Origin of the sequence: Streptomyces sp. NBC_00989, assembly GCF_045162655.1 — a bacterium.
In the GTDB taxonomy this organism is placed as follows: Bacteria; Actinomycetota; Actinomycetes; order Streptomycetales; family Streptomycetaceae; genus Streptomyces.
The window spans coordinates 3,160,663-3,276,005 of record NZ_CP108728.1; the positions used below are offsets into that span (position 1 = coordinate 3,160,663).

The window sequence follows — 115,343 nt, forward strand, 5'->3', positions numbered from 1 at the left end:
CGGGAGTTTCTTCAACGGGGTCATCAAGTCCTTCGAGAAGGCGCACCCCGGTACGTCGGTCAAGTGGATCGACGATCCGGGCGACGCGACGTTCGGACAGCGCACCGTCGCCGACGCCCAGGCCTGCACCCTGCCGGACGTGCTCAACGTCGACTCCCCGACCGCGACCGCCCTCACGAAGGCCGGCTACCTGCTCAATCTGGGCGTCAAGGACCCTGACGCCGCCAAGCCGTTCGTCCCCGCGTTCTGGAAGTCCAGCACCATGAAGGACTCCTCGGGCACCTTGGTGCACAGCGTGCTGCCCTGGTACACCGGCGGCGTCCTCCTGACGTACAACACCGACCTGCTGAAGAAGGCGGGGATCGACCCGGCGAAGCCGCCGACAACGATGTTCGGGCTGTTCGCCGACTACGAGAAGATCGCCAAGAAGGCCGACGGCAAGTACTACGCGACCATGGCCAACCCGGTCTGGCGGATCCCGGCCGACTGGGACCAGATGAACATCAAGACGCTCTCGGCGGACGGCAAGTCGGCGGTCTTCGCCGACGATCCCAGGACCGCCCAGTGGGTCGCGTGGATGGCGAAGCTGTACAAGGAAGGCGCGATGCCGAAGGACTCGCTGTCGTCCAACAGCGACCCCTCCACGCTCTACAGCCAGGGCAAGGTCGCCTACGGCTCGACGAACCCGAGCTTCGTGCGCTTTGTGAAGCAGAACAGCCCGTCGATCTACACCAAGACCGCTGTCGGCCAGCAGCCCTTCGACGCGCTCGGCCACACCACGGCCGCCCCGCAGTACATAGCGACCGCCGCGACGAGCAAGAACGCCCCCACGGCACTGGCGTTCGCGGAGTTCCTCACCAACGCCGAGAACCAGACGGCCTGGTGCAAGGACCCGAACGTCGTGATCTTCCCGACGACCTCGTCCTCGCTGGACGACCCGTTCTTCCAGAAGACCACCGGTGACGATCCGTTCTCCCAGGCCCGCAAGCTCGTCGCCGAGCAGCTGAAGACGGCGACCGCCTATCAGACGAACATCTCCACGGCCGTACAGAACGCCATCGTTGGTCAGGTGCAGCTGGCCATGCAGGGCAAGAAGAGCGCGGCGCAGGCCGTGAAGGACGCCCAGGCGAAGGCCAACGAGCTGCTGAAGCAGGCTGGTTGATGGTGGCGACACAGACCGTGAAGCCGGTGTCCGTGCCCGGTGCGGAGGCCGTCGCCTCCGCACCGGGCACGACCCGCATACGCAGGATCGCCCGGGCCGTCCTCCCCGGCCCCGCGCCCGGCGCCAACGGGGCCGCGCTGTACCGCCGTTGGTGGCTGCCCTGGCTGTGGACCGCGCCCGCGATCGTCTGCGCGGCGGTGTTCGGGGTGTTCCCGTTCCTCAACACACTGCTGCTGTCGTTCACCGACGCCAAGCCGCTCGGCGGCGCCGCGGGCTTCGTCGGGTTCTCCAACTACACCCGCATGCTGGGTGATTCCGATTTCTGGCTGGCGACCCGCAACAGCGTCCTGTACGCCGTGATCGTCGTCCCCCTGATGGTGCTGCTGCCCCTCCTGCTGGCCGTCCTGGTGGAGAAGAACCTCCCGGGCATCGGCTTCTTCCGCTCCGCCTTCTACACGCCGGTGCTCGCCTCCAGCGTGGTCGTCGGCCTGAGCTGGCAGTGGCTGCTCGCGGACGACGGACTGGTCAACACCTGGCTGGAGAAAGCCCACTTGATCAGGTCGGCGATCCCCTTCCTCTCCGACTCGTGGCTGATCCTGCTCTCCGCGATGGGCCTCACCCTGTGGAAGGGCCTCGGCTGGTACATGGTCTTCTACCTCGCCGCCCTCGGGAACGTGCCCAAGGAACTGCACGAGGCCGCCTCCATGGACGGCGCCGGTGCCGCCCGCCGCTTCTGGCACATCACCGTGCCCGGCGTACGACAGGCGATGATGCTGGTCGGCACCCTCACCGGCATCGGTTCGCTGCGCGTGTTCACCGAGATCTACATGCTCGGCAGCTCCACCGGCGGCCCCGGCGGCGCCGACCGCACGCTGCCCTTCTACATCCGGGACGTCGGCCTGGACCCCATCACCGGAAACGCGGGCTACGGCTCGGCGGTGAGCGTGGCGCTGTTCGTTCTGACCCTGGGCCTGACCCTGCTGGCGCAGCGCCTCACGAAGGAGGACGAGTCATGACGACGACCGCAGTGCGGCCCAAGTCCCGCCGCCTGACGCCCCGTTGGCGTGACTACGGCCGCCCCCGTGAACTCCTCGTCCGCTACCTGCTGTTGCTCCTGGTCCTGGGCCTCACGGTCGGCCCGCTGATCTGGCAGTTCCTGGCCTCGCTCAAGGGCACCGGCGAGGACGTCTTCGGCGCGAACGCCTCCCTGCTGCCCCACCACCCGACCCTGCACGCCTACCGCGAGGTCTTCAGCCAGGTCCCGGTGGGGACGTACATCAAGAACAGCCTGATCGTGGTCGCTCTCTCGGTCGGCAGCCAGCTCCTGTTCTCCACCACGGCCGGCTACATGCTCTCCAAGCCCGCATGGAAGGGCCGCAGAGCGGTCTGGATCCTCCTGATCGCCTCCATGATGTTCCCCTTCGAGTCGATCATGGTGTCGCTGTTCCTGAGCATCCGCGACCTGGGCCTGGTCGACAGCGTGGTGGGTGTGTGGCTGCCCGGGTTCGTCGGCGCGATCAACGTCCTGCTGATGCGCGGCGCGTTCCTCGCGGTACCGCGCGAGATCGAGGACTCGGGGATGCTGGACGGCGCGAGCGAGTGGCAGCGGTTCCGCTACCTCTATCTCCCGTCCGCGTGGGGCGCGATCATGGTGGTCACCATCAACACCTTCATCAGCGCCTGGGACGACTTCCTCTGGCCCCTGATCGTGCTCCGCTCCGAGGACCACATGACCCTGACGCTGGGCCTGTCGCGGTTGCAGAGTTCGTCGTTCGGCTACGACCAGCGCGTGGTGATGGCCGGTTCGGTGATCTCCGTGATCCCGGTGCTGGTGCTGTTCGTCATCACCCAACGCTGGTTCTACAAGGGCGTGTCGGCGGGAGCCGTCAAACTCTGAGCGGTCAGGCTTTGAACGGTCGGTCTTTGAGCCGTACGACGACGGGTTCGACGCCGAGCGCGGCCCGAGCGGACTGGGCGACCCGCACCTCCACGGCACCGACCTGCTCCAACCGGTCGGTGCCGAAGGGGATCTCGACCCTACGGCTCTCTCCCGGGGCCAACTCGACGCCCTGGAAGGCGTGCAGTTCGAGCGTGCGCGGCCACACCGGGGTGATCAGCCGCCGGATGTACACCTGGACGACCGAACGCCCGTGCCGCTTCCCGGTGTTGGTGACGTCGACCTCGATCACGTCCCCCGCGAGGCGCGGCGGACCGTACGCGAAGTTGGTGTACGGCAGCCCGTGTCCGAAGGAGTAGCTCGGCTCGGCGTCACCGTCCACGTAACCGCCGTACTCGGTGTCCTTGTGGTTGTAGTAGACGGGGAGTTGGGCCACCGAGCGGGGGACGGACACGGGCAGGCGGCCGGTCGGTTCGGCCCGGCCGAGCAGTACCTCCGCGATGGCCTCGCCGCCCCATGGGCCGGGGTACCAGGCGGTGAGCAGGGCGCCGGCCCGTTCGGGGACGACGTGCGGGCGGCCCTGGACCAGGACGACCGCGGTGGGTGTGCCGGTGGCGGTGACCGCGTCCAGGAGGGCGAGTTGGGCCCGGCCCAGGCTCAGGCCCGCGAGGTCGACGCCCTCTCCGCACGTCATCTCCGAAACGGCGTTCCGCGCGGCCCCGTTGGCGTCGAAGTCCGTGTCGGGGGTACGGGCGCTGCTGCCGCCCAGCACCAGCACCGCCAGGTCGGACGCGGCGGCCGCGGCGACCGCCTCGGGGATGCCGGAGAGGTCGTCGCCGGTGAGGGCGCAGCCGGGGGCGTGGCGGATGCCGGTGCCGGGCGGGGCGAGGTGCCGTAGGCCGTCGAGGACGCTGACACCGGAACTCTGTGGTGCCGTGTAGTCGCCCGACTGGTGGGCCGCGGTGGCTGATTGGGGGCCGATGACCGCGATGCGGGAGACGGTCGCCGGGATGGGCAGGACGTCGCCGTCGTTGCGCAGGAGGGTGATCGCGGCCCGGGCGAGGGCCGTGCTCAGCTCTCTGCCCTGCCGCGGGGAAGGGAACTCGCCTGTGCTGTAGGGCCGTTCGAAGAGGCCCAGCCGGAACTTCAGGCTGAGGACACGCGCCACGGCGGTGTCGATCGTCTCCTCGGCCACCAGGCCCCGTTCGACCGCCTCCTCCAGGTGGGTGAAGCCCTCGTCCCAGAGGCTGAGGTCGACACCGGCGTCGAGGGCGAGGGCGCCCGCCGAGACCTTGTCGCCGGTGATGCGGGCCAGCCGGTCCACGGCGAGGCCGTCGGCCATGACGAGGCCCTCGAAACCCCAGTCCTCGCGCAGGAGTTGGGTCAGCAGGGCGCGGTTTCCGGAGCAGGGCAGGCCGTCGACCTCGGGGTACGCCGACATGAGGGCGGCGGCACCTGCGCGGACTCCGGCGCGGGCGGCGGGGAGGTGGATCTCGTGGAGTTCACGGAGGCCGAGTTCCGACTCGGCGGAGTTGCGGCCGCCGACCGTGGCGCCCTGTCCGGCGAAGTGCTTGAGGACGACGGGAGCCTTGTCGGGAGCGAAGCCGGCGCTCGTGTCGCCCTGCATGCCTCTGACAAGCGCCTCGGTGAGGCGGGCGGCGAGGTGCGGGTCCTCGCCGAAGCACTCCTCCGTGCGGCCCCAGCGCGGGTCGCGGGCGATGTCCAGGGCGGAGACGAGGGCGACATGGCCGCCACGGGCGCGGAGTTCGGCGGCGGCGTGGGCGGCGGCCCGCTCGTACAGGCCGGGGTCCCAGGTGGCGCCGACGGCCAGATTGACCGGGAGGACCGTGCCGTCCAGTGCCATGTGGCCGTGCGGCACCTCCTCCACGAACAGCGCCGGAATCCCGAGTCGGCTGCTCTCGATCACATGGCGTTGCACCAACTCGGCCAGGGCGGCGCTGTCCTGGGCGCCGGGGCCGTTGGTGTGGTCGACGCCGGACCAGGCGTCGGCGCGGAACAGGCCGTAGAGCGCGCCGAGTCCGGCGAAACGCTCGGTCTCGGCGCGCAGGGCGTCGGTGAGTTCGTAGCCCTCGGGGGTGCGGCGGTAGGCGTCCCAGCCGTACATCCGCTGGTTGAGCTGGCCGACCTTCTCGCGCAGGGTCATGCGGGCGAGGAGGTCGGAAACCCGGGCGCCTATGGGGGCGTTGGGGTCGCGGTGGGCGGGGGTGGTGGTGTCGGTCATCGGGAGTCACCGTCGTAGGCGAGTCGGGCGAGGGCGACCGCGCCGCGGCAGCCGTCCGGTACCCAGTCGAGGGTCAGGCCGAGGGCGTGGAGGCGGGCGGTGAGAGGGGCCGTCAGGGGGCCCTCGGGGCCGAGCAGGCCGCCGGTGGCGACGATCCGCTCGCCCGGGCCCGGCTCCAACGCCCGGACCGTGTCGGTCAGTTGGTCGGCCGCTTCATCGAGAAGCGCCTCCGCCACCGCGTCCTTCTCCCCCGCCGCCTCGACGACCAGGGGGGCGAACCGGGCGAGGCGGATGGGGAGTTCGGCCATCACGGCGGGGAGTACGTGCATGCGGTAGGCCTCGCGGTGGGCGTGGGACCAGTCGCCGCCGGTGGGCAGTTCCCCGTCCGGCACCCCGAGTGCCTGTCCGACGGACCCGGCCAGCACGGTCGTAGGGCCGCGCCCGTCCGCCATGCGCAGGGCCGCGCGTACCGCGCTGCGGCCGATCCAGAAGCCGCTGCCGTCGTCGCCGAGTAGCCAGCCGTCGCCGTCCACGGTGGCCGTGGAGCGGCGGTCGGTGATGCGCAGGGCGACCGCGCCGGTGCCGGCGACCAGGGCGAGGCCGTCGGCCGGGGTGCCGGGGGCGGAGGCGAAGGCCGCCTCGATGTCGCTGCACACGCGGAGCCGGGCGGCGGGGATGCCGAGGCGCTCCAGCGCCGCCGTGAGGGCGGCGCGGGCGTTGACGTGTCCCGGCTCCTCGGTGGAGGCCGCCGTGGCGCCCGCGAAACCGCCGGACACGGCGACCACCCGGGGGCGCGCCCGCTCCGGAACGGCCTGGCCGATCGCCTCGACCAGGTGGTCGGTGAGGCGGGGCACCGGGACGGTCAGGGCGTTGCCGGGACCGGCCGCGCCCTCGGCGAGGGAGCGGCCGTCATCGGCGGCGGCGAGGACGGCGCGGGTGCGGGTGCCGCCGGCGTCGAGGCCGACGACGAGGTCGCCGGAGAATTCTTGGTTCAAATCATTGCTCATCACTGACTATGGTGGTTGATACATTCGTGCAGAACAAGAGCCTTCGCGCAGAACACGAGCCAAAGACACAGACAGGGCAAGACCGGACCTGGGGAGGATCCCATTCCTACGCTCCGCTTCGGCGTCAACTACACGCCGCGCCGCGGCTGGTTCCACTCCTGGCACGACTTCGACCCGGCGCACGCCCGCGAGGATCTGGCCCAGATAGCCGGGCTCGGCCTGGACCACGTCCGGATCTTCCACCTCTGGCCGCTGCTCCAGCCGAACCGCACGCTGATCCGCAGGACGGCCGTGGACCAGCTGGTGCACCTGGTCGACCTGGCGGGCGAGGCGGGTCTCGACGTCCTCGTGGACGGCGTCCAGGGCCATCTGTCGAGCTTCGACTTCTACCCGGAGTGGACCCGCAGCTGGCACCACCGCAACGTCTTCACCGACCCGGAGACCATCACGGCCCAGGGCGAGCTGATGCGCACGCTGGGCCGCGCCCTCGCCGACCGCCCGAACCTGATCGGCCTCCAACTCGGCAACGAGCTCAACAACTTGGTGGAGCACAACCCGGTGACAGTGGCCGAGGTGGACCACTATCTCGACACCCTGCTGGCCGCCGCCCGCGAACACCTGCCGCCGGACCGCCTGGTCACGCACTCCGCGTACGACGCCGCCTGGTACGGCGACGACCACCCGTTCACCCCGGAGGCCTCGGCCCGCAAGGGCGATCTGACCACCGTCCATCCGTGGGTGTTCTCCGGCGACTGCGCCCGCCGCTACGGTCCGCGCTCCCCGCAGGTGCTCCATCTCGCCGAGTACGGAACGGAGTTGGCCAAGGCGTACGCCACCGACCCGGCCCGGCCCGTCTGGGTCCAGGAGACCGGCGCGCCCGAGCCGCACATCCCGGCGGCCGACGCCCCGGAGTTCGCGCGGGCGACCGTGCGCAACGCGGCCGAGTGCGCGGGGCTGTGGGGCGTGACGTGGTGGTGCTCGCACGACGTGGACCGCTCGCTCGCGGACTACCCCGAACTCGAGTACACGCTGGGCCTGTTCGACTCGGCGGGCCGCCCCAAGCCGATCGCCGAGGCCTTCGCCCAAGCGATCGCGGAGCCGCACACCGTCCGACTCCGTGACACGGCCCTGGTGTTGGACTGCACCCCGGCCACCCGCTCGGTGTCCGGACCGGGAGGCGCGTACTTCGAGGAGTGGATGCGGCTGCACACGGAGGGCGTCCGTCCGGCGGTGGTGCTGGCCGAACGGGCCGAGGACGAGGGGTACTTGGCGGCGCGGGGCATCAAGGAGGTCGTACACCCGCGGTGAAGGTCAACTGCCTGTCAGTACCTCCGCGACCGCCCGCAGGTTGACCCGCCCCCGCCCGTAGGAGCAGAGGGCGCCGCCCTCCGGCAGTCCGGTGTCGACCAGTACGGCGTCGGGCCGCCGGGCGGCGAGCGTGTCGCGCAGCCGGGCCTGCCAGGGGTGCAGGCCGGCGTCGGAGGTGACGACGACCAGCGGGGCGCCCTCGCGCAGGATTCCGTCGACGAGGGCTACAAGGTCCGCCGGTTCCGTGTTGAGCGCGGTGCCGGTGGCCGTGGGGTCGATCGCGCGGAGTTCGGTGAGGAGGTCCTCGCCGCCCCAGTTCAGGGCGGGGTGCGGGGCCGGGAACAGGTCGACGACGTGGGCACCGCGCAGCGGCGGCGGCAGGGTCCCGGTGCGCACCGCGCGGCGGGCCGCCTCCAGACCGGCGCCCGTGTCCCAGGCGGTGACCGTCCGGCGCGGGGTCGCGTACCGCTCGGCGAGCCGTCGCACCCGCCCGGCCGCCTCCCACACCCGCTCCTCGGGCAGCACACTGGAATGCAGCGCGTCGAGCACGGCGTCCCGGCAGGACAGGGTGACGTCCAAGTCCGGCACGGCGACGATGACTTGGTCCGCTCCGGCGGCGAGGGCGATCCGGGCCCCGGCCGCTTCGCCGTACGCGTCGGCGATCGCCTTCATCTCCAGCGCGTCGCTCACCAGGACGCCGTCGAAGCCGAGTTCGAGGCGGAGTAGGTCACCGAGTATGCGGCGGCTCAGCGTGGCGGGGCGGTTGGCGTCCAGCGCCGGGAAGACGACGTGCGCGCTCATCAGCATCGGCACACCGGCCGCGATGGACGCGCGGAACGGTTCGAGGTCGACGAGGAGTTCGTCGTAGGGGCGCGGGTCGATCGCGATGCCGTGGTGGCTGTCGGTGATCGTGCCGCCGTGGCCGGGGAAGTGCTTGGCGCAGGAGGCGATGCCGCGGACGTCGGTGGCGGTGATCCAGGCGCGCAGATGGCGGGCGGCGAGGTCGGGGTCGGCGCCGAAGGAGCGGGTGCGCACGATCGGGTTGCGCGGCTGATGCTGGAGGTCGGCGACGGGGGCGTACGAGGCGGTGATGCCGAGCGTGGCGAGGTGCCCGGCGAGCGCGTCGGCGCAACGGGCGGTCAGCGCCGGGTCGTCGACGACGCCGAGGGCGTAGGAGCCGGGGACGTCCGGGGCGCCGGCGCTCACCAGGTGGCCGATGCCGCCGCCCTCGTTGTCGATGGCGACGAGCAGGTCGGGCCGGATGGCGCGGAGTGCGTCGGTGAGCCAGCGCACCTGCTCGGCGTCCCGGATGTTGCGGGTGAACAGGATGACCCCGCCGAGGCCGCGGTCGATGAGCCGCTTGAGCGTGTCCGGCACGGTCGTCATGCCGTCGAACCCGGCGACCAGACAGCGGTGGGCCGCCTCGTCGAGGTCGACGGGCAGGGCGGTGACGGCGGCGGACGTACGCTCGGCGTGGGTCATAATGGAATTGAAATGGCTCGCTCAACCTAAAGTCAACAAACCGATGGATTGTTGATTCAGGCAATGATCTGGAGTGGCCCGGGGCCGGCGCGGGGATGACACAGGGGACTGGCCCAGTGCTGACACAGGTGATGCAGGTGTGCGTTCACTCGCGCCACACCCGTACCGCACCCCCGCGACAACCGTGCCATTCACGCCATGTATGCCGTCCGCGTCGCCCGACCGTCCGCGCGCCTTCCGCTTCCGGACACCGCGACGTCATACCGGAGGGGAACGTTTCGCCTCGTGTCCCTGCTTCCGCTCGAAGACATCCCCGGGCCGCTCCCCGCCTCCACCACCGGCCCCACTCCCGCCCCCGTCCCCTTCCGTCTCCCCTCCGCGGCACGCCTCGCCACCAAGGTGCTGACGCTGCTGCCCCTGCTGCTGATCGCGGTGTGGGCGGCGGTCGACTGGCATGCCATGTACGACGGCACGGCCCGGCTCGCCTCCGCCGACCCCTGGTGGCTGCTCGCCGCGTTCTTCTTCACCTGCCTCGGCTGGGGCACCGCCGCCCTCGTCCGCCAGGGTGCCGTGCCGGACCGGCTGCCGACCGGCCTGCTGATCGCCTCGCAGTTCGCCGCCGGCGCCGCCAACCACGCGCTGCCGGCCAGCATCGGCGCCCACGCCGTCACGCTGCGCTTCCTCCAGGGCCGCGGCATCCCCCTCGCCCGCGCCACCGCCTCGCTCGCCCTGTACTCGCTCGTCAGGCCGATCGCGAAGACGTTCGTCCTCCTCGGCTTCCTCATCGCCTTCCCCGAGATGCTGAGGTTCGGCCAACTCGTCCCGCGGGGCTGGTCGTTGGTCCTCGCCTTCGGCGGGCTGGGGGTCACGCTCGGCACGGCCGCCCTGCTCCTGGCCGTCGTACGTCCGCTGCGCCGCCCGGCGCTGCGCTGCGTCCGCACCGCCCTGACCGACGTACGGCAGCTGCACACCATGCCCAGCCGGATCCTCGCCCTGTGGGGCGGGGCGGCGGCCGCGCCGGTGCTACAGGCCACCGTGATCTTCTCGGTCGGGGCCTCGCTGGGTCTGTCGCTGTCCTGGGCGCAGGTGGTCATCGCGTTCCTCGCCGCCAGCACCGCGGTCGGCGCCGTTCCCGCACCCGGCGGGATCGGTCCCGTGGACGCGGCGACGGTGTTCACGATGGTCGCGTTCGGCGCCCCCATGGACCTGGCCACGGCGAGCGTCATCGGCTACCGCGTCCTGACGGTGTGGGTGCCGTTGCTGCCGGGGGCGTTGATGCTGTCGGCGCTGGTCCACCGGAAGGTGCTGTGACCGAACTCCCGTTGTCCGTCGAACTCCCCCTTGCCCGTCGAAATCCCCTTGTACGGCCGCCCGTCCCGCGTCTAACGTCGCTGCTCATCGGCGTGTAGCTCAGCAGCAGAGCACCGGGCTCTTACCCCGGAGGGCGCAGGGGCAGTACCTGCCACGCCGGCTTATGGACGACGACGCTGACCAGCAGCACCTCACCGCGAACCCCGGCTATGCCCGGGGTCAGTTGGCCAAGGCCTTCAGGACCGCGCTGACCCACGAGGACGCCGACACCCGCCGTCGCGCGGAGGGCCGCGTGACGCGCTGGCGTGCCGTGCTCGCGGGGATGTCCGGCGGTCTGCTGTCGATCGGTTCGCGCACCCCGGTGGCCGGGCTCCCGCCCTGGGTCACCCCCGAGGTGGTGCACGGCGGCTTCGCCACGGGCACTCCGAGCGCGGGCGGCCCGCTCCAGCCGTACGAGACGCGGCTCGCGGAGCAGTTCGGCGTGCCCGCGGACCGGCGGGCGCTGTTCGCCCACTGCCTCACCGACACCGGACTCACCTGGCTGTGGGGGCAGTTGAACAGCGGGCGGTACGAGGTGACCGTGCCCGAGGAGGGCGCGCTGCTCACCATGGCGTGGCTGGTGCGGCTCGGGGAGACGGCCGCCGCGCTGGACCTGGTCGCGGAGTTGGAGCCGTTCGCGGACCAACTCCGGTTCCTGCCGCGCCCGTCGACCGGCCGGACCGCGCCGGACGACACCGACGCGCTGTACCGCCGTACCGTCTCCGACACCGTGGACCGGCTGGTCAGGCGGCGCCCCAACGCGGCCGTGGAGGCACAGCGTGAGGCACTCGGCGTATGGCAGCCGTTCGGGGACGAGTTGCTCGCGCACTGGCTGGAGACGACGGACGGGGCGGACGGCCGGGTGCTCGAACTCGCCCCGGACGCGGACTGGTTGGCGCGCGGTGCCGAACTGCTGAGTCGTTACCGGTCGTTGGCCGAGGAGCACACCCGCTGCGGGAAGCACCGCAACCCCAAGGAGAACCTGGGCATTCTGCGCGGCGCACTGGAGGAGACCGTCGCCGGGCGGCAGTTGGACGCGCGGCGGCTCGGGCTGCTGCGGCACGCCGTCGCGTCCATGGTGCGGCGGCGCGGACTGCCGGGCTCGGCACCGCACTCAGAACTCCGCCGCGCGCAGCGGGCCCAGGCAGCCCTCCCCTCCCACCACGCCCTGGCGCAGGTGGTGGTGGGCCGCCTCGCCGGGCTGCCCCAGGAGTCGGGGATCACCGACCTCGCATCCGTACTCGCCCCGGTCTCCGAGCCGGAGCGGCGGGAGACCGGCCTGCCCGCCGGGGCCCAACTCCCGCCCGCGATCAGCCGGGTGGTCGAGGGCGCGCTCAGCGCACCGGTCGCCATCCTCGTGGAGCGGGGAGTCGTCCCCTCGGCCGAGGTGCTGGCCGAACTGGTACCGCGGCTGGTCGCCGGCACCACCGCGCGGACCTACGCCGACGAGGCGCTGCGGACGCTGATGGCCGCGAACTACCGCGCGTTCCGCAACCGCCGTTCGCTGCTCCTGCTCAACCTGGAGGGGCAGGTCCGGATCGAGGAACTGCCCTGGGTACGGGCGGTGTCCGCACAGCGCGGCGACGGCACGGCCGAAGCGGCCCTGCTGCTACGGAAGTTGGGCGAGCTGGCGGTGCGGGGGTTCCCGGGCACGATCCTCCCCAACCCGCTGGTGCGCGAACTCGGGGTGCTCGCCCGCCAGTCCGAGCTGGGCGCCCCGCTGGTGGAGGAGCTGGCCGCCGACATCTTCATGGACGCCTTCGGCCCCAAGTTCCTCGCAGCGGCCCGGATCGCGGGCGAACTGCTCGGCGGTTCGCTGTACGAGCGGTACTACGGCATCGACTACGCGGCGATCCGCGACCTGGCGAGCACGGAAGCGGGCGAGGCGGCGGGCCGGTCACACAAAGCCGGGGCCGGAGCCCGGACGTCCCCGGGGTTCGCGCGGCTGTGCGCGGAGCGGGCCGCGGCGGCGTCCTCGGCCCCGGCGGGGTCGAAGTCCCCTTCCTCGTCCGGGTCCTGGGTGGCGGCCAACGGCAAGGTGATCGAGCAGGCGCAGATCCTGACCACGCACAACCTGGCCACGCTGGTCCACCGGGTCGGCATCGCCCCCGAGCCGGGCTGGGCAGACCTGGCGCGCCGCTGCTTCGGCACCGTGTGCCGGCTGACGGCCCGGGTGCACCGCAACCCGTGGCCGTACTCCACGATCAAGGACGCGGCGTACGCCTGGCGGCAGTCGGTGTTCCACCTGTCCCTCTGCCCGCCCGCCGAACGGCGCCGCATACTCGACGACTTGGACGCGGAGGCGGCCCGCCACGCTCCCCATGTCACCGCCCGCCTCGCGCCCGCGTTGGCCGGGCTGCGCCTGGTCGCGGACGGCGGCGGCTTCGCCCCCGACGGCACGGCGGACGAGGGCCGGGCCCGCCGGCTCCTCGGCTGGACCACGGACGGCCACTGGCTGGCGGCGGACCCGACTGCCGTATCGGCGCGCGAGAGTTGAGAGCTACTGACCCTGCGTCGCCGTGCGCACCGCCGCCTCCGTCAGGGTCTTCGCGGTGTGTACGGCGCTGGTGATCGCCTCGTCGGGGGTGAGCCCGCACTGGTCGGTGAGGGTGAACAGGGCGTCCGAGGCCATGACGACCGCGAGGCCGCGCTTGAGCTGGGTGAAAGCGTCCGGGTCCGTCTCCCCGAGGGTGACGGCCAGAGGGGTGAGCGCGTGGTCGATGAGCCCGAAGCGGATGCCGGGGCGCATGTTCGCCGTGTCGGGGCGGACGATGGTCGCCGCCATCATCGCGCGCACCCCGCCCTGGCGGGCCAGGGTGCCACGGAGCAGGAACTCGCAGGCGAACGCGATCCGTTCGACCGGGTCGCGGGAGTCGGCGACCGGGCCGAGCGCGTCGACGGGGTCGGGCCAGACGCCGGCCAGCGCCTCGCCGATCAGCGAGGGCAGGTCGGGGAAGTAGCGGTAGGCGGTGGCCTCGGAGACCAGGGCGACGCGGGCGACCTCGGGCATCGTCACCTCGCTGCCCGTGCCGATCAGCCCGCGGGCCGCCTCGACGATCGCCGTACGGGTGCGCTTCTTCTGGTTGCTGCGGCCCGTGTCCGTCTGTGCTGTCGCCATCGGTGCGTCACTTCCCCGTATTCGCTCGTCGTCGCCCACCGTCTCCCGTACGTTATCACGACCAGCTCTCATCGTAAGAGTTCACTTGCATAACGAGAGCTGCCCGCTTACTGTTCTGGGGGCGCGCCACAGCGCGACGGGCGCACAACTGGCGCCACACACGAGGGAGTCGGCGATGAACGAGGTTTCCGTGGTCGGTCCGGACGACGGCGAGAGGATCCGCCTGGGCCCGGTCACGATGCGCATCCTGGAGGACGGCGGCACGACCGGCCACCGTCTCGGCATCGGCGAGATCACCCTCGCCCCGCACACCCAGGGCCCGCCGCAGCACCGCCACGCCCAGCACGACGAGGGCTTCTACGTCGTCTCCGGCACCGTGCACTTCACCATCGGCGAGACCGTCCACGTCGCCCCCGCGGGCACCCTCGCGATGATCCCGCCCGGTGCCCCGCACACCTTCGCCAACCCCGGCGACGAGCCCGCGGTGATGGTCAACACCTTCACGCCCGACCTGTTCGTGCAGTACTTCCGCGACCTGCGGGACATGATCGCCGGCGGCCGCGAGTTCAACACCGAGTCGACCGTCGAGATGATGAGCCGCTACGCCACGGTCCCCGCGACCGACTACGCCTGAGACACCGCACCCGCCGCCGCACGGACCGTCCGTCAGGAACCGCTCGCGCTCGACGGGCCGAAGAACTCGATCTCGGCGATGGCCACTTGCTTGCTCCCCGAGGTTCCGTAGGCGGACTCGATGGTGAAGCGGACCGCCGTGACCGTGCCGACCCGGAAGGACCGGCGCTGGGCGCCCGCCCCCTGGTCCAGGGTGAGTTGGCGGGTGATCGTCTTGCCGTCGGCCGTGGTGATCTCCGCCTCGATCCGGTGCGGGAGCGCCGACTGACTGAGCTGGTCGGGGCGGGTGGAGACACCCGGGGTGATCATCAGGTCCAGCAGCCGGGTCGGCTCGTCGAACCGCGCCTCCAGCCACTGGCCCTTGCCCGACTGGGTCACCCCCGGCCCCCACCAGGTGTTGTTCAGCCGGTCGAAGGCCAGGTCCGGCTTGTGGCCCGGATAGGAGCGCGAGGCGGTGACGCGGTCCGGGTAGACGGGGGCCCGCTTGGCGAAGTGGTCCTTGGTCGCGTCCACGGCGCGCGGGATGTTGACGGCCAGCACGATCAGCAGGGTCAGCACGATCGCCGCGCCCACCCAGGTCAGCACCCGGTCGAAGGTGCGGCGCAGCCGGGGCCGGTCGCCCGCCCACGGGATCTCACCGTTCCGGAACGCGAACAGCCGCCGCCACCAGGGCAGTTGGCCGGTGGCGTGCTCTTCGCCCGCCATGGGCATCGCGCACCGGGCGCAGTAGTGCCGGTCGGGCCGGTTGGCCGTCGCGCACCAGGGGCAGGGCACTCCGCCGACGGCGCCGGGTTCGACACCGGGTGCCCGTACGGACTGCGGGCGCGCGGCGACCGGGCGGCCGGGCAGCACCGGGGCCACGGTCGGGGCCTGGCGGGGCTCCGGGTCGGAGACCGGGACGAGGAGCCGCCGGGCGCGCTCGGCCTCGGACTCCGGTGCCGGTCCGGGTTCCGGGGAGGCGGCGGGGACCGGCTCGGTGGGGGCGGTGTCGGTCGTGTAGGGGGTGCGGGGGGTGGTGCCGTCGTGGTGACCGTACGGCGCGTCGGGCGCGGGCGCCGGGGCGGGTGCCGGGGCGCTGCTCGGGTGGGGCACGGGGTGGGTCGTGGCGGCGCCGGATGCGTGAGGAGTCGTGGAACCGCCGGACGCCTCACCGCTCGCCGGGTCCTGGCGGGCGCCCGCGCCGACCGGGTCGTACGAGCCGCCGGCGGCCAGGGCGTCGAGGCGCAGGGACAGGGCGTCGAGCCGTGCGGCGGGGTCGTCGCCGGAGGCCGAACTCCCTTGTGCGGGGCGCTGGTTGTCGCTCTGGACGTTCGTGTTCAGCGTGTCCCGGCCCGGGTCGCCGCCGGCACGCTCGCCGCGTTCGGCCGGGGCCCCGGTGCGGGCGCCCGCGCGGTCCGTCCAGCTCAGGACGGCGCCGCAGGCGTCGCAGAACGACTGGCCCGGTTCCGCGCGGGTTCCGCATTCGGCGCAGCTCTGGGTGGTCGTCATCTCTCGGGGTTCCTTTCGGGGAGCACGGTGGCGGTCACCTGGACCGTGTACGGCATGTGGGCGGGGCGGGCGGCCGCCACGAGGGCGTCGAGGCGGTGGGTGTCCAGGGTGGTCGGCGCGGGCAGCCGCAGGTGGACGTGGAGCCGGGGGCTGCGTTCGCCGGGTACCGGGCCGAGCGGGCGGGCGTTCCAGTCGGCGGCGCCGCTCTCGGTGATCTCCGGTTCGGCACCGAAGGCGAGCCGCACGGCCTCGGCCAGACCACGCCGGGTACCGCGGATGCGGTGCAGGTACGTGGCGGCGGCCACGGCGGCCCGCAGCCGCTCCTCCGGTTCGCTGCCGTCGGTCTCGGCACCGACCCAACTCCCCAGCCACTGAACGAAATCCAGCGGTGCCAGGGACGGCCTGAAGTACGTGTCGAGGCAGTCCAGCACGCTCAGGATCGGCGCTACGACCTCGTCGAGCCCGGCGACGAAACGCTGGGCGAGGTCGTCGTCGGCGAACACGGCGGGCAGCATCGCACCGATCGGCGCGGACGAGCCGAGACCGTCAACTGATCCCCTCAACGCACGCCTCCTTGCCAGGAGTTGGCGATGCTCACGCTGGTGATGTTCACGCGCCGTCTCCGATCACGCGGACGCGGTGGTCGAAGGAGAACACCAGCGACGGCCGCTCCAGGTCGATGCGGTCGGTCGGGTCGCCGCGCTTGCCGGTGAGCGGGTCGGCCGGGTGCAGGACGACCTCGTCGACCAACTCGACGCCGGGCACCCGCTGGAGCACCGCGAAGACCTCCCCGGACTGCACGGGACGCCCGAACGGCCAGCCCTTCCCGTCCGATCCGCCGGTGAGCGGGTCGAGGTGGCGGTAGAGGGCGTCGTGGGCCTGGCGGCGCACCCGGTCGGTGTCGACACCGCGGAAGGCGTGGACCGTGGCGACGACGGTGACGCCCTGGTAGAAGGGCGGGCCGACCGCCAACCGGGTCCCGATCAGCCGCCGTTCGTCGAGATGCCTAGTGATGCGGTCCAACAGGGCATCACCGGGGACCAGTTGCTCGAAGCGCAGCCGTCCGCCGGGGTCGGGTACGGCCTGCGGGACCACCAACACCCGTACGGCGTAGGCCCCGTGCTCCTCCTCGTCGCCCTCCAGGCAGGTGATGCGCGCCGTCTCGGGGGCGGCCCGGCGGGACAGTTCCTCGTAGTCCCGGAGGGTGACCGCCCGTTCCTGGGCGCGCAGGGTGATCGGCGCGCGGGTCTTGGCCTCCTGGACCGTCTCGCCGTCCACTCCCCCACGTGCCGCCTCGCGGTTGACGACTTCGGAGACGTACGGGATGGAGCTGCGCAGGATCTGTACCGCGCCGCGTGCCACGTTGCCGGCCCGGCCGCCGCCGGTGCGGTAGCGGCGGGCGCGGATCACCGAGCCCTTGGGTGCGACCATGCCGTACTGGCGCAGGGAGCCGTCGGGTTCGCGGACGGCGGGTCCGAAGGCGAGTTCGCCGGTGGCCGCGTCGAGGGTGATGTGGCGGTCGTCGGGGCCGGAGGCGGCGAAGTGCGGGACGACCTGCCAGTCCGTCCAGCCGTCGTGCTCGGCGGTCTGGAGGAGCAGGGGCGTGGCGTCGCCGACGACGGGTGTGTGGGAGAGCCGCAACCGCTGCCCGGGCAGGCCGGTGGACTCGCCGAGCGCCTCGTCGTAGACGGTGTCGGCGTGCACGACGGTCGTGGTGCCGCCGATGGTGAAGGCCTCGGCGGAGCGGACCGTCGGCGAGGTGGTGTAGAAGGGCTGGTCGGAGTGGGGTTCGGTGACGCGGCACCGCAACCAGCCCGCTTCCTGGCCGCCGTTGCGGGACAGGCTGTGGCCGCCGGGGACGTGCAGGATGACCGCGCCGGGACGGTTGAGGCCGCCGGTGCCGTCGCGGTCCACCTCACATGACTGCCAGCCGTCGGCGGTCCACGCCTCCCACACCAGGGGCGGCTGACGCGGGTCGACGCCGACGCCGTCGACACGGCTGTCGAGTTCGAGGACGAGGGCGCAGTGCGGGACGGCCGCGGTCAGCCCGAACAGCATCGAGTCGCCGGGGTCGGGCGACTCGGCGAAGCACATCACGTGGTTGCCCTCGGCCAGGTCGTGGGTGCGGTCGACGACCTGCTTGCCCCGGTGCTGCACCACGAGATGCCTCAACGTGCTCGGCACTACAGCGAGTTCACGCTCGGTGGCGAAGACCACGGCCTCCTCACCCTCGGTGCGCATCGTCGCGACCTCGGTGCCGAGCGGCACCTGCACCGCTTCCTCCTGGGGCGCCGACAGCCAGAACGTGACGTCGGTGCGGGCCGCGGACGGCGGGAAGAGCGTGATGCCGACCAGGTCGAGGAAGGCCAGGTGGTTCTTGTCCGGTACCCGGTTGAGGCGGTAGACGATCTGGTCGGCCATGTGCGCGACCGTCTCGACGAGGGTGACGCCGGGGTCGGAGACGTTGTGGTCGGTCCACTCCGGGGCGCGCTGCTGGATGTAGCGCTTGGCGTCGTCGACGAACTGCTGGAAGCGGCGGTCGTCGAGGTTCGGGGAGGGCAGGGCCATCGGTCAGTTGTCGCTTTCAGCAGCCGTGCCGGGCGTACCGGAGGTGTCCGGCTCGTCGTGGGACGGGATGACGTAGAAGGGGAAGACGAGGCTGCGCGGGTTGTTGGTGCCGCGGATCGAGTAGCGGACGTCGATGTACAGCACGCTCTGCTCGGTGCCCGCGGTGACCTCGACGTCGTCGACCTCGATGCGCGGTTCCCAGCGGTCGAGGCTGACGTGCACCTCGTGCTGGATGCGGCCCGCGGTCTGCTCGTTGACCGGCGCGAACACCAGGTCGTGGATCGCGCAGCCGAAGTCGGGCCGCATCGGACGCTCGCCCGGCGCGGTGGACAGGACGAGCCGGATCGCCTCCTCGACCTCGCGTTCCCCGCTGACCAGCGCGATGCCTCCGGTCGGCCCGATGCGCAGCGGGAACGACCACCCTGACCCGACGAACTGTTCGGCCATCAGACAACACCCGCCCGTTCCTTGCCCGTTGGGCCGCTCATGCCGGAATCACCATCGGGACAAGGCCGTTGAGCGTGACCACGCCCATGATCGGCACGGTGACGGCCCGAATGCCCACGTTGGCGATGGAGTTGATCTGCACGCTCGCGCCCGCGGTGAGCATCGCGTTGCCGAGCGCCTTCATGTTCAGGGCGCCCATCGCGTCCAACGTGATCGCTCCGGCGGTCGACTTGACGTTGACCAGCCCGCGCCCCTCGATGTTCAGCGGTCCGCCGCTCTTGATGGTCAGGCTGCGTCGGGCGCTGAGGGTGAGGCTGGTACCGGCCTCGACCGACACCGAGCGGCTGCCCTTGATGGTGACGCTGCCCTTGCTGTCCACGACGATCTCGGTGTTCGTGCGGTCCAGCGTGATGGTCAACTGCTTGTCCCCGGAGGCCAGTCGGACACCTTGCTTGCGGCCGCCGGTCTTCTGGCTGAGCAGGTCCATCCGGTTGCCGTCCCGGTCGGAGACGGTGTGCCGGCTCGCCTTCTTCCGTACGGCGTCGTGCAGCGGAACGTCACCGACGACGGTCGGCTTGTCCTTGCCGTTGTAGAGCCCGCCGATCACGAACGGATGGTCAAGTGCCCCCCGGTCAAAGGCGACGAGCACTTCGTCGTTGACGTCCATGGGGAAGATCCCGCCGCCACCGAGCCCGCCCCACTGCACGGTTCGCGTCCAGTCGCTGACGTACGTGTCGTCCAGCCACGGGAACTGCAACCGCACCCGCCCCTGTTTGAGTGGGTCGTTGACGTCGGTGACCAGGGCGTTGGCGACACCGGGCAGCCGGGGCGCGGTCTCCGAGCCGCCCGAGGCCAGCCCGTACAGCGAGCGCCACTGCCGTCCGCTGACCGTCACCCAGGTCTCGTAGTGCTTGCCGTCGCCGAAGACGTGCCGTACGGAGGTGGCCGTGTACTTGCCCTCGAAGGGGGTGCCCACGTCCGCGAGCGCGACCGGAACTCCCGGGCGCAGCTTGGGATTTCCGCGCGCGACGACCTCCAGTTCGGCGAAGGAGGACGTCACGTCGTCGGCGAGGGCGGCGGCTGCGAACTTCACCTCGTTCTGCTTGTCGTAGGGCGTGTCCGTCTCGACCAGCTTGGCCGTCTTGAACTTGCCGGCCGCCGCGCCCGGGGTGGTGCCGATACCGATGCCCGGATTCGAGGCCCCCGGCGAGGTGGCGGTGAGCTTCTTCTTCGTGGTGACGTCCCAGCCGCGCGCCTCGACCGTGCCGACCTGGTCGGCGGCGGTCACGGCGGCCCGCAGCCGCAGGATGTCGTGCCCGGCCTGGAGGACGAACGGGCTCTTGTCGCCGTCGGTCTCGGGGGACGGCGCACCGGACGACGGTTTCGGCTCCACGAACTGGAACTTGCCGTCCGCGTCGACCGACATGACCATCTCGTTCTCGTCCGCGAGCCGGGCGAGAAAGTCCCAATCGGTCACGTTGGACTGGGAGATGAACTCGTACACGGTCCGCGTCGACGTGATCTTCCCGATCGGCACCCCGTCCTGGGCGGCCAGTTTGCGGGCGATGTCGGACGCGCTCTGGTTCCGGTAGGCGGCGACCCGGCGCTGCCGCAGCAGCCGGTGCCCGAAGTCGTAGCCGCGCACGACGGTGAAGGTGCCGGTGCCGTCGTAGTCGGCCTCAAGTCCCGTGACTTCACCGGTCAGCAGCGGATCGGCGGCGCCCTGCCCGTCGGCCACCGGCGCGATGACGACCTTCGTGCCGAAGGTGACCCCGAGCTTCCCGAGGATGAGCCGGTACGGGTCCCGGAAGGTGAGCCGGAACGCGGCCGGGACGCCGACGCCCTGGTCGACGTAGCTGTCGACGAGGTAACGGGCGTACTCCGAAGGGATCTTGGCGCCGCCGATCTTCACCTCGACGACATTCGAGAACGCGGACTTCACCATCAGGAACGCACCTCCTCGGCGGCGGGCAGCACGAGTTCGACACCGTTCGCGAGCCGCGTCGGGTCGTCGATCCCGTTGGCCTCGGCGATCGCCCGCCACGCGGCGGAGTCGCCGTACTCCCGCCAGGCCAGCGACTGCAACGAGTCCCCTGCTACGACCCGGTGGACGCGCTGCGCGGTGAGCGCGCCCGAAGTCGGGTTCTGGCCCTTGGTGTTGCTCGGTATCTCGTGCAGTTGCAGCCGACAGGTGGCGCGGATGGGCACGCCGGTGGTCCCGAAGAGCGAGTAGGCGGCTTCGACGGAGGAGACGTAGGCGGTGAAGCGGGCAGTGGAGAACGACCCCCACTGGAACACCACCCAAGGCGGCGAAGGCTGCTTGGCGGCAATGGACTTGGTGGTCACGTCGCAACAGGCGAGCAGCGACTCGACCTTCTTCAGCACCGAGTTGCTGGTCGGCTCGTCGGAGGAGTCGAGGAAGATCTCCACGCCCATCTCACGCGGCTGCGAACCCATGAACTCCGGGAGGGAACCGTCCCGTTCGATCTGCGCGGGGGTCGTCTTCCACTGGGCGCGACGGGTGAGTGACAGCTGCGCCGGGTTGAAGTCGAAGGCGAAGGTCTTGATGAGCCCACCGGGGGTGGTGCTCCCCCCTACCGGCGGCTCGTGAATGGCAAGGCTGGCACGGACAAGGCTCTTGCCGGCGCCCCTGCTGGTGGTGGCCATGGTCTTCCTCTCCCTTCCTCCGCCGCCCCGCTCAGTCCGTGAATCCGTGGTGCGCGATCTCCAGGACCTCGGTGGCGACGGCCGGTCCGGCCGGGTCGAGGGAGGGGCCCTGCCAGCTCACCGGCAGCACGTCGATGAGCCCCCAGTGGGCGACCTCCGAACCGTCCGCGCGCAGCGCCGCGATCTGGCCGGTGGGGCGCTTGATCCCGGTCTGCACGGAGGAGATCCACTTGGCGACCTTCGCGGTGTCCGGGGTGAGCGGGCGGGTCAGCCGGATGGTGGAGAAGGTGACACGGGTGGGGAGTTGCCAGACGAAGCCGTTGTTGCCGCCCTCCTGCCGGTGCTCGATCTCCACCGTCGACGACAGCCCGTCGCACCCGTTGAAGTAGCCGAGGCTCTCGCCGTCGATGCTGAGGGTGAACCAGATGGTGGAGCCCGGGTCGAGGCGGGACATCGGGGGTGGGCCTTCCTGTCGTTGCGTCGGGGCGGGGTGGTTCCGGTCAGTGGCGGGGGTCGCGGAGCTTGCCGATCCGTTCCCGGTCCAGGCGTAGTTCCGTGCGGATCAGGCGGGTGATGCGGCCGATGATCCGGTGCACGAGTTCGTCCAGCTGGAAGTCGGTGAGGTCTCGGGGGTCGAACTGGCCTGCGGGGATTGCCTCGTAGGCGGGGGGTGGGGGGTTGCCGGCGTTGGCTGCTGTGGCTGTGGTCGGGGAGTAGGGAGGTGGGGGGTCGGGGGGTGGGGGTGACTGGGAGGGGGCTGCGGTGTACGGCGGGGGTGGGGTGGAGGGGCGTGAGGCGGGGGCGACGACTGTGGTTGGCGCGGTGGAGGTGGGGGTTTTACCGAGAGTGGGGCGGGCTCGGTTCAGGGGGGAGGGGGCTGCGGGACCGAGTGCGGTGGTGGTCGAGGCGTTGCGTTGGACTGTGGGGATGGGGAGGGGTCCGGTTCCGACTGGGGTGGAGACCGGGAGGGGGCTGTGGGGTGCGGGGGTGGAGAGGCGTAGGGGTACTACGGGTATGGCGGGGGTGCTGGGGAGTGCGGCGGTCGTGGGTAGTACGGGGGCGCCCGGTGCTCCTGGGGTGCTGGGGGCTGCGGCAGTGCCGGGTACTACGGGGGTGACGGGGGTGACGGGGGTGACGGGCCTGTCGGGTGTCGTTCGGCGGTGACGTTGTATGGGGGTGAAGGGCGACGGGGATGCGGGGCGCTGCGCCGGGGGTGGTGTGCGGAGCGAACCGCTTGGGCGCGCCGGTGTGGTGGGGGCCTGTGTGGTGGGGCGAGGTGCGGTGAGGGAGGGCGCGGTGAGCGGCGGTGCGGTGCGGGAGGTCTCGCGGGGAGGGATCGGTCCAGGAGCGGTCGGGCTGGGCGGAGCCGGCTTCGTGGCGCGGGGCAGGGCCGTAGGTGAGGGCGGGGGCACGGCTGAGGGCGAGGGCCCAGCTGGGGATGGCGTCACAGCGGAAGACGAAGTCGCGGCTGGGGATGGAGCCACAGCCGAGGGTCGGGGCCCAAGCGTGGACGCACTCATGGCCGGAGACTGGGGCCCCACCGTGGACGAAGTCACAGCCGAGGACGGGGTTGCAACCGAGGACGGAAGAGCAGCCAGTGGCGGGGGCGCGGCCGGGGCTGCGGTCGGGCGGTCTGCGGTGGTCGGGTGCGTGGTGGATGAGGGGGCGGTGGCCGAGGGGGCCTGCGCGACCGGTACGGGCGTGCTCGGAGCGACGCTTCGCTGGATCGTCGGTCCCTGGCCCGGTGTCGCCGGGGCCGCCGGGCCGGCTGGGCTGGATGGGGCAACAGGCAGCCGGTGCAAGGTAGTTGGAGGCGCGTCAGTTGGGAACGCGGCAAGCGGATGCGCTGTGGTGGGGTGTCCAGCAGAGGGGTGTGCGGTCGCTGCGTGGGCGGTGGCCGGGGGCGTCTGCGGGGCCGGTGCAGATGCGTCGGGGGCGACGCTTCGCTGGATCGCCGGCCCCGGGACCGGTGTCGCCGGGACTGTCGGGACAGCCGGGACTGCCGGGGCAACAGGCTGCCGGTGCACGGCAGTTGAAGGCGCGGTGGCTGGGAGCGCGGTAGTCGGGGGGCCGGCAAGCGGATGTGCGGTGGTTGGGTGTGCGGCAGGCGCATGCGCGGCGGCTGAGGGGGCGGTGGCCCGGGACGTCTGCGGGGCCGGTGCAGACGCGCCGAGGGTGACGCTTCGCTGGATCGCCGACCCAGGTCCCGCTGTTGGCCTCGAACCCGGTTCCGTACGGTGCCCAGCGCCGGCCGGAGGGAACGGCGAGCCGGTGAGGGGCTTGGCGTCTGCGGGTGTGGCGGTGACCGGAGCGCCGAGGGGTGAACGGCGCCGGACGGGAGTGGTCGTCGCGGAAGCCGGAGATCGGGGGGCGGGTATTGGCGAACCTGCCGCCGGGGAGGGCGCGGGCGCGGGACCCGTGACCGAATCACCTTGCGGGACAGGGGCGTTGGGCACGTTGCCCTGCGCGGGGTGAGTCGCCGAACTGGGCATCGGTGGTACGGGCGTGGAGGGCTGCCGCGTTTCGTTCGGGCGCGTCTCGTTCGGTCGCGTGGCGAGCGGGGCGCCGAGGGGGATGCGAGGCGGGCGGCGGGCGGCACTGCGTTGGATCTGGGGTGCGGGAGGGGGCGTAGGAGCGGGGGTTGGACCGTTGCCGGGATCGTCGGTCCGGGTGGGGGCGGAATCCGCCTGTTCCACGCGGGCCGCCGAGGTGTGGGGCTGGGCGCTGCCATCGCGTGGCGCGGGAGCAGCCGCGACACGTTGTACGGGCATCGGGGCGCGGGAGACGTCAGGTGCCGTCGGCTGGGCGAAGGCGGCGGGCGTGACCGGCGGCAACTCGGTTGACGGCGATGCGGAGTTCGGCATGGATGTCGGGGCGGCCGGGGACTTCGGAACCGTCGGGAGCTTCGGGGCCGTCGGTGACTTCCGAGCCGTCGGGGCGGAGGTCGTCGCATCAGGCACAGTGACCGCCCGCCGCACGCCACCCGAAGTCTCCGGAACCACGCCGGGCCCCGCGGGCGTCACCACCGCAGCACCAGGCACCGCTTCCCGCGGCTCCCCCGCGCCACGCGCACCACCCGAAGCCACTGCGCGCTGCACCGCCACCCGCTCGGCAACGTTCCCGTCCGTGCCGTGAGCGTCTCCCCCACCACGAACTACGTTTGCCGCACCACCGAGTTGCTCCACGACGCCACCACTGGCCGCCGGGACGGCAAACGGAACAGGCGAGTCTCCGCCCGGCTCACTTTCCCCTCGATCCCCACCAGTTGAGGCCGACCGGGACTCACCCCTGGACTCGCTGCCCGCACCACCCTCCACAGCACCCGAGTTCCGCCGACCAACCAGCCGCCGCTGCACCGCAGCCGTGCTGGCCCTCGTCAACGACCCGGCCCCCGGCCGGAGTTGCTCCGCCGACACCGCGGCCACCCGAATACCGGAAGCCGGCCCCATCGCCCCGCCCGCAGGAGCCGAAGCACTACTGCGCGCCCCCACGGACCCACTCGCCGCAAGAGGCACAGCCCGCTGCACCACCGGACCAGACACCCCACGCCCAGCACTCAAACCTGAAGCTGAACCTGAACCCGAGCTTGCCCGCAACGGAACCACCGGCCCCGGCTGCTGCGCACCCAACGCCCGCCCCGCCAACGGCAGTTCACCCGCAGGCTGCCCAAGGCTCGGTACCGCCCGCACCGGCGGCGCGGGCAGCGCGGAACCGGCGATCCGGGCACTCCGCTCCGCGTCCAGCACCGCGCGGAACCCCGTCCCCGTGAACGACGGGTTCTGCCAGGTGGGCAGCCGCGCACCGAACCCGGCGTCGGCCACCCCGGTACCTCCGACGGCGGAGGCCCGCTGGATCGGCGGCAACCCGGGCCAACTCGCCAGAGCCACCGCCGGCGCCGTGGACACCGTGGAAACCGCAGGAGCCGTAGAACTCGTAGTACTCGAAGAACTCGCAGGACCTGCGGAGCCGTCCTCCTCGGCAGAACCCCGAAGTCCGTCTGCCCCTCGTCCCCGCAACCGGTCCAAGAACCCCACCGCTCAGCCCTCCGCCCCGGACCGTGTCACCAGGGACGCGATCTCGCCCAAGTAGCGGCGGCGGTCGTGGTGTTCGAGGTCCAGGATGTCCTCCAGGCTCCAGTGGAAGTGGTAGGCCACGTACGCGATCTCCTCGTGCAGCCGGTCGGTCGCGTACGTCACGATTCCCCCAGGCGGCTCCCGCCGAGCTCCACTTCGAAGGGTTCCGCGCAGTGCGGGCACTGAACTGCCGCGCGGGTGTGGCCTTCCGCGTTGATCTGGCGGTAGAAGTCCTGGAGGAAGGCGAGGTCGGAGGCGAACATGTTCTCCACGATCCCGTCGTGGACCATGGGGACGCTGCCCAGCCTCGTGATCACCCGGCCGAGCAGCACCACCGACAGATACGCCGGGTTCTCCTGCACCCGGACGTCCCGCAGCGGCACCAACTCGTCGCGCGCGGTGGCCAGTCGCATCACACCGTCCTGGTGGACCGTGCCGGACTCGTCGACGTAGCCGCGCGGCAGCTGGAAGGGGAACTCGGTCCGCAGCGTCTGCCGTACGGCGGGAGCGGCGGCCGGAGCCGGGGCCGGTATCGGCCCCGCCCCCACCCCTGCCCCAGCCACGGACTCCGCACCCGGAGCGGGCGCAGCCACAGCCGCCGTCACGCCGGCAGCCGCCGAACGCCTCATTATTCGATGACCAGTTCTTCGAACACGATGGTCACGGACTCGGTGAGGGCGGCGGCCTCGCCCGCCTTCACCGTGCTCGCGTCGATCTTGCTGCACCAGGCGTTGCGCAGGTGGTAGCGCTTCACCGGGTTGTTCTGGAAGTCCATCATGATGATCGACGCGTTCTTGCGCGCGGTGGTCATCTGACCGGAGATCGACTCGTTGATCCACTGGGTGAACGAGGCCGACTGGGTCATGCCGCGGATCACCGTGCAGGTGCCGTTCTTCTTCACGCCCGGCATGTTCTTGACCACGTTCTGGCCGTTGGGGGTGTTCTGCTGGTACGTGATGACGTCCTGCTCGATGCTGAGGCCGCTGACCTCCGCGAGGTACTCGACCATCACACCGTCGATCTGCAGGCCGAAATTGTGTGAGGTGAGGGCGTCACCCGGCTGGAGACTCATGAATTCGCGTTCCTTCTGGCGTTACGGCGGCTGGCTGCTGGCTGATGGGAGTGGGGGGACTACTCCTCCAACTCCCCGCTGCCGCTGGAGAACTGGGCCAGTCGGAAGATCACGAACTCGGCCGGCTTGACCGGTGCGATGCCGATCTCGCAGACGACCCGGCCGACGTCGACGGACTCCGGCGGGTTGGTCTCCTCGTCGCACTTGACGTAGTACGCCTCCTCCGGCCGCTGGCCGAACAGGGCACCGCTGCGCCACTCGTTGACCAGGAAGGCCGAGATGTTGCGCCGGATCCGGGCCCACAGGGCGTGGTCGTTCGGCTCGAACACCACCCACTGGGTGCCGATCAGGATCGACTCCTCCAGGTAGTTGAAGTACCGGCGGATGTTGAGGTAGCGCCAGGCCGGGTCGGAGGACATGGTGCGGGCGCCCCAGACGCGGATGCCCCGGCCAGGGAAGGCGCGGATGCAGTTGACGCCGATCGGGTTGAGCAAGTCCTGCTCGCCGCGGGTGATTTGGGTCTCCAGGTCGACCGCGCCGCGTACGACCTCGTTGGCCGGCGCCTTGTGCACGCCGCGCTCGGAGTCGTTGCGGGCCCAGACGCCGGCGATGTGGCCGCTCGGCGGGATCAGCCGGGACTGTCCGCTGGACGGGTCGAAGGTCTTGATCCACGGGTAGTACAGGGCCGCGTACTTGGAGTCGTAGCCGGCCGTCTCCTGCCGCCAGACGCGGATCTGACGGGCGTTCAGGCTCGGCGGCGGGTCGATGACGGCGACCCGGTCGCCCATCAGCTCGCAGTGCGCGATGAGGCCCAACTGGACCGCCTTGACGGCCTCCAGGTCGATCGCGCCGCGCTGGTAGGCGGCCATCAGGTCGGGCACCGCGACCATGGAGATCTCGTCCACGGCCTCCAGACCGCCGAAGCCGGTGCGGTCGGAGGAGTCGCCGAGGTAGGTGGCCGGGCCGGGATGTGACGCGGTGTCACTTCCCTTGCCGGGTACGGCGGGTGCGGCGGAAGCGGGCGCGGGCGCGGTGAGGGTGATCGTCTGGTTCTCCGGGCGGGCCAGCTGCGCGGCGGGCGCGGTCTCGGCCACGGCGATGAGCTTGGAGCGCTCCTTGACCTGGGTGACGACGTAGTTGCGGCCGCCCTTCTTGGCGGTGACGTCGAAGCTCTCGACGTCCTTGCCGGCGTCCTTGACGATCAGCCGGAAGCGTTCGGCGGGGCCTTCGCCCTCGGCGTCGGCCACCTCGACGGTCAGGTCGCCGGGTGCCAGCGCGGTCACGGCGAAGGTGCCGAGCTGGGCCGGCTCGCCCGCGGGCAGCGCGGCCGGGGTGGCCGAACCGGTCACGGCGGACGGGGACCTGGTCTCCGCGGAGGTGCCCTCGGCGGTGCCGCCGACGCGGACGACGTAGGCGGCGGAACCGCCGTTGTTGAAGAAGCCGTAGACGGAGTGGGCGAGGTAGTACGCGTCGGTGAACTCACCGAAGGCAGCGACGTACTGCGTCCAGTTGGTCACCAGGGTCGGCTCGTTCAGCGGACCGGTCGGGGCCAGGCCCACGAAGGCCGCCACCGAGGTGCCCACTCCCTCGATCGGGCGCGAGCCGCTGGCCACCTCCTCGACGTAGACGCCGGGCGACAGATAGGACGGCATGCTCTGCTCTCCTCGGGGTACGAGACAGGACGCCCTCAAGCGTCACGCGCGCGACCCGGCCGCCGAAACGTCCCCGAGTGCCTGCCTTGGGGCAACTTCCTTGCCCTCAGGGGCAGTCCGCGGCACGGTTCGCGGGCAGCCCGCCGCGTCGTGTTCTCCGCAGGGCCGTCCCGCCGCGGTGGATGCCGTCGCCGCGGGGGCAGTGACGGGTTTGACGGGCGGCCCCTTTGGGCAACCGCTGTTGCCCCGGCGACTCCTGACGCGCCCTCACCATCCGTCGTAGCGTCGGCTCATGAGTCTGTGGACCTCCCTGGAGCCCGCGTCCGCGACCGTCGATCCCGGTGGCAGTACCCGCGTGCGGCTGCGGCTGCGCAACACCGGCGACGTCGTGGACGAGTACCGCTTCGAGCCGGTCGGGAGCATCGCGCCCTGGACCGTCGTGGAGCCGCAGACGCTGCGGCTCTATCCGGGCACGACGGGGACGGTCGACCTGACGTTCGCGCCGCCGCGCACCCCGGACGCGACGGCGGGCCCGAACCCGTACGCGGTGCGGATCACGCCGACCGAGCACCCGGAGGCGGTCACCGTCCCCGAGGGCAATCTGACCATCACCCCGTTCACGGAGGTGCGGGCGGAGCTGGTGCCGCCGACGGTCAAGGGACGGTTCCGGGGCCGCCCCCGACTCGCCGTGGACAACCTCGGCAACACCAGGCTGACGGCGTCGATCAGCGGCAGTGACAACGGCGACCAGCTGTCGTACGACATCCATCCGGGCAATGTGCAGATCGAGCCGGGCCGGGCGGCCTTCGTCAAGGCGTCCCTGAAGCCGCGGAAGATCATCTGGTTCGGGCCGAAGGAGCAACGGCCGTACACGCTCAGCGTGTTGCGGTCCGGCGCCAACCCCCTTCCGGTGGAGGGGACTTACCTCCAGCGCGGGTTCCTGCCGCGTTGGCTGGCCACCTTCCTCGGGGCCGTCCTCGCGCTCTCGCTCACCTTCCTCATGCTGTGGATCGCGTACAAGCCGCAGGTGAGAACCGCCGCCACCGAGCAGTTGAAGGACGCGGGCGTCAGTACGCTCGCGCCCGCTCCCTCCCCGACGGCCAGTGTGCCGCCGCCGCCCACCGCGACGGCCACGACTCCCCCGCCGGCGGCCGAGACCTCCACGGCCGCCGCGACGGGCGGTGGCGGGGGTGGTTCCTCGGAGTCCGCCAAGCCCAAGGTGAAGCCGGCGACGGCGGCGACCGCGGTGAAGAAGCTGGCCGCGAAGGACGCGGGCCGGCACATCTGCTACCGCGCGTTCATCGCGGGCGACGGCTGGACGGACGCCGTCTGCGACGGGGCGGCGACCGGCACGGTCGATGACGCGAAGCAGATCACGGCCCTGAACATCGCGGTGTCGGGTTCCCTCGGCTCGGCCGCCAACGCCTTCATCCACAACCCCGCGTCGACCGACGGCAACGGCATGTGGGAGCCGCAGTGGACGGCGATCATCCCCGACAACAAGGACAACTACGTGGGCAGTTCGAAGGCCGACGCACCGTACATGACGGGCTTCGCCATCAACATCGGCAGCGGCCAGGTCTGCGAGTCGGCCCGCAACACCGGTTGGGACTGGGGCGGTCAGGGGTGCGCCGACGCGCGCCCCAAGTACATCTTCGGCGGCACGCTCGACAACTCCCGCTGGCTGGTGGCCGTCAAGTTCACGGTGTAGCCGCCGGGGCGGCTACCAGGTGCCCTCGCCGGGTACCAGCCGCCCCGCCTTGCGGTATTCACGGCGGGCCCCTTCGAGGAGGTCCGCCGTGGTCACCGTGTCCCCTCGTCCGGCGGCGAGGTACGCGGCGGTGACGACGGCGCTGCGGATGGAACCGCCGGCCAGCTCGAACTCCTGGGCCAGCGGAGCGAGTTCGAGGTCGGGCGCGCTCGGCACATGGGTCAGGCCGTGCCGCCACAGCGCGAGCCGCTGCGTCGGATCGGGGAACGGGAAGTCGACGACCAGGTCGAGCCGCCGGGTGAACGCCTCGTCGATGTTGGCGCGCAGGTTGGTGGTGAGCAGCGCGATCCCGTCGAAGGACTCCAGCCGTTGGAGCAGATAGGCGCTCTCCATGTTGGCGTACCGGTCGTGCGAGTCCTTCACCTCGGACCGCTTGCCGAAGACGGCGTCGGCCTCGTCGAAGAGCAGCACGGCGTCGGTGCGGTCGGCTTCCGTGAAGATCCGTTCGAGGTTCTTCTCGGTCTCGCCGACGTACTTGTCCACGATCGACGACAGCTGAACGACATAGAGATCCAGGCCAAGTTCGGCCGCGACGACCTCCGCCGACAGCGTCTTGCCGGTGCCGGACTCCCCCGCGAACAGGCCGAGTACGCCACGCCCCCGGCCGCCGCCCGCGCTGAGCCGCCAGTCGCCGAGGACCCGGTCGCGGTGCCGGGCGCGCAGGGCGAGTTCGTGCAGCTGGGTCAGGGACCGCTCGGGCAGGACCAGGTCCCGCCAGTCGACGGCGGGCCGGATCCGCCGGGCATGCTGTTCGAGCCCCGACGCCGACTGCTGCCGCGCCGCGAGCCGCAGATGGGCGGCGCTCATCGGGGTGCCGTCGAACGCGGCAAGCCCCCGGGCCGCCCGGGCGGCGCGTGCGATGCGGTCGGCGCCGAGATGGTACGGCGTGACGGTGGCCCGTACGTCGAAGCCGCTCTGCTCGCCGACGGCGTCCGTCCAGGCCCGCACCGCCGCGGCCCGCTGCCGGGGCGCCTCCAGGATCAGCGGATCGCTCTCGCACCACTCCGGGTCGTACGGCCGCGCACCGGCGACCAGCACGGAGACGTCGGTGGCGTCGGTCAACGCCCGTACCAGCGCGCCGGGTTGATCGGGCAGCCCGCTCACGACAACCGTACGGCCGCTGAGCCGGGCCTCGCGCAGCAGCTCCGGCACCCGCTCCACGGGCCCGGAGAACCGCACGGCGGCCACCCCCGCCGCGTCCAGCGCGGCCGCCACGCACACGAGCCCGTCGCCCTCGTGACGCTCCCTCAGATACACGGTGAGCGGCGGCCCGCCGGCGAGCAGCGCGCCCAGCCGGTCCACGAAGACGGCGAACTCCTCGTCTCCGCCCGGCTCTTGTCCGTCGTACGACACGCTCGGCAGCGGCAACGGGTGGAGGTGTCCGGTGAGGGTCGCGTCCGGGGTGTCGTCGCCGAGCAGGTGCGCCACGACCCGGTCGGGCACGCGCAACGAGCGGCTGAGGAAGGGGCGTTCGGGTTCCTCCACGGTGAGCAGCCCGAGGGCGCACAGCGGAGCCGTCGCGAGGAACCGGGCCCGGCCCGCCGCCTGGTGCGCGGGGATGCCGCACAGGTCCAGGGCGAGTCCGACGGTGGCCCGGCGGCGGCTGACGTCGTCGTTGAGGTAGCCGTAGAGGGGCTCGAAGGTGCGGTCCAGGTCGGGGGCGAGGGCGACGAGGAGGAGTGCGGTGTCGAGGTCGGTCAGGTGCAGGGCGGCGAGCCGGTCGGCGGTGCCGTGTGCCAACTCCGGTGTTGGCGGGGCCGGTTCCGGGGAGCGCAGGAGCAGTCGTCGTACCGCCTCTTCCGGGAGGTACAGGCCGCGCATCGGGTCGCCGGCCGTGGGGTCGGTGGCGGAGCGCCGGTCGACGAGCAGGGCGACGCGCTCGCGGAGGCGGCCGAGCCGCGCGAGGAGGGCGTCGGTCTCCGGCTCGGCGGCGAAGGCCAACGCGTCCTCGGTGACCGTCATGTCGGCGTCCCAGGCGCCCTCTTGCGCCGGGCGACCTCACGGGACTCCCGTACCGCCGCCACCTGGCGCGGGCGGTGGGCGCGTTCCTCCACGCCCGGCTCGCTGCCGTCGAGGCCGCCGATGCGGACCGCCGCGCCCTCGGTGACGGGCGGGCCGGCGTCGTACTCGGGGTAGGCCGGGAAGGGCGCGGTGACCACGAGGTCGAGGGACGGCTTGAGTTCGCCGCCAAGGGCGGACCAGATCTCCGCGAGGGAGCGTGACTCGGTCTGGATGCCGGCCACCGAGATCGGCACCGACAGACCCAACGCACCGAGGGAACCCGGCAGTTCGTCGGGGGCGAGCAGCTCGCGCGGGATCAGGGTCGACAACACGGCGGACAGCAGCCGGTGTTCGTCCTGCGGGCGCTTCGTCCACGCCGTCACCAGGTACGACAGCCGGAACCAGCGCGGCGGCTGGCGACGCTTGACGACCACGTCCCGCTCGTCGCGCACGGCGACATGCCCGCGCTGGCGGCGGTGCACGTCCTCCCGGATGTCGTACAAGTAGGTGTTGATCGTGGGGGTGTTGCGGCGGGCGGCCCAGTCGCGGGTCGGGGCGTCGAAGGAGACCTCGATGCCCGAACCGGCCAGTGCGCCGCCGCCGATCAGGTCCTTGAGAACCTCGTCCACCTCGTGGATCACCGCCGAACTCCCGCCCTGCCGTGCTGTCGTGCCCCGCGGTCCGCGTCGGCGCCCGGTACGCCCCTGTCGGCCGTCCCCCGATCGTGCCGTCCCAACCGCCCGTCCCCGCAAGCACCTTGGGGACGGGGGCAGGGCACGGCATGTTGCCCGCGTGTCCGGCTTCGAGTGCCCGTTCGGTCAGATGTAGCCTTCCCGAAGGGCATGCGCCACGGCATGCGCCCGATTGCGCAGGTGAAGGCGTGTGGTCAGGCCGTGCATGACGTTTTTGACGGTGCGTTCGGAATAGGAGAGCTTGCTGGCTATCTCTCCGGTGTCCAGCCCCTCGGCGACCAGCCGCAGGACGTCCACCTCACGCGGCGAGAGCCCCGAGGGATGGGCTCCGGACCGGCCCGCCGCGCTGCGATGCAGCGTCCCGACCTGTTCGACGAGCCTGCCGATCAGATCGGCCGGCAGGTCGCCGTCACCGCGCGCCGCGGCGACCACGGCCTGCACCAGGCGCTGCGCGGTCGCCTCCCCGCGCCACACGATGGCCCCGACCCCGCACTCGATCACGTCGAGCAACTCGGCCTCGCGCAGCGCCCCGACGACGAGCACGGCCCGCCCGCCCTCGCTGCGCACGAGCCGGCGCAGCCGGGTGAGCGCGGTCTCGTCGAGCGTGTCGGCGATGAACAGGGCCACTCTGCCGGGCCCGGTGTCGTTCTCCTCGCGGAGGTCGATCTCCGGGTGTCTGCGCAGCTGGCTGAGTGCTCCCTCGCGGGAGATCGGGTCCGGGGCGTGCACCGCCACGGGTATCCGGTCGGCGGGGTCGGCCGTACCGGGGTGTGCGGGCCGCGATGAGCTGAGCAACGTTCTCCCTCGAATCCACATCCAACTACGTGCCACCCCAGGTGCGCTGATGGCGGCCGTGTACTCCCCACCCTCACGGGGCGGACGGGGCGCGCGCAATCGTGGAGCACCACGAGCAGCACCACGAGATCGGCCGTACGGCGGACCACGGCGAGTGAGCGGCGAAGACGGCGACCGGCACGACGGGTACGAGGGACACGAGGAGGAGCGCGATGACGGGGACGACGTCTGACGCCGGGGCGTCCGCGATACCGCCCGAACACCGGGACGCGACAAGGCTGTTGGCGGCGGAGGCCGCGTGGGCCCGGGCCGGTGCCGGCCGGCTGGTGCTGCTGCGCGGGGCCACCGGGACGGGCCGTACCACCGTGCTGGAGGCCACGGTCACGGACGCCTTGGCGCACGGCATGCGGGTGCTGCGGGCTCGCTGTTCGCCCCGCGACCGGGCGGTGCCGTACGCCACCGTGCTGCAACTGATGGCCCCGGTACCGGAGTTCGGTGACACGGCGTCCGCCGGGGACGAGCGGGCGAACGCCGAGCTGTTCCGGCGGGTACTGCACTCGTACGCCGACCGGGCACCGCTGCTGATCGCCGTGGACGACGTCCACCTGGCCGACCCGGCCTCGCACCGCTGGCTGGTCGAGTCCGCCCGGCACGTCGACCGATTACGGATCCTGCTGGTCGCCACGGAACGCAGCCAGTACGACGTCGACCCATCGGCACCGGGCCTGACCCACACCCTGTCGCCCGCCCTGGTCCGCACCCTCACACTGGCCCCGCTGACCGCGAACTCGGCCGCCGAGCTGGTGGGTTCGGCCCACCCGGACGCCCCCGAGTCATGGGTGGAGGACTGTGTACGGGCGGGTGCAGGCAACCCGTTGCTGCTGCGCGCCCTGCTCGACGACCTCGGCGCCGGCCGGCACACGAGCGTGCCGACGTCGTCCGCCGCGCTGTACCCGGGCGCGTATCCGGCCGCGGTGTCCTGGTGGTTGGACAGCGCGGGTCCGGCCACCGGCGAGGTCGCCCGGGCGCTGGCCGCGCTGGACGAGGGGTGGGACGGGGGCACCCCGCGGGATCTGCCGAGCGGTCACGCCACCGGTCCCGCCGAGGAACTGGCCGCTGTCATCGCCGAGTTGGCCGGTGCCGACCCGGCGCGGGTGACCGGCTGGCTCACCGCGATGAGCGGGCTCGGGGTGCTGCGCCCCGACCCCGACGGACGTCCGCGCTACGCGCATCCACTCCTGCGGGACGCGGTGCTCACCGGCGTGCCCGCGACCCGACGGCGGGCGGCGCACGCGGCGGCGGCCGAGACGATGCAGCGCCACGGTGTCTCGCCCGACACAGTGGCCCGGCAACTGCTGCTGTCCGACCCGGTGGGCGAGCCCTGGACGTCCGCCGCGCTCCAGGAGGCCGCCTCGCTCGCGCTGCGCGACGGGCGCACGTCCGACGCGACGGCCTTCCTGCGCCGGGTCCTGGAGGAGCCGCTCCCGGACGCCCGCAGACAGCGCCTGCTGACCGAACTGGGCTCCCTGGAGTACAAGGCGCAGACGTCCTCAGCCGGTATCCCGCGCCTGAGCGAGGCGTTACGGCTGTCCGGAGCGCCGCAGGACACGGTGCGCGCGGCGGTCGCGCTCGGCACGGCGCTGGCCGGCCGGGGCAGGACCGTAGCCGCCGTGGACGTACTGCGCACGGTGGAGGACGAGTTGACGGACCGTCCGCAGCTGATCCGCATCCTCCAGACCGCCTCGGTGCTGCTGTCCGAGCAGGACCAGACGGTGCGCAAGGAGGTGTACCGGTGGCTGTGCGACGCCGCCGAGCTCTCGCCGGAGCTGGTCGGCACAGCCGGTCACGCGCTGGTCGTACGGCATGCGGCCACGGCCGGGCTGATCTCGGCGGCCGAGGCGATGCGGCGAGTGCGGGCACTGCTCGCCCAGCCCGCCGATCCGCTGACCGAGCCGTTCCTGATCGGTACGGCCGCCGCGGTCGCCCAGTGGGCCGACGAACTCCCGGAAGCCGAAAGGCTGGTGGAGCGCGGCCTGGTGGGCCAGCGTCCCGACCTGCTGCACCCGATGCACGAGGCGCTGGCCAACGTACGGGCCGACATCCTGGCCGCGCGCGGCGAGCACGCGCGGCTGCTGGCGGAACCGTGCCCGCGTGACCGGGCGCGCACCGGGCCCTCCAACCGGCAGTCCCATGTGCTGCTTTCGCTCGTGGCGACCGGCGAGGAGGCGCGGGCGCTGCGGCTCGCGAACGGGTTCGATCTGCGGTCCGCGCCCGACTCCTGGGAGTTGAACCGCTTTCTCTACGCGCGGGGAGTGGCGCGCGCCGCCACCGGCGACACGGCGGGCGCGCTGCACGACTTCCTGGAGTGCGGGCGCCGTCAGTCGGCCCGTGAGGTGGTCAGCCCGGTCGTCACGCCGTGGCGCACGGCCGCCGCCGAGTGCCGTCTCGCCCTCGCCCGTCCCCGGGAGGCCGTCGCCCTGGCCGAGGAGGAGCTGCGGCTGGCCCGGGTGTGGAACACGCCCCGCACGATGGGCCGTTCACTGCGCGTCCTGGCCGCGGCGACCGGCGGCCGACGCGGTCTGGAGCTCGCGGAGGAGGCCGTACGACTGCTGCGGGGCGGCCCGGTGGGCACGGAGGCCGAGTTGGTGTCGGCGCTGGTCACGCAGGGCCGTGGGCTGACCGCGGCCGGGGACCGGGGGCGGGCCCGTGCCTGTCTGCGGGAGGCCGCGGAGCGGGCCGAGCGGCTGGGTGCGACGCGTCAATGGGCCCTGGCGGAGGAGGCGTTGGGCGAGAGCGGTGCCCGGCGGTCGGCGCCCGCCCGTACCGGTTCCGATTCGCTCACGACCAGTGAGCGGCGGATAGCCGAACTGGCCGCCGACGGCCGGACGAACACCGAGATAGCCGATCTGCTGCACCTGGCCCGCCGCACGGTGGAGACCCATCTCACCAGTTCCTACCGGAAGTTGGGCATCCGGCGGCGAGGCGAACTGCCCGGGACGCTGGGGCGTCCGAACGGGCGGTGATCCACGGTCCGCCGAACGGGCCGTGGATCACCGCCCGTTACTTGCGCGTCCCGGCGGTCGGCTTCTTGGGCTCGGTGCCCTCGGCCCGCACGGTGCTGTTGCCCTTCTTGGGGACGTGCCGGGGCACGACGTCCTGGGGGAAGGTGAGTTGCTGGTTCATCCACTTCAGGGACCCGGGCATCTCCCGTACCCAGGTGGGGAAGTTGTGGCTGCCCGACTCGGGCAGGATCGACGCGACGCGCATGGGCGCCTTGACGGCCTTGATGAAGGCGAGTGTCTGCGGATAGCCCCGCTCGCCGTGCTTGCTGTCGGCGACCAGGACGGAGACCTGGGGTGCGGGCAGGTGCTTCAGCCGCCACATCAGGTCGTGTCCGTTGACCCGGTTCACCCGCCCTAGGCCGCTGCCGAAGAGGTTGCCGGTGGTGGGGTCGTCCTTGATCCGGTAGTCGGGCGAGAGCGCGGCGGCCGTCGTGTACACGTGCGGGTTGCGCATCGTCAGCTGAAGTGCGCAGGTGCCGCCGGAGGAGTAGCCCATGACGCCCCAGGCGCTGGCGTCGTGGCCGACCCGGTAGACGGACTTGAGGGCCTGCGGAAGGTCCTTGGCGAGGAAGGTCTCGGTCTGCGGTCCGCCAGGAACGTTCACGCACTCGGTGTCGCGCGGCGGGGCGATCGTGGGCCGGATCATCACCATGATGGTCGGCTGCATCTGCCCGCTCTTCTGCAGCTGCCCGGCGGTCTGCGACACCCGCAGGTACTGCGCGAGGTTGAAGATGCTGCCCGGGTAGCCGCTGAGCGCGACGACGACGGGGAAGCGCTGGCGCGCGTACGCCTTCTGGAAGTACTGCGGCGGCAGGTAGACGAATGCCGGGTCGACCACTCCCGTACGGCGGCCGATGACCTTGACGGACTCCACCTTGCCGTTCACCGCGGGATTGCCGGTGGGCAGTCCGCTGACCCGGCTCAGCTGCTCGTCGCCGGCGGGCTGCACCAGCGCCCCCTTCACGGTGACGCCGCCGATCGAGCCGTCGCCGCTGTGGTCGGCCGCCTGGGTCACGCCGACGGGGGCGGTGTCGACGTTGCCGAACAGCTCGCCCCACGATCCGAAGAACTGGTACGAGGAGTTCAGCCAGCACGCGAACGCCGCGATGATAGTGACCTGAGTCACTCCAATGGCTGCCAGCCGCCCGAGCACCTGCCGCACGCCCCGACTGGCGAGCCGCGGCCACACCCAGACCAGCAGCGCCACGCAGACGACAGCCACGGCCGCCACCACATAAACGGTAGTCTCGCTGGTCAAACCCATGCCACTCAGTCCCCGGTTTCCTTGCCTGTGCTGTTTCCTTCACACAGAAGGAGGGCTACGGACCCTTCTGCGTTCCTCAACGAGCACGAATAGGACAAAGAAGCGGGTCGGTACGGGTTTCCACGGACGGCCCCCCGGCAGGTTTACGGCGTCCCGCTCGGTGTCCAGCCGGCGTCGCTCCGGCGATCGGTCGAGTCGCCCGTAAGACCGGCGTAAGGTCCCGCCGTGCCCCGTCGTCCGGTTCGACCCGGTAGGTTTCGCAGCGGTCCGAAGCGGTCGACTCCGGGGAAGGGAACGGCATGGCGAAGGACGATTCCGCCCTGCGGTCCGGCCCCGGCGACGACAACTCGGCGGACGGGCACGGCAGATCGGCCGGAAACGGCCGGCTGGCCGACAGACTCGCCTCCGCCCGCCTTCAGTACTTCGTCGGCAGGCGGAAGGAACTCGCCCTGTTCCGGCGGGCGTTGGCCGGCGAGCCCGGCGCTCCGATGGTCATCGTGCTGCACGGCCCGGGCGGCATGGGCAAGAGTGCGCTGCTGCAACGCTTCGCCGCTGAGGCACGCGCCGCGGGCCGGCCGGTCGTCGGCGTCGACGCCCGTACGGTCGAGCTCTCACCGTCGGCCTTCGAGGCGGCGACCGCCGAGGTGTTCGCCCGCGACAACGCTGTCCTGCTGGTCGACGACTTCGAGCGCTACCGCGCCATGGAGGAGTGGATACGCGACCGCTTCCTGCCGCGCTTACCTGCCGGAGCCCTGGTCGTGGTCGCCGGACGGCACGCACCCGACCCCCTCTGGAAGGCGGACCTCGCGTGGAGCGAGGTCCTCCAGGTCGTGCCGCTACGGGAGTTGGGGCCCGCGGACTCGGCGGCGCTGCTCACCTCGCAGGGTGCCGACCCCGCGCTGCACGCGTCCCTCCTCCGGTTCGCCGCGGGGCATCCGCTCGCCCTGCGCCTGGTGGCGGAGGCCGCGACCCACGACAACTCGTCGACGGACGAGGTCTTCTGGGCCCCGCTGCGCACGGTCGTCGACCGACTGCTGACCCACATGGTCGGCAGACCCCCCTCGCCCGCACACCGGCGGGCACTGGAGGTGTGTGGCCATGTCGCCGACACCACCGAGGAGTTGCTGCGCGTGGCACTCCCCGACGAGGACGCCACCGAACTCTTCGCCTGGCTACGGCAGTTGTCGTTCATGAAGTCGGGCCCCTTCGGGGTGTGCCCCTACGACGTCGTCCGTGACGCCCTGGACAGCGACTTCCGCTGGCGCGACCCGGAACGCTACAAGGCCATGCACCGCACGATCCGCCGCCATCTGGTGGAGCGCGTCCGGGACGCGCCGGAGAAGGAAGCCCTGCGCGCCGCCCGCGAGTTCAACCACATCGTCTCCAGGGCGCAGTGGCTGCGGGAGTTCCAGGGCGGCCGGGACGAACCCGACGTCCACGAGCAGCCGATGCGCCCGGAGGACGCCCCCGCGCTGATCGAGCTGACCCACAGGGTCGAGGGCGAGCACAACGCCCGTGCGGTCGCCTACTGGTTGAAGCGCCAGCCCGAGGCGTTCCACGTCCACCGGCGCTGCGACACGGGTCAACTCCGCGGATTCATGGCCTGGTTGAGGATAGACGCGCTCGACGACGAGACCCGGGCGGCCGACCCCGTGCTGACGGAGGCGTGGGAGCTGGTCTCCGCGATGACTCCCCCGCGCCAGGGCGAACACCTGGGTGTGGCGCGGTTCATGGTGCACGAGGAGAACCACCACCGTCCCTCGCGGTCGTGGGACCTGGTGCGGATGCGGATCGTCTGCGAGCTGCTGCGCGCCAAGCACTGCGCGTGGTCCTGTTTCGTCAGCGCCGAACCGAAGTTCTGGGCACCGCTGATGACGTACATGGGCATGTTCCAGCCGCCCCGCCGAGCCGCCCACGCCGATCGCGGGTACGGCCTGTTCTGCCACGACTGGCGGGCGGTGCGGGTGGAGGAGTGGGCCGAGGGGATCGACGCGCGCCTGTACGGCGGGGTACCTGCGGTGGCGGCCGGCAAGCCCAAGTCCCGTGTCTCGGCGCTGAGTCGGGAGGAGTCGGACGCCGCCGTCCGGGAGGCGCTGCGCGGCTGGCTCGACCCCGGCGGGCTCGCCGACAACCCGCTGCTGCGCAGCCGGCTGGTGGAGGAGCTGAGCGAGGGCGACCCGGTGACCGCGCTGCGCGACCTGATCGGCAAGGCCGTACAGCGGCTGAACGCCCATCCCCGCACCCGGCATCTGCACGACGTACTCACGCTGACGTACCACTCGACGTCCACGCAGGACGCCGTGGCGCGGAGGCTCAACCTGGCGTTCAGCACCTACCGCAGGCATCTGGCCCGTGCCCTGGACGAGGTGCGCGAGACGGTGTGGGACTGGGAGGTGCACGGCCGGATCAGGGCCGAACAGGAGCCGCCGCAAGGGAGTTGAGGGTCCTGCGACAGTTCCGCGCGCATACTGCAGCGGCCCCCGCGTGATCACGCCGGATCGCTCGGGAAGCCACTGCCGTCGCCGCCTACCGGACTGCCTGCCGGACTACTTGGCGGGCTTGTAGAACGCGTACGTGGCGGTGTACTGCACGCTGACCTGGTCCGTGCTGGTGCCGGTGCAGGCCGTGGTGGGGGCGACGCCGCCGCTCGTGGCCAGGCGCTGGACGTAGGAGACTCCGGCGAAGACACCGGTGCCGCGGGTGGCGGTGGCCTTCAGCAGCAGCTCGGGAATGGTGCCCGTCTTGGGCGAGTTGGCGATCGCGGAGCCGTTGACCGCGCTGCCGTCCACCGTGGACACCCACACCGGGCCGCGGGAGTGCAGGGCGACAGAGCGCTTGGCACGGTCGTTCTTGGCCCACAGGGTGGCGGCGGGCTCCAGCAGCGTCCAGGCGCTGTTGGTGCAGGTGTAGGTCTGGACGCCTGCGGCGGAGAAGACGCCGGTGAGCTTGTTGCCGTCCGGGACCTTCAGCGCGTCGGGCACGGTGACGCCGAGGCGGAGCGGCGGCTGAGGGGTGGCGGCCTGGCCGACGGTCGCGCTCACGAGCGTGCCGGCGGCCACGGCGGTGATGGCCGTGGTGGTGAGGATGAGACGTTTGGCGATCTTCATCGGTGTGTCTCCAGAGCAATTTCTGAACAGGGTCGCGGGTATCAGGGTCACGGATGTCCGGACTCCCGGGCCGATCAGATGATCTTTCGGTCCCGCAGCCGCAATGTACGGCGGAACAATCGCGGCCGGGTTGCCAACTTCTGATCGACTTGTGTCCAGCGCTGCTCACCTCGTCCGTATTGCCGACCCTGTTTCCGTTGTCCGGCACGCGGGCCGCCGGTCTCCTCTACGGAAGGCTCCGCCGGCCGGATCGCCGCGCGGCGGAGCGTGGGAACGGACAGGAGTGTTGAGACATGCCTCGTTGCCGGTTGTCCATCCGCCGACAAGGGCGCGCACGATCCGTGGCGGGCCACCGCCGTGCGCCCCGCCCGCGCCGCCCGGTACACAGACAGGTCGGCCTGGCCGCCGCGATGATCCTGACCTGCCTCGCCGTGGTGACCGCCGTACTGATGGCCCACACCCAGTCAGGAACCCCGGGAGACCGTACGGTCGCCGGCCCGTCGTCCACGCACAGTACGGCGACCGCCGGCACCGCCTCCCACCCCGGACCCTCGCCTACGACGACGTCGTCGCCGAGCGCCAAGCCCTCCCCGTCGCCCACTCGTGACGCACGGAAGCCGTCCAAGGCCGGCCCCTCGCCGTCCGGCGCGGCCGATCAGCCGAAGGCCGCGACCGCCGGCAAGCGGACCGTCACCCTGGTCAACCGCCTCGACCAGACGATCTGGCCCGCGATCGCGGCGGACCCCAAACACCCGGTGGAGGCCACGGGTTGGGTGCTGAAGCCCGGGGCCAGCCTCAGCTTCGCCGTCCCCGACCACTGGGACGTCCGGGTGTGGGCGCGTACCGGCTGCTCCTTCGACGCGTCCGGCGACGGCCACTGCCTGACCGGCGACTGCGGCCGCTTCCAGTGCGGTTCGACCTGGGGCGAATTCCCCTCCACGCTGGCCGAGTTCAACCTGAACGCCTGGAACGGCATGGACTTCTACGACGTCAGCCTGGTCGAGGGCAACAACCTGCCGATGTGGATCAACAGTTACGGCGGCTCGTCCCGCGACAAGCTGGACGCGAACGGCTGCTCCGCCGCCGGATGCACCCGGGACGCCAACGCGACCTGCCCGACCAAACTCCAGCGCATCCGGAACGGCCGTGTCGTGGCCTGTCTGAGCGCCTGCCTGGTGTTCAAGACGGACAAGACCTGCTGCACCGGCGCCTACGCCGCGCGCCCCCAGTGCGTCCCCTCGTCCTGGCCCGTCGATTCGGCGGCCGTGTTCAAGAAGGCCGAGCCCTTCGCCTACTCCTACGTCAACGACGACGCGACCAGCGTGCTCACCTGCTCGGGAGAGTGCGGTTACCGCATCACCTGGGGAGTGAGCCCCTGACTCCGCGTGCGGCCGGGCCGGATCAGTCGGCGGACTGGAAGGCCCGGCCCGCCGCGGTGGTCGTCGTACCGTCCGTGAAGAGCCCGCTGCTCGGCTTCGACGCGTCCGCGCCCAGCCCGAACCACGCGTAGCGCCGCACATAGGACAGGCCGTCCAGCGCCTTGGTGGACGCGGTGACGAAATCGGCCTGTTGCTGCGCGGACGGGAAGCGGGTGCCCTGGGAGAAGTCGATCAGCGCGTACTCGGTGAGCCAGATCGGCTTGTGGTAGCGCGCGTACACGGCGGCCAGGTACGACTTCAACTGCTCGACGGCCTGCGGGGTTCGGAAGTCGCCGCCGTACCAGTGCAGCGTGATGAAGTCGACCCGGTACCCCTTCGCCTCGGCCCCGGACATGAACCGGTCCAGCCAGCCACCCGCCGTGTCCCCTCCGTAGGCGACCGCGGGGCTGCCCAGGATCTTGCCCGCCGCCATGAGCTTGGGCCACAGTTGCAGCGCCTGCTCGACGGTCATGTTCGACTGCTGCGCCATGTCCGGTTCGTTGAACCCCAGCAGATACGGCCCGTACTGCCGGGCCTGGGCCAGCGAGGAGTCGGTCACGGACTTCGCTCCCCAGATCATGGGCACGAACGACCCCGACGAGGGCGTCGTGATCCCCGAGTGCTGCGTGGACCAGGTGTAGTACCAGTTCGCCCCGCTCGCGGCGAGCGCCTGGCTCACCCCGCCGAACGTCCACACCCCGACGCCCTTCTTGGCACCGGAGGCGATGTGCGCGGGAGCGGCGGCGATGTGCTTCGAGGGAGAGGGACTCGGCTTGGCCTTCGGCGTCGGGGACTTGCTCGGAGACGCCGAGCGCGTGGGGCTCGGGGTAACGCTGGCCACGGGAGCGGGCGATGCCGCAGCCGTCGTAGAAGAGGAACCCCCGGTCAGCCTGGGCGCGACCAACGCGGCCACCACGGCGACGGCGACCGCCGCCGAACCACCCACGACCTGTTTGCCGCCGATACGGCCGGACCGGCGCCCGTGCCGCCGACGGGTTCCACCATGCCCTGAGGGAACGGCGGTTGGGACGGCGTCCAGCAACTGGGACACGTCGAACCGGGCCGGCACCGCCACCAGCGGCAGCCCGCTGAGCAGCCGGTCCATCGGAAGCAGCCCCTCGTCCAGCCCCTCGCACACCCCACAACCACGGATGTGCCGGGCAAACCGCTTACGCCACAAGGCACTTGGCGTGCCGTCCCACGTCGAAGCCGTCTCGTCCAGCTCCGCACAGCGCGGCGCGGCCACCAGCGCCCGCACCACCACCCGCGAGACCTCCATCTGCTTCTTCATCCGCTGCACGCGGACGGAGGCGTGCCGGTCGGACAGCCCCAACGCACCGGCGAGTTCGGCCCGTTCGAGTTCGCCGGTCTCCTCCAGCCACCACAGGGACAGCAGTTCCTGGTCGTCGGGGTCGAGCCAGCGCGTGGCCTCGACGACCTCACGGCGCTGCTCGGTCAACCCCAGCCGCAGGATGGTCAGTCCGGCGAAGTCGAGCGCGGGGTCGGTGATCGCCTCCGCGTCCTCCAGGTGCGCCCTGCGGTCACGGTCCGCGGCCCGCGCCTGCTCACGGTCCCGTACCTGCCTGATCGTGATGGCCACCAGCCAGGACCGGAACGCGGCGGGATCCCGCAGTTTCGGCAGCCCCCGCACCATGCGCAACAGCGTCTCCTGTACGACGTCATCGACGTCGGCGTGACCGTTCAGGGCCCGGCCGACGATGTTGTAGACCAGCGGCAGGCACTGCGTCAGCAGGTGATCCAGGGCCTGCCGGTCACCCGCGCACGCGGCGCTCACCACGCCCGTGTCAGGGCCACTCCTGGGCTTCTTGCGCATCTGCGTTCGTTCCTCCGCGTGTGGTCCGGCCGTGGCATCTCTCTGATTCGGAGACCGCCGACGCGCGCAAGGACAACAGAAAACTGGACGGCAAAAGAAATCAGCCGGTCGAGTCCGAATTTATGTTGTCGAGCCGCCGCCGAGAAGGTCACCGATACGGAAGAACACATCCGGCACCGCACGAGAAGGCGCGAGGACGATGGCCCGAGGACGCAGAAGACACAGCGCGAGCCCACCGCGACACCGCCGACGCTGGTGGTACGTCGCCTCAGCCGCCGTCGCGACGGCGGCCACCGTGCTGATCGCCTACAGCGTGTGGACGCCGTCCGGAACGGACGGCACGCGCACGACGGCCCACCAGGACACGGCCGCGCGCCCCGCCGTGTCCCGAAGCGCGTCACCCTCGCCGAGCCACAGCGCCTCGCCCTCTCCGTCGCCTTCGGCCTCGCCCTCCCCCAAGGCCGGCGCGTCGGGCAAGAGCACGCCCAAGCCGACCGCCAAGGCGGACGCACCGACGCAGCAGCACCTCTCGACGGCGCCCGCCGGCAAACGCCTGATCACGGTCGTCAACCGCACCCCGAAGACGGTCTGGGCGATCGTCACCAACACGGCCGTCTACCCGAAGGGCCGCCGACTCGCCCCGGGCCAGAGCCTGTCGGTGACCGTGGCGAACAACTGGGGCGGCCGCATCTGGGGCCGCACGCGCTGCACCTCCACGGCCGCCGGCCACTGCGCGACCGGCGACTGCACCAGCGTGTGCGAGGGCGCCAACCCGCCCACCACACTGGGTGAGTTCACGTTCGACGCGTACGCCGGGATGGATTTCTACGACGTGAGCATGGTCGACGGTTCGAACCTGCCGATGTACATCAACATCTCGCACACCACGACCGTCGACCCGGTGAGTTCCTCGGGCTGCTACAAGGGCGTCTGTACCTCGGACGTCGACTGCCCCACCGCCATGCGGGCAACCTCGGGCGGCCAGGTCGTCGGCTGCAAGCCGCCCTGCGCGGCGTTCGGCGGCGACACGTACTGCTGCCGCGGCGCCTGGGCGGGCCGCGACAACTGTGTCCCCTCGAAGTGGCCGGTCGACTACACCCAGGTCTTCAAGCGGGCGGCCCCCTACGCCTACTCGTACGCCTTCGACGACGGGGCGACGATGCCGTGCAAGGGGGCCTGCTACTACAAGGTCACCTTCGGGACGACCGGCCAGTGACCGTGGTCACTCGCCTTCCGGAGTCAGCCGCAACGAGATGGAGTTGATGCAGTACCGCTGATCGGTCGGCGTCGCATACCCCTCGCCCTCGAAGACGTGCCCGAGATGCGACCCGCACCGGGCACACCGCACCTCGGTGCGCACCATCCCGTGCGAGCGGTCCTGGATCAGTTCGACCGCGTCGGTGTCCTTCGGGTCGTAGAAGCTCGGCCAGCCGCAGTGGGACTCGAACTTCTCGGTGGAGGTGAAGAGTTCGGCGCCACAGGCCCGGCAGGAGTAGACGCCCTTCGTCTTGGTGTCGGTGTACTCACCGACGAAGGCGGGCTCCGTGCCGGCCTGCCGCAGCACCGCGTACTCGGCCGGGTTCAGCTCCGCGCGCCATTCCTCGTCCGGCTTTTCGACGTCGTACGACATGAAGCTCAGCCCCTTACTTCGCGAGACGGTCCAGGATCCGCGGGCCGAGGTCTGTCACATCGCCCGCTCCCATGGTGAGAACGAGATCACCGGGCTTCGCCATTCCCGCGACGGCCTCGGGCACGTCCGCCTTGTCATGGACCGGGGTCACGTCGGCGCCCGCGGCGCGCGCGGCCTCGATGATCAGGTCGCTGGTGATGCCGGGGATCGGGTCCTCGCGGGCCGGGTAGATGTCCAGGACCAGCGACGCGTCCGCGAGGGCGAGGGACTGGCCCATCTCCTTGCCGAGTTCCTGGGTGCGGGAGAAGAGGTGGGGCTGGAAGACGACCAGCAGCCGCGCGGAGGAGGCCGCCGCGCGCATCGCCTCCAGGTCGGCGGTCATCTCCGTGGGGTGGTGGGCGTACGAGTCGATCACCTGGACGCCGGCCGCCTCGCCCTTGAGCTGGAGGCGCCGCTTCACGCCCGTGTACGCGGCGAGCGCGGGCGCCAGTTCCGCGGCCGGGATGCCCAGCGCGACGCCCGCGGCGAGAGCCGCGACCGCGTTGCTCGCGTAGTGCCGGCCGGGAACCGAGACCGTGAAGGTGAGTTCCTCGCCGCCCAGAAGGACGGTCACCTCGCTCTTGAGGCCCTGCGCGACCACCGAGAGGATGCGTACGTCGGCGTCCTCCGCCTCGCCGTACGTCACCGTCTTCACCGAGCCGGCCACCCGCCGGGTCAGCTCCCGCGCGCCCTCGTGGTCCGCCGAGATCACCAGCGTGCCGTCCGGCACGATCCGGTCGGCGAAGGTCTGGAAGGACTCGTAGATCTCTTCCATGGAGGCGTAGTTGGCGTGGTGGTCGAGCTCCACGTTGAGGACGATCGCGACCTCGGGGGCGTACTTGTGGAAGCTGCGGTCCGATTCGTCCGCTTCGGCGACGAAGATCTCGCCGTCGCCGTGCAGCGCGTTCGAACCGGGGGCGTCCAGGTCGCCGCCGATCGCGTACGACGGGTCGAGACCCAGCGTGGTCAGGGACACCGCGAGCATCGACGTCGTGGTCGTCTTGCCGTGCGTGCCGGCCACGGCGATCGGGCGCAGCCCGTCCATCAGGCGGGCCAGGGCATCCGAGCGGTGGACGACCGGGATGCCCAGCTCGGCCGCGCGCGCCAGCTCGGGGTTGTCCTTGCGGATCGCCGACGACACGACCACGCAGGTGGCGTCGTCGGCGAGGTGCTCCGCCGCATGCCCGATGTGCACGGTGGCGCCCAGGGAGCGCAGGGCGTCGGCGGTCGCGGAGTCCTTGGCGTCGCTGCCCGCGACCTTCGCCCCGCGCTGCGCGAGGATCTTGGCGATCCCCGACATCCCGGCCCCGCCGATGCCGATGAAGTGCGGTCGGTCCATGGCGGTGGGAAGGCCGGGTGCCATGCGTGTCTCCCTGTGCGTGCTGGTTCCGTACTGGTACGGCGGATGTTCAGCGGCCAGCCTATTCGGTGCCACCGACAATCACGGACACCCGCCGGCCGCTACTCCTTGCTGTGCGAGAACAGCTTCAGCACCGGTACGCCGACCTTGTGACGGGCGCGCGAGGCCCAGTCACGGTGGAAGAACTCCTCCACGTAGTGGGGATCGGTCAGCACGATCACCTCGTCCGCGCCGATCTCGTCCACGAGGGTCTTCAGCGCGTCCAGCGGGTGGTCCTCGATGAGCCGCCCCTGTGCCTCGCTGCCGGCCGCGTGCAGGGCCGTCAGGGACACCTCCAGCGCCTGCGCGCCGAGCGCCGCCGCGTCCTTGCCCTCGGGGGTCTCCCGCTCGTGTGCCGCCTCGTCGAGTTCGCCGAGGGCGACGTCGTCGATGGCCCGCAGCAGGCGGTCCGCCTGGTCGCCGCGGGGCTGGAGCAACACGTGGAAGGAGACGGTCTCGTCACCGTGCAAGGTGGTGACGAACTCCACGTCGGCGGACGTAAGGGCCTTCTCGATCATCAGTACGCTTGTGAACACCAGGCGCCCCTTCTCCTTCGAGGACCCGTGGGCCCTCTCTCCTCCGTGGGCCGTCCAGGCCCTGCGGAAACCATCCTGCCCCGTGATCGCACGGGTACTGCCGGATTTAGTGTGCCCGTCGAAAGACAAACGGAACGGATCATTCCGCCCGCTCTCAGGTCCGACGGTAACGACCGAACAGGAACCCGGCCTCTTCCAGCAGGGACACCAGTTCGAAGCGATGGGGAACCTTAACCGACGGCCCGCCGGAGATCCGCTGCGCGTCCCCCGCCACGAGCATCGGCGAGAGCGCCAGACACAGCTCGTCGAGCACCCCGGCGGCCACGAACTGCCCGAGCAGCCGCGGCCCGCCCTCGGTCAGCAGCCGGGTGTGCCCCAGGGCGGCCAGCGCCGCTACGGCCCGTGCGGGGTCGACGCCCGCGCCGTCACCGGCGACCACCACACGGGCGCCCGCCTTCTCGGCGGCCGCGATCCGGTCCGACGGCGCCTGGGCGCCCGTCAGGATCAGGGTCGGCACCAGGGGCGAGGTGAAAAGCGGAAGCGCGAAGTCCAGGTCGAGGCTCGCGGTGACGACCGCGATCACGGGAGCGGGCGTCTGTCCGGCACGCGTGCGTGCCGCCGCGAACTCCTCACGCGCGCGTGCGGGCCGATAGCCCTCCTGGCGTACCGTTTCCGCACCGACGACCACGACATCGGCCAGCGCCCTGAGGGTGCCGAAGATCCGCATGTCGGCAGCACCGGAGATGGGCTGCGAGCGGCCCTCGTGCTGACCTGCCCCGTCGAGCGTGGACACCATGTTGGCGCGCAGCCAGGGGGCGTTCCCGGCGGGGTAGGCGTACGCCTCCGCCAGCTCGGCGAGCCCCCACTCCCGGTCCGTCCCAGGCGCATCGGGGCCCCCGTTCGAGGCCTGGGCTGCTGTTTCGTCGGTCACAGGGAACAGGCGTCGCATGTCGTGCAGTGTGGCACGGCCCTTAGAGTGGTGAACCGTGTCGTCCTCCACTGCCGCCTCCGGGATCAGCCCGATAGCAGACGCGGCCCCGCTGTCCCTGTGCGCCCGTGAGCCGTTCGTCCCCGCGGACCGGCTGGTCGCCGAGATGGTGCCGCCGCCGCGCTTCGACTCGGTGCGCTTCGCCACGTACATCCCGGACCCGAACCAGCCCAGCCAGACCGAGGCGGTCGGTGTCCTGGAGACCTTCGCCGCCGGACTCGGCGGGGCGCACGCCGCCGGCACCGCCAAGCGCGGCTTCCTGGGCTTCGGCAAGGGCAAGGCCGCCAAGACGCCCGCGGGCCCCCGTGGTGTCTACCTGGACGGCGGCTACGGCGTCGGCAAGACCCACCTCCTGGCCTCCCTCTGGCACGCGACCCCGGCCGAGCCCTCGCTCAAGGCCTTCGGCACCTTCGTCGAGCTGACGAACCTGGTGGGCGCGCTCGGCTTCCAGAAGACGGTCCAGACGCTCTCCGGCCACCGCCTGCTGTGCATCGACGAGTTCGAGCTGGACGACCCGGGCGACACCGTCCTCGTGTCGAGCCTGCTCGGCAGGCTGGTCGACGCGGGCGTCGCGCTCGCCGCCACCTCCAACACCCTGCCGGGCAAGCTCGGCGAGGGCCGGTTCGCGTCCGTCGACTTCCTGCGCGAGATCCAGGGCCTGTCCGCGCACTTCCGCTCGCTGCGCATCGACGGCGACGACTACCGCCACCGCGGCCTGCCCGAGGCCCCGGCCCCGTTCTCGGACGAGCAGGTGACGAAGGCGGCGTACGCCACCGCCGGCGCCTCCCTCGACGACTTCCCGCACCTGCTGGCCCACCTCGCGAAGGTCCACCCCAGCCGCTACGGCGCCCTCACCGACGACCTGGAAGCCGTCTGCCTCACCGACGTCCAGCCGGTGCCCGACCAGTCGACCGCGCTGCGGCTCGTCGTCCTCGCGGACCGGCTCTACGACCGTGAAGTGCCCGTCCTGGCCTCGGGGTTGCCCTTCGACCAGCTGTTCAGCGAGGAGATGCTGAACGGCGGCTACCGCAAGAAGTACTTCCGCGCGATCTCCCGCCTCACCGCGCTGGCCCGGGACGCCAAGGGCCTCGTCAAAACCGCTTAGTTCACGCCAGCCCAGGCGCGGTTTTCACGCTCTCTTACATCGGAAACGCTGCGTTAACCCTGCAAACAACTTCACCGGGTTACCGTGTTACTTGACCAGCCGTTGACCTGGCCTTGGTCTGTACTAGAAACACGAACCAGCCGAAGGGGGGCGCATGTTCCGAGGTAAGACGGCTCGGACCGTCGTGACGCTCCTCACCGCCGTCCTGTTCGCTCTCCAGTTCTTCGCATCCATGGAATCCTTCGCACCCGCGCACACAGTGCGTCATGCGGAGGCCAAGACACAGCCCGGTCTCAAGCTCAGCGGCAAGGCCCTGCGCGCCGAGACGATCACGTTCCGCGACTGCGGCGCCCCCGGGACTCCCACCGTCCCGCTGCGCCTGCGCGACCGTTACCGCTCCGCCGACTGCGGTCCGGAGACACCCGAGCGCCCGCTCCTCACAGCGGACCCGGCCGCCGTACGCACGTCGGTGGCGCCCGGCACGGCGCGGCACCGCACATCGAGATCCTCAACAGCACACACTCCGGCGGCACTTCAGGTCTTCCGCTGCTGAGAGCCGGGCAGGCAGTCACTTCCCCCACGCACACTGTCATGCAAGCCCGACGCGCCCCGAGGGCGCGCCAGGAGGAGTACACACTTCATGCAGCCCCTCATCGACAACGCCCGTACGTTCGGACAACGCCCTGAGGAGTTCGCCAAACTCGCTGAAGGCCAGTCCCCGCAGGTCCTGTTCATCACCTGCTCCGACTCCAGGGTCGTCCCGGCCCTGATCACGGGCGCCCGCCCCGGCCAACTCTTCGAGCTGCGCACCGCCGGCAACATCGTCCCGCCGTACGCCTCCCAACACCCCACCAGCGAGGCGTGCACCATCGAGTACGCGGTTGAGGTTCTCGGCGTCTCCGACATCGTGGTCTGCGGCCACTCGCACTGCGGCGCCGTCGGCGCGCTGGTGCGCGGCGACGACCTGACCGCCGTACCGGCCGTGCGCGACTGGCTCACGCACGCCACTCCGCGGCCGGAAGGCGCGGTCGAGGACCCCGCCGTGTCCGAAGGCGTGCAGAGCCACGTCCTGACGCAGCTGCTCAGGCTGCGCTCGTACCCGTACATCGAGAAGAAGCTGAAGGACCGTCAACTGTCGCTGCACGCATGGTTCTACGAGGTCCACACCGGTGCCGTCCTCACGCACGACCCGGCAACCGACACCTTCAAGGCCCTGTGAGCGTCGCGATGTTGACCAAATTCCCTCATCTGCGGCAGGACTTCGCCGCTTCCCTCGTCGTGTTCCTGGTCGCGCTCCCGCTCTGCGTGGGCGTGGCCGTCGCCTCCGGTGTGCCGGCCGAACTCGGCCTGGTCACCGGCATCGTGGGCGGGCTCGTCACCGGATTCATGCGGGGCAGCAGCCTCCAGGTGTCCGGGCCCGCCGCCGGTCTGACCGTGCTGGTCTTCGAGGCGGTGCGGGAGTACGGACTGCCCGCCCTCGGAGTCATCGTGCTCACCACCGGTGTCCTTCAGATCGCCATGGGCGTCCTGAAGTTGGGGCGCTACTTCCGGGCCATCTCGGTCTCGGTCGTCGAGGGCATGCTGGCCGGTATCGGACTGGTGCTGATCGCCGGGCAGTTGTACTCGGTGGCGGGGGCGAAGGCCCCCGCCTCGGGCCTGGACAAGATAGTCGAACTGCCCGGCGCGCTCGTCGACGCCGTCGGGAGCACGAAGGCGCTGGCCTCGCTCGCGCTGGGCGCCGCCACCATCGCCGTCCTGGTGCTGTGGAAGCGGATGCCGGCCAAGGTCCGTACGGTGCCGGGTCCGTTGGCCGCCGTAGGACTGGCGACGCTCGCCGCGCTCGCCTTCGGGCTGCCGGTGGCGACCGTCGAGGTGCAGGGGCTGCTCGGTTCGTTGCAGCCGCCGCCGCTGAGCTCGTTCGGTGAGCTGGCGCATGTCGGTGTGCTGGGCACGATCGTCGCGTTCACGTTGATCGCGTCCGCCGAGTCGCTGTTCAGCGCGGCGGCAGTCGACCGCCTGCACTCCGGTCGACGCACCCAGTACGACAAGGAGTTGGTGGCGCAGGGCGCGGGCAACGCGCTGTGCGGGATGCTCGGCGCGCTGCCGATGACCGCGGTGATCGTGCGCAGTGCGGCGAACGTGCAGGCGGGCGCGCGGACGAAGGCGTCCCGGGTGCTGCACGGCGTATGGCTGCTGCTGTTCGCCGCCCTGCTGCCGAACGTCCTCGCGTACATCCCGATCCCGGCCCTGGCGGGCATCCTGGTGCACGCCGGTGCCAAGCTGATCCCGGTCCGGGAGATCGCGTCGCTGTGGCGCGAGCACCGGGGCGAGGCGCTGATCCTGGTCGTCACGGCCCTGTCGATCGTCGCGGTCAGCATGTTCGAGGGCGTCCTCATCGGCCTCGCGCTGGCCGTCGCGAAGACGGCGTGGGAGGCCTCGCACATCAAGCTGGAGGTCGTCGACAAGGGCGCGGGCCCGGTGCAGGCGTACCTGTCGGGCAACGCGACCTTCCTGCGGCTGCCGAAGATCCTCGACAGCCTGGAGGCGCTCCCCCAGGACCGGCCGGTCGAACTGCACCTCTCCGGCCTGCACCACCTCGACCACGCCTGCCGTACGGCCCTGGAGAACTGGGCGGAGCGGCACAGCGCGGCCGGTACCGAGCCGGTGAAGGTCACGGCGATCGAGGTCACAGCCGTGAAGTAGCGGCGGCGGTGCCTGCTCCGGAGTGATCGTGGCCCCGGAGCAGGCACCGGGCATACCCTTGCAGGAGCAGACAAAGCGACCTCTCCGCAAGGAGGTCAGGATGCTCCAGGAACTGCTGGTGGCGGGCGCGGCGGCCGGTTCCGCGTGCGTGGTGTACGTCGCCGCGGCGGCCAGGGTCGTCAAGCAGTACGAGCGCGGGGTCGTCTTCCGCCTCGGGCGGGTGGCCGGCGAGGTGCGGGCACCCGGCTTCACGATGGTCGTCCCGTTCGTGGACAAGCTCCGCAAGGTCAACATGCAGATCGTGACGATGCCGGTGCCCGCACAGGAGGGCATCACCCGCGACAACGTGACGGTCCGGGTGGACGCGGTCGTCTATTTCAAGGTCGTCAACGCGGCCGACGCGATCGTCACGGTCGAGGACTACCGCTTCGCGGTCTCACAGATGGCCCAGACGTCACTGCGGTCGATCATCGGCAAGAGCGACCTCGACGATCTGCTCTCCAGTCGCGAAAAGCTCAACCAGGGGCTGGAGTTGATGATCGACAGCCCGGCCGTCGGCTGGGGTGTGCAGATCGACCGGGTCGAGATCAAGGACGTGTCGCTGCCCGAGACGATGAAGCGGTCGATGGCGCGGCAGGCCGAGGCCGACCGCGAACGCCGGGCCCGGATCATCAACGCGGACGCCGAGTTGCAGGCCTCGAAGAAACTCGCCGAGGCCGCCGAGCAGATGTCCGAACAGCCCGCCGCACTCCAACTCCGCCTGCTGCAAACGGTGGTGGCGGTCGCGGCCGAGAAGAACTCGACGCTGGTGCTCCCCTTCCCGGTCGAACTGCTGCGCTTCCTGGAGCGGGCACAACCTCAACAACCGCCTCCGGCCGCGCCGCCGCCCGGCGTCGAGCAGTAACTCGCCGTCCTGCGCCCGGAGTTCACGATCGCCGTCGCCGGCCGCGGGCGGGACGGGGGTGGTTCGTCCGCGCCCGGCACCCCCCCCAGCGAATCGCGGTCACGAGTACGGGTACGGGTACGGCACGTTCCCGCGCGACGGCGAGCAGGTGACACCGCCAGCGGCCTGCGCGGGCGGGCCGGCGAACCGCTCCTACCCCGACGACGACGCACGACACACCTCGCGTCGGGCACGCCGACCGGCCGTCACCGTCGCCGTCACCGTCGCTGACTGGCGGGCCCCGCCCCCGCGCCGGAGGATCGAGGGAGCCGACCGAAGGGGTGTCCCATGACCAAGAAGGGCGCGAAGCGCGAGAACGGGAAGAAGAGCAGGCCGCCCGCCCTCACCGAGCTGCTGCGCGTTCCCGCCGGCCGACCGGTCGACCTCTCCTCCTACGACGCCACGGCCACCCCCGGCGGCCCCGCCGACAAGGCCGCCGGCCTCAAGGACACCGCCCGGATGGGCGAAGACCTGGCCGACCTGCAGGAACGCCTGTGGGCGGCGAGCACGGCCGGCGACGGGCGCCGCCTGCTCCTGGTCCTCCAGGGCATGGACACCAGCGGCAAGGGCGGCACGGTCAAGCACGTCATCGGCCTGTTCAACCCCTCCGGCTGCCGGATCAGCGCCTTCAAGGCACCCACACCGGAGGAGCGGAAGCACGACTTCCTCTGGCGGATCAGGCGGGCCCTCCCGCACCCCGGCGAGATCGGCATCTTCGACCGCTCCCACTACGAGGACGTCCTCATCGGCCGCGTCCGCGAACTCGCCCCGCACCGCGAGATCAACGACCGCTACACCCAGATCAACCGCTTCGAGAAATCCCTCACCGACGACGGCGTGACCGTCGTCAAGTGCTTCCTCCACATCTCCTACGACCAGCAACAGCGCCGCCTGCTCGAACGGCTCGACAACCCGGACAAGCACTGGAAGTTCAACCCCGGCGACATCGCGGAACGCGCGCTCTGGCCCGCGTACCAGCAGGCGTACGAGATCGCCCTCGACCGCTGCTCCACGCCGGAGGCCCCCTGGTACCTGGTCCCGGCCGACCGCAAGTGGTACCGCAACTGGGCGATCAGCCGCCTGCTCCTGGAACACCTGACGGCACTGGATCCGCAGTACCCGAAGGCGGACTTCGACGTGGCCAAGTGCCGGGAGCAGCTGCTGAGTTCGGGCTGAGCGGGGACCGGTACGGTGCGTCCATGGCATGGGACGGACCGACGTACCGGATGGTGGACGGGGAGCGGATCGACGGGGTGTGGTGTCACGTCTGGCGACGGCACGACCTCGGCACGAAGTACTACGTCGACGATCTCGTCGTGTACGCCGACGGAAGCGTCTCCTGCGGCGCCGAGGACCTGCCCGGCCTGAAGAAACACCTGGACACGGGCCGGTTGGCGCTGACGCCTCCCGACGCTCCCGTCAAGCTGGATGAGCGGTCGAAGTGGGAGTCCCGGTGGGGCGAGCCGCGTACTCAGGAGAGTTTTCTGCTGGAAGTCGCCGACCGGGTCGAGGAGTTGAACGGCCGGCCGACCGCCGCACGGCGCTGTTGGGACGCCGCGGGGCGCTACGCCCGGGAGCCGAGCGAGGCGAACCGGGAGCTGTTGCGGGCGGCGTATCTCGCCGTACCGCAGCATCTGCGCATCTACGTGCTCGGCGACATGGACCTCCTGGACCGTCCACTGCGGATCCTCCTCACCGACGTGCGCACGCATGTCGACGGGGACGGCCCCCTGGTGACCACGGAGATGCACGAGAGTGGGCTGGAGTACTTCCGCCGCCAGGCTGAGGCGATCGCGGCGGCCGAGCGGCAGCGGGCCGCGCTCCACGCCGACGACCCGGTCACGGCCGGGCGGGCGACCGTCATCTCGCACCAGACCGTCTACCCGCGGGGCCGGCCGGCCGAGCCGGACCTGTTCGTGCTGCGGAACGACTTCCCCGCGCCCATCGCCTACGACGGCGAGACGTACCCGTCCGTCCTGCACGGTTACTGGGCCCTGTCCGCGGCCGACCCCGCCGACCGTGCCCGTATCCGCGAGGCGCCCGCCGGCCGGGACGCACAGGAGCTGGGCGGTCAAGTCGCACGGCGGGACGGCTGGACCGGGCTGCGGCTCGCGGTGATGGCCGGGCTGCTGCGGGCCAAGTTCACCCAGCATCCGGAACTCGCGGCGGTCCTGCTCGGCACGGAGGACGCGCGCATCGGCTACACCGGCTACTCGGACGCGCCGTTCTGGCTCCACGCCCGCGACGACCGGGGGCGCAACTGGGTGGGCCGGCTGCTGGAGCTGGTGCGGTCGGAACTCGTGCTGGCGCGAGAGACGTAGGGAATCCGCCGGACCCACGGAATCCGCCGGACGCGGGGAGCCCAGAGGACGCAGGGACGCAGGGGACCCAAGCGGTGCATATAACCGAATAATCCCTTTCGCTACGTTACGTTCGCTCGGTGACCATTCGAGTACGACGAGTCGCCGCCGCCTGTGCACTCGGCGCCGCGCTCACCGCCTGCGGGGCCCCCTCGGCGCCCCACGCCAGCCGTCCGGCGCCCAGCGCGCCCACCGCCGCCGTCTCGCGGCCGCCCACTCTCGCGCCCGGCCCCGCCGGTCTGACCCCGGTCTTCAAGAACGGTCCACGAGTGGACGGCAAGACCGTCGCGCTGACCTTCGACGCCGACATGACCGCCGATGAGGGGCCGCGCGCGGCGGCGGGCGAGCACTTCGACAATCCGCGGCTCATCGCCACGCTGCGCACACTGAAGGTGCCGGCGACCGTGTTCATGACGGGCCGGTGGGCCGACGAGTACCCGGCCGAGGCCCGCGCCATCGGACGGGACCCGCAGTTCGAGATCGCCAACCACTCCTACAGCCACTACGCCTTCACCGGCGACTGCTACGGCCTGCCGACCGTCGCCCCGGACCGGATGAAGGCCGATGTGGAGCGGGCGTACACCGCTTTCAAGAAGGCGGGCGTGCCGAACGCGATGCCGTACTTCCGCTTCCCCGGCGGGTGTTACGACCGGCAGGCGCTGAAGACGCTGAGCGCGGTCGGTGTCACGGCGGTGCAGTGGGACGTGGTGAGCGGCGACGCGTTCGCGACGGACTCGGACGCCGTGGCCCAGCAGGTGCTGGAGGGTGTGAAGCCCGGCTCGGTCGTCGTCATGCACTGCACGCGCAGCGCCGCCCCGGCGACCGAACGGGCCGTCCGCACGATCGTGCCCGAGCTGCGGAAGAAGGGGTACCGGTTCGTCAAGGTCTCCGAGCTGATCGGGGCCACGGACCGGCACCGCTGAGGTCGGCTGAAGTTGGCGCGCTCCTCTTACGCTGGTCCCATGAGCGACGAAGAGCCGGCGCCGGCGTACGCGGAGTGTGTGCTGTGCCAGGAACCGACCGAGTACCCGGAGTCGTACAAGGGGATCACGCTGTGCCCCGTCTGCGAGTGGCAGGAGGCACAGCGCACCGCCTGTTCAGGGTGAACGGCGGGAGGTGAGTGCGCAGGTCACGGCGGTCGCGGCCGCCGTGACCAGGGCGGCCCCGGCCAGGGGCAGCAGCGGCACCGGAACCGTGCCGGACCGCGAGCCGGTGACCAGACCGCTGACGGCCGCCTGCGCCGGGGAACCGGTCACCACCACGGACAGCAGCGCCGCCAGCAGCATCGCCGGCACCGCGCGGCCCGGTGAGCGCAGCAACGGCCAGTTGGTGAGCGCGCCGACCGCCGTGCCGAGCAGGGCGCAGGCCAGGGTCGCGAGCAGGCCGGCCGCGCCGGCCGCGGGGAGCGGCACCCGGGTGCGGTGATCGGCGCTCGCCGGGTCGCTGATCAGCGTGACGACGAGGGTCGCCACCGTGCCGAGCACGGCCGCGGTGATCAGCGCGACCAGCAGACAGGCGAGGTGCGCCCGCGCGGGTCCGACCGCCGCCGCGACACAACTGCGCGCCGCGGGCGGCTCGTTGGTCGTACAGATCCGCACCAGCCAGGCCGCTACGGGGAGCAGGGCCGCGGCCGTGTAACCGAGCGAGTCGAGCACCGGCTGGCCGCCCTGGACGCCGATGCCCAGGAACGCGACGTACAGGATGAACGGCGGGAGCCAGCGCTGCGAGCGCAGGAGAAGGGCGGCCTGGTAGCGCAGGAGGGCCGTCATCGCGGTCATCACGGTCACCGGGGGCTTTCGTCGTCGAGGGGGAGGTCCGCACGCTGGTTCAGGCTGACCACGTGCCAGGGCGGGCGGGCCGCGAGCAGGGCGCGGAGCAGGACGTCCGAGTGGGAGGCGGGGACGGTGAGGCGGTACGTGCCCGGGGTGATCTCCATGGACGAGGTGAGCAACTGGCCCGTCCCAGCCGGGAGTTGGCCTCCCGGCGGGCCCTGGACGTCCAGCGCGACCTGCGGTCCGGACGGTGAAGTGGGCTTGCCCGTACGGAGGTTGAGGGTTCCGTCCGTGACCGTGTACGTCGCGTCGGGTGCCCCCGCGAGGCGGCGCGGGTCGTGGTCGACGAAGACGACGGTTCCGCCGGCCGCCGTGCGTTCCGCTACGGCCCGTTCCAACTCCGCCCTCGCGTCCTCGTCCAGGCCGGTCCACGCCTCGTCCAGGACCAGCAACTCCGGCTCGGCGAGCAGGGCCTGGGCTACGGCGACCTTCTGGCTGCTGCCCTTCGAGAGGCGGGTCATGGGGGTGCGGGCGTATGCGCCGGCGCCGAAGCGGTCCAGCCACTCGGCGGCGGAGCGGGCTGCCGTCGTACGGGAGAGGCCGTGCACCGTGCCTAGGTGGGTGAGGTACGCCTCGGCGGTGAACGGGAGTGCCTGGGGGAAGCGTTCGGGGACGTATGCCGTGCGGGGGCGGCCGGTGATCTTGCCTTCGGTGGGGGCGTCTATGCGGGCGAGTAGGCGGAGGAGGGTGGACTTGCCGGTGCCGTTGGGGCCGTCTACGCGGGTGAGGGTTCCGGGCGCCAATTCCAGGTTTACGGCGCGGAGGATCCAGGGGCCGTGGATTCCGTAGCGGCGGCCGACGTTGTTCAGCCGTAGATCGCTTCGCATCGGGGCATTCTCTCGCAGGAGAGGTCGGGTGAACATGTCGTTCGGCGACTGCGGGTTCGTTGTGGCTGGTCGCGCAGTTCCCCGCGCCCCTTGGGTGGGTCCCCCATGGCGGTGCTTTCAAGAGCCGCTCCTTTGCCTGGCAGACTGGAGGCTGTGACCAGTGATTCCACCGTTTCCGGCGGCGATGTCGACCCGTTTCGTAATGAGCCCACCGTGCGCGACGAGGCTCCGCAGTTCGTGCTGCCCCTTGTTGTGCGGATCGAGCGGGATGCTCCCCCGGCTCGTACGGACGCGCTGGAGACCGCTGCCCGGGCCGTGTTGACGATCCTCAGTGATGAGCGGGCCGTCGGGGACGGGGAGTGGGCGCAGGTCATGCGGGACTGGCAGGACGCGCGCATCCGGAAGGTGGTCCGGCGGGCACGCGGGGCGGAGTGGCTGCGGGCCGAGGCGCTGCCGGGCATCACCGTGACCGGCAAGTCCGCGGAGGTACGGGTCTTCCCGCCCGTACCGCTCGACGGCTGGCCCAAGGACCTGGCCCGGCTCCAGGTCTCCGGCACCGACCTCGACGACCCCGAACCGCCGGCCGACGCGGACCCCACGGCACCGGTGCTCTGGCTGAACCCCGACCTCGACATGTCCGCCGGCAAGACCATGGCCCAGACCGGCCACGGTGCCCAACTGGCCTGGTGGGAACTGTCGGACGAGGACCGGACCGCCTGGCGCCAGGCGGGCTTCCCCCTCTCCGTCCGCACCGCCGCCCCCGCCCAGTGGGCCGAACTCACCGGCAGCGGGCTGCCGTTGGTCCGGGACGCCGGCTTCACCGAGGTCGTGCCGGGCTCGGCGACCGTCGTGGCGGAGCATCCGGCGCTGCGGCGACGAGGCTGAGCCGACGCGCCCGAAGCGCCTGAAGCGCCCGCGCCGACCGTCGAGGAAGTCGTACGGCCGTATCGGCGGCCTGCCCAGCCGTGTCGGAGCCTGCCCGGCCGGGGCAACGGCCGGTCGGCCGACGCCCCTTCGGGGCCGCGCGGTCTTCGTCCGCCCGCTCAACTCGGCGCCGCCGCCCCCTCCTACTCCTCGTCCTCGTCCTCGGGTGCCGCCTGCGCTGCCCGGGATCTGGCGTCGCGGCGGTCCAGCCGGCTCAGCACCGGAACCGTCATGACCGTGGTGACCAGGGCGACAAGGACGAGCGCGGTGAACAGCTCCTCGCTGACGATGCCGGCCGACAGCCCGATGTTGAGCGCGATCAGCTGCATGAGACCGCGGGCGTTCATCAGGGCGCCGACCCCGACGGCCACCGGGCCGGGTTCGCCGCGCAGCCGGGCGGCGGCCCAGCAGCCACCGAACTTGCCGACCACCGCCACGACGACCGCGGCCGCCCCGAACAGCAGCACGGGCGGGTCGGAGAAGACGTCGAACCGGGTGTTCAGGCCGGAGTAGGTGAAGAACATCGGCACGAACACCACCTGGGTGACGGACTGGGTGGTCCGCACCAGCCGTTCGGACGCCTCGCCGCGCGGCATGGCCATCCCCACGCAGAACGCCCCGAACACGGAGTACAGGCCGCTGATGTCCGTGAACCAGGCCGCGCAGAACAGCGGGGCGACCGTGAAGAGGAGGCGGGTGTCGTCGCCGAGGCCCGGGCGGTTCACGATCCAGGCCGGCGACGCGTCGTGGCCGGGCGCTGTTCCTGCGAGGTGTCGTTCGTGAGCCAGGGTGCCCTGGTCACGGGCGGCCGGGTGAGGTGCGCGTCAGCGGTGGCGGGCCGGGCGATCAGCCGGTCAGCCGGTCAGCCGGAACGGTCGCGCCTAGCTGGCGGGCGGAGCGATTCAGGAAAGGTCGCTGTGGCGGCCGGGGACAGCGCAACTGGGCGTTCTGGCAGGGGCATTGGCAGACCCTCCAACAGATTTCCCGTTGAAAACCCAATGAGCACGTTAGTGACGAGCTGTGGACGCGGGCAACAGCGGCACCGGGATGACAGCAATCCGACAGGTACCCCGGGCAACTTCCGCTCCCCGGGCGGAGATTAACGCCGGTGGCAACCGCACGGCCGACCTGGACTACCCCTGCCGGCTGTCGACGGCCCCGGGTCCGGCCGGAGCGGGCCGGGTCCACGGGATCAGTGCCGGAACGCGGGCGCGATACGCCTCGTAAGCCGCCCCGAACTGCCCGGCCATCATCCCGTCCTCTATGCGCACCCGGCGCAGCAGCCAAGGCACAGCCACGGCCAGGAACACGATCCACACACCGAAACCGCAGGCCAGCATCCCGCCGAAGACCAGCCCCAGGAGCCCGGTGTAGATCGGGTGCCGCACTATTCGGTACGGGCCCTCGGTGCGCAGTTCGTGGTGTTCGTGGACCAGCGGGATGCTGGCCCACATGACGCCCAGCACCCAACGGGCCCACAGCAGCAGACCGGTAGAGGCCACGGCGAGCACCGCGCCCAGGATCGCGAGCTCGGGCTGCCAGTACTGGAGGTGGTGCCAGAAGGAGTCCGGAGTGTGGTTGACCAGTAGGGAGAACGCGCAGCACCCTGCGATCAGCAGAGCCCGTTGCGGCAGGGTTCGGCGCAGGCCCTGCGCCCAGCCCCGGGACCCGGCCTCGCCCTTCACGCCGAAGTAGACGGCGCCCGCGATCCAGGCCACGACGAAGATCGCGGCGCAGATGCCGGTGAGAGCGACGAGTGCGGAATGTAGTGAGCCCATGGCACAAGGCTGCGCCCCGACCCGCGTCGATCACCACCACCCACGGGCTGATTCAGCGGCTCCACCCTCGGGTGGAGATCCATGACGCACGGTTGAAGTGACTCAGATCACGACGGATCGTGGCATCGGGCAGCCCTGCCGCAGCGTCCCCCTTCTGAAAGTCCGCGAGGGGGAACCGACAGTGCACCGTGGCTACATGTGGGTCGACCGCGAGCTGGCCCGGATGGACCCGGACACCGACTGGGAGCGCATGATCTCGCTCTACGTCGGCCACCGCGTCCCCGAGTTCGCGCTGGCGATGATGGTCTATCCGGGCACCATGCGCATGATGCAGCCGGGCTTCGGAGCCGCCACCCTGGCCCACACCGGGAAGCTGGAGACGCGACCCCGACGGCGCTTCGAGGACGGCAACAAGTTCCTGATGGCCTGGATGGTGGACGGGTTGTCGAGCGCTGCGGGCCGCGAGGCCGCCGAGCGGCTCAACCGCATCCACCTCGCCGTCTCCCGCGGAACGCCTCACCTGCCCGGCAACTTCGACGACGTCGACGACTTCGTCTATCCCCTGGTCCTGCTGGCCACGTCCGCCGACCGTCTCCAGACCTCGCTCGGCCTGCCGGGTACGAGCGAGAACATGAGGATCGCCTGGCATCGCTGGGCGCAGACCCTCTTCCGCCTCCTGGTGCGCGAGTCCGGCCCGCTGGCCGACGAGGCCTTCCCGGAGGACTGGGACGCGATGACGGAATTCGCCCTGAAGTTTGAGTCCCGGCCGTACGAGGAGACGGAGTCCGGCCACCGGGTGGCGACCGCGATGATGGAGTTCTTCGCTGAGTACTGGTTCCCCACCCCCTTACGGGCGTTCGGCAGGGACCTGACCCGGTATCTCGCCGGTGAGCGAGTCTGCCGGCTCCATCGGATCGGCTGGCTCTCCCCTCGCCGCGAGCGTGCCGTCCGCGTCTTCCTGAAGTGCGCGTTCCTCGCCCAGCGTCTGCTGCCCGACTACCGCAGGCCGCTTCCCCAGCGGCTACGGCAGACCCGGCGCGGGCCGTCCGCCGGCAGCACTCCCTGAGGGTGAGGCGCCTCAACTACCCAGCATCTTCAAGGTCCTTCGATGCCACACCAACGGGCTCCTCTCCTCGTCGGACCGCATCGCGAGCACCCGCAGCACGATGATGTCGTGGTCGCCGGCCGGATAGCTGTGCTCGACGGTGCACTCCAGCCACACCGGTGCGCCGTCGAGGAAGATCGCGCCGGATTCCGCCTCCACCGTGCGCAGGTCGGTGAAGCGGCCCGCCTTGCTGCGCGAGCCGAGTTGGCGGGCCTTGTCGCTGTGGCCCTCGCCCAGGACGGAGACTCCGATGGCCTGCGCACGGGACAGCAACGGCCAGGTGGTCGAGGTGTGTTGGGCAGCGAAGGAGACCATGGGCGGGTTGTGGGAGACGCCGACCGCGAACGACGAGACGATCATGACGGTCGGATCGCCGTGGACGCGTGCGGAGAGGGCCGCGACGCCCGACGGGAACCCGGAGAACGCACTCGTGATCTCCCCGGGGTCCGAGGTGATGCCGTCCAGATTCTCCAGGCCTTCCATGGCCGTCATCGTGCAACCCCCGTCTGCATTACGCCTCATGAGGCCTCATCAGGCTTCATCACGCGACTCCTGTGGGTAGTTGTGGCGCGGCGGACACCGCGAGGGGTCCGCTGCCGGGAGGCTCGGTACGGAGAAGTGCGCACGCGAGGAGACAGAGCACTCCGACCGCCGCGAGCCCGCCCAGCGTCGTCGCGTAGCCGTGCCCGGCCAGCAGAACCGCGCACACCGCGCTGCCCAGCACAGCGCCGAGTTGCTTCATGGCGTTGAAGGTTCCGGACGCCGCCCCGACCTCGTCCGGGCCGACCGAGGTCACCGCCGCGATCGAAAGAGGCGACCAGACAAAGGAGTTGGCCACTCCGTACACCGCGAAGGTCGCGGTCAGCGCGGCGATCGGGGCGTCCGTCGCGACGAGCACCGCCGACGTCCCGATGGACAGGACGAGGGCGCCGGAACCGATGACGGCGACCGCGCGGGACCCGATCCCGTTGTTGAGCCGGGCCGACACCGGAGCCCCCAACAGGCAGACCACGCCCATCGGTACGAGGGTGAGGGCGGCCGCGCCCGCGTCGAGCCCGCGCTCCCGCTGGAGGTACAGCATCAGCGGGATCATCGCCGACCCGGAGCAGAAGGCCGCCGCGGCACCGGCCCAGGCCGCGACGACGAACCCCCGCCTGCGCAGCAACTCGACCGGCACCAGGGCACGTTGACCGTCCCGGCGCTGGAACCACACCACACCCGCGACGACCACCACACCCACGACGACGAGCAACCACCGTGGCACGCCCAGCACTTCACCACGCGCCGCGTCCGTGCCCTGGATGCCGATCACCAGCGCGCCGACACCGCTCGCGTTCGCGCAGATCGCCCACACGGGGATGCGCGCCTCCTGTCGCGGCAGGACCGGTACGAACACGGCCACGGCCACCAACGCGCCGACGCCGACAGGAACGTTGACCCAGAACACCGCCGGCCAGCCCCCGGCGGCGACAAGGAAACCGCCCAGCAGCGGTCCGACGGCCACCGCGGCTCCGCCGACCGCGCCCCAGACCCCTAGTGCCACGGCGAGCCGCGGCGGCCGGAACAGCGCCTTGATCAGGGTCAGGCACTGCGGTGTCATCAGCGCGGCACCGATGCCCTGCACCACCCGCCATGCGACAAGTGCCGTGATGGAGGCGGCGGTTGCGCACAGCAGCGACCCGAGCGTGAAGGCCGCAAGCCCGACCAGGTGGACGCGCCGGTGACCGTAGCGATCCCCCAGTCGTCCCGCGACGACCAACGGCACCGCGTAGGCGATGAGATAGCCGCTGTTGACCCACATCGCGGCGGTCTCGTCGGCGTGCAGTCCGCTGATCAGGGACGGCAGCGCGACCGAGGTGATCGTGCTGTCCAGCAGGAGCATGAAGAAGCCGGTGCAGAGGCTGCCGAGTGCGAACCAGTCGCGCCGCACGCCCGCACCCACGTCCCCATCCCCGCCCGCACCCGCACCCGCACCCGGCGCAGGCATCTCAAACTGCCAGGTTCTCGCGGAGAGTCGGCCCCTGGTACGGCGGCGCGAGCGCACCGCGGCGGCGCAGTTCGGGCAGCAGCAGTTCGCTGATCCCGGCGAAGCCGGAGGGCATGGCCAGCGGGCTGGAGAACATGAAGCCGCCGCGCGATCCGGTCGCGGCGAAGTTCTCCTCCAACGCGTCGGCCACGGTGGCCGGGTCGCCGACCACACTGTGGTCCAGGCCCGTCGCCCGCCCCCGTCCGTGCGCGAAGAACTCGCTGCGGCTCATGGTGTGGTCCGCGCCGAACTCCGCGACGAGCGAGCCGACGATCCCCGCGGGACTCGCGTTGGCCGCCGCCAACTCGTCGCGCAGTTCACCCAGTTGGAAAGATGCCGGAAGCGTCGAGAAGTCGTAACCGGCGTTGTGCGACAGGTAGGTGGCGACGGCCTCCTCGTTCCAGAACTCGTGCACCGCCTCGCAGCGTGCCAGCGCCTCGGCCTTCGTACGGCCGACGATCACCTGGGTCGCCCACAGGATGCCCACGTGTTCCGGGTCCCGCCCCTCGGCCAGGAGCGCCTCGTCGAGCAGCTTCCGGTGGCGCTGCTGGCCGGCGAGGTTGCCGCCGAAGCCGAAGACGAGGTCGGCGAAGCGGGCCGAAGCGGCGATGCCCCGGGGCGAGTTGCCCGCCTGGACGATGAGCGGGTGGTACTGCGGGCCGGGTACGGACGCGAGCGGACCCTTGACGGTGAAGAAGATCCCGTCGTGGTCGATGGGGTGCACCTTCTCGGGGTCGGCGAACCGGCCCGTGCTCCGGTCGCGGACGATGGCGTCCGGCGCGACGGAGTCCCACAACGCCCGGCAGACGTCGACGAATTCCTCCATCCGCTCGTAGCGCAGGTCGTGGTCCATCAGCTCGGCGAACCCGTAGTTGGCCGCGTCGGCGCCGCGTGTGGAGGCGACCACGTTGAACGCGATCCGGCCGCCGGTCACATGGTCGAGCGAGTTCAACAGCCGGGCCACGTAGAAGGGATGCATGAACGTCGAGGAGTACGTCAGCCCGAAGCCGACCTTCTCCGTCACCGTGGACATCGCGGCGATCACCGGCGCCATGTCGTGGCGCGGCCACTGGATGCCCCACTCCACGGCCGGTGCGATGCTGCCCCGCCAGGTGCTGGGGATGCCGCTGCCGTCACCGAAGAACAGCAGGCCCACGCCCGCGCGTTCGGCGGTCTGCGCCAGCTCCATGAACATACGGACGTCCGGGAAGTCCCGCCCGATCCAGGAGCCCTGTCGAGCCCAGGCGCCTTCGGTGTGGGTGAAGGAGAGGTCGTAGCCGATGTGCATTCCGGTCATCGCGCGGCCTTCTTCCACAGCTCGGCCACTTCGTCCGCGTCGCTCAACACGGCGACGTTCAGGCCCAGTTGGAACAGGGCGGCGGCGTTGACGTGGTGGTCATAGGCGGTCGTCGCGTCCTGCGGTACGACGACGGGCCAGTCGAGTTGGACGGCGTCCTGGGCGGTGGCGTACACGCAGCACTCGCTGGTCAGGCCGACGACGGTGAGCCAGTCGTGGCCGGCGGCGCGCAGCCGCGCGTCGAGATCGGTGCCGAGGAAGCCGCTGTAGCCGCGCTTGACGACCCGCGACTCCCCCTCCTCCGGCCGCATTCGATACCACTCGGCGCCGGGTGTGCCGACGCGGCACGGCTCGTCCGGGCTCATGGGTGCGGCGTAGTCGCCCTCGCGCAGCCAGTTGCTCGACCGCCACGGCCGCGCCGGGTCGCTGCCCAACTCCACCCAGACGACCGGCACTTCGGCGGCGCGCGCGGTGTCGACGAGCTCGGCGATCCGGGTGACCGTCCGGTCGAGGGTTGCCAGCGCCGTGTCCGTCAGGCCGTACGCCCCCAGTCGGTCCGGATCGGCGAAGTCGCGTTGTACGTCGACCACGACGAGCGCGGGCCTGCTGAACGCCCCCGCGAGCTGGGCGAGTTGTCTGTCCCGCAGGTCGGACATCAGGCCGCCACCTCGTCGCGGGCGCGCAGTTCGGGCAGCACGGTCTCGCCGAACAGCAGCATGTCCTCGTCGTACTCCGGGAAGATCAGCATGAGTCCGTCGAGGTCGGCCTCCCGCACGATGTACTCGATGTGCTCGGTGACCGTACGGGTCGAACCGGCGACGTACGGCGTCTGGAAGGCCGCCTCCCCGTTGGCGCCGTCGGCCCACGCGCGGGCCTGGTCCGCGGGGACGCCCCAGGTGTGCCGCATATGGGCGAGGGCCTCGCGGTCTACGCCCGCGCCCCACTCCTTCACCTTCTTGACGGCCAGTTCGTCGGTGTCGTCCTGGACGACGGTGAGCATCGAATACGTCTTGCAGGCACGGCCGTTGGCCTTCGCCCGTGCGTGCACATCGGCGGAGAGCGACCGCATGTCGTCGAGGCTGTCGGCGGCGAGGAAGGCACCGTCGGCGTACCGGGCCTGGAACCGCCGCGCGTCCTCGGACCGGCCCGCGCTGATGATGGTCGGCCGGGTCGCCGGATGCGGACGGGACTCGCAGTCGACGAGGTCGAAGTACGGGGTGCGCATGGTGACCGAGTCCTCGGTCCACAGCCGGGTGACCGCCTCCGCCCACAGCTCCGTCATCCGGTAACGGTCCTCGTGGCTCAACTCCGGGTCCCAGTCCCCGAATTGCTCGAACTCCCCCGCGTACGAACCGTTCACGATGTTCATCCCGGCGCGGCCACCGGAAATGTCCTGAAGGGTGGTGAGCATCTTCGCCGCGACGGCGGGATTGTGGATATTCGCGTGCAGGGTCGCCCAGATCTTGACCCGGCTGGTCGCCTCGGCGAGCGCCGCCATCATCGTCATCGACTCCAGCGAGCGGCCCCAGTGGTCCGTACTCCCGCCGAAACCACGCCACTTGGCCATCGACATCACGAAGTCGAGCCCGATGCTCTCCGCGTGCACGGCGGCACGCTTGTTGTACGCGTAGGTCGCCTCGGGATGAGGCGCGGTGGTGGACAGCATCCAGCCGCCGTTCCCGATGGGAAGGAAGATTCCATACTCTTTCGCGGACACGTCACGCGCCTTTCTACGGCTCTGCGGGTCTCTTGCGTTGTTACGGCGCGGGCCAGACGAGCTTGTCGCCGCTGTAGATGTCCTTGACGAAGGACGTGTCGAACCACCCGGTCGCCTTGGCGGCGGTCACACTGCTCGGCACGATCTTGAACTGGTGCAGCATGGCGACGAGTTGGGCCACGTTGTCGGGGTCGACACCGCCCAGCGGCTGTCCGGGCGTCGGGTTCTCCTTGACGACCTGCGTCTCGGTCTTCCAGATCGTCGCGTTCAGCTTCTTGTCGTAGGTCGGGCCGGACAACTTGGCCGCGTAGCCGACGCATTCGCTGATGTGCGCCTCACTGGCGGAGCAGTACTCGTACGCGTGCAGCGCGGCCCGCAGAATGTCCTCGACGGCGTGCGGATGCGCCTTGGCGAAGGCCGGGTTGACCGCCATCGCGCCGATCGAGCTCGGGATCTTGTAGTCGACCGGCTTCCACACGGTGACGTCCTTGCCGGCCGCCTTCAGCTGGTTCGGCTCGTTGGAGACGAACCCGGTGAGCGCTTCGAGGCCGCCCTGCTTGCGAGGCAGCACGGAGGGGTCGTATCCCTCCTTGACCAGCTTGAGCGAGTCCCACTTGACCCCGGCCTTGACCAGCATCGCCTCGACGGTGGCGGGGACGTACCCCTTGTGCCCGACCACCTTCCCGTCGAGCTGGGTCAGCTTGGTGATGTCCTTGTTCGTCATCAGAATGTCGAGCCCGGCATTCGAGTACGAGGAAATCCCCTTGATGTCAATGCCGTTGGCCTGCGCCTGGATCAGGTCCTGCTCGGAGATCGCGGACACAGTCGCCTGTCCACCGGCGAGCAACTTGGTGTTCTGCGCGGTGTCGCCGCTGCCCGGCTTGAGATCGACGGTGAGGCAAAGGTCCTTGAAATACCCCAACTTGGCGGCGGCGATGTATTCGAGGATCGAGACGGAGGACTGGAACTGGTACCCGGAGAGATACGTGATCTTCCCGGCGGCCTTGTTCTCGGCACACCGCTTCGCGGAAATCGCGGAACCTGCCGAGCCCGCGGAGGTGCTGTCGTCCGAGCCGGAGCCACATCCTGCGACTCCGAGCACCAACACGGCGGCGACGAGGGTGGATCTGGTGAGGCGATAGCGAGACATGGGTGACTCCAAACTGGCTGAAGAGCCGGTGAATTGATGAACGAGGGCCCAGGCAGGCACCCCTTCAGGGGCGCGGGGAACTGCGCGACCAGCCCCCACCGGCCCGCAGCCAAATGACGACCGAGCCGCGCAGCGCTTAGTCCTGATTGCTGTCGTGCCAATGCAGCACGCGCCGCTCAACGACAGTCACCGCGAGCAACAACAGCACGCCCATAAGCGCAAGCACGAAGATCGAGGCGTAAACAACTGGGAGTTGATTCATGGAGGAGGCCACACTGATCGCGGTGCCCAATCCCCCCGTGGACCCCGACGCCGACATCTCCGCCACCACCGCCCCGATGATCGACAGCGGAAAGACGATACGCAGCGCGGCAAAGAGATACGGCAACGCATTCGGCACACGCACATGCCACAGCAACTCGACCCGGCTGGCGTCCATCGTCCGATAGACCTGCAACACCTGCTGAGGAACAGACCTCAACCCCGTAGCCGTGTTGATGAGGATCGGGAAGAAACAGATCAGCCCGGTGATGATCAGCTTGGGCATCGGCCCGAAGCCGAAAGCCACGACAAGCGCCGGCGCGATCGCAACCAGCGGCGTGACATTGAGGACGACGGCGACCGGCATCACCGCCCGCCGCACCAACGGAAGTTCACTCGTCAGCACCGCGAGGACGAACGCCCCGACGAACCCCATCCCCAGCCCGGCCGTAGCCTCACCAAGGGTCACCAGGGCGTTGTGGACGTAGTACCCGAGTTCATCGGAGAGAGAGCCACCGACATCGGACAACGGCGGCAGCAGATAAGGAAGTTGCCCGGCCCCCCAGTGCCAGAGCCCGGCAAGGAGCACCAGCATCACGACGAGGGGCAGCCATACGGCCGGCCGGATCCACGCGATCCGCGACCTCGGGTGCTTCAGACTGAAGCGGGACGGTTCGGCGGGCGGCTGCTTCCCGGTGGCACCGGCCGTACCGGCCGCCGGGGCGTCGGTGGTGCGTTCGTCGGCTACTGTCATGTCCCTCACGCCCCCACTCACGCGGCTTCGCTGTGCCAGGCGCGCCGCAGCCGCTCTCTCACCAGGTCCTCGTACTCGTGGAACCGCCGTTCCCCGAAGAGCCGTTCACCGCGCGGCCGGGGCAGGTCGATGTCGATGCTCTCGACGATGCGACCGGGGTTCGGCGCCATGACGACGACGGAGTCGGAGAGCCGTACGGCTTCGGAGACGGAGTGGGTGACGAACAGGACGGTCGTCCTCAACTCCTCCCAGAGGTCGAGGAGTTGGTCCTGAAGGCTCTCGCGGGTGAACTCGTCGAGCGCCGAGAAGGGTTCGTCCATGACGAGCACGTCGGGTCGCAGGCCGAACGCCCGCACGATCGCGGCGCGTTGGCGCATGCCGCCGGACAACTGGGCCGGGAGCTTGTGCAGGGCGTCGCCGAGACCGGCCTTGACGAGGAGTTCCCTCATGTCGGGAGCGGCCGTCTGCCGCTCGGCGAAGTCGGCGATGCGTTCACGGCGTTTGCCGGCGCCGCGGTTGATCTTCTGCGGCAGCGTGACGTTGCGCAGGACGGACAGCCACGGCAGCAGCGCGGGACTCTGCGGCACGAGCCCGATCATCTTGGCCGCGCACGCCTCCGCAGGCGTCACCCCGTGCACCGACACCTGGCCGAGGTCCGGCTGTTCGAGGCCGGCGACGAGACGCAGCAGGGTGGACTTTCCGCAGCCGCTGGGGCCGATGAGACTGACGAAGCGGCCCGACGGCACCGTCAGGTGGACGTCGTCGAGGGCCGTGGTCGCGGCGGACCCGAAGCCGTAGACCCGTCGTACCGACCGCAGTTGGAGTGCTGGCGTACCAGTCACCTTCACGCTCCCATCCATGTCGCGGGCACAAGTGCCCGATCCTGGAAGTCGGAGAGCGTGCGTAGCGAGTGCGACTGACTGCCACGCGGAAATCCGCTTAGGTGCCCCCGACCGTAGGAAGATTGTGTTTCGGGACAGCGCAGTTGACTGTTACGGGCGTTTTACGTCTGGCCGCGACGGGAGGCGCAGCGGGGCGACCGCGCCGCCGTCGAACACGTGGATCTCGATCCCGAGGTCCGCCGCGGCGCGCGCCACCCAGCCGCCGAGGGCCTGCACGATCAGCTCGGTGACCAGCAGCACCGCGCGCTCGGCGGTCGGTACGGAGTCCCGCAGCCAGAGCAGTTTGAACATGTCCGCCATGACCTTGTTGCGGTACGCGGGCTTGTACGCACCCTGGTTGCCGACCAGTTGGACGAGCACGCGGCAGGAGGCGTCGATCCCCTCGACCTCGACCCGGCTGCCGTCGGGCAGCATGAGCGGCTTCGGGCGCAGCGGCGTACCGAGGTGGTCGCCGAGCGCGAGCAGCATGCGGCGCTCGACAGACCCCTCGGCGAACCGGCTCCACTCGGTGGGGGCGTCCAGGACGATCAGGTGCATCCGCCGCATCCTAGGAAGGGTCCGTTTCCCCCGTGTTGCTTAGGGTGGACCACCATGAGATCCGGCGGAGCGACAAGGACACCTGACGAGGATGCGGGTATGACACGACTCGACGGCCGGGTCGAGCGGGGCAACCGCACCCGGCGACTCGTCCTGCGCCGCACCGTCGACATCGCCTCCGTGGAGGGCCTGGAGGCGCTGTCCGTGGGCCGGTTGGCCACCGAACTGCGGCTCAGCAAGAGCGGGGTGTTCGCGCTCTTCGGCTCCAAGCAGGAACTCCAGCTGGCCACCGTGCGCGAGGCGGCCCGCATCTACACGGAGAGGGTCATCGGGCCCGCCGTCGAAGTCCCGCCCGGGGTGGGCCGGTTGTGGCGGCTGTGCGAACTGTGGCTGGAGTACTCGCGCGGGCGGGTCTTCCCGGGCGGCTGTTTCTTCTACGAGGTCATCGCCGAGTTCGACGCCCGCTCCGGTCCGGTGCACGACGCGGTGGTGGGCGCGCAGCGGGACTGGACGGCCTTCGTGGAGCGGACGGCCGCCGAGGCCCGGGACGCGGGCGAGTTGCGGGCCGACACCGACATACCCCAACTCGCCTTCGAGATCGTCGCGTTGATGGAGACGTCGAACGCGGTCTCCGTACTGCACGACGAGGAGACCGCGTACCGCAGGGCCCGTGTCGGCATAGCGGCCCGCCTGCGCTGCGCGGCCACGGACCCGTCGGCGGCTCCTCAAGTCCCCTGACACACAAGGCATTTCACCTCCCCACAGGCAGCACATTCCCCCTCCCCCATTTCGGCCGAAAACAAGTAGCACGACCGTTCGCACAGTTTTAGGCTCAAGCCCCATGACAGCCACCGGAACGGACATCGTCGAGCTCGACCGGATCGCCGTGTACGAGGCTCTGCGCGTAGTGGAGTTGGCGCAGGAGGAGGACTGGGAGCGGGACACCCCCTGCGCGGGGTGGGACCTGCGGCGGCTCGTGGCGCACATGGCCGCGCAGCATCACGGGTTCGCGGCCGCCGCGCACGGTGCGGGTGGGGACAGGGCGTACTGGCGGGAGCCGGAGGACATGAGCGAGCCGGCCCGCACGCACCGCGCGGCGGCCACGGCCGTGCTCGCCGCGTTCGCCGAACCCGGCGCCACCGGGCGGGAGTTCGCCCTGCCGGAGCTGGGCGCGAGCTTCCCCGGGCGGACGGCGATCGGCTTCCACTTCATCGACTACGTCGTCCACGCCTGGGACGTCGCCGCCGCACTCGGCGTAGCGCTGGACCTGTCGGACGACGTCCTGGACATCGCGCTGGTGGTGGCCCAACTGGTGCCCACCGACCCGGCCGTGCGCGGACCGGGCTTCGCCTTCGCCCCGCCGCTCGACACACCCCCGGAGGCGGGCCCGCTCGACGAGACGCTACGACTGCTGGGCCGGACCCCGGAGCACTGGCCCACGAAGAGCCACTGAACTCACTTCCTTTGCCTTCCCTTTGAGCAAAGCTGCCCTCCCTTTGAACAAGGAAACCGCCCCGTGCGTACCTCCTGGCACTACTGGCCAAGCGTCAACTTCTCCAACGACCAGTTGGTTTCCCCGGGAGGCTCCCTTGCGTCGTATCAACGGTACGGCTGTGTTCATCGCGACCATTTTCGCCACCACCGGTGCGCTCGTCTTTCCCGTGTGGTCGTACGCCGACCGGGCGGGCACCGGGCAGGCGAATGTGGCGGCGGGCACCGTGAACACCGAGTGGGGGCCGTTGACGGCCGCCGACCGGGATCTGATCGTGCGGGTGCGGCTGGCCGGGCTGTGGGAGCTGCCGGCCGGGCAGCAGGCGATCGAGCGGGCGCCCAGCCAGGCGATCAAGGAGGCCGGGGACCATCTCATCGTCGGCCACACCGACCTCGACAAGCGGGTGCGGATCGTCGCCGCCCAGCTCAATGTCGCGCTGCCCAATGTGCCGAACGAGCAACAGCAGGGCTGGCTGCGGGAGATGAGCGCGGCGACCGGCGCCGAGTACGAGTACAAGTTCGTCAACCTGCTGCGGGCCGCGCACGGCAAGATCTTCCCGGCCATCGGCGCCGTACGGAACAGCACGCGCAACACCCTCGTGCGGCAGCTGGCCTCGGACACCAACCAGACCGTGCTGGACCACATCACGGTGCTGGAGAAGACCGGGCGGGTCGACTTCGACGCGATCGCCAACGGAATCGCGAATGCCTCGACCGCCAGCCCGACCGGCCCCGCGGCACCCGTACCCGGCCAAGTGGCGCCCTCGGCACCGGTCGCCGAGGCGAGCCCGAACATCGGCACCACCTCACGGCCGTCCCCGGGCGCACCGGGCACGGTCAACACCGGCCGACCGGATCCGGTCGACTCGAACGGCGTGCTGGGCTAGGGCCTGCCCCGGCCGTCCAGGTCCCGGCCCCGAACCTCAAATGTTGCTCTGAAGTGACGCGGCCGAGGTTCGGGGCCCGGCCCGTGGGCGATACCCCCGTCACACCGAACGGCGGACTTGTGGAGTTCATGGCTTGCCTGGAGAACGGGGACGGACGATGGAGCGACTGGGAACGGGCATCGGCTGGCGGCCGGAGATCGCGGACGCCGTGGAGCGCATGCCGGGCATCGACTGGGTCGAGGCCGTGGCCGAGAACGTCTGCCCCGGCCACCTCCCCGACTCGCTGATACGGCTGCGCGAGCGCGGCGTGACCGTGATCCCGCACGGCGTCTCCCTCGGCCTCGGCGGCGCCGACCGGCCGGACGAGGGCAGGCTGACGGCGCTCGCCGAGCGGGCCGAGGCGCTGGGCGCGCCGCTGGTCACGGAGCACATCGCGTTCGTCCGCGCGGGCGGCTCCCTGACCGCGTCCCCGCTCCTCGAAGCGGGCCACCTGTTGCCCGTACCGCGCACCTGGGACGCCCTCGACGTGCTCTGCGAGAACGTCCGCATCGCCCAGGACGCGCTGCCCGTACCCCTCGCGGTCGAGAACATCGCCGCGCTGCTGGCCTGGCCCGGCGAGGAGATGACCGAGGGCCAGTTCCTGTACGAACTGGCCGACCGCACCGGCGTACGGCTCCTCATCGACGTCGCCAACCTGCACACCAACCACGTCAACCGCGGCGAGGACCCGGCCAAGGCCCTCGCCGGACTCCCCGTCGAGGCCATCGCGTACGTCCATGTCGCGGGCGGCGTCGAGCGCGACGGCGTCTGGCACGACACCCACGCCCACCCGGTCCCCGCCCAGGTCCTCGCCATCCTGACCGACCTCGCGTCCCGCGTCTCCCCGCCGGGAGTGCTGCTGGAGCGCGACGACAACTTCCCCGAACCGGCCGTGCTGGAGCGGGAGTTGGAGGCTATTCAGGGGGCGCTGACCAAGGGGTGGGCGCGGTCCGCCGCGAGCCGGGTGCCCGCACGGGAGGCGGCACGGGCGGCGGCATCCACGCCCGAGGCCACCGGCACCGTCGCCACTCCCCCGGCCGCACCGCGGTCCTCCGACTGCGCCCGCCAACGCGTCGCGCTGGCCCAGACCGCCCTGCTCTCCGCCCTGGTCGCCGGTACGCCCGTCCCCGACGGGTTCGACCGGATGCGGCTCGGTGTGCAGGCGCGGGCGCTCGGGGTGAAGCGGGCCGATGTCGTGGCCAAGGTGGCTCCCGAACTGCCGGTGATCCTCGGCGACTTGTACCGGCCGGCCTTCCTCGCGTACGCGCACTCGCACCCGATGACCGGCGGTTACCGGCGTGACGCGCTGGACTTCGCGGGGCAGGTGCTGCTCTCCGGCGGGCCCGAGGACGCCGAGGTGCGGCGGGAGTTGCGGGAGTGGTGGCTGGAGCGCTCGGGTCCTGCCCCGCGTTCTTCGCGGCCCGCGGTCCGGCTCGCCCGCGCCACCCGGCGGGTGCTGCTGCGCCGTTGAGGGGTCGGTCCGGCGCCGACCAGGGGCCTTGGAAGGTGACAGTGACTCCGCAGTAATATTGCGGTCCCGCACGAGAAGCGCACAGAAAGCACACTCACGTGCGGTGCCGTAACAGGAGGCACCCATGCGACCGCGACCCCCGGTACAAGGCCGAGGCATATTCAGTGGCACCGGCGTCATCGTCGTGGGCCTGACCGCGACCCTGGCCGCGCTGGTCTTCCCGGTCTGGTCCTACGCCGACCGGTCCGGGACGACCGGTGCGAGCGTGCTCAGCGACCAGACCGTGACGACGCAGTACGGGCCGTTGTCCGCCCTGGACCGGGACTTCGTCACGAGGGTCCGGCTGGCCGGGCTGTGGGAGCTGCCGGCCGGTCAGCAGGCCGAGGAGAAGGGCACCACCGCGGCCGTACGGACGGCGGGGCAGCACCTCATCGACGGGCACACGTTCCTGGACGAGCGGGTGCGTGATGTCGCCGCCCGGCTCGGGCTGCCGCTGCCCAACCAGCCCAACGCGCAGCAACAGCAGTGGCTCGCCACGCTCAACGCGGCGCAGGGCGTGGACTTCGACCGGAAGTTCGCCAACATCCTGCGCCTCGCGCACGGCAAGGTGTTCACGGTGGTCGCGCAGGTCCGCGCCACCACCCAGAACTCCCTGGTCCGCGCCCTCGCCGACGACGCGAACACGACCGTCCTGGACCACATCAAGGTCCTGGAGGCCACCGGGTACGTCGACTTCGGCACGCTGGCCCGGGACATGGCCGCGTCGAGTTCGCCCGTGCCCAGCGTCTCCGCCGCCGCCGACCCCGGCCAGATCGTCCCGCTGACCCCGTCGGTCTCCCCGACCTACACCCTCCCGCCGGCCGCCTCCAGCCCACCGGCGTCGGCGCAGCCGTAGAAACGTTTCGGCCGTGGTTCGTTTCCGGACATTCGGAACGTCACATACCGACAACGCTCCGTCCGGATTGTGAACAAGGCATGGCGTCACGTTGGGCCCTTGGCATAGAAACGTGGCATGTTCTGGGTCCTTCTCCTGCTCCTGGCCTGGGCCGTCGCCGGCACGGCGTGCACGCGGCTGTGCCTGGCCGCCGTCAGAGCGGCGGCCGTCGACGCGGACGACGCGGGCACGGGACACGATCTGACGCTCTACGAGGCGGCGTTCCTGTCCGGCGGTCCCGCGCGGGTCGCCGATCTGACGCTGGTCTCCATGGCGCGGCAGCACCGGCTGCTGCTCGCGCACACCGGCTGGGCGACCGTCGTCGACCCGCGCGGCCGGGACGCCATCGAGCGGTCGGTGATAGGCGCGATCGGGCCCGAGGGGCAGTCCAGGATCGGCCCGGTGCGGGCCACCGCGGCGGCCACGGACGCGGTCCGCGACGTCGCGGACCGGCTCGTCGACGCGGGGCTGGCCGTACCGGACGGGAGCCGTACGACCGTCGCTGCCGGGGTACGGCAGGTGCGGGCCGCCGCGCTCGTCGTGCTCGTGCTGGGCGTGACCGCGCTGCTGACGCCGGGGGCCGAGATGCCGCGGGGGCTGGTCGCGCTCTGGTTCGGGCTGCCGCTGGCCCTCACGCTGAGCTGTCTGGCCGTCGCGCGGGTCGAGGTGCACCCGTACTCGCGCTGGGCCTCCCCGGCCGGTCAGCGGCTGCTGGGCACGCTGGCCCGGCACGCGGGCAGCGGGGACGACCGTACGTATCTGACGTCCGTCGCCGTACGCGGCATCCGCGCGGTCGGCGAGCCGGATCTGCGGGCGGCGTTCGCGCACCGCGAGCAGTACGAGTGGCGCCGCTGACCACAGCGTGAAGGCGCTCCCCGGGGGCGCACAGGGGTCATTGGGGCCGACACCGCCCAATGGTGCTTGCCTTCGCCAACAGCCGAACGAAACATCCCTTTTGTTGCTGCCGTGCTCCGAAGGGATACCCCACCATGCGAGCCGCCGCCCTGTACTCGGCCGCCGGGTCCTTGCTCCTCACCACCCTCACCGCCACGCCGGCCACCGGTACGCCGGGCGTTCCCGGCGTCCGCGCGGCCGAGTCGACCGGCACCACGCTGGCCGCCGCGCACGCCCGGGCCGCGGGCATCACCTTCGGGAAGTGCCCGGACGCGCAGGACCTGCCCGGCGTCATGGAGTGCGGCACGGTCTCCGTCCCGCTCGACTACGCGCACCCCGACGGCAAGCAGATCAAGCTGACCGTCAGCCGCGCCCGGGCCACCCACAAGGACCCGCACAACAGCAAGCGCAGAGTGCCCGGCCAGGGCTCCCTGGTCTACAACCCCGGCGGCCCCGGCGCCTCCGGCCTCTACTTCCCGCTGATCGGCATGCTCCCCGAGTGGAAGCGCATCGCGTCGGCCTACGACCTCGTCGGCTACGCCCCGCGCGGCGTCGACAAGTCGGCGCCGCTGTCCTGCGTGGACCCCAAGCACTTCTTCAAGGCGCCCTCGCAGTCGCCGGCGTACCCCTCGGAGTCGTACAAGAAGGAACGCGTCGCGGAGGCCAAGAGCTACGCGCGCGGCTGCGCCAAGCGCTCCGGCAGCAAGCTCCGCTTCTACAACTCCCTGAACAACGCCCGCGACCTGGACGTCCTGCGCGCCGCACTCGGCGAGAACAAACTGACGTTCATGGGCGCGTCCTACGGGACCTACTTCGGGGCGCTGTACGCGACGCTGTTCCCCTCGCACGTACGGCGGATGGTGTTCGACTCGGCGGTGAACCCGGACCCCGAGCAGATCTGGTACCGCAACAACCTCGACCAGTCGGCCGCGTTCGAGGGCCGCTGGACGGACTTCCGGGAGTGGATCGCCAAGCACGACGATGTCTACGGCCTCGGCGACACGGCGGCGAAGGTGCTCGGCAGCTACCGCAGGGCCGAGGCACGGCTCGCCGAGAAGCCCGCGGGCGGCAAGGTGGGTCCTGCGCAGTTGCAGGGCTCGATCCTGTCGGCCGGGTACTACGACGACTACTGGCCGCACACCGCCGCCGCGCTGTCGTCGTACCTGAAGGGCGACCCGAAGCAGCTGATCCAGCAGGCCGGGCCGACGGCGGGGGCTGCCGTCGAGGCGGAGAACGGCAACGCGGTCTACACGGCCGTCGAGTGCAACGACGCGGCCTGGCCCACCGAGTGGGGTGTCTGGGACCGGGACAACACCCGGCTCGCGCGGGTCGCGCCGTTCGAGACGTGGGACAACGTGTGGATGAATCTGCCGTGCGCGTACTGGCCCGAGCCGCGTCAGCAGCCCCTTGATGTGCGGACCGGGCCGGGTGAGTTGCCGCCGGTGCTCATCCTTGCTGCCGAACGGGATGCGGCTACACCGTACGACGGGGCGCTGGAGTTGCAACGGCGGCTGTCCGACTCGGTGTTGGTGACCGAGCGGGATGCCGGGACGCATGGGATCGCGGGTGGGGCCAACAAGTGCGTCAACGGGTATCTGGACGCGTACTTGCTGGAAGGGCAGCTGCCGGAGCGGCGTGCGGCTTGCGCGCCGCATGCTGAGCCGAAGGCTGCGCGACCGGGCCGTCGGTAGACCGCGGCCCGGTGGGGGCTGGTCGCGCCCGCGCGGCGGAGCCGCAAATCGACACAGCCTCGCGCTCCTTTGGGGCGCTTACGCCAGGCCTGCGACCAAGTCGCCGATGTCCTTGCGGCGGCCTGTGTAGAAGGGGACCTCTTCTCGGACGTGCATGCGGGCCTCGGAGGCGCGCAGGTGGCGCATGAGGTCGACGATGCGGTACAGCTCGTCGGCCTCGAAGGCCAGGAGCCATTCGTAGTCGCCGAGGGAGAAGGAGGCGACCGTGTTGGCGCGCACGTCCGCGTAGCCGCGGGCCATCTTGCCGTGGTCGGCGAGCATGCGGCGGCGGTCCTCGTCGGGCAGCAGGTACCAGTCGTAGGAGCGCACGAACGGGTACACGCTGACGTAGTTGCGCGGGGTCTCGTCGGCCAGGAAGGCCGGGATGTGCGAGCGGTTGAACTCGGCGGGGCGGTGCAGCGCCATGTTCGACCAGACCGGCTCCAGGGCGCGGCCGAGCTTCGTGCGGCGGAAGAGGTTGTACGCCTCCTGGAGCTGGTCGGCGGTCTCGGCGTGCCACCAGATCATGAGGTCGCCGTCGGCACGCAGACCCGACACGTCGTACGTGCCGCGGACCGTCACGTCCTTCGCGGCGAGCTGGTCGAACAGCTCCTGGACCTCGTCGGCGTATCCCGCGCGGTCCTCGGGCAGCACGTCCTTCAGCTTGAAGACGGACCACAGCGTGTAGCGGATGGCCTCGTTGAGGTCCTTGGCCAGCTTGCCCTTGTTCGGGATGCGGCCGGGCTCGGTGGTGGGGGCGTCGTCGCTCATGGGGCTATTCTCCCGCTCCGCCGGAGGCGCTCGGCACCGGGTCACCGGTCAGCCGCTCGACGGCCGCGTACGCGCTCGCGATGGTGGCCGGGATACCGACTCCGTCGTAGGCCGCGCCGCAGACTGCCAGGCCGGGGAGTTTAGCCACGTGCTCGCGGACACGGGTCACGCGCGCGTGGTGGCCGACCGGGTACTGGGGCAGGCCGTCGGTCCAGCGGGTGACCCGGGTTTCGAGGGGCGTGGCGTCAAGGCCGGTGGCCTCGCGCAGGTCGTGCCGGGAGACGTCCACGAGGCCGGCGTCGTCGCGCTCCAGGATCGTCGTCTCGCCGTACCGGCCCACCGAGGTGCGCAGGACCAGCACGTCCGGGTTCTCGTCGGCGATCCAGCCCCACTTCTGGGAGGCGAACGTGGATGCCTTGATGGTGCGGCCGTCGACCGGCGGTACCAAGAAGCCGCTGCCTTCGGGGAGTTCGACGTCCGCTCGGCGGTAGGCGAGGGTGACCAGGGCCATCGACGCGTACTCGACGGCGCCCAACTCGGCCGCGGCGCCCGGCACTTCGTCCCGCAGCAGCTCGGCGGCGACCGGGGCGGGTACGGCGACGATCACGCCGTCGGCGTCGAGCACGCGGTCTCCGGCGACGACCCGCCAGCCCGAGGCCCCGCTCCGGCGCAGCTCCGTCACCGGTGTCCCGGTGAGGATCTCGGCGCCCCGCGCGCGCACCGACTCCGCGACGGCGAGCGGCAGTCGGCCCACTCCGCCCTCGATGCCCATGAAGACCGGGCCGGTCTGCTGTGCGGCGGCGGCGCGCTCCTGGATGCCCCGGACGGCCTCGGTGAGGGAGTCGTGGGTCCGCGCGGCCTGGAACAGCTGCGGGACGGCGGAGCGCATCGAGATGCGGTACGCGTCGCCCGCGTAGACACCGCCCAGGAGGGGCTCGACGAGGCGGTCGACGACCTCGCGGCCGAGGCGTGCCGCCACGTACTCGCCGACCGCGACATCGTCGCCGACCTCCATGCGGGGCAGGTCGGCGTCGCGCTCGATGCGGTGCAGGCCCTCGTCCGAGAGGACTCCGGAGAGGGCGGACGCGGTGCCGGGGACGCCCATGACGTGGCCCTTGGGCATGGGGCGCAGGGCACCCCGGGTCCAGATCGACGCGGTGGCCGTGGCGGGCGCCTGAAGGCGGTCGGTGAGGCCCACCTCGCGGGCCAGCGCGACGGCCTCGGGGCGGCGGGCCAGCATCGACTCGGCGCCGAGGTCCACGCGGGCGCCCGCGATCTCACCGGGCAGCAGCTTGCCGCCGACCCGCTCCGACGCCTCGACGACGGTCACGCGCACGCCTCTGTCCAGCAGCCGGTGTGCGGCGGCCAGCCCGCCGATCCCGGCGCCGATGACGACGACATGCCCTGTGTCCGTACGAGTCTCCACTTCGCGCATGTCCCCAGCCTCTCAGACCCCACTGACAGTCCGACTCCGGCCCGGTGTCCGACGTGAGTTCCGACTGTGACCGCATCGGAACCGTTTCCCGCCAACGTCCCGCCCGGTCCCGGCGTCGAAGGAGCGTCAGTCGTCACGACGACCCCCGGGGGTACCGGCACATGCGCACACGACACTCCGTACGACCCGTCCAGGCCCTGGCCGGCCTCCTGTTGGCCTCGGCACTCGCGCTCGCCGGGTGCAGCGGCGCCGCGAGCGAGAAGAGCTCCAGCGACACCGCGGCGGGCGCCGGCGCCAAGGCGGACGCCCCGGACGCCGCCCAGCAGGAGGGCGCGTCCGGCAGCGGCAACGCCCGGAACACCAAGACGGCACCCAAGCTCACCGCGAGCAGCATCATCCGTACGGCGTCCCTGTCGGTGCGGGTCAAGGACGTACCGAAGGCGCTCGACGAGGCCCGCACCACCACCGAGAACGCGGGCGGGTTCGTCGGCAACGAGTCCACCAGCCGCGACGGACAGGGCCACGAGCGCACCCGGGTCGTCCTGCGCGTGCCCAGCGACAAGTACGACGAGGTCCTCGCCGACCTGGAGGGCGCGGGCAAGCTCCTGGAGCGGACCGCGAAGGCGCAGGACGTCACCGACCAGGTGGTGGACGTGGAGAGCCGCATCGCCTCGCAGCGGGCCAGCGTGGCACGCGTGCGTGAACTGATGGACCGGGCCACCAAGCTCAGCGATGTGGTGCAGCTGGAGGGCGAGTTGAGCACCCGCGAGTCCGACCTGGAGGCGCTGCTCGCCCAACAGGCCTCCCTGAAGGACCGCACCAGCCTGGCCACCATCACCCTGTCCCTGTCGCAGACCCCGGTCGCGAAGGCCGCCGCGAAGGACGACAGCCCCGGCTTCGTGGACGCCGTGGCGGGCGGCTGGCACGTCTTCGTGACGATGCTGCGCTGGATCGCCCTGGCGCTCGGCGCGGTCCTCCCGTTCGCGGCCGTGGTGGCGCTGGCACTCGTCCTGTGGCTGCGTCTCGTACGGCCGCGTCGGGCCGCGACCGTGCCGGCGGTCACCGGAGCGAGCGCTCCGCCGGAGGAAGGCGGGCAGGACTGAAATGATCGGTCCCCGTAGCGTGTTCGCATGAGCATGAGCCGTGCGAGGGGTACCCGGGAACGACTGGTCGTCATCGGAGGCGACGCCGCGGGCATGTCCGCGGCGTCGCAGGCACGTCGCCTCAAGGGACCGGACGAGCTGGAGATCGTGGCCTTCGAGCGCGGCCACTTCACCTCGTACTCGGCGTGCGGCATCCCCTACTGGGTGGGCGGCGACGTGTCCGCCCCGGAGGAGTTGATCGCCCGCACCCCCGAGGAGCACCGCGAGCGCGACATCGACCTGCGCATGCGCACCGAGGTCGTGGAGCTCGACGTCGCGGGCGGGCGGGTACGCGCGCGTGACGTCGATTCCGGGGCCGAGTCCTGGACGTCGTACGACAAGCTCGTGATCGGGACCGGGGCGCGGCCGGTCCGCCCGGACATGCCGGGTGTGGACGCGCCCGGGGTGCACGGGGTGCAGACGCTCGACGACGGGCAGGCGCTGCTCGACTCGCTGGCACGCACGCGTGGGCGTCGTGCCGTGGTGGTCGGGGCCGGGTACATCGGGGTCGAGATGGCGGAGGCGTTCGTCAACCGCGGGTATGACGTGACCGTCGTCAACCGGGGCAAGGAGCCGATGTCCACGCTCGACCCGGACATGGGGCGGCTGGTGCACAAGGCGATGGAGGGCCTGGGCATCACCATGGTCGACGACGCCCGGGTCACCGAGCTGCTCACCGGGGACGACGGACGGGTGCGGGCCGTGGTCACGGAGGACGCGGAGTACCCGGCGGACGTGGTGGTCCTGGGCATCGGCGTACGGCCCGAGACGACCCTCGCGAAGGCGGCGGGGCTGCCGGTCGGGCAGCACGACGGGTTGCTCACCGACCTGGCGATGCGGGTGCGCGGGCACGAGGACATCTGGGCCGGGGGCGACTGCGTCGAGGTGCTCGACCTGGTCTCCGGGCAGAAGCGGCACATCGCCCTGGGGACCCACGCCAACAAGCACGGGCAGGTCATCGGCACCAATGTGGGCGGCGGATACGCCACCTTCCCGGGGGTCGTCGGTACGGCCGTGAGCAAGGTGTGCGACCTGGAGATCGCCCGTACCGGGCTGCGCGAGAAGGACGCCCACCGCGCGGGGCTGCAATTCGAGGCGGTCACCATCGAGTCGACCAGCCGCGCGGGCTACTACCCCGAGGCCTCCCTCATGACGGTGAAGATGCTCGCCGAACGCCGAACCGGCCGTCTTCTGGGCGTGCAGATCGTCGGTCGTGAGGGCGCCGCGAAACGTGTCGACATCGCGGCGGTCGCCCTCACGGCCCGTATGACGGTGGAACAGATGACGGCCCTGGACCTGGGGTACGCCCCGCCGTTCTCACCGGTGTGGGACCCGGTCCTGGTGGCGGCCCGCAAGGCGGCCGCCAAGATCCAGGCGAGCCCGCGCTGAGCGTGTCTATGCCGTTCCGTTGATGCGGTCTATGGCCTGCCGTGCCTGCTCGGCCGGCGGCCTGGCGGGCAGCGAGGACACCGACGCGCTCGCCGGCATCATCGCGGCGGGCTGTGCCGCCGCCGCGGGCTTCGCGTGGGCGCCCAGCGCGTTGGACCTCAGCCGGTTGCTCACCGCCTCGTCCAGGGTCACCGGCCGCTGCATCTGCGCGGCGAGCCGGCCCGCCTCCTGGCCGAGCCTGGCGACGTCCTCCCAGGGGAGGCGCACCACCAGGGAGATCTCGGCCTCGCCGTCGGGCGTGGCGGTCATCTGAGGAGAAATTCGGTCGTTCATCGCCTGTTCCTCACGTCGTCCCCGCGACACGCCTTCCCCGCGCCGCAGGCGGTTGAGGAGTCATACGCACAGGCGGACGGCGGTGTTCACCGGTTCGCCGCGCGTATCGCGGGCACTAATCCCTTGTGGTCATCCCCGTCCATGACGTGAACCCGGTGCGCCGCACCCCTTGGGTGACGTATGCGCTCATCGCCGCGAACGTGCTCGTCTTCCTGTCCACACCCGGAATGGCGGGTTCTGTGGCGGGCGGCAGCGACCTCTCCCAGCTGTGCCATCTACAGGCGTTCCTGGACCACTACGCGGCCGTACCGCGGGAGTTGATCCACCATCAGATGCCCCAGATCGTCCCGACCGGCGCCGTCCAGGCCGGCCCCGGCGGCCCGGCCTGCGCGGCCGGCCCGCCGGGCTACGACAAGTCGGCGCCCCTGAGCGTCTTCACCGCGATGTTCCTGCACGGCAGCTGGATCCACCTGCTGGGCAACATGCTGTTCCTGATGATCTTCGGCAACAACGTCGAGGACCGCATGGGCCACATCCGCTTCACGCTCTTCTACGTAGCATGCGGTTACGCGGCGGGCTACGGCTTCGCGCTGCTCAACGACAACTCGGCCGACCCGCTGATCGGCGCCTCCGGGGCGATCGCCGGTGTCCTGGGCGCGTATCTGGTGCTGTACACGAAGGCCCGGGTGTGGGTCCTGGTGCCGTTCCTGTTCTTCCTGCCGCTGCGCCTGCCGGCCTGGCTGGTGCTGGGCTTCTGGTTCGTGCTCCAGGCGTTCTACTCGTCCGGCGAGGGCGTCTCCGACGCGGGCACGGTCGCGTACGAGGCGCACGTCGTCGGGTTCCTGGTGGGCATGCTGCTGGCCTGGCCGCTCAAGGCGGGCACGCCCCCGCCGCCGGAACCGCGCGGCCTGCTGTTCGGCAGGCGGGCGAGGCCCCGGCACACGTGGTGAACGCTCCCTAGAGGGCCGTCTCGGTGTGGACGTACTCCACGAGCCGGGTCAGCGCGTCCGGGTCGGTGGACGGCATCACGCCGTGGCCGAGGTTGAAGATGTGCCCCTCCAGGCCCTTCGCCGCGTCGAGCACCTCGCGGGTCTTCGCCTCGACGGCCTCCGTGGGGGCGAACAGGACGGTCGGGTCGAGGTTGCCCTGGAGCGCCTTGCCGGGGCCGACACGGCGGGCTGCCTCGTCCAGCGGGACGCGCCAGTCGACGCCCACGACGTCCGCGCCGGCCTCGCCCATCAGGCCGAGCAGCTCGCCGGTGCCGACGCCGAAGTGGATGCGCGGGACGCCGTAGCCCTCGACGGCCTTGAAGACCTTGGCGGAGGCGGGCAGCGCCGAGCGGCGGTAGTCGGCCGGGGCGAGGGCGCCGGCCCAGGAGTCGAAGACCTGGACGGCGCTGGCGCCCGCCTCGATCTGGACCTTGAGGAAGGCGGCCGTGATGTCGGCGAGGCGGTCGAGGAGGTCGTGCCAGAGCTCGGGGTCGCCGTACATGATCGCCTTGGCGTTCTCGTACGTGCGGGACGGGCCGCCCTCCACGAGGTAGCTCGCGAGGGTGAACGGGGCGCCGGCGAAGCCGATGAGGGGGGTGGAACCGAGCTCGGCGGTCAGCAGGCCGATGGCCTCCGTGACGTAGGAGACGTCCTCGGGGGTGAGGTCGCGGAGCTGGGCCAGGTCGGCGCGGGTGCGGATCGGGTTCTCGACGACCGGGCCGACGCCGGGCTTGATGTCGAGGTCGACGCCGATGGCCTTGAGCGGGACGACGATGTCGCTGAAGTAGACCGCCGCGTCCACCTTGTGCCTGCGCACCGGCTGGAGGGTGATCTCGGCGACCAGCTCGGGGCGCGTGCAGGAGTCGAGCATCGCGATGCCCTCGCGCGCCTTGTGGTACTCCGGCAGCGAGCGCCCGGCCTGCCGCATGAACCACACGGGTGTGTGCGGAACGGGCTCACGCCTGGCCGCCTTCATGAAGGCGGAGTCGTAAGTGGCGGTCGGCTGCTGGCCCGCGGGGCTCTGGTTGGCACTCACGGGGCCAAGTCTCGCACGGCGCCAGAAGGCGATTACACGGTGTGCTGAGCGGAAGAGCGGGTGTCTAGTCCCGCACGATGCCTCCGTTCCCCTTAATCTTCCCGCATGGCTGCGGCTCAGGGACGATTGTCGGATGGCGCTGACGGGATGGACGACTCCAAGGAGGGGGACCGGGATGGGGGCGGGGCGGCTCCGCCGGCTTTCCAGGCGGCGGTCCAGGCCCTGCGGAACAGTCGGCTGAGGCCGCAGATCGAGATCGATCCGACGCCCGCGCCACAGCGGCTCGCGCCCTTCGCGTACGCGCTGGAGGCCGCGGTCGTCGACGGCGACCAGGACCTGGCCGACGGCCGGCTGGTGCTGCTGCACGACCCGGACGGGCACGACGCCTGGCACGGCACGTTCCGGCTGGTGACGCTGGTGCGCGCGGAGCTGGAGCCGGAGATGGCGGCGGACCCGCTGCTGCCCGACGTGTGCTGGTCGTGGCTGACCGGTGCGCTCCAGGCGCGCGGACTGACGTACGGCGAGCCGAGCGGCACCGTCACGCGGGCCAGTTCCCACTACTTCGGCGGGCTGTCCGAACGGCCGTCCGCGTCCCAGATCGAGATCCGTGCCTCGTGGACCCCGCGCGAGGGGCTCGGCGGCGTCCCGGACACGGCGGCGCATCTCGCCTCCTGGTGCGATCTGCTGGCCCAGGTCGCGGGCCTGCCGCCGGCGGGTCCTGGCGACGCGTCCATCGTCACGCTGCCACAGCGCCGGGGACCGCAGTCACGCTGAGCCTCACCCGAGGCCTCACCCGAGACACACCGAGGTCTTACCGATCACTTCCGGTGTCTTTGTCGATACGGCCACTTTCAATCAGGAGTGGCCCATCGAACGAGCCGTTTCGTTCACCGAACGATCGACAGCGTGTCCGAATTGAACTGATTGATACTCACTAAATCGTGATCTTTCTCTAAAGGCCCGCGGGTTTGCTGCCGAAGACGACTGTGACCTTGAAAGTCGTCCCACACCCCAGGAGGCCTGGTGTCCGTTCTCCTCGAGCAGCCCGCAAGCCTGGTCGCCTACCGCCCGAACAAGCCGACCGCCATGGTGGTCGTGGCCGACCCGCGCGTCCGCTCCACCGTCACCCGCCACCTGTGGGCGCTCGGTGTGCGCGACGTCATCGAGGCCTCGTCCGTCGCGGAGGCTCGTCCCCGCATCGGCAACCCCCGCGACATCTGTGTGGCAGACGTCCACCTTCCCGACGGTTCCGGTCTCACCCTGCTCTCCGAGACCAGAGCCGCAGGCTGGCCCAACGGCCTGGCCCTGTCCGCCGCCGACGACATCGGTGCCGTGCGCAACGCCCTCGCGGGCGGCGTCAAGGGCTACGTCGTCACCGGCACCCGTAACAACGTCGGGCTCCCCACCCGACCCGGCGCCGCCCCCATCGGCTCCGCCGCCGCCCGAATGCACCGCCGCCCCCCGGGTTCCCCGAGCCACCCGGGTGGCTACCGCGAACTGTCCGGCCGTGAGGTCGAGGTCCTGCGTCTGGTCGCGGAAGGCCAGTCGAACAAGGCGATCGGCGTCTCCATGGGCCTGTCCGCACTCACCGTCAAGAGCCACCTCGCCCGCATCGCCCGCAAGCTCGGCACGGGTGACCGCGCCGGCATGGTCGCGGTGGCGCTGCGCACCGGAATCATCCACTGACCCTCTCCCGCAACCCCGTCCCCACACCCCCTTCCGCTCCCCTCCCCGCTCCCCCTTCGAGCCGTGAACCGGATCTTTCACTTACCTGACTGGTTTACGACCCCCAGACGCCCGTCGACGGAACGTTCCGTCGGCGGGCGTTGTCCATACACGGATACCCTTGACAGGTGACCGACGCCCAAGAAACCGCAGCAGACAGCTCACTGCGAACCACCGGAGGCGCCCCTCCGGACGACGTCGAACCGGCGCCGATCCCTTTGCTCGAGCCCCGAGAGGGCATTCCGCCCGTGATCGCCGACGAGGACGCCCTCGCCGAGGTGATCGCGGCCTTCGCCGCCGGCACGGGTCCCGTGGCCGTGGACGCCGAGCGCGCGTCCGGCTACCGCTACGGACAGCGCGCCTATCTGGTGCAGCTGCGCCGTGAGGGCGCGGGCACCGCACTGATCGATCCCGTGGCCTGCCCCGACCTGTCGGGCCTCGGTGCGGCCATCTCCGGCGTCGAGTGGGTGCTGCACGCCGCCACCCAGGACCTGCCCTGTCTGCGCGAGATAGGCATGGTGCCGACGCGGCTCTTCGACACCGAGCTGGCGGGTCGGCTCGCCGGATTCCCGCGGGTCGGACTGGGCGCGATGGTCGAGGGTGTGCTCGGTTTCGTCCTGGAGAAGGGGCACTCCGCCGTCGACTGGTCCACCCGCCCGCTGCCCGAACCCTGGCTGCGCTACGCCGCCCTCGACGTCGAACTCCTCGTCGACCTGCGGGACGCCCTGGAGAAGGAGCTCGACCGGCAGGGCAAGCTGGACTGGGCCCGCCAGGAGTTCGACGCGATCGCGGCCGCGCCGCCCGCCGAGCCCCGCAAGGACCCGTGGCGCCGTACGTCCGGGATGCACAAGGTACGGCGGCGCCGGCAGCTCGGTGTCGTACGGGAGCTGTGGCAGACGCGGGACCGGATCGCGCAGCGGCGGGACGTGTCGCCGGGGAAGGTGCTGTCCGACGCGGCGATCGTGGAGGCGGCGCTGGCGCTGCCGCTGGATGTGCAGGCGCTCGCGGCGTTGAACGGGTTCGGGCATCGGATGGGGCGGCGGCAGCTGGAGCAGTGGCAGGCGGCGGTTGATCGGGCGAAGGCCTTGCCCGACTCGGCGTTGCCGCAGCCCGGCCAGCCGGTTACCGGGCCGCCGCCGCCCCGTGCTTGGGCCGACAAGGACCCTGAGGCCGCGGCTCGGTTGTCTGCGGCGCGCGCTGCGGTTTCCGCGGTGGCCGAGGGGCTCAACATGCCTCAGGAGAACCTCATTACTCCGGACACTGTGCGGCGGGTTTGCTGGGAGCCGCCGAAGAGTGTGGATGTGGAGTCTGTGGGTGCTGCGCTTGCCGGGTATGGGGCTCGGGCCTGGCAGGTTGAGCAGGTTGCGCCGGTTTTGGTGGAGGCTTTGACCGCGAAGGCGCCGTAGGGGTTGTGCGTTGTTTTGCGGGTGCGGGTCCGTTGTGGCTGGTCGCGCAGTTCCTCGCGCCCCTTAAAAGAGGCGCGTCAACTGGTCCGGGAACGTCGAGATCGCGCCAAGATCCTTGGGTGACATGTGCAGGCATGTAGGGCGCAAGGGTCTTCGGAGTGTGACGTTCGCCGCTTGGGGCCCCGGGGCTGGGCAGCTTGGTTACCCACAAGTAGCATGGGTTCTGAGCGCGCGCTCAGCGCATCGCGGCAGTGCCGATCCCGCACCCTGGAGGAGAGCCAATCGTGCCTCGTACCGTCAGGGACGTCGTCTTCGTCGACGGCGTCCGCACCCCGTTCGGCAAGGCGGGCCCGAAGGGCATCTATCACGAGACCCGGGCCGACGACCTCGTGGTGAAGGCGATCCGGGAGCTGCTGCGCCGCAACCCCGGACTCGACCCCAAGAAGATCGACGAGGTCGCCATCGCCGCGACCACGCAGATCGGTGACCAGGGGCTGACCCTGGGGCGGACGGCGGGCATTCTCGCCGGGCTGCCGCAGTCGGTGCCCGGTTACTCGATCGACCGTATGTGCGCGGGCGCGCTGACCGCCGTCACGACCACCGCGGGCTCCATCGCCTTCGGTGCGTACGACGCCGTCATCGCCGGTGGTGTCGAGCACATGGGCCGCCACCCCATGGGCGAGGGCGTGGACCCGAACCCGCGGTTCGTGAGCGAGAAGCTGGTCGACGACTCCGCGCTGTTCATGGGCATGACCGCGGAGAACCTGCACGACCGCTACCCGCACATCACCAAGCAGCGCGCCGACGAGTACGCGGTGCGCTCGCAGGAGAAGGCCGCCAAGGCGTACGCCAACGGCAAGATCCAGCAGGACCTGGTGCCGATCTCGGTGCGCAACACCAACGAGCAGGTGGGCGAGACCGGTTGGGGTCTCGTCACCGCCGACGAGCCGATGCGTCCGGGGACGACCCTGGAGAACCTGGCCGGGCTCAAGACGCCGTTCCGTGTGCACGGGCGGGTCACCGCGGGCAACGCGGCCGGTCTGAACGACGGCGCCACGGCGTCGATCATCGCCAGCGAGGACTTCGCGCGCGAGAACAACCTGCCGGTGAAGATGCGCCTCGTGTCGTACGCCTTCGCGGGCGTCGAGCCGGAGGTCATGGGTTACGGCCCGATCCCGGCGACCGAGAAGGCGCTCGCCAAGGCGGGCCTCTCGATCGAGGACATCAACCTCTTCGAGGTCAACGAGGCTTTCGCCGTACAGGTGTTGGCCTTCCTCGACCACTACGGCATCGCGGACGACGACGAGCGCGTCAACCAGTACGGCGGCGCGATCGCCTTCGGTCACCCGCTGGCCTCGTCGGGTGTGCGTCTGATGACGCAGCTGGCCCGGCAGTTCGAGGAGCAGCCGAACGTCCGCTACGGCCTGACGACGATGTGCGTCGGCTTCGGCATGGGCGCCACGGTCATCTGGGAGAACCCGCACTTCGAGGGGGACAAGTGAGCACCACCACCGAGCTTCTGAAGGGTGCGGCCGAGCTGTTCCCCGACGAGGTCGTGACGTCCGCGCACGTCCGACACCTCGAACTGCCTTACAGCGCCGGGCGGTTCGCGCTCATCACGCTGGACAACGGCTTCGACCACACCAAGCCGACCACCTTCGGCCCGGCCTCGCTGGCGAACCTGAACACCGCCATCGACCAGGTCGAGAAGGAGGCGGCGGCCGGCGAGATCGTCGGTGTCGGCATCACCGGCAAGCCGTTCGTCTTCGCCGTCGGCGCGGACCTCAAGGGCGTCGAGCTCCTGAAGAACCACGACGACGCGCTCGCCATCGGCAAGGGCGGCCACGAGGTCTTCAAGCGCCTCGCGGACATCGCGGTACCGACCTTCACGTACTACAACGGCGCGGCCATGGGCGGCGGTGTCGAGGTCGGTCTGCACTGCGAGTACCGCACGGTGTCCAAGCACATCGCGGCGTTCTCGCTGCCCGAGGTCTTCCTCGGCCTCGTCCCCGGCTGGGGCGGCTGCACGCTGCTGCCGAACCTGATCGGCGCGGAGAAGGCCGTCTCGGTGATCATCGAGAACAGCCTGAACCAGAACAAGCAGCTCAAGGGCCAGCAGGTCTTCGACCTCGGGATCGCCGACGCGCTCTTCGAGGGCGCCGACTTCCTGGAGCAGTCGCTGATCTGGACGGCCACCGTCCTCAAGGGTGACGTCAAGGTCGAGCGTCCGGCGATCGACCGCGGCGAGGCCTGGGACCAGGCCGTCGCCAAGGGCCGTCTCGTCGCGGACTCCAAGGTGCACGGCGCGGCCCCGGCCGCCTACCGCGCCCTGGACATCATCGGGGCCGCGAAGAACGGCGACCTCCAGCAGGGCTACGACGCCGAGGACCTGGCCCTCGCCGACCTGATCATGGGTGGCGAACTGCGCGCCGGTATCTACGCGTTCAACCTCGTCCAGAAGCGCGGCAAGCGTCCGGCGGGTGCGCCGGACAAGTCCCTGGCGCGTCCGGTGACGAAGGTCGGCGTGGTCGGCGCGGGTCTGATGGCCTCGCAGCTCGCCCTGCTCTTCCTGCGCCGCCTCGAAGTACCGGTCGTCCTCACGGACATCGACCAGGAGCGCGTCGACAAGGGTGTGGGCTACGTCCACGCCGAGATCGAGAAGCTGCTCGGCAAGGGCCGTATCAACCAGGACAAGGCCAACCGCCTCACGGCCCTGGTCACCGGTGTGCTGGACAAGGCCGAGGGCTTCTCCGACGCCGACTTCATCATCGAGGCCGTCTTCGAGGAGATCGGCGTCAAGCAGCAGGTGTTCGCGGAGGTCGAGGCGGTCGCCCCGGCGCACGCGATCCTCGCCACCAACACCTCCTCGCTGTCGGTGAGCGAGATGGCGTCGAAGCTGAAGAACCCCGAGCGGGTCGTGGGCTTCCACTTCTTCAACCCGGTCGCGATCCTCCCCCTGTTGGAGATCGTGCGCGGCGAGCAGACGGACGACGCCTCGCTCGCGACCGCGTTCGCGGTGGCCAAGAAGCTGAAGAAGACGGCGGTGTTGGTGAAGGACGCCCCGGCGTTCGTCGTCAACCGCATCCTCACCCGCTTCATGGGCGAGATCCAGAACGTCATCGACGAGGGCACCCCGGTCGCCGTCGCGGAGAAGGCCGTGGAGCCGCTCGGCCTGCCCATGTCCCCGCTGGTTCTCCTGGAGTTGGTCGGTCCGGCCATCGGGCTGCATGTCTCGGAGACCCTCAACCGGGCCTTCCCGGACCGCTTCACGGTCTCCCCGAACCTCGCGGCCGTCGTCAAGGCGGGCAAGCGCGGCTTCTACGTCTACTCCGCCGAGAACGGCTTCAAGCCCGAACTCGACCCCGAGGTCGCGGCGTTGCTCCAGCAGGGCGACTCCGTGCTGACCGAGGAGCAGGTGCGGGACCGGGTCCTGGACGCGGTGGCGCAGGAGATCGGGCTGATGCTCGACGAGGGTGTCGTCGCCGAGGCGCAGGACATCGACCTGTGCCTGATCACGGGCGCGGGCTGGCCCTTCCACCTGGGCGGCATCACGCCGTACCTGGACCGCGAGGGTGTCTCGGAGCGGGTGAACGGCAAGCCGTTCCTGGCGCCGGGTGTGGCTAGCGTTCCGGCGTAACTGCCTTCGTACGGACGTGACTTGGTGAGGGCCTCCGCCTTTGGGCGGGGGCCCTCCGTCGTTCCGTGCCCTGGACTACCAGGCCGGCATCACCGGGTAGTGCTCGCAGGTGCCGGAGCAGGGTTCGCGGGACGACAGCGACGTGCGCAGCCAGTTGTCCTCGGGGATGCCGTGCACGCGCAGGGTCAGCGGGGCGGGCGCCGAGTGGATGGCGCTGAACACCGCCACGAACTCGACCGTGTAGGTGCCCGGCCGCCAGTCGTGGGCGTGGGTGACCCGCCAGGTCCCGTCGTCCTGGACGGGTGCCTGGGCGATGAGCCTGCCCTGCTCCAGCACCATGACCTTGGTGACGCCGGGGGCCGCCCTGCCGGAGAAGCGGGGGCGTGGACCGCACCAGGCGTTCGGCCTCGGGCCCACGATCTGCGGCGGGTCCAGCCGGTCGAGGACGTGGAAGTCCGCGGCGGAGGTCCGGGAGACGTTGTTGCCCGCGACCCCGAGCACCTCGACGGTGTGCGGACCGGCCGGCCAGTTGACGACCCGGCGCCACTGCCAGGTCCCGGAGGGTGCGACGGAGGTGCCGCCGAGGTAGCGGCCCTGCTCGTAGAAGAGGACGTAGTCGGTCCCGTCCGGTGCCTTGCCGGTCAGTCTGCGGGCGGCGCCGACCAGTTCGGCGGGCGCGGGCGAGGTGAAGACCGGCGGGTCCGGCAGGCTCGGCTGCATGGTGAGGGCCAGTTCGGGGCGGCTCACGGTGAACTCGGCGAGGACCGCGGGGAACGTGTCGGGGGCCAGCCGCTGCGGGTCGACCATGTCACGCGGCAGGGCCGGGTCGTCCAGGACGGACGCGGCCAGCCGGCGGGCCACCTCGCGCGCTCCCGCCTCGTTGAAGTGGCTGGAGTCGATGATGCCGTCGGGGTGGTTCGGGTGCTCGCCCGGATCCAGCCAGCGGAAGAGCCGGCGGGCCCGGGTGGGGCCGAGTTCGGCGAGCATCGTCGTGGTGAACGCGGTCATGTCGATCAGCGCGGCGCCCGTCTCGGCCGCGGCCTCGCGCATGAGTTCGGGGTATCCGTCATGGGTGTCCAGGACGTTCCCGGCCTCGTCGAAGGTGCAGCGCGCCGAGGGTGTGACCAGCACGGGGAGGGCTCCCTCGGACTGGACGGCCTCGGCGTACAGACGCAGGTACTCCTTGAACTCGCGTGGCCCGTGGTGGCGTTCGGGCTGGTTGACGCGCTGCTCGACGTTGCCGAAGGCGATGAGGACCAGGTCGCCGGGGTTGAGGACGGAGAGGAGGGTGGCGAGGCGCTCGGTGAAGTAGCCGCGCAGCGTCATGGCGTCCCGGGCGTAGTTGCGCACCTCGTAGTCGCCGCCCAGGAACGCGCCGAGGTACTGGCCCCAGCCGGCGAGCGGTGCCTCCTCCTCGGTCCGCGAGGCGGCCACCGAGTTCCCGATGATGCAGATCTTCCTCATGTGTTCCTCACGTCTTCCTGATGTCCCCGGCCGGTGTCGGAGCCGGTCACACGATCACCGGGGGTCCGAAGCCGTCGGCCACGTCCGGCGTGTTCTGCCGCAGCACCCGCAGCCGCGCGTCGGTGCCGAGCAGCGCCACCACGACCCGGCCCGCGTGGTCCAGGGCGAGGGCGGGCGGACGGGCGATCAGCACATCGTGGTCGAACCAGTCCGGTGCCTGCGGCCGGCCCTGCGTGGGCAGGACCGCGAGGCTCAGCCGGTTGTGGGCGTTGCGGCGGGCGAGGACGAGGGTGTCGTGCCGGTCGGTCAGTTGCCGCAGTACCGCGATCCGGCCGGTCCCGCCGTGTCCGCCCAGCCGTTCGGCGTGTGCGTTCCACCGGCCGTCGGGCCGCTGCCGTACGCACATCACCTCGCCGGAGTCCTCCTCGCGGTAGAAGAACGCCATCCGGGAGCGGCCGATCTGCACGGGGGTGAGGCCGCCGGCGGGCCGCCAGGCGTCCGGGTCGGCCGTCGTCACTCCGTCCTGGAGCTGGTACGGGCCGTACACGTCCTCCTGGTACCAGTGCACGCCGCCGACGCGGTTCGCGGCGAACAGCTGGATGCGGCCGGTGGACTTCAGGACCGCGGTGAGGCAGTCCTGCATGCCGCGGCCGCCCAGGTCCTCCCAGTCGGCCCACCCCTCGCCGGTCTCGCGGCGGGCGCTGATCCCGGATCCGAAGTTCCGCATGAAGACGTGCAGCCGTCCCGAGGGGTCGGCCACGGCCTCGGGCACGCCGATCTCCCGGCAGCGCCGCCAGTCCTTCGACCGCGCGTTGGGGTTGCCGACCTCCTCCCAGGGCGCCACCGCCCCGGTGTGGGCCTGCCGCCACATCCGGACGACCTCCACGTCCACCTGACCGCCCGGCCCCGGTGTCCGGCGCAGACCGACGAGGTGCACCCCGCCGGTGCGGTCCGGGGCGACGGACAGGGCCGGCGTCAGACCGGCCCCGGGCAGGAAGGCGGGCCGGCCCCAGTTGTCGCCGCCCGGCACGCCCTCGGTCCAGACCGTGACCCGGCCGCCGAGCACGGCGTACGCGGCGAGCCGGCCGTCGGCCTGGAGGTGGAGCCAGTCGGTGCCGCCCTCGTAGCGGGCCCGGGTGCTCCAGCCGTAGCGGCGGATGTCGGAGCCGTCGGACAACTGCCGGTCGCCGCAGTGGCGGTGGCGGCAGTCGTGTCCGTCGGCCGACGTGTAGACCTCGACCACGCGCTTCTTCTCGGCCCAGGCGTGCTCGGTGAGGTTGCTGGGCCAGAGCTTGTTGCCGTAGCCGACGCAGTGGTCGACCAGCGGGGGCACGCCGCCCTCCGCGATGTAGTGCTCCAGGGCGGCCAGCGCGAACTGGGCCGTCGCGGTGTGGTCCTGGTGGTCGCTGGACGTCGGTCCCCGCTTCTCGTCCCAGGCCGTGTGCCAGGGGTCGGGGTCCATGGTCCAGAAGTGGTCGGGCCGCGTGTGGCGGAGCACCTCGACGAGGGAGCCGAGCAGCGCGTCCCGGGTGACTTCCTGCGGCTGTTGCAGCGGCGACTCCGCGGCGTTCAGGGTGAGTTGGGCGCCTACCTGCCCGGTCCACAGGGTGGTCAGCCGGGCCGGCGGACGGTCGGCCGTGAACCCGTGCTGGGCGTCGACCATGCGCAGCCCGAGGAAGAACAGCTGGACGTGAGATGTCCGGGACCCGCATGGACCACTACGTCGAGGTCGACTTCGCCGGCTTCAAGAACCTGGTGGACGCGATAGGCGGCGTGACCGTCACCGTCGACCAGGACATCCACGACACCTCCAGCGGCCTCGACCTGACCGCGGGCACCCACCGGCTCAACGGCACCCAGTCCCTCGAGTTCGTCCGCACCCGGCACGGCATCGGCGACGGCAGCGACCTCGGCCGCATCGGCCTCCAGCAGAAGTTCATGCTGGCCCTGCTCACCGAGATCCAGAAGCAGGACCTGCTGGGCAGCCCGGTCAAGGCGTACAAGATCGCCGACCAGATGACCGCCGCGCTCACCACCGACTCCGAACTCGCCTCGCTCACCAAGCTCGCGGAGTTCGGCCGCAGCCTGAACGGCGTCAACCCGTCCACCATGGAGACGATCATGCTCCCGGTGGCGTACGACAAGGTCGACCCGAACCGGGTGGTGGCGGCGCAGCCGCAGGCGTCGACGCTGTGGAAGGCGGTCCGCACCGACTCGACGATCCCCGAGTCGGCGAAGAAGTCACCGGCCACGGGCGGGACTTCGTCCTGACGGGGCGGAAGGGCTCCAGGGGAAAGAGCAACTGAGGCGCGGTGCCTGCCAGTTGGTCAGACCTCCCGCCACGCCTCCAACGCCAGCCCCGCCTCCGCCTTCCGCCGTGTGACGAGCAGTTGGCCGGTGGACGGCGACACCGTCGCCGCGGCCACCCGCTCGTCCTCGTCCAGGGTCAGCGACACCTCGGCGTCCGCCGGGAGTTGGGGGCCCGACTCGGTCCACCAGGCACCGGCCGACTCCTGTTCCGTGGGGTACGCGGCGAAGGCGACCCGGCCGCTGGCCGAGCGCTGGGCGAGCAACGTGCAGTCGTGGCCGTCGAGTTCGCAGCGGACCGCGGAGACCGGGCCGGGGCCGGCGGAGGGGAGGAGCGTGATCGGCTTGGTGCCGGGGCGCCAGGCGCAGAGGTCGCCGGAGTCGTCGGTGTAATAGAGGGTGGTGCTCTGCGGAGAGGTGGCCAGGGCGCGAAGTGTGCCGGGGCGGATCCTGGCCTCCATCGCCTCCTCCAGCACCGGCTGTTCGCCCGGCTCCAGTTGGCGCCAGTGCAGGATCGCGCCCGGCACCGCCGCGTACAGCTCGACCGTACCGGACTCCCCCGTCACCGCCGCCAGGTCCTCGTGGACGTCGGTCCCCTTGAGGTCGCGCCACGGGTCCCAGCCGCCCTTCTCCTTCTGGGCCAGCATGCTCACCCCGCCCCCGGCGTTGCGCACGAAGACATGGGCGCGGCCCTCCGCGTCGACCGCGACCGCCGGTACACCGGTGCGGTCGCCCTTCTTGTCCGGGTGGCCGATCGGGCTCCAGTCGAGGGCCGCGAGCCGGGGGCGGAAGTGCGTGGAGTGGACCAGCCCGGACTCGTCGGCCCGCGTGGGGCGCCAGGACACCAGGTGGGCGTAACCGTCCGCGCCCTGCCCGACACCGAGCAGACCCGGATGCAGCTTCTGGTCGCCACCGACCTTGCGCGGGGCGTTCCAGAGGCCGCCGGGGCCGCGTTCCGCCCGGCACAGGACGGCGTCGCCCGAGGGTAGATACACACTGAGCCGGCCGTCGCGGCCGCGCATGAGCCAGTCGCCGTTCACCGCTTCACTGTAATTGGGGCGGGTGCTTCCACGCGGGGCACCCCCTGCCCGCGTCTCCTGAGCACTCCCCGCCCGCATGCGACCCTTGCCCCATGGACGAGTTCACTCCCCTGCTCGTGATCGTCGACGGCGCGAACGTCGTCGGGTCGGTGCCCGACGGCTGGTGGCGCGATCGCAAGGGTGCCGCCGAGCGCCTCCGCGACCGGCTCGCGAGCGACGGTCTGCCGGGCCGCACGGACCCCGTGGAACTCGTCCTCGTCGTGGAGGGCGCGGCCCGTGGCGTGGCGTCCGTTCCGGGCGTACGGGTGGACTCGGCACCCGGCAGCGGCGACGACCGGATGGTCGAACTGGTCGCCGAGGCCGACGGCCGCCCGTGCCTGGTGGTCACCGCGGACCGTGAACTGCGGCGCAGGGTCACGGAGTTGGGCGCCGAGGTCACCGGGCCGCGCAGCGTACGCGGCTGACCTGTACGCCGGACGGCCCCGCAAGTCCCTTCGCGGAGGGGGGACTTACGGGGCCGGACGATCAACTGGGTTGATCAAGAAGGAACTACGAGGCGTTTCCGCTCGGCGGCGCCGCCGACTCGCGTGCCTCCGCCGCCTGTTGCAGGCCCAGGCGGCTGTGCGTACGGCCGTAGAAGTAGTACACGAGGAAGCCGATCGCCATCCAGATGGCGAAGCGGAGCCAGGTCTCGGCGGGGAGGTTGAGCATCAGCCAGAGGGAGGCCAGGACCGAGACGATCGGGAGGGCCGGGACCAGGGGGGTGCGGAAGGAGCGGGGCAGGTCCGGGCGGGAGCGACGGAGGATGACCACGCCGATCGCGACCACGATGAAGGCGAACAGCGTGCCGATGTTGACCAGTTCGGCCAGTTCGCTGAGGCTCGTGAAGCCCGAGACGATCGCGATGACCACGCCGAGGAGGATGGTCGGGCGGTACGGCGTGCGGAAGCGCGGGTGGACGTGCGAGAAGAAGCGCGGCAGCAGTCCGTCCCGGCTCATCGCGAAGAAGACGCGGGCCTGGCCCAGCAACAGGATCATGCACACCGTCGTCAGGCCGATCGCGGCACCGAAGCTGATCAGGCCCGCGAACCACGGGTGTCCGGTGGCCTTGAACGCGTCGGCGAGCGGCGCGTCGATCGAGAGCGAGCTGTACTTCTGCATGCCGGTCACGACGACCGCGACGGCGACGTACAGCGTGGTGCAGATGATCAGTGAGCCGAGGATGCCGCGCGGGACGTCGCGCTGCGGGTTGCGGGTCTCCTCGGCGGCGGTGGCGACGACGTCGAAGCCGATGAAGGCGAAGAAGACCACGGAGGCGGCGGTGAAGATGCCCATGACGCCGAAGTTGGAGGGCGCCCAGCCGAACATCAGCTGGATGAGGGGGGCTTTGAGGTTGCCGCCCGCCTCCACCGACTGCGCCTTGGGGATGAACGGCTTGTAGTTGTCGCCCTTGATGAAGAAGGCGCCGGCGACGATCACCACGAGGACGACGGCGACCTTGATGGCGACGACGACCGAGGTGACCCGCGCGGAGAGCTTCATGCCGAGGACGAGGATCGCGGTGAGGACGAGGACGAGCCCGGCGGCGAGGATGTCGAAGCCGAAGCCGTGGGCGCCGTCCCGGCCGCTGAGCGCCTCGGGCAGCTGCCAGCCCGCGTTGTCCAGCAGCGAGTGGATGTACCCGGACCAGCCGACGGCCACCACCGCCGTACCGAGGGCGAGTTCGAGGACCAGGTCCCAGCCGATGATCCAGGCGGGGAACTCGCCGAGCGAGGCGTACGAGAAGGTGTACGCCGAGCCCGCGACCGGGACCGTGGACGCGAACTCGGCGTAGCAGAGCGCCGCGAGGGCACAGACGACGCCGGCGACGACGAAGGACAGGGCCACCGCGGGGCCGGCGGTGTTCTTGGCGGCCGTGCCGGTGAGGACGAAGATGCCGGTGCCGATGACGACGCCGACGCCGAACACGGTCAGATCCAGGGCCGAGAGGGATTTTCTGAGCGCGTGCTCGGGTTCCTCGGTGTCCTTGATGGACTGTTCGACTCTCTTCGTCCGGAAGAGTGTGCTGCTCACGGGTGTACCTCCCACGCTTGGCGTCCTCGACATGATCGAGAGGGGGCGTTGTGCGTATGCCCCGACGCGGGCGGGTTCACGCGAATGGGCCGCTTCCACCACTGCAAAGAGTGGTGGAAGCGGCCCGTTCAGCGGTGTTGGCCGTGCCTCAGTCGCGTGCGGACTCCACCGAGTCGGCCTCCGCGGTGGGCCGTTCGAAGCGGCCGTCCAGCTTCGAGACCAGGCCGGTGACCTGGCGGGCGATGTCGGGGGCGGTCAGGCCGATCTCCGTCATCACCTCGGCGCGCGAGGCGTGGTCGAGGAAGCGCGGCGGGATGCCGAAGTCGCGCAGCGGAACATCCACACCCGCGTCGCGCAAGGCCTGCGCGATCGACGAACCGACGCCGCCGACACGGGAGTTGTCCTCGACGGTGACGACCACCCGGTGCTGCTCCGCGAGCGGGGCCATGGCCTCGTCGACGGGCTTGACCCAGCGCGGGTCGACGACGGTGGTGGTGATGCCCTGCTTGTCGAGGAGGGTGGCGATCTCCAGGCACATCGGCGCCAGCGCGCCGACCGAGACCAGCAGCACGTCCGGGGCGTCGGTGCCGGGCGCGCGCAGCACGTCCATGCCGCCGATGCGGCCCACGGCGGGTACGGCGGGTCCGACCGCGCCCTTGGAGAAGCGGACCACGGTCGGCGCGTCCTCGACCTGCACGGCCTCGCGCAGCTGGGCGCGGACCTGGTCGGCGTCACGCGGCGCGGCAAGGCGCAGCCCGGGGACGACCTGGAGGATCGACATGTCCCACATGCCGTTGTGGGAGGCGCCGTCGGTGCCGGTGACGCCGGCCCGGTCCAGGACGAAGGTCACCCCGCACTTGTGCAGGGCCACGTCCATCAGCACCTGGTCGAAGGCGCGGTTGAGGAAGGTGGCGTAGACGGCGAAGACGGGGTGCAGTCCGCCGGTGGCGAGGCCGGCCGCGGAGACGGCGGCGTGCTGCTCGGCGATGCCGACGTCGTAGATGCGGTCCGGGAAGGCGTCGGCGAACTTCTTCAGGCCGACCGGCTGGAGCATCGCGGCGGTGATCGCGACGATGTCCTCGCGCTCCTGGCCGAGCGCGACCATCTCGTCGCCGAAGACGGAGGTCCAGTCGGCGCCGGAGGCCTTGATCGGCAGGCCGGTGTCGGGGTGGATGGGGCCGATGCCGTGGAAGCGGTCGGCCTCGTCCTGGAGGGCGGGCTGGTAGCCGCGGCCCTTCTCGGTGAGGCAGTGCACGATGACGGGCCCGCCGAAGCGCTTGGCCCGCGCGAGCGCGGACTCCAGGGCGTCGATGTCGTGCCCGTCGATCGGGCCGACGTACTTCAGACCGAGGTCCTCGAACATGCCCTGCGGGGCGATGAAGTCCTTCAGGCCCTTCTTCGCGCCGTGCAGCGTCTCGTAGAGGGGCTTGCCGACGACCGGAGTGCGCTCCAGGAGGTCCTTGCCGCGGGCCAGGAAGCGCTCGTAGCCGTCGGTGGTCCGCAGGGTCGCCAGGTGGTTCGCGAGGCCGCCGATGGTCGGTGCGTAGGAGCGCTCGTTGTCGTTGACGACGATGACGAGCGGGCGGTCCCTGGCGTCGGCGATGTTGTTCAGCGCCTCCCAGGCCATACCGCCGGTGAGAGCGCCGTCACCGATGACGGCGACCACGTGGTCGTCGCGTTTGAGGACCTGGTTGGCCTTGGCGAGGCCGTCGGCCCAGCCGAGGACCGTCGAGGCGTGCGAGTTCTCGATGACGTCGTGCTCGGACTCGGCCTGCGAGGGGTAGCCGGAGAGGCCGTCCTTCATCTTCAGCTTCGAGAAGTCCTGGCGGCCGGTGAGCAGCTTGTGGACGTAGGACTGGTGGCCGGTGTCGAACAGCACCCTGTCCTTCGGCGACTCGAAGACGCGGTGCAGGGCGATGGTCAGCTCGACCACACCGAGGTTCGGGCCGAGGTGGCCGCCGGTCTTGGAGACGGCGTCGACGAGGAAGGTCCGGATCTCGCCGGCCAGCTGGTCCAGCTGCTCCAGGCTGAGCCGGTCCAGATCGCGCGGTCCCCTGATGCGGGTCAGCAGCGGCACCCGTGCCTCCTTGCGAGTAGAGCTGATCGAGCTGTTGCCGGGCTTGTCGAGTCTAATGTTCCGCCTTTGCGGACGGCGCCCGGGCTCTGCGTCATACGTCACGCGATCGGCTGTACCCAAGAACAGCCATTCCTACGACATGACTGTGCCCGGTACCGCGTTCGGTACCGGGCACTGGTCGACAAGCGCGCAGGTCAGCCGCGGCCGGCGGCCTTCTGGCTCTTGCGGGACACGGAGTCGATGACGACCGCGCCGAGCAGGACGCCACCCGTGATCATGTACTGGATCGACGTGTTCATGTTCAGCAGGTCGAGGCCGGTCTGGATCGACTGGATGACGAGCATGCCCAGGAGGGCGGACCAGACGGTGCCGCGACCACCGAAGAGGCTCGTACCGCCGATGACCGCGGCCGCGATGGCCAGCATCAGGGTGTTGCCGCCACCGGCGTTGAGCGTGGCGCTCTGGGTCTGACCGGCGAAGAACATACCGCCGACCGCCGCGAAGCCGCCGGAGATGGCGAACACGGTGATCCGGATCATGGACACGTTGATACCGGCACGGCGCGCGGCCTCGATGCCGCCACCGACCGCGAAGACCTTACGGCCGTACGGGGTACGACGGAGCACGAAGTCCACGATCACGAGGGACGCGAGGAAGATCACCAGCGAGTTGGAGACACCGGCCGAGGAGTTCAGCACGTACGCGGTGACGAACGCGGCCACGGCGAGCAGACCGACCCGCAGCCCGATCTCGCTGGTGGGCCGGAACGGCACCCCGGCGGCCTTGCGGCGGCGCTGCTCGACGAGCGAGCCGTAGGCCAGGGAGCCGACGCCGAGGGCGGCCAGGATGTAGGCGCCCGCGATCGACTGGTCCATGAAGAAGGAGCCCTGGCCGAGCAGGTGCACCGGACCCTCGTCCGGGATGTTGATGGTGCCGCTCGAACCGAGCAGCCACAGCATCAGACCGTTCCAGCCGAGGAAGCCGGCCAGGGTGACGACGAACGCCGGTACGCCGATCCTCGCGAAGAAGAAGCCGTGCAGCGCGCCGATGCCGATACCCGTGATCATCGTCAGGATCAGCGCCAGCCAGCCGTTCATCCCGTGGTTGACCACGAAGACGGCGAACAGGGTGGACGCCAGACCGCTGACCGAGCCGACGGACAGGTCGATCTCGCCGAGCAGCAGCACGAAGACCAGGCCGATGGCGAGCATGCCGGTGGCCGACAGGTAGTAGCTGATGTTGGACAGGTTGTCCGCGCTCAGGAACCGGCTGTTCTGCGACTGGAAGATGATGCCGATGACGATCAGGCCGGCGACGACCGGCAGCGAGCCGAGTTCACCGCCCTTGACCTTGCGCTTGAACTCGGTGATGTAGCCCTTGTAGCCCTCTTCGCGGACCAGCAGACGCGGGTCGACGACGGTGGCGGCACCGGCCGCCGCCGTGGGGTCCTCGGTCGGAGCGGCGGTGGTCGGTTCCACCGCGTCCTTCTTCACGGTGCCTGACGTGTCGCTCACTTTGCCGCCTCCGTGCTGCGCACCGCACGACGGGTCACGGCGTTGTCCGTGGCACCGGTGATCGCGGCGATGATCGTTTCCTGACTGGTGTCCTTCACCGGGAAGGAGCCGTTGTTCTTGCCCAGGCGCAGCACGTTGACGGTGTCGGCGACCGCCTTGACGTCGGCCATGTTGTGGCTGATGAGGATGACACCGAGGTTGCGCTCGCGCAGCCGCTCGACCAGGTCGAGGACCTGGGCGGTCTGCTCGACGCCGAGGGCGGCGGTGGGCTCGTCGAGGATGACGACCTTGGGGTCACCGATCAGCGCGCGGGCGATGGCGACGACCTGTCGCTGCCCACCGGAGAGGCTGGCGATCGGGATGCGCACGCTCGGGATGCGGATGGAGAGCGTGCTCAGCAGCTCACGGGAGTTCTTCTCCATCGTGACCTCGTCGATGACCCCGTGGCGCAGCAGCTCACGCCCGAGGTAGAGGTTGCCGACGACATCGAGGTTGTCGCACAGCGCGAGGTCCTGGTAGACCGTCGCGACGCCGAGTCCCTGGGCGTCGTGCGGCTTGTTGATGCTGACCGGCTTGCCCTCCCACTCGATGATTCCCTCATCGATGGGATGCACCCCGGCGATGGTCTTCACCAGGGTGGACTTTCCTGCGCCGTTGTCGCCGACCAGTGCGACGACTTCTCCGGCGTGGACCTCCAGCTCTACTTCGGTGAGGGCCTGCACCGCACCGAATCGCTTGGAGACTCCGCGCAACGCCAGCACGGGCGTAGCGGACACGTTAACCATCTCCTTCGCCGCCTGACCGGCGGGGATGCCGCGCTTGTCAAAAGGCGCGGAGGGTTGTGCCTAGGCACAGATTTACAAGATGAACATGCGCGCGGCCGATGCCTGTTGGCAACGGCTGCGTTCGCACGGGTTCCGATCGGCGCCCGCCCCACAGCGGGGTTGGAAGGTGGGGCGGACGCCGAAGGGGGTCTGTCACCGCTGGGCGGTGATTACTCCAGACCGGCCGCCTTGCACGCCTTGGCGTAGTCGGCGGTGCAGATCTGCGCGACGGTGTAGAGACCGTCCTTGATGACCGTTTCCTTGATGTTGGCCTTGGTGACCGACACCGGGACGAGCAGCTGCGAGGGCACCTTGTTGCCGGAGCCGCTGGTCTGGGTCGTGGTGGCGAGCGAGGAGATGCTCTTGCCCTGCGCCAGGTCGACGGCGAGGGTGGCGGCCGCCTCGGCCTCCGGCTTGAAGGCCTTGTAGACGGTGCTGGACTGGGTACCGGCGACGATGCGCTGGATACCGGCGAGCTCCGCGTCCTGACCCGTCAGCGGGATGTTGCTGATACCGGCGCCCTTGAGGACGGTGGCGATACCGCCGGCCATGCCGTCGTTGGCGGAGTAGACGCCCGCGATCTTCTTGGCGCCGAGCTGCGTGATGGCCGCCGACATCTTCTGCCCGGCGACGGTGTCCTTCCACAGGCCGGACTGCTCGTAGGCGATCTTGACCTTGCCGTCGAGGGCCTCGTGGGCGCCCTTCTTGAACTGCGCGGCGTTCGGGTCGGCGTCGTCACCGTTGATCATGACGACGTTCGCCGACGGGGTCGCCTTCGAGCCCAGCGAGGCGAGGAGCGCCTCGCCCTGGAGCTTGCCGACCTCGACGTTGTCGAAGGAGACGTACGCGGAGACCGGGCCCTGGGCCAGACGGTCGTACGCGACGACCTTGATGCCCTTGTTGACCGCCTGCTGGATCGAGGACTTGATCGCGGCGGAGTCCTGGGCGCTGATCACGATGACCTTGACGCCCTTGGTGATCATACTGCTGACCTGCTGGGCCTGGGTGGCCGCGCTGGCGTTGGCGTTGTTGTACTCGACGGTGCAGCCGGAGCAGAGCTCCTTCACCTTGGCCTCGAAGTACGGCTTGTCGAACTTCTCGTACCGAGCGGTGACGCTGTCGGGCAGGAGCAGGCCGATCTTGGCGGTGGTGCCGCCCGAGGAGCTGGAGCTGCTGTCGGACTTCTTGTCGTCGCCCGCCTTGCCACAGGCGGCCATCGAAACGGCCATCGTGGTGGCGATAACTGCAACGGCGGCACGACGCATGCGCGTGTTCACTTTGAAACCTCCCTGACGAGGCCGCGTCGTTGCGGCCGAGGTGGCTGGAAGTCAACTCGGCCGCGCGTTCGGCGTCAAGAAGTAAATACTTAACGAGATGGCAACGGCGTCGTGCGTTCTCTAAGTGAAGACAGGTGTCGCTGCGGTCAGCGACCCGTCCAAAAGGGTCGAATCGCCCATCTCGCTGAGTGCGAGAGCGAGCGCTCCGAGCACCTCCGCACGGCCTCCAAGTGCCCCCGGGAGAACGGAAAGTTGACGCGCCGCACTGGGGATCGCGTAGCGGCCGACAGACTCCCTGATCGGCCCGAGCACCAGCTCACCGGCCTCGGCGAGATCGCCACCGAGGACCACTCGGCTCGGGTTCAGCAAATTGCAGAGATTGGCGACTCCACTGCCGATGTGTCGGCCGACGTCGGCGATCACCCGACGGCAACCAGGGTCTCCGTCCCGTGCCAGCCGTACGACTCCTTCCATGGTCAGGTCGGTGCCGTGGCTGGACTGGAGCAGCGGCAGCACATAGCGCGCGGCCGTGAAGGTCTCCAGGCAGCCCCGGTTTCCGCAGCGGCAGACAGGGCCGGACTCATCAAGAGTAATATGCCCGATTTCTCCCGCTGTGCCACCCGGGCCCCGGTAGATCGTGCCGTTGATGACCAGTCCGGCGCCGACCCCGCTCGCGACCTTGATGTACGCCAGGTCCCTGACGCCCCGCCCGCTGCCCCAGACCAGCTCACCGAGGGCGCCGAGGTTGGCGTCGTTGTCCACGTGCACCGGTACGCCCAAACGGCTGCCCAGCTCCTCCGCGGGTCTGGTGCCGGTCCAGCCCGGGAGGATCGCGGTGGAGCCCAGGGTGCCCGATTCGACGTCGATCGGTCCGGGCACGCCGAGGCCCACCCCGGCGATCTTGGAACGGTCCACCCCGGTCGCCGTGATCAGCCGGTTGACCAGCTCTTCCGCCCGGTCGAAGCCCTGCGTCGAGGAGGCGTCCACATCGACGGGCTCGGACTCCTCGGCCAGCACCTGGTGGGCGAGATTCCCGACCGCGACGCGCAAATGCGTGTGCCCGAAGTCGACACCGATGACGATGCCGGCGTCACCGCTCAGGGAGACGCTGCGGGCCCGGCGGCCGCCCGCCGAAGTGGGCGTGACCTCGACCGTTCCGCCGTCCTTGAGTTCGCGCACGATGTTGGAGACGGTCGCGGCGGACAGACCCGTCGTCCTCGCGATCTCCGCCTGCGTCAGCGACCCGGCCAGCCGCACCGCTCGCACGACCCGCTCGAGATTGGCTCGGTGCAGTGACGACTGCGACCCCGGAGTCTCCACGACGACCTCCTGCGCGCGGGACCGCATCGATGAGGCCCCGTCTATGTCCAACTAGTGAACTCTAAGCTGAGCTGTTCGGGTCGCCTCCCGTCAAGAGGTTGAACCGCATCCGGGGTCTCGGACACATACGTGACCACCGCTCCCGGCCTGCCGGGAGCGGTGTCGGAACGATCACTCTCTGTCGCGTCGTCCAGGGGTGCTACTTCAGCGTCGCCGAGGTCAGACCGGACTGCACCTGGCGCTGGAACGACAGGTAGACGACCAGCATCGGGATCATGGCGATCGTGACCCCCGCGAAGAGAACGGGCAGGTCGGAGGCGTAGCCCTGTTGCTGCTGGAGCTGGATGAGCCCTTGGGTGAGGACATAGCGCTCCGGGTCCGAGCCGCTCTGCGGCTGCATCAGGACCGTCGGCAGGATGAACTGGTTCCACTGACCGAGGGTGTTGAAGATGCCGACACTGATCAACCCGGCTTTCGCCATCGGCAACATCACTTGGAAGAACGTCCGGGTGTGCGAGGCGCCGTCGAGGATCGCCGCCTCGAAGACCGCGGTGGGCAGTGTCCGGAAGAACGCGTGCATGAAGAACACCGTGAACGGCATCGAGTAGGCGATGTAGACCAGGATCAGCCCCTGGTAGGTGTTGAGCATGTCGAGGCGCTTGACCATGAAGAACAGCGGGACCAGCGCCAGGAACACCGGGAACATCGCGCCGGCGACGAAGAAGTAGTACAGCAGCCGGTTGCCCCAGAACTGGTACCGGGCCAGCACGTACGCGGCCATCGAGCCGAACAGCATCGTCAGCGGGACCGAGAACACCAGCACGATCACGGTGTTGAGGAAGTAGTCGCCGATGCCCTTGCTCCAGGCCCGCCGGAACACGTCGAACGTCCAGTTCTGCGGCCAGCCGAAGGCCGAGTTGCCGATCTGCACGTCGGTCTTGAACGAACTGAACACCAGCCACAGCAGCGGCAGCACGATCAGCAGGGCCCACAGGGCCAGGAAGCCGTGCGAGAAGGCGTTCAGTACGACGCCCTCGCCGCGCGGCTCACCGGCCCGGGCGCTGGACTTCCCCACCGACGGCTGCGGCGGGACGGTGCCGCCCGTGGGGGCGGTCTCCTTCAGGGGTGCGCTCATCGTCGTATGTCTCCCGCTCAGAACTCGATGCGCTCACGGCGGGTGGCGCGCAGCGTGACCACGGACAGGACCAGGGTGAGCAGCAGCATGACGACGCCCATCGCGCAGGCGTAGCCGCTCTTCCCGAAGTAGAGGAAGTTGCGCATCATCACGGTCGACATGACGTCGCTGCCGTGGTCGGGGCCGCCTCCGTAGGCGCCCATGTTCGAGGTCATGGAGGAGACCAGGACGAACATGTCCATCGCGATGATGCCGAGATACACCCAGGCCGTCTGCACGGTCTCCCAGAGCAGCGGCAGCGTGATCCGGAAGAAGGACTGGGAGCGGCCCGCGCCGTCGATCAGGGCGGCCTCGTAGATGTCGCGCGGAATGGACTGCATGGCCGCGGAGAACAGCACCAGATAGAAGCCGACGCCGTGCCACACCACGACCGCCATCAGCGCCCACAGCACCACGTTGGGTTCGTTGAGCCATTCCACCGGATTGTTGACGTCCACCAGGTGGAGTTTGATCAGGACGCCGTTGAGCAGACCGCCGCCGTCGCTGCGGTACACCGCGTTGAACAGCACCGCGAGAATCGCCAGCGACAGGACCTGCGGGAAGAAGTAGATGATTTTGTAGAACCCCGAACCGGCGACACCCTGCACGCCGCCGGCCTTGCTGTGTCCTCCCGCGTTCACCATGAAGGCGAAGAAGAGGGCCAGCAGAATGGTGATCACCGGGATGAACACCAGGAACAGGAGGTTGTGCCAGATGGCCTCCTTGAAGACGTCGTCGTGGATCAGCGCTCGATAGTTGTCCAGTCCGACGAACTTGAAGGTCTGTGACTCGCCTTTCCAGTCGGTCAGCGAATAGCCGAACGTCTGGATGTACGGCCAGATCACGAAGATCAGATAGAGCGCCACGGGAACGAAGAGAAATCCCGTGACGAACCTGTACTGCCCTTTGCGCATTGGCGTTTCCTGCCCCTGGTGTCCCGAGCGTGATCAGGTGGTGCGATCAGGCCTTGTGATCAGGAGTGCACGTTCTTCTTGGACGCCGGGTCCTTGGCCTGCTTGTCGACGGCGGCCTGGCAGCGCTTCAGCCACTCCTTGGGCTGGATGCGCTTGGCCATCAGCTCGTTGGACGCGTTCTGGATGGAGGTGTCCATCTCGCTGTACCAGTCGGGGTACAGGAAGCGGAAGGTGTTGTCACCGGCCGCCTTGGACGCGTCGACCGTGGACTGGGTGCCCGGGCGCAGGGTGACGCTGGAGTCGACACCGTCCTTGAGGATGGTGAGCGAGTTGGCCTCCTTGGCGAAGAGCGTCGACCACTCCTTGGAGAGCATGTGGCGCATGAACTCCTTGGCGCCGGGGAGGTTCTTGGCCTTCGCGGGGATGATGAAGGGCTCGCCGGAGCCGGCCCGGATCGCCTCGAACGGCATCTTGCTGTCGGCCAGCAGCGGCATCGGCAGGAACTTCATGTCGAAGTCCGTCGGTGTCAGCTTGAGCTGCTCGTTCTCCAGCCAGGAACCACAGGTGATGAACGCGGCCTTGTACTGGTTCCAGCGGGTCTGCGACTCGGTGTGGGTCAGGCCGTTGGTGCCGGGCATCAACAGGCCCTTCTCCACCACCTCGTAGATCGCCTCGACGCCGGCCTGCGCGGCGGCCGAGCCGACGAACGCCTTCGGGTCGAGGTTGTCGATCGCCTTGACGGCGTCGATCCCGCCCTTCTTGGCGATGAGGTCCATGATGGCGACGTTGATGTAGTACGGGTACTTGCCCTGGTGGGCGAGGCCCCCGATACCGTCCGCCTTCGCCTTCTGGCACACGGCGATGAACTCGTCCCAGGTCTTCGGCGGGGTCCAGCCCTTCTCCTTGAAGAGCTTGCCGGAGTACCACAACCCCCAGACCGTGTAGATGTAGTTGAGGGCGACGACCTTGCCCTCCTGCACACCCGGGTCGAGGGTGCCGGGGATCAGCAGATCGCGCACCTTCTTGGTCGGGTCGTCGATCGCCGGGGCGTCCAGGACCGGGGAGAGATCGAGCAACTGGCCGTTCTTGTACAGGACGTCGATCTTGATCTGCTGGGCGCCGGAGTCGTCGACGATGTCCGGCGGGTTGCCCGCGTTGAAGCGGGGCTGGAGCTTGCCGGTGATCTCCTGCGTACCGGTGTGGGTCGAACCGACGCCGATCTTCGTCTTGAAGTTGGCTTCCCACGCCTTCGCGTAGTCGTCGCCGTAACCGCCCTTGAAGACGACGACGTCGAGCGTGCTGCCCTTCTTCACACCGAAGGGATTCGACTTCGACGTGGTGCCCTTGGTGCTGTCGTCACTGCTGCTGTCGTCCCCGCCACCGCTGGCACACGCGGACAGGAAACTCATCGTGGGTACGGAGATCAGACCGAGTGCGGCCGACCTCTTGATCAGATCACGGCGGCCGACGCCATTGGAACCGTTGTTCTCGGCGGAAGTGGATCCCATGCTCAAGTCCTCGCCTTCAACAGGACTCAGGCGGTGAACCGGATCCTCCCCGGCACCGCGGTCAGGTCGAGCTTGGTCGTGCAGAGGTACTTCGTGCGTGCTGCTGTGAGAGCGGTGTCGAACGCGACAGGTATAGTCCACTTCCCGCCGACAGAGCAAGATCGAATGCAGGGTAGGTTGTCGGTCTTTTCCGAAGTGAGACCTCGCGGAAATATGAACGCCCTGTGTGTTCGATGCCGGAGAAATCCTCGTTATTGCCCTCGAATGCCTCACTCAACACCCTTGACATCCCTGGCCACTTGACTCCCTACTGTTGCTTGCGCGTCGAATTTGACAACGTTGTCCAGCGTGCAGGGAGGATGCCCTCGTATGCATCACAGATGGTGGGGTACGGCGGTCGTGTCGACCGCCGCACTGGCTTTGCTCGTGGGTTCGCAGGGGGTGACGGTCGCCCTGCCCGCAAAGGCCCCGGCCGGCGGGGAGTTCGCGTCCTCGTTCGAGACGGGAGATCCGGCACCGGCCTGGCTGAACACGGTCGACACCGCGCCGGACGGCTCCAAGCGCGCCTCGGGCGTCGACGGCGGCTACAGCACCGGCATCCCCGGCAATGTGACCGACCACGTCACCGATGTCCGGGCCAGCTCCGAGAACACGGGCGGCGGCGAGGTGAAGGAGAACCTCGTCGACGGCGAGTCCGGCACCAAGTGGCTGACCTTCGAGCCCACGGGCTGGGTCGAGTTCGACCTCGACAAGCCGGCGAAGATAGTGACGTACGCCCTGACTTCGGCGAACGACTTCGCCGAGCGCGATCCGAAGGACTGGACGCTGTCGGGCTCGACGGACGGCAAGGACTGGAAGACCCTGGACACCCGCTCCGGCGAGTCCTTCGCCGACCGGTTCCAGACGAAGTCGTACGACCTCGCCGAGCCGGCCGAGTACCAGCACTTCCGGCTCGACATCACGAAGAACAACGGCGCGAGCGGCATCCTGCAACTCGCCGACGTCCAGTTCTCGACGGGCGGGACCACCGCCCCGATCCCCGAGGACATGCTCTCGCTGGTCGACCGGGGCTCCAGCGGCTCCCCCACCGCCAAGGCGGGCGCCGGCTTCACCGGGAAGCGCGCACTGCGCTACGCGGGCCGTCACACGACGACGGGACGCGCGTACTCGTACAACAAGGTCTTCGACGTCAACGTCCCGGTCGGCAAGGACACCGCGCTCTCGTACAAGATCTTCCCGCAGATGTCCGACGGCGACCTCGACTACGACGCCACGAACGTCTCCGTCGACCTCGCCTTCACGGACGGCACCTATCTCAGCGGCCTCGGCGCCACGGACTCGCACGGCTTCGCGCTGACTCCGCAGGGGCAGGGCGCGGCGAAGATCCTCTACGTCAACCAGTGGAACAACGTCCTCTCGCGGATCGGTTCGGTCGCGGCCGGGAAGACCGTCGACCGGATCCTGCTGGACTACGACTCCCCCAGCGGCCCGGCGAAGTTCCGGGGCTGGCTGGACGACGTGAGCCTCAAGTCGGTCGCGCCGGAGAAGCCGAAGGCGCATCTGTCCGACTACGCGCTGACCACCCGGGGCACCAACTCCAGCGGCAGCTTCTCGCGCGGCAACAACTTCCCCGCCACGGCACTGCCGCACGGCTTCAACTTCTGGACCCCGGTGACGAATTCGTCGTCGCTGAGCTGGCTCTACGACTACGCACGCGCGAACAACGACGACAACCTGCCGACGCTCCAGGCGCTCAGCCTGAGCCATGAGCCCAGCCCCTGGATGGGCGACCGGCAGACCTTCCAGGTGATGCCGTCGGCGGCCTCGGGCACCCCCAACACCTCGCCCACGGCACGGGAGTTGGCCTTCAAGCACGAGAACGAGACCGCGCGCCCGTACTACTACGGCGTCACGTTCGAGAACGGTCTCAAGGCCGAGATGGCCCCGGCCGACCACGCGGCCTCACTGCGCTTCACCTACCCCGGCGACGACGCGAGCGTCATCTTCGACAACGTCACCGAGCAGGCGGGCCTGACCCTCGACAAGGAGAACGGGACCGTCACCGGCTACTCGGACGTCAAGTCCGGGCTGTCCACCGGCGCGACACGGCTCTTCGTCTACGGCACGTTCGACGCGCCGGTGACGGACGGCTCCTCCAGCGGGGTCAAGGGCTATCTGAAGTTCAGGCCGGGCGCCGACCACACGGTCACGCTGCGCCTGGCCACCTCGCTGATCAGCGTCGACCAGGCGAAGGACAACCTGCGCCAGGAGATCCCGGACGGCACCTCCTTCGACACGGTCAAGAAGCAGGCCCAGAAGGTGTGGGACAGGCTGCTCGGCAAGGTCGAGGTGGAGGGGGCGACCCCGGATCAGCTGACGACCCTGTACTCCAGCATGTACCGGCTGTACCTGTACCCCAACTCCGGCTTCGAGAAGGTCGGTTCGACGTACCAGTACGCCTCGCCGTTCTCCCCGATGCCGAGCCAGGACACCCCGACGCACACCGGCGCGAAGATCGTGAACGGCAAGGTGTACGTCAACAACGGCTTCTGGGACACCTATCGGACGACCTGGCCGGCCTACTCCTTCCTGACGCCCAGTCAGGCGGGTGAGATGGTCGACGGGTTCGTGCAGCAGTACAAGGACGGCGGCTGGACCTCGCGCTGGTCCTCGCCCGGCTACGCGGACCTGATGACGGGCACCTCCTCGGACGTCGCGTTCGCGGACGCGTACGTCAAGGGCGTGAAGTTCGACGCCAAGTCGGCCTACGACGCGGCCGTGAAGAACGCGACCGTCGTCCCGCCCGCCTCCGGTGTGGGCCGCAAGGGCATGACCACCTCGCCCTTCCTCGGCTACACGAGCACCGACACCAACGAGGGCTTCTCCTGGGCGATGGAGGGCTACAACAACGACTACGGCATCGCTCAGATGGGCCAGGCCCTCTACAGGAAGACCGGCGAGAAGCACTACAAGGAGGAGTCCGAGTACTTCCTCAACCGCGCCCAGGACTACGTGAACCTGTTCGACAAGCAGGCCGGGTTCTTCCAGGGCAAGGACGCCAAGGGCAACTGGCGGGTGGCATCGGCGAGTTACGACCCGAAGGTCTGGGGCTACGACTACACCGAGACCGACGGCTGGGGCTACGCCTTCACCGCCCCGCAGGACAGCCGGGGCCTCGCCAACCTCTACGGCGGCCAGAAGGCCCTCGGGGACAAGCTCGACCAGTACTTCAGCACCCCCGAGACCGCCTCGCCCGACAACGTCGGTTCCTACGGCGGGGTCATCCACGAGATGACGGAGGCGCGGGACGTCCGCATGGGCCAGTACGGCCACTCCAACCAGGTCGCCCACCACGTCACCTACATGTACGACGCGGCCGGCGAGCCCTGGAAGGCCCAGAAGGACGTGCGTGAGGTGCTGTCGCGCCTCTACACCGGCAGCGAGATCGGGCAGGGCTACCACGGCGACGAGGACAACGGCGAGCAGTCGGCCTGGTACCTCTTCTCCGCGCTCGGCTTCTACCCGCTGGTGATGGGCAGCGGCGAATACGCCATCGGCTCCCCGCTGTTCACCAAGGCGACCGTCCACCTGGAGAACGGCAAGGACCTCGTCGTCAAGGCGCCGAAGAACAGCACGAAGAACATCTACGTGCAGGGTCTGAAGGTCAACGGCCAGAACTGGACGAAGACCTCACTCCCCCACTCGCTGCTGGAGAAGGGCGGAGTGCTGGACTTCTCCATGGGCTCCAAGCCCTCGTCGTGGGGCAGCGGCAAGAACGCGGCGCCGGTGTCGATCACCAAGAACGACAAGGTGCCGACGCCCCGCAGCGACCAACTCGCCGGAGTCGGCGCCCTGTTCGACAACACGTCGGCCACGAGCGCGACGGTGACCTCGGTGGACCTGCCGGTCACGAAGGCCACCAAGGGCGTCCAGTACACGCTCACGTCGTCCACGGACCACACGAAGGCACCGACCGGCTGGACCCTTCAGGGCTCGGCCGACGGCACCTCGTGGAAGACGCTCGACAAGCGCTCCGGCGAGTCCTTCACCTGGGACAAACAGACGCGCGTCTTCACGGTCAAGTCACCTGGCTCGTACGGGCATTACCGCCTGGTGCTGACCGGCTCGTCGACCCTCGCGGAGGTGGAACTGCTCGGCTGAGGGCCGCTCACGGCACGGGGAGGCGGGGCAGCAGTCGCCGCAACGCCTCCGCGTGCTGGTGAACCCGTTTGAGCACGCCTCTCCTGGTCGACGCGAAGACGGGGACGTCCTGGGCCGGACCGCACGCGGCGGCCGTGTACAGGTCGTCGAGCCACGCCCCGCTCCCCCTGGTGCCGTCCGGCGCCAGGGGGATCAGTCGTGTCAGGACCTCCGATTCGGCGCCGCCCAGGAACCAGACGCGCACCATCAGATCCGCGCGCAGATAACGCAGGCCACCATCTATGTCCTCCGGCGGCGCGAAGCCCTCGTCCCCCACCAGGAACGCGAAGGCCGTACGCGCCTCGGCCCGGAACTCCTCGGGCATTTGCGGCCGTTTCACCATCTGCGGATGCTCGCACGCGCCGATGTGCCCCCGCCACCGAAACCGGCGAGGGCACACACTGTGGACGTCAGTTCACCGCAAGGGTGAACACATGGAGATCCGGGTCGTCCGGAAGTGTCACGCTCTTGATGGTCTTGCCCGTGGGCGCCGCGAACGGCTTGGTGGCGAACACATAGGTGGCTACCGGGTCTTTGTCCGCACCCGCGACATTGCGGTACGCGGTCCTGGCGACGACCTCGTTGCCGTACTGCACGGTGCCGCCGCCCCCGCCGACCGTCCAGTCCGTGAAGGACAGGTCGATCGCGCCGGTGCTGCCGTCGGTGTAGGTGACGGTCGCCTTCGTCTGCTGGTTGCCGTTGACCGCGCTGCCGACGAAGGACAAGGTGCTTGTGGGCTGCGGGAGTTGGACGGTCTGACCGGCCGCCGAGACGTTGTCCGGGCGCCCGTTCGGCGAGCTGGGCCAGGTGAAGCCGAGCCCGTCCACCGTGCCCGTGCCGCCCGGGGTGAGCCCGGCCGCCGCGAGCGCCTGGAGGGAGTAGCTCCAGCCGCCTCCGTCGTAGTCCGCCTCGTCGTGCTCGCCGGTGTCGTCGGAGACGCCGGTGTTGTTGTAGGCGGCGAGGAGGGTGCCGGGCGCGGCCACGGTCAGGGACACCGGCTGCTCATACGACGTGTCGCCCGAGGTGACGGTGACCTTCACGTCGTAGAAGCCCTGCTGGACGTCGTCGGCGGCGGTGAGGGTGATGTCCTGGGAGCCGTCGACGACCGTTCCCTGGGCGGGCGTTGCCGTGACTCCGGCGGGGGTCTCGACGGTGTAGCGGACCTCGGGTCCGGTGCCGCCGTTCAGGGACAGGGCCTTGATGTTGACCTTGGTGGTGTCGCCGGGCGCGAGGGTCGCGGCGGTCGGGCCGACGCCGATCTGGTACGGCTGTTCACCGGTCCGGAAGGACGGCGGGGTGTCGGCCGGAGCGCTGCCCCAGGTGCGGTTCGGGGTGGTGGAGAGGGTGTAGTCGAGGATGCCGCCGTTCTTGACGATCGAGGACGGGAGCCAAGGGCGGTCACTGGTACGGCCGTTGACC

General features: G+C 70.5%; 96 protein-coding genes, 1 tRNA gene and 1 pseudogene (2 of these 98 only partly in view). 42 read left to right on the plus strand and 56 right to left on the minus strand.

The window, feature by feature from the left end:
• The 3 genes in view from OG714_RS13700 to OG714_RS13710 are tightly spaced (each overlapping or abutting the next) and all read left to right on the plus strand, a layout consistent with a single transcriptional unit that may run on beyond the window.
• On the plus strand, positions 1 to 1,162 hold the 3' portion of the coding sequence (locus OG714_RS13700) for an extracellular solute-binding protein (protein ID WP_406120905.1). The gene continues 209 nt to the left of window position 1, outside the view; only the last 1,162 of its 1,371 coding nucleotides appear in the window; the start codon falls outside the window, past its left edge; the stop codon is at positions 1,160 to 1,162.
• Positions 1,162 to 2,178, plus strand: coding sequence for a carbohydrate ABC transporter permease (locus OG714_RS13705; protein WP_406120907.1), 1,017 nt, complete (start codon positions 1,162 to 1,164; stop codon positions 2,176 to 2,178). The genes OG714_RS13700 and OG714_RS13705 overlap by 1 nt, the downstream gene beginning before the upstream one ends.
• Positions 2,175 to 3,059, plus strand: coding sequence for a carbohydrate ABC transporter permease (locus OG714_RS13710; protein WP_406120908.1), 885 nt, complete (start codon positions 2,175 to 2,177; stop codon positions 3,057 to 3,059). The genes OG714_RS13705 and OG714_RS13710 overlap by 4 nt, the downstream gene beginning before the upstream one ends.
• Before the next feature lie 4 nt (positions 3,060 to 3,063).
• Here the strand turns inward: OG714_RS13710 and OG714_RS13715 are convergent, their stop codons facing one another.
• Both OG714_RS13715 and OG714_RS13720 read right to left on the minus strand, forming a co-directional pair.
• Positions 3,064 to 5,301, minus strand: coding sequence for a glycoside hydrolase family 3 N-terminal domain-containing protein (locus tag OG714_RS13715; RefSeq protein ID WP_406120910.1), 2,238 nt, complete (start codon positions 5,299 to 5,301; stop codon positions 3,064 to 3,066).
• The gene (locus tag OG714_RS13720; protein ID WP_406120912.1) at positions 5,298 to 6,308 is read right to left on the minus strand and encodes an N-acetylglucosamine kinase; all 1,011 of its coding nucleotides are present in this window, start codon (positions 6,306 to 6,308) and stop codon (positions 5,298 to 5,300) included. The genes OG714_RS13715 and OG714_RS13720 overlap by 4 nt, the downstream gene beginning before the upstream one ends.
• Positions 6,309 to 6,410: 102 nt before the next feature.
• Here OG714_RS13720 and OG714_RS13725 point away from each other — a divergent pair, with 102 nt between their 5' ends.
• Complete coding sequence (locus OG714_RS13725; RefSeq protein ID WP_406131814.1) at positions 6,411 to 7,616, plus strand: glycosyl hydrolase; 1,206 nt, start codon at positions 6,411 to 6,413, stop codon at positions 7,614 to 7,616.
• A 3-nt stretch (positions 7,617 to 7,619) separates the two neighbouring features.
• Here the strand turns inward: OG714_RS13725 and OG714_RS13730 are convergent, their stop codons facing one another.
• Complete coding sequence (locus OG714_RS13730; RefSeq protein ID WP_406120914.1) at positions 7,620 to 9,098, minus strand: glycoside hydrolase family 3 N-terminal domain-containing protein; 1,479 nt, start codon at positions 9,096 to 9,098, stop codon at positions 7,620 to 7,622.
• 285 nt (positions 9,099 to 9,383) lie between these two features.
• Here OG714_RS13730 and OG714_RS13735 point away from each other — a divergent pair, with 285 nt between their 5' ends.
• The 3 genes from OG714_RS13735 to OG714_RS13745 all read left to right on the plus strand — a co-directional run bounded on the left by OG714_RS13735 (position 9,384) and on the right by OG714_RS13745 (position 12,945).
• A complete protein-coding gene (locus OG714_RS13735) occupies positions 9,384 to 10,409 on the plus strand; it encodes a YbhN family protein (RefSeq protein ID WP_406120916.1) in 1,026 nt (341 codons plus the stop codon).
• Between the two features lie 88 nt (positions 10,410 to 10,497).
• Positions 10,498 to 10,569 (plus strand) — tRNA-Lys (locus tag OG714_RS13740).
• A 3-nt stretch (positions 10,570 to 10,572) separates the two neighbouring features.
• The gene (locus OG714_RS13745) at positions 10,573 to 12,945 is read left to right on the plus strand and encodes a hypothetical protein (protein WP_406120917.1); all 2,373 of its coding nucleotides are present in this window, start codon (positions 10,573 to 10,575) and stop codon (positions 12,943 to 12,945) included.
• Positions 12,946 to 12,948: 3 nt separating this feature from the next.
• Here the strand turns inward: OG714_RS13745 and OG714_RS13750 are convergent, their stop codons facing one another.
• On the minus strand, positions 12,949 to 13,566 hold the full coding sequence (locus OG714_RS13750; RefSeq protein ID WP_406120919.1) for a TetR/AcrR family transcriptional regulator: 618 nt from the start codon (positions 13,564 to 13,566) through the stop codon (positions 12,949 to 12,951).
• Positions 13,567 to 13,741: 175 nt separating this feature from the next.
• Here OG714_RS13750 and OG714_RS13755 point away from each other — a divergent pair, with 175 nt between their 5' ends.
• Complete coding sequence (locus OG714_RS13755) at positions 13,742 to 14,200, plus strand: cupin domain-containing protein (protein WP_406120920.1); 459 nt, start codon at positions 13,742 to 13,744, stop codon at positions 14,198 to 14,200.
• A gap of 32 nt (positions 14,201 to 14,232) precedes the next feature.
• Here the strand turns inward: OG714_RS13755 and OG714_RS13760 are convergent, their stop codons facing one another.
• The 11 genes from OG714_RS13760 to OG714_RS13810 form a co-directional block, all read right to left on the minus strand.
• Entirely contained in the window at positions 14,233 to 15,687 is a 1,455-nt protein-coding gene (locus OG714_RS13760) for an NADase-type glycan-binding domain-containing protein (protein ID WP_406120922.1), read from the minus strand.
• Complete coding sequence (locus OG714_RS13765) at positions 15,684 to 16,250, minus strand: phage tail protein (RefSeq protein ID WP_365303802.1); 567 nt, start codon at positions 16,248 to 16,250, stop codon at positions 15,684 to 15,686. The genes OG714_RS13760 and OG714_RS13765 overlap by 4 nt, the downstream gene beginning before the upstream one ends.
• 46 nt (positions 16,251 to 16,296) lie before the next feature.
• Entirely contained in the window at positions 16,297 to 18,255 is a 1,959-nt protein-coding gene (locus tag OG714_RS13770) for a putative baseplate assembly protein (RefSeq protein WP_406120924.1), read from the minus strand.
• Positions 18,256 to 18,258: 3 nt separating this feature from the next.
• Positions 18,259 to 18,702: a GPW/gp25 family protein gene (locus tag OG714_RS13775; RefSeq protein ID WP_019062855.1), complete on the minus strand. Its 444-nt coding sequence runs from the start codon at positions 18,700 to 18,702 to the stop codon at positions 18,259 to 18,261.
• A gap of 37 nt (positions 18,703 to 18,739) precedes the next feature.
• A complete protein-coding gene (locus OG714_RS13780) occupies positions 18,740 to 20,647 on the minus strand; it encodes a VgrG-related protein (RefSeq protein WP_406120927.1) in 1,908 nt (635 codons plus the stop codon).
• The gene (locus OG714_RS13785; protein WP_327400575.1) at positions 20,647 to 21,369 is read right to left on the minus strand and encodes a peptidase M23; all 723 of its coding nucleotides are present in this window, start codon (positions 21,367 to 21,369) and stop codon (positions 20,647 to 20,649) included. Before OG714_RS13785 ends, OG714_RS13780 begins: the two co-directional genes overlap by 1 nt.
• A 31-nt stretch (positions 21,370 to 21,400) precedes the next feature.
• Positions 21,401 to 21,823 (minus strand): phage tail protein, encoded by a 423-nt coding sequence (locus tag OG714_RS13790; protein ID WP_200691099.1) that lies wholly within the window; start codon positions 21,821 to 21,823, stop codon positions 21,401 to 21,403.
• A gap of 3,583 nt (positions 21,824 to 25,406) precedes the next feature.
• On the minus strand, positions 25,407 to 25,565 hold the full coding sequence (locus OG714_RS13795; protein WP_327400577.1) for a DUF6760 family protein: 159 nt from the start codon (positions 25,563 to 25,565) through the stop codon (positions 25,407 to 25,409).
• The gene (locus OG714_RS13800) at positions 25,562 to 26,071 is read right to left on the minus strand and encodes a hypothetical protein (protein WP_406120929.1); all 510 of its coding nucleotides are present in this window, start codon (positions 26,069 to 26,071) and stop codon (positions 25,562 to 25,564) included. Before OG714_RS13800 ends, OG714_RS13795 begins: the two co-directional genes overlap by 4 nt.
• Positions 26,071 to 26,514 (minus strand): phage tail protein, encoded by a 444-nt coding sequence (locus OG714_RS13805; protein ID WP_327400579.1) that lies wholly within the window; start codon positions 26,512 to 26,514, stop codon positions 26,071 to 26,073. The genes OG714_RS13800 and OG714_RS13805 overlap by 1 nt, the downstream gene beginning before the upstream one ends.
• A gap of 59 nt (positions 26,515 to 26,573) precedes the next feature.
• Positions 26,574 to 28,166: a phage tail sheath family protein gene (locus OG714_RS13810; protein WP_406120931.1), complete on the minus strand. Its 1,593-nt coding sequence runs from the start codon at positions 28,164 to 28,166 to the stop codon at positions 26,574 to 26,576.
• 292 nt (positions 28,167 to 28,458) lie between these two features.
• Here OG714_RS13810 and OG714_RS13815 point away from each other — a divergent pair, with 292 nt between their 5' ends.
• Positions 28,459 to 29,877, plus strand: a complete 1,419-nt coding sequence (locus tag OG714_RS13815) for a hydrolase (RefSeq protein WP_406120933.1) — start codon at positions 28,459 to 28,461, stop codon at positions 29,875 to 29,877.
• 12 nt (positions 29,878 to 29,889) lie between these two features.
• Here the strand turns inward: OG714_RS13815 and OG714_RS13820 are convergent, their stop codons facing one another.
• The 3 genes from OG714_RS13820 to OG714_RS13830 form a co-directional block, all read right to left on the minus strand.
• The gene (locus OG714_RS13820; protein ID WP_406120935.1) at positions 29,890 to 31,899 is read right to left on the minus strand and encodes an ATP-binding protein; all 2,010 of its coding nucleotides are present in this window, start codon (positions 31,897 to 31,899) and stop codon (positions 29,890 to 29,892) included.
• Positions 31,896 to 32,579, minus strand: coding sequence for a DUF4255 domain-containing protein (locus tag OG714_RS13825; protein WP_406120937.1), 684 nt, complete (start codon positions 32,577 to 32,579; stop codon positions 31,896 to 31,898). Before OG714_RS13825 ends, OG714_RS13820 begins: the two co-directional genes overlap by 4 nt.
• 177 nt (positions 32,580 to 32,756) lie before the next feature.
• Entirely contained in the window at positions 32,757 to 33,446 is a 690-nt protein-coding gene (locus OG714_RS13830) for a LuxR C-terminal-related transcriptional regulator (protein WP_406120939.1), read from the minus strand.
• A gap of 191 nt (positions 33,447 to 33,637) precedes the next feature.
• Here OG714_RS13830 and OG714_RS13835 point away from each other — a divergent pair, with 191 nt between their 5' ends.
• Positions 33,638 to 36,448, plus strand: a complete 2,811-nt coding sequence (locus tag OG714_RS13835; protein ID WP_406120941.1) for a LuxR C-terminal-related transcriptional regulator — start codon at positions 33,638 to 33,640, stop codon at positions 36,446 to 36,448.
• A gap of 37 nt (positions 36,449 to 36,485) precedes the next feature.
• Here OG714_RS13835 and OG714_RS13840 read toward each other — a convergent pair whose 3' ends face one another.
• Positions 36,486 to 37,751 carry an alpha/beta hydrolase gene (locus OG714_RS13840; RefSeq protein WP_406120943.1) on the minus strand — a complete coding sequence of 422 codons (1,266 nt, stop codon included), beginning with the start codon at positions 37,749 to 37,751 and terminating at the stop codon, positions 36,486 to 36,488.
• A 299-nt stretch (positions 37,752 to 38,050) separates the two neighbouring features.
• Here OG714_RS13840 and OG714_RS13845 point away from each other — a divergent pair, with 299 nt between their 5' ends.
• Positions 38,051 to 40,192, plus strand: a complete 2,142-nt coding sequence (locus OG714_RS13845) for an AAA family ATPase (RefSeq protein WP_406120945.1) — start codon at positions 38,051 to 38,053, stop codon at positions 40,190 to 40,192.
• Positions 40,193 to 40,297: 105 nt separating this feature from the next.
• Here the strand turns inward: OG714_RS13845 and OG714_RS13850 are convergent, their stop codons facing one another.
• A complete protein-coding gene (locus OG714_RS13850; protein ID WP_406120947.1) occupies positions 40,298 to 40,858 on the minus strand; it encodes a DUF3455 domain-containing protein in 561 nt (186 codons plus the stop codon).
• A gap of 341 nt (positions 40,859 to 41,199) precedes the next feature.
• Here OG714_RS13850 and OG714_RS13855 point away from each other — a divergent pair, with 341 nt between their 5' ends.
• Positions 41,200 to 42,237, plus strand: coding sequence for a thaumatin family protein (locus OG714_RS13855; RefSeq protein ID WP_406120948.1), 1,038 nt, complete (start codon positions 41,200 to 41,202; stop codon positions 42,235 to 42,237).
• Between the two features lie 22 nt (positions 42,238 to 42,259).
• Here the strand turns inward: OG714_RS13855 and OG714_RS13860 are convergent, their stop codons facing one another.
• The gene (locus OG714_RS13860) at positions 42,260 to 44,110 is read right to left on the minus strand and encodes a sigma-70 family RNA polymerase sigma factor (protein ID WP_406120950.1); all 1,851 of its coding nucleotides are present in this window, start codon (positions 44,108 to 44,110) and stop codon (positions 42,260 to 42,262) included.
• 199 nt (positions 44,111 to 44,309) lie between these two features.
• Here OG714_RS13860 and OG714_RS13865 point away from each other — a divergent pair, with 199 nt between their 5' ends.
• Positions 44,310 to 45,326 carry a thaumatin family protein gene (locus tag OG714_RS13865; RefSeq protein WP_406120952.1) on the plus strand — a complete coding sequence of 339 codons (1,017 nt, stop codon included), beginning with the start codon at positions 44,310 to 44,312 and terminating at the stop codon, positions 45,324 to 45,326.
• Between the two features lie 6 nt (positions 45,327 to 45,332).
• Here the strand turns inward: OG714_RS13865 and msrB are convergent, their stop codons facing one another.
• The 4 genes from msrB to OG714_RS13885 all read right to left on the minus strand — a co-directional run bounded on the left by msrB (position 45,333) and on the right by OG714_RS13885 (position 48,663).
• Positions 45,333 to 45,740, minus strand: a complete 408-nt coding sequence (gene msrB / locus OG714_RS13870; RefSeq protein ID WP_363095400.1) for a peptide-methionine (R)-S-oxide reductase MsrB — start codon at positions 45,738 to 45,740, stop codon at positions 45,333 to 45,335.
• 13 nt (positions 45,741 to 45,753) lie between these two features.
• Positions 45,754 to 47,142, minus strand: coding sequence for a UDP-N-acetylmuramate--L-alanine ligase (gene murC, locus OG714_RS13875; RefSeq protein ID WP_406120954.1), 1,389 nt, complete (start codon positions 47,140 to 47,142; stop codon positions 45,754 to 45,756).
• A gap of 98 nt (positions 47,143 to 47,240) precedes the next feature.
• Positions 47,241 to 47,714 carry an indole-3-glycerol phosphate synthase gene (locus tag OG714_RS13880; protein ID WP_406120955.1) on the minus strand — a complete coding sequence of 158 codons (474 nt, stop codon included), beginning with the start codon at positions 47,712 to 47,714 and terminating at the stop codon, positions 47,241 to 47,243.
• Between the two features lie 154 nt (positions 47,715 to 47,868).
• On the minus strand, positions 47,869 to 48,663 hold the full coding sequence (locus OG714_RS13885) for a pyrimidine reductase family protein (protein ID WP_406120957.1): 795 nt from the start codon (positions 48,661 to 48,663) through the stop codon (positions 47,869 to 47,871).
• A gap of 37 nt (positions 48,664 to 48,700) precedes the next feature.
• On the opposite strand from OG714_RS13885, the gene zapE reads away from it, so the two are divergent.
• The 9 genes from zapE to OG714_RS13930 all read left to right on the plus strand — a co-directional run bounded on the left by zapE (position 48,701) and on the right by OG714_RS13930 (position 56,919).
• A complete protein-coding gene (zapE, locus tag OG714_RS13890) occupies positions 48,701 to 49,807 on the plus strand; it encodes a cell division protein ZapE (protein WP_406120959.1) in 1,107 nt (368 codons plus the stop codon).
• Positions 49,808 to 49,961: 154 nt separating this feature from the next.
• Positions 49,962 to 50,360 (plus strand): hypothetical protein, encoded by a 399-nt coding sequence (locus OG714_RS13895; protein WP_406120961.1) that lies wholly within the window; start codon positions 49,962 to 49,964, stop codon positions 50,358 to 50,360.
• Between the two features lie 87 nt (positions 50,361 to 50,447).
• Positions 50,448 to 51,026, plus strand: a complete 579-nt coding sequence (locus tag OG714_RS13900) for a carbonic anhydrase (RefSeq protein ID WP_406120963.1) — start codon at positions 50,448 to 50,450, stop codon at positions 51,024 to 51,026.
• Between the two features lie 8 nt (positions 51,027 to 51,034).
• Positions 51,035 to 52,510 (plus strand): SulP family inorganic anion transporter, encoded by a 1,476-nt coding sequence (locus OG714_RS13905; protein ID WP_406120965.1) that lies wholly within the window; start codon positions 51,035 to 51,037, stop codon positions 52,508 to 52,510.
• 100 nt (positions 52,511 to 52,610) lie between these two features.
• Positions 52,611 to 53,414 (plus strand): slipin family protein, encoded by an 804-nt coding sequence (locus OG714_RS13910; RefSeq protein ID WP_406120966.1) that lies wholly within the window; start codon positions 52,611 to 52,613, stop codon positions 53,412 to 53,414.
• 327 nt (positions 53,415 to 53,741) lie between these two features.
• The gene (locus OG714_RS13915) at positions 53,742 to 54,629 is read left to right on the plus strand and encodes a PPK2 family polyphosphate kinase (RefSeq protein ID WP_406120968.1); all 888 of its coding nucleotides are present in this window, start codon (positions 53,742 to 53,744) and stop codon (positions 54,627 to 54,629) included.
• A gap of 23 nt (positions 54,630 to 54,652) precedes the next feature.
• The gene (locus OG714_RS13920; RefSeq protein WP_406120970.1) at positions 54,653 to 55,774 is read left to right on the plus strand and encodes an NADAR family protein; all 1,122 of its coding nucleotides are present in this window, start codon (positions 54,653 to 54,655) and stop codon (positions 55,772 to 55,774) included.
• A gap of 119 nt (positions 55,775 to 55,893) precedes the next feature.
• Positions 55,894 to 56,736: a polysaccharide deacetylase family protein gene (locus tag OG714_RS13925; RefSeq protein WP_406120972.1), complete on the plus strand. Its 843-nt coding sequence runs from the start codon at positions 55,894 to 55,896 to the stop codon at positions 56,734 to 56,736.
• Between the two features lie 39 nt (positions 56,737 to 56,775).
• Positions 56,776 to 56,919 carry a hypothetical protein gene (locus tag OG714_RS13930; RefSeq protein ID WP_317888587.1) on the plus strand — a complete coding sequence of 48 codons (144 nt, stop codon included), beginning with the start codon at positions 56,776 to 56,778 and terminating at the stop codon, positions 56,917 to 56,919.
• Here OG714_RS13930 and OG714_RS13935 read toward each other — a convergent pair.
• Together OG714_RS13935 and OG714_RS13940 are read right to left on the minus strand one after the other, a co-directional pair.
• Positions 56,911 to 57,582, minus strand: a complete 672-nt coding sequence (locus OG714_RS13935) for an ABC transporter (RefSeq protein ID WP_406131816.1) — start codon at positions 57,580 to 57,582, stop codon at positions 56,911 to 56,913. The two genes, OG714_RS13930 and OG714_RS13935, sit on opposite strands and share 9 nt — an antisense overlap.
• 14 nt (positions 57,583 to 57,596) lie before the next feature.
• The gene (locus OG714_RS13940) at positions 57,597 to 58,472 is read right to left on the minus strand and encodes an ATP-binding cassette domain-containing protein (RefSeq protein WP_406120974.1); all 876 of its coding nucleotides are present in this window, start codon (positions 58,470 to 58,472) and stop codon (positions 57,597 to 57,599) included.
• A 153-nt stretch (positions 58,473 to 58,625) separates the two neighbouring features.
• On the opposite strand from OG714_RS13940, the gene OG714_RS13945 reads away from it, so the two are divergent.
• Positions 58,626 to 59,357, plus strand: coding sequence for a peptidyl-tRNA hydrolase (locus OG714_RS13945; RefSeq protein ID WP_406120976.1), 732 nt, complete (start codon positions 58,626 to 58,628; stop codon positions 59,355 to 59,357).
• Between the two features lie 182 nt (positions 59,358 to 59,539).
• Here OG714_RS13945 and OG714_RS13950 read toward each other — a convergent pair whose 3' ends face one another.
• Positions 59,540 to 60,121 (minus strand): cation:proton antiporter, encoded by a 582-nt coding sequence (locus tag OG714_RS13950; RefSeq protein ID WP_406120977.1) that lies wholly within the window; start codon positions 60,119 to 60,121, stop codon positions 59,540 to 59,542.
• Between the two features lie 408 nt (positions 60,122 to 60,529).
• Positions 60,530 to 61,174, minus strand: a complete 645-nt coding sequence (locus tag OG714_RS13955; RefSeq protein WP_406120979.1) for a methyltransferase family protein — start codon at positions 61,172 to 61,174, stop codon at positions 60,530 to 60,532.
• A gap of 196 nt (positions 61,175 to 61,370) precedes the next feature.
• On the opposite strand from OG714_RS13955, the gene OG714_RS13960 reads away from it, so the two are divergent.
• A complete protein-coding gene (locus OG714_RS13960) occupies positions 61,371 to 62,240 on the plus strand; it encodes a DUF2236 domain-containing protein (RefSeq protein WP_406120981.1) in 870 nt (289 codons plus the stop codon).
• A gap of 12 nt (positions 62,241 to 62,252) precedes the next feature.
• On the opposite strand, the gene OG714_RS13965 is transcribed toward OG714_RS13960, so the two are convergent.
• The 9 genes from OG714_RS13965 to OG714_RS14005 all read right to left on the minus strand — a co-directional run bounded on the left by OG714_RS13965 (position 62,253) and on the right by OG714_RS14005 (position 70,923).
• A complete protein-coding gene (locus OG714_RS13965) occupies positions 62,253 to 62,771 on the minus strand; it encodes a flavin reductase family protein (RefSeq protein WP_406120982.1) in 519 nt (172 codons plus the stop codon).
• A 49-nt stretch (positions 62,772 to 62,820) separates the two neighbouring features.
• Positions 62,821 to 64,221, minus strand: coding sequence for an MFS transporter (locus OG714_RS13970; protein WP_406120984.1), 1,401 nt, complete (start codon positions 64,219 to 64,221; stop codon positions 62,821 to 62,823).
• Positions 64,222 to 64,267: 46 nt separating this feature from the next.
• The gene (locus OG714_RS13975) at positions 64,268 to 65,602 is read right to left on the minus strand and encodes an NtaA/DmoA family FMN-dependent monooxygenase (protein WP_406120986.1); all 1,335 of its coding nucleotides are present in this window, start codon (positions 65,600 to 65,602) and stop codon (positions 64,268 to 64,270) included.
• Positions 65,599 to 66,258, minus strand: coding sequence for a cysteine hydrolase family protein (locus tag OG714_RS13980; protein ID WP_406120988.1), 660 nt, complete (start codon positions 66,256 to 66,258; stop codon positions 65,599 to 65,601). Before OG714_RS13980 ends, OG714_RS13975 begins: the two co-directional genes overlap by 4 nt.
• Positions 66,258 to 67,319 carry an LLM class flavin-dependent oxidoreductase gene (locus tag OG714_RS13985; protein ID WP_406120990.1) on the minus strand — a complete coding sequence of 354 codons (1,062 nt, stop codon included), beginning with the start codon at positions 67,317 to 67,319 and terminating at the stop codon, positions 66,258 to 66,260. Before OG714_RS13985 ends, OG714_RS13980 begins: the two co-directional genes overlap by 1 nt.
• A 40-nt stretch (positions 67,320 to 67,359) precedes the next feature.
• Positions 67,360 to 68,469 carry an ABC transporter substrate-binding protein gene (locus tag OG714_RS13990; RefSeq protein WP_406120992.1) on the minus strand — a complete coding sequence of 370 codons (1,110 nt, stop codon included), beginning with the start codon at positions 68,467 to 68,469 and terminating at the stop codon, positions 67,360 to 67,362.
• A gap of 136 nt (positions 68,470 to 68,605) precedes the next feature.
• On the minus strand, positions 68,606 to 69,484 hold the full coding sequence (locus tag OG714_RS13995; protein WP_406120994.1) for an ABC transporter permease: 879 nt from the start codon (positions 69,482 to 69,484) through the stop codon (positions 68,606 to 68,608).
• 17 nt (positions 69,485 to 69,501) lie between these two features.
• Entirely contained in the window at positions 69,502 to 70,326 is an 825-nt protein-coding gene (locus OG714_RS14000) for an ABC transporter ATP-binding protein (protein ID WP_406120996.1), read from the minus strand.
• A 150-nt stretch (positions 70,327 to 70,476) separates the two neighbouring features.
• Positions 70,477 to 70,923, minus strand: coding sequence for a hypothetical protein (locus tag OG714_RS14005; RefSeq protein WP_406120998.1), 447 nt, complete (start codon positions 70,921 to 70,923; stop codon positions 70,477 to 70,479).
• A 54-nt stretch (positions 70,924 to 70,977) separates the two neighbouring features.
• Here OG714_RS14005 and OG714_RS14010 point away from each other — a divergent pair, with 54 nt between their 5' ends.
• From OG714_RS14010 to OG714_RS14040, 7 genes are all read left to right on the plus strand, one after another.
• Positions 70,978 to 71,661, plus strand: a complete 684-nt coding sequence (locus OG714_RS14010; protein WP_406121000.1) for a TetR/AcrR family transcriptional regulator — start codon at positions 70,978 to 70,980, stop codon at positions 71,659 to 71,661.
• A gap of 103 nt (positions 71,662 to 71,764) precedes the next feature.
• Positions 71,765 to 72,376 carry a TIGR03086 family metal-binding protein gene (locus OG714_RS14015; RefSeq protein ID WP_406121002.1) on the plus strand — a complete coding sequence of 204 codons (612 nt, stop codon included), beginning with the start codon at positions 71,765 to 71,767 and terminating at the stop codon, positions 72,374 to 72,376.
• A gap of 136 nt (positions 72,377 to 72,512) precedes the next feature.
• Positions 72,513 to 73,301: a DUF4142 domain-containing protein gene (locus OG714_RS14020; RefSeq protein WP_406121004.1), complete on the plus strand. Its 789-nt coding sequence runs from the start codon at positions 72,513 to 72,515 to the stop codon at positions 73,299 to 73,301.
• A 157-nt stretch (positions 73,302 to 73,458) separates the two neighbouring features.
• Positions 73,459 to 74,811, plus strand: coding sequence for a DUF692 domain-containing protein (locus tag OG714_RS14025; protein WP_406121006.1), 1,353 nt, complete (start codon positions 73,459 to 73,461; stop codon positions 74,809 to 74,811).
• Between the two features lie 124 nt (positions 74,812 to 74,935).
• Positions 74,936 to 75,706 (plus strand): DUF4142 domain-containing protein, encoded by a 771-nt coding sequence (locus OG714_RS14030; RefSeq protein ID WP_406121008.1) that lies wholly within the window; start codon positions 74,936 to 74,938, stop codon positions 75,704 to 75,706.
• Between the two features lie 117 nt (positions 75,707 to 75,823).
• On the plus strand, positions 75,824 to 76,600 hold the full coding sequence (locus OG714_RS14035; protein ID WP_406121009.1) for a TIGR04222 domain-containing membrane protein: 777 nt from the start codon (positions 75,824 to 75,826) through the stop codon (positions 76,598 to 76,600).
• Between the two features lie 134 nt (positions 76,601 to 76,734).
• Positions 76,735 to 78,330, plus strand: coding sequence for an alpha/beta hydrolase (locus OG714_RS14040; protein WP_406121011.1), 1,596 nt, complete (start codon positions 76,735 to 76,737; stop codon positions 78,328 to 78,330).
• A 78-nt stretch (positions 78,331 to 78,408) separates the two neighbouring features.
• Here the strand turns inward: OG714_RS14040 and hemQ are convergent, their stop codons facing one another.
• Together hemQ and hemG are read right to left on the minus strand one after the other, a co-directional pair.
• Positions 78,409 to 79,140, minus strand: coding sequence for a hydrogen peroxide-dependent heme synthase (hemQ, locus tag OG714_RS14045; protein ID WP_406121012.1), 732 nt, complete (start codon positions 79,138 to 79,140; stop codon positions 78,409 to 78,411).
• A 4-nt stretch (positions 79,141 to 79,144) separates the two neighbouring features.
• A complete protein-coding gene (gene hemG, locus OG714_RS14050; protein WP_406121013.1) occupies positions 79,145 to 80,575 on the minus strand; it encodes a protoporphyrinogen oxidase in 1,431 nt (476 codons plus the stop codon).
• 161 nt (positions 80,576 to 80,736) lie between these two features.
• Between hemG and OG714_RS14055 the strand changes: the two genes are divergently transcribed.
• A complete protein-coding gene (locus tag OG714_RS14055; protein WP_406121015.1) occupies positions 80,737 to 81,678 on the plus strand; it encodes a DUF4349 domain-containing protein in 942 nt (313 codons plus the stop codon).
• Positions 81,679 to 81,705: 27 nt separating this feature from the next.
• The gene (locus OG714_RS14060) at positions 81,706 to 83,106 is read left to right on the plus strand and encodes an FAD-dependent oxidoreductase (protein WP_406121017.1); all 1,401 of its coding nucleotides are present in this window, start codon (positions 81,706 to 81,708) and stop codon (positions 83,104 to 83,106) included.
• Positions 83,107 to 83,112: 6 nt separating this feature from the next.
• Here OG714_RS14060 and OG714_RS14065 read toward each other — a convergent pair whose 3' ends face one another.
• Complete coding sequence (locus tag OG714_RS14065; protein ID WP_406121019.1) at positions 83,113 to 83,439, minus strand: hypothetical protein; 327 nt, start codon at positions 83,437 to 83,439, stop codon at positions 83,113 to 83,115.
• A 125-nt stretch (positions 83,440 to 83,564) separates the two neighbouring features.
• Here OG714_RS14065 and OG714_RS14070 point away from each other — a divergent pair, with 125 nt between their 5' ends.
• On the plus strand, positions 83,565 to 84,389 hold the full coding sequence (locus OG714_RS14070; protein WP_406121021.1) for a rhomboid family intramembrane serine protease: 825 nt from the start codon (positions 83,565 to 83,567) through the stop codon (positions 84,387 to 84,389).
• Positions 84,390 to 84,396: 7 nt separating this feature from the next.
• On the opposite strand, the gene hemE is transcribed toward OG714_RS14070, so the two are convergent.
• On the minus strand, positions 84,397 to 85,464 hold the full coding sequence (gene hemE, locus OG714_RS14075; protein WP_406121023.1) for a uroporphyrinogen decarboxylase: 1,068 nt from the start codon (positions 85,462 to 85,464) through the stop codon (positions 84,397 to 84,399).
• A 147-nt stretch (positions 85,465 to 85,611) separates the two neighbouring features.
• Here hemE and OG714_RS14080 point away from each other — a divergent pair, with 147 nt between their 5' ends.
• The 5 genes from OG714_RS14080 to OG714_RS14100 all read left to right on the plus strand — a co-directional run bounded on the left by OG714_RS14080 (position 85,612) and on the right by OG714_RS14100 (position 92,232).
• A complete protein-coding gene (locus OG714_RS14080; RefSeq protein ID WP_406121025.1) occupies positions 85,612 to 86,238 on the plus strand; it encodes a DUF3000 domain-containing protein in 627 nt (208 codons plus the stop codon).
• A gap of 249 nt (positions 86,239 to 86,487) precedes the next feature.
• A complete protein-coding gene (locus OG714_RS14085) occupies positions 86,488 to 87,150 on the plus strand; it encodes a response regulator transcription factor (protein ID WP_019063311.1) in 663 nt (220 codons plus the stop codon).
• A 167-nt stretch (positions 87,151 to 87,317) separates the two neighbouring features.
• Positions 87,318 to 88,595, plus strand: coding sequence for an HRDC domain-containing protein (locus OG714_RS14090; protein WP_406121027.1), 1,278 nt, complete (start codon positions 87,318 to 87,320; stop codon positions 88,593 to 88,595).
• Between the two features lie 284 nt (positions 88,596 to 88,879).
• Positions 88,880 to 90,097 (plus strand): thiolase family protein, encoded by a 1,218-nt coding sequence (locus tag OG714_RS14095; protein WP_406121029.1) that lies wholly within the window; start codon positions 88,880 to 88,882, stop codon positions 90,095 to 90,097.
• Positions 90,094 to 92,232 carry a 3-hydroxyacyl-CoA dehydrogenase NAD-binding domain-containing protein gene (locus OG714_RS14100; RefSeq protein ID WP_406121031.1) on the plus strand — a complete coding sequence of 713 codons (2,139 nt, stop codon included), beginning with the start codon at positions 90,094 to 90,096 and terminating at the stop codon, positions 92,230 to 92,232. The genes OG714_RS14095 and OG714_RS14100 overlap by 4 nt, the downstream gene beginning before the upstream one ends.
• Before the next feature lie 75 nt (positions 92,233 to 92,307).
• Here the strand turns inward: OG714_RS14100 and OG714_RS14105 are convergent, their stop codons facing one another.
• Together OG714_RS14105 and OG714_RS14110 are read right to left on the minus strand one after the other, a co-directional pair.
• Entirely contained in the window at positions 92,308 to 93,696 is a 1,389-nt protein-coding gene (locus OG714_RS14105; RefSeq protein WP_406121033.1) for a GDSL-type esterase/lipase family protein, read from the minus strand.
• Between the two features lie 46 nt (positions 93,697 to 93,742).
• Entirely contained in the window at positions 93,743 to 95,359 is a 1,617-nt protein-coding gene (locus OG714_RS14110; RefSeq protein ID WP_406121035.1) for an LmbE family protein, read from the minus strand.
• 29 nt (positions 95,360 to 95,388) lie between these two features.
• On the opposite strand from OG714_RS14110, the pseudogene OG714_RS14115 reads away from it, so the two are divergent.
• A pseudogene (locus tag OG714_RS14115) lies at positions 95,389 to 95,967 on the plus strand (LCP family protein); the annotation flags it as partial.
• Between the two features lie 56 nt (positions 95,968 to 96,023).
• Here OG714_RS14115 and OG714_RS14120 read toward each other — a convergent pair.
• Entirely contained in the window at positions 96,024 to 97,043 is a 1,020-nt protein-coding gene (locus tag OG714_RS14120) for a hypothetical protein (RefSeq protein ID WP_406121037.1), read from the minus strand.
• A 92-nt stretch (positions 97,044 to 97,135) separates the two neighbouring features.
• Here OG714_RS14120 and OG714_RS14125 point away from each other — a divergent pair, with 92 nt between their 5' ends.
• A complete protein-coding gene (locus OG714_RS14125) occupies positions 97,136 to 97,507 on the plus strand; it encodes an NTP pyrophosphohydrolase (protein WP_406121039.1) in 372 nt (123 codons plus the stop codon).
• 85 nt (positions 97,508 to 97,592) lie between these two features.
• Here OG714_RS14125 and OG714_RS14130 read toward each other — a convergent pair whose 3' ends face one another.
• The 9 genes from OG714_RS14130 to ngcE all read right to left on the minus strand — a co-directional run bounded on the left by OG714_RS14130 (position 97,593) and on the right by ngcE (position 109,724).
• Positions 97,593 to 99,116, minus strand: coding sequence for an amino acid permease (locus OG714_RS14130; protein ID WP_406121041.1), 1,524 nt, complete (start codon positions 99,114 to 99,116; stop codon positions 97,593 to 97,595).
• Positions 99,117 to 99,264: 148 nt separating this feature from the next.
• Positions 99,265 to 101,193 carry a 1-deoxy-D-xylulose-5-phosphate synthase gene (dxs, locus tag OG714_RS14135; protein WP_406121043.1) on the minus strand — a complete coding sequence of 643 codons (1,929 nt, stop codon included), beginning with the start codon at positions 101,191 to 101,193 and terminating at the stop codon, positions 99,265 to 99,267.
• Positions 101,194 to 101,387: 194 nt separating this feature from the next.
• Positions 101,388 to 102,707: a sugar ABC transporter permease gene (locus OG714_RS14140; RefSeq protein ID WP_406121045.1), complete on the minus strand. Its 1,320-nt coding sequence runs from the start codon at positions 102,705 to 102,707 to the stop codon at positions 101,388 to 101,390.
• The gene (locus OG714_RS14145) at positions 102,704 to 103,492 is read right to left on the minus strand and encodes an ATP-binding cassette domain-containing protein (RefSeq protein ID WP_406121047.1); all 789 of its coding nucleotides are present in this window, start codon (positions 103,490 to 103,492) and stop codon (positions 102,704 to 102,706) included. Before OG714_RS14145 ends, OG714_RS14140 begins: the two co-directional genes overlap by 4 nt.
• Before the next feature lie 209 nt (positions 103,493 to 103,701).
• The gene (locus OG714_RS14150) at positions 103,702 to 104,796 is read right to left on the minus strand and encodes a sugar ABC transporter substrate-binding protein (RefSeq protein ID WP_406131818.1); all 1,095 of its coding nucleotides are present in this window, start codon (positions 104,794 to 104,796) and stop codon (positions 103,702 to 103,704) included.
• Positions 104,797 to 104,928: 132 nt separating this feature from the next.
• Positions 104,929 to 106,128, minus strand: coding sequence for an ROK family protein (locus OG714_RS14155; protein ID WP_406121049.1), 1,200 nt, complete (start codon positions 106,126 to 106,128; stop codon positions 104,929 to 104,931).
• A 199-nt stretch (positions 106,129 to 106,327) separates the two neighbouring features.
• On the minus strand, positions 106,328 to 107,263 hold the full coding sequence (locus OG714_RS14160; protein ID WP_406121051.1) for a carbohydrate ABC transporter permease: 936 nt from the start codon (positions 107,261 to 107,263) through the stop codon (positions 106,328 to 106,330).
• A 17-nt stretch (positions 107,264 to 107,280) separates the two neighbouring features.
• On the minus strand, positions 107,281 to 108,216 hold the full coding sequence (locus OG714_RS14165; protein WP_406121053.1) for a carbohydrate ABC transporter permease: 936 nt from the start codon (positions 108,214 to 108,216) through the stop codon (positions 107,281 to 107,283).
• A 59-nt stretch (positions 108,217 to 108,275) separates the two neighbouring features.
• A complete protein-coding gene (gene ngcE, locus OG714_RS14170; protein ID WP_406121055.1) occupies positions 108,276 to 109,724 on the minus strand; it encodes an N-acetylglucosamine/diacetylchitobiose ABC transporter substrate-binding protein in 1,449 nt (482 codons plus the stop codon).
• Between the two features lie 369 nt (positions 109,725 to 110,093).
• Here ngcE and OG714_RS14175 point away from each other — a divergent pair, with 369 nt between their 5' ends.
• Entirely contained in the window at positions 110,094 to 113,885 is a 3,792-nt protein-coding gene (locus tag OG714_RS14175; protein ID WP_406121056.1) for a GH92 family glycosyl hydrolase, read from the plus strand.
• Between the two features lie 7 nt (positions 113,886 to 113,892).
• Here OG714_RS14175 and OG714_RS14180 read toward each other — a convergent pair whose 3' ends face one another.
• Together OG714_RS14180 and OG714_RS14185 are read right to left on the minus strand one after the other, a co-directional pair.
• On the minus strand, positions 113,893 to 114,249 hold the full coding sequence (locus OG714_RS14180; protein WP_406121058.1) for a hypothetical protein: 357 nt from the start codon (positions 114,247 to 114,249) through the stop codon (positions 113,893 to 113,895).
• Positions 114,250 to 114,334: 85 nt separating this feature from the next.
• On the minus strand, positions 114,335 to 115,343 hold the 3' end of the coding sequence (locus OG714_RS14185) for a GH92 family glycosyl hydrolase (RefSeq protein ID WP_406121060.1). The gene runs 2,252 nt beyond the window's last position; the window shows 1,009 of its 3,261 coding nt (coding positions 2,253-3,261); the start codon falls outside the window, past its right edge — the gene reads right to left on this strand; the stop codon is at positions 114,335 to 114,337.

Coding starts and splice junctions, on each gene's coding strand:
- OG714_RS13705 (WP_406120907.1), top strand. CDS start 1,162: ATGGTGGCGACACAGACCGTGAAGCCGGTGTCCGTGCCCGGTGCGGAG.
- OG714_RS13710 (WP_406120908.1), top strand. CDS start 2,175: ATGACGACGACCGCAGTGCGGCCCAAGTCCCGCCGCCTGACGCCCCGT.
- OG714_RS13715 (WP_406120910.1), bottom strand. CDS start 5,301: ATGACCGACACCACCACCCCCGCCCACCGCGACCCCAACGCCCCCATA.
- OG714_RS13720 (WP_406120912.1), bottom strand. CDS start 6,308: ATGAGCAATGATTTGAACCAAGAATTCTCCGGCGACCTCGTCGTCGGC.
- OG714_RS13730 (WP_406120914.1), bottom strand. CDS start 9,098: ATGACCCACGCCGAGCGTACGTCCGCCGCCGTCACCGCCCTGCCCGTC.
- OG714_RS13745 (WP_406120917.1), top strand. CDS start 10,573: ATGGACGACGACGCTGACCAGCAGCACCTCACCGCGAACCCCGGCTAT.
- OG714_RS13750 (WP_406120919.1), bottom strand. CDS start 13,566: ATGGCGACAGCACAGACGGACACGGGCCGCAGCAACCAGAAGAAGCGC.
- OG714_RS13755 (WP_406120920.1), top strand. CDS start 13,742: ATGAACGAGGTTTCCGTGGTCGGTCCGGACGACGGCGAGAGGATCCGC.
- OG714_RS13760 (WP_406120922.1), bottom strand. CDS start 15,687: ATGACGACCACCCAGAGCTGCGCCGAATGCGGAACCCGCGCGGAACCG.
- OG714_RS13770 (WP_406120924.1), bottom strand. CDS start 18,255: ATGGCCCTGCCCTCCCCGAACCTCGACGACCGCCGCTTCCAGCAGTTC.
- OG714_RS13775 (WP_019062855.1), bottom strand. CDS start 18,702: ATGGCCGAACAGTTCGTCGGGTCAGGGTGGTCGTTCCCGCTGCGCATC.
- OG714_RS13780 (WP_406120927.1), bottom strand. CDS start 20,647: ATGGTGAAGTCCGCGTTCTCGAATGTCGTCGAGGTGAAGATCGGCGGC.
- OG714_RS13785 (WP_327400575.1), bottom strand. CDS start 21,369: ATGGCCACCACCAGCAGGGGCGCCGGCAAGAGCCTTGTCCGTGCCAGC.
- OG714_RS13790 (WP_200691099.1), bottom strand. CDS start 21,823: ATGTCCCGCCTCGACCCGGGCTCCACCATCTGGTTCACCCTCAGCATC.
- OG714_RS13800 (WP_406120929.1), bottom strand. CDS start 26,071: ATGAGGCGTTCGGCGGCTGCCGGCGTGACGGCGGCTGTGGCTGCGCCC.
- OG714_RS13805 (WP_327400579.1), bottom strand. CDS start 26,514: ATGAGTCTCCAGCCGGGTGACGCCCTCACCTCACACAATTTCGGCCTG.
- OG714_RS13810 (WP_406120931.1), bottom strand. CDS start 28,166: ATGCCGTCCTATCTGTCGCCCGGCGTCTACGTCGAGGAGGTGGCCAGC.
- OG714_RS13815 (WP_406120933.1), top strand. CDS start 28,459: ATGAGTCTGTGGACCTCCCTGGAGCCCGCGTCCGCGACCGTCGATCCC.
- OG714_RS13820 (WP_406120935.1), bottom strand. CDS start 31,899: ATGACGGTCACCGAGGACGCGTTGGCCTTCGCCGCCGAGCCGGAGACC.
- OG714_RS13830 (WP_406120939.1), bottom strand. CDS start 33,446: ATGTGGATTCGAGGGAGAACGTTGCTCAGCTCATCGCGGCCCGCACAC.
- OG714_RS13835 (WP_406120941.1), top strand. CDS start 33,638: ATGACGGGGACGACGTCTGACGCCGGGGCGTCCGCGATACCGCCCGAA.
- OG714_RS13840 (WP_406120943.1), bottom strand. CDS start 37,751: ATGGGTTTGACCAGCGAGACTACCGTTTATGTGGTGGCGGCCGTGGCT.
- OG714_RS13845 (WP_406120945.1), top strand. CDS start 38,051: ATGGCGAAGGACGATTCCGCCCTGCGGTCCGGCCCCGGCGACGACAAC.
- OG714_RS13850 (WP_406120947.1), bottom strand. CDS start 40,858: ATGAAGATCGCCAAACGTCTCATCCTCACCACCACGGCCATCACCGCC.
- OG714_RS13860 (WP_406120950.1), bottom strand. CDS start 44,110: ATGCGCAAGAAGCCCAGGAGTGGCCCTGACACGGGCGTGGTGAGCGCC.
- OG714_RS13865 (WP_406120952.1), top strand. CDS start 44,310: ATGGCCCGAGGACGCAGAAGACACAGCGCGAGCCCACCGCGACACCGC.
- msrB (WP_363095400.1), bottom strand. CDS start 45,740: ATGTCGTACGACGTCGAAAAGCCGGACGAGGAATGGCGCGCGGAGCTG.
- murC (WP_406120954.1), bottom strand. CDS start 47,142: ATGGCACCCGGCCTTCCCACCGCCATGGACCGACCGCACTTCATCGGC.
- OG714_RS13885 (WP_406120957.1), bottom strand. CDS start 48,663: ATGCGACGCCTGTTCCCTGTGACCGACGAAACAGCAGCCCAGGCCTCG.
- OG714_RS13895 (WP_406120961.1), top strand. CDS start 49,962: ATGTTCCGAGGTAAGACGGCTCGGACCGTCGTGACGCTCCTCACCGCC.
- OG714_RS13900 (WP_406120963.1), top strand. CDS start 50,448: ATGCAGCCCCTCATCGACAACGCCCGTACGTTCGGACAACGCCCTGAG.
- OG714_RS13905 (WP_406120965.1), top strand. CDS start 51,035: ATGTTGACCAAATTCCCTCATCTGCGGCAGGACTTCGCCGCTTCCCTC.
- OG714_RS13910 (WP_406120966.1), top strand. CDS start 52,611: ATGCTCCAGGAACTGCTGGTGGCGGGCGCGGCGGCCGGTTCCGCGTGC.
- OG714_RS13915 (WP_406120968.1), top strand. CDS start 53,742: ATGACCAAGAAGGGCGCGAAGCGCGAGAACGGGAAGAAGAGCAGGCCG.
- OG714_RS13920 (WP_406120970.1), top strand. CDS start 54,653: ATGGCATGGGACGGACCGACGTACCGGATGGTGGACGGGGAGCGGATC.
- OG714_RS13930 (WP_317888587.1), top strand. CDS start 56,776: ATGAGCGACGAAGAGCCGGCGCCGGCGTACGCGGAGTGTGTGCTGTGC.
- OG714_RS13935 (WP_406131816.1), bottom strand. CDS start 57,582: ATGACGGCCCTCCTGCGCTACCAGGCCGCCCTTCTCCTGCGCTCGCAG.
- OG714_RS13940 (WP_406120974.1), bottom strand. CDS start 58,472: ATGCGAAGCGATCTACGGCTGAACAACGTCGGCCGCCGCTACGGAATC.
- OG714_RS13955 (WP_406120979.1), bottom strand. CDS start 61,174: ATGGGCTCACTACATTCCGCACTCGTCGCTCTCACCGGCATCTGCGCC.
- OG714_RS13960 (WP_406120981.1), top strand. CDS start 61,371: ATGTGGGTCGACCGCGAGCTGGCCCGGATGGACCCGGACACCGACTGG.
- OG714_RS13965 (WP_406120982.1), bottom strand. CDS start 62,771: ATGACGGCCATGGAAGGCCTGGAGAATCTGGACGGCATCACCTCGGAC.
- OG714_RS13975 (WP_406120986.1), bottom strand. CDS start 65,602: ATGACCGGAATGCACATCGGCTACGACCTCTCCTTCACCCACACCGAA.
- OG714_RS13980 (WP_406120988.1), bottom strand. CDS start 66,258: ATGTCCGACCTGCGGGACAGACAACTCGCCCAGCTCGCGGGGGCGTTC.
- OG714_RS13990 (WP_406120992.1), bottom strand. CDS start 68,469: ATGTCTCGCTATCGCCTCACCAGATCCACCCTCGTCGCCGCCGTGTTG.
- OG714_RS13995 (WP_406120994.1), bottom strand. CDS start 69,484: ATGACAGTAGCCGACGAACGCACCACCGACGCCCCGGCGGCCGGTACG.
- OG714_RS14005 (WP_406120998.1), bottom strand. CDS start 70,923: ATGCACCTGATCGTCCTGGACGCCCCCACCGAGTGGAGCCGGTTCGCC.
- OG714_RS14010 (WP_406121000.1), top strand. CDS start 70,978: ATGAGATCCGGCGGAGCGACAAGGACACCTGACGAGGATGCGGGTATG.
- OG714_RS14015 (WP_406121002.1), top strand. CDS start 71,765: ATGACAGCCACCGGAACGGACATCGTCGAGCTCGACCGGATCGCCGTG.
- OG714_RS14025 (WP_406121006.1), top strand. CDS start 73,459: ATGGAGCGACTGGGAACGGGCATCGGCTGGCGGCCGGAGATCGCGGAC.
- OG714_RS14030 (WP_406121008.1), top strand. CDS start 74,936: ATGCGACCGCGACCCCCGGTACAAGGCCGAGGCATATTCAGTGGCACC.
- OG714_RS14035 (WP_406121009.1), top strand. CDS start 75,824: ATGTTCTGGGTCCTTCTCCTGCTCCTGGCCTGGGCCGTCGCCGGCACG.
- OG714_RS14040 (WP_406121011.1), top strand. CDS start 76,735: ATGCGAGCCGCCGCCCTGTACTCGGCCGCCGGGTCCTTGCTCCTCACC.
- hemQ (WP_406121012.1), bottom strand. CDS start 79,140: ATGAGCGACGACGCCCCCACCACCGAGCCCGGCCGCATCCCGAACAAG.
- hemG (WP_406121013.1), bottom strand. CDS start 80,575: ATGCGCGAAGTGGAGACTCGTACGGACACAGGGCATGTCGTCGTCATC.
- OG714_RS14055 (WP_406121015.1), top strand. CDS start 80,737: ATGCGCACACGACACTCCGTACGACCCGTCCAGGCCCTGGCCGGCCTC.
- OG714_RS14060 (WP_406121017.1), top strand. CDS start 81,706: ATGAGCATGAGCCGTGCGAGGGGTACCCGGGAACGACTGGTCGTCATC.
- OG714_RS14065 (WP_406121019.1), bottom strand. CDS start 83,439: ATGAACGACCGAATTTCTCCTCAGATGACCGCCACGCCCGACGGCGAG.
- OG714_RS14080 (WP_406121025.1), top strand. CDS start 85,612: ATGGACGACTCCAAGGAGGGGGACCGGGATGGGGGCGGGGCGGCTCCG.
- OG714_RS14105 (WP_406121033.1), bottom strand. CDS start 93,696: ATGAGGAAGATCTGCATCATCGGGAACTCGGTGGCCGCCTCGCGGACC.
- OG714_RS14110 (WP_406121035.1), bottom strand. CDS start 95,359: ATGGTCGACGCCCAGCACGGGTTCACGGCCGACCGTCCGCCGGCCCGG.
- OG714_RS14125 (WP_406121039.1), top strand. CDS start 97,136: ATGGACGAGTTCACTCCCCTGCTCGTGATCGTCGACGGCGCGAACGTC.
- OG714_RS14145 (WP_406121047.1), bottom strand. CDS start 103,492: ATGGTTAACGTGTCCGCTACGCCCGTGCTGGCGTTGCGCGGAGTCTCC.
- OG714_RS14150 (WP_406131818.1), bottom strand. CDS start 104,796: ATGCGTCGTGCCGCCGTTGCAGTTATCGCCACCACGATGGCCGTTTCG.
- OG714_RS14160 (WP_406121051.1), bottom strand. CDS start 107,263: ATGAGCGCACCCCTGAAGGAGACCGCCCCCACGGGCGGCACCGTCCCG.
- OG714_RS14165 (WP_406121053.1), bottom strand. CDS start 108,216: ATGCGCAAAGGGCAGTACAGGTTCGTCACGGGATTTCTCTTCGTTCCC.
- ngcE (WP_406121055.1), bottom strand. CDS start 109,724: ATGGGATCCACTTCCGCCGAGAACAACGGTTCCAATGGCGTCGGCCGC.
- OG714_RS14175 (WP_406121056.1), top strand. CDS start 110,094: ATGCATCACAGATGGTGGGGTACGGCGGTCGTGTCGACCGCCGCACTG.
- OG714_RS14180 (WP_406121058.1), bottom strand. CDS start 114,249: ATGCCCGAGGAGTTCCGGGCCGAGGCGCGTACGGCCTTCGCGTTCCTG.